This window comes from Streptococcus sp. CP1998 (genome assembly GCF_041026655.1).
Taxonomy (GTDB): domain Bacteria; phylum Bacillota; class Bacilli; order Lactobacillales; family Streptococcaceae; genus Streptococcus; species Streptococcus dentalis.
On the sequence record NZ_CP163380.1, the window covers coordinates 1 to 115,343 of the forward strand.

Below are 115,343 nucleotides of genomic sequence, written 5' to 3' on the forward strand. Positions count from 1 at the left end.
GTGTCACAAGAAGAGCAATTTTGGTCTCGTTTTTTAGAATTAGCTCAATTACAACTAAAAGATAGTGCCTATGATTTTTTTGTCGCTGATTCAAAATTAGTCAAAATCGATGGAGAGACTGCTACCATTTATCTTGATGGAAATTATAAAGAATTATTTTGGGAAACAAATCTAAAAAATGCTTTGATCACAGCCAGCTTTGAAGTCTACAATACAGATTTGAAGTTCCATTTCGTTTTTGAAGATACCGAAGAAATTCCTAGCAATCATAGCAGTGAGAATAGGAGATTATCTTCAGGTAGCTTAACAACCGAACCGTTGCCTAAAATTGATACAGGTCTGAAATCAAAGTACACCTTTGATAATTTTGTGCAAGGGGATGGAAATATTTGGGCGAAAGCGCTTGCAGTTTCTGAAAATCTTGCAACAACTTACAACCCTCTCTTTATCTATGGTGGACCAGGGCTTGGAAAGACTCACCTATTGAACGCAATTGGAAATCAAATCCTAGAAAATATTCCAAATGCACGGGTTAAGTATGTTCCAGCAGAAACCTTTATTAATGAATTTTTAGAACACCTTCGATTAGGAGAAATGAAGACTTTCAAGAATACCTATCGAAGTTTAGATCTTTTATTGATTGATGATATCCAGTCACTTGGTGGTAAAAAAGTCACGACTCAAGAGGAATTTTTTAATACATTTAATGCCCTTCATAGCGACAACAAACAGATTGTTCTAACAAGCGATCGAAGTCCGGATCATTTAGATAGTCTTGAAGAGCGGTTGGTTACTCGTTTCAAATGGGGACTAACTCAAAATATAACACCGCCTGATTTTGAAACTCGGATTGCCATCTTACGAAATAAAATTGAAGATCTAGACTATATTTTTCCTAATGACACATTAGAATATCTAGCTGGTCAGTTTGATTCAAATGTCCGAGACTTAGAAGGTGCCTTAAATGATATTTCTTTAATGGCGAAGGTTAAGAAACTAAAAGAAATTACGATCGATGTTGCAGCTGAAGCTATTCGAGCTCGTAAAAACGATAATAGCAAGACGCTTGTTATTCCCATTGAAAAAATTCAGGAAGCAGTTGGAGCCTTCTATGGAGTCAGTGTAAAAGAGATCAAAGGTTCTCGAAGAGTTCAGAATATTGTCCTAGCACGACAAGTGGCTATGTATCTTTCAAGAGAGATGACGGACAACTCACTGCCTCGAATCGGAAAAGAATTCGGTGGGAAAGACCACACGACTGTCATTCATGCCTATGAAAAAATCAAAAGTATGGTCGATACAGATGATAATCTTCGACTCGAAATTCAAAGTATCAAGAAAAAATTAAATTAATCTGTGGATAACTTTCTCTAAACTTCTAGGGATTATGCACAATTTTTAAACAAGTAACTTTTCAAGTCATAGACAGGATTCTGAGAGTTTTCCACAACTTCCACACAACCTACTATTACTATTAACTTACTAATCATAAAATAAATAAAAGGAATGACCATGATAAATTTTTCTATTAACAAAACTTTATTTTTACAAGCACTAAATACTACAAAAAGAGCGATCAGTTCAAAAAATGCTATCCCAATCCTTTCCACGATTAAAATTGATGTAACTCCAGAAGGAGTTGCCTTATCTGGATCGAATGGCCAAATTTCGATTGAAAACTTTATTTCTATCAAAGATGAAAATGCTGGTTTATTAGTGACCTCTCCAGGTTCTATTTTATTGGAAGCAACTTTCTTTATTAATGTGGTTTCAAGTTTACCAGATGTTACTTTAGATTTTAAAGAGATTGAACAAAAACAGGTTCTTTTAACAAGTGGAAAATCAGAAATTACACTTAAAGGAAAAGATGCAGATCAATATCCACGTATTCAAGAAATTGCTGCAAGTAATCCATTAGTTTTGGAAACAAAATTATTAAAACAATTAATTAATGAAACGGCATTTGCAGCAAGTGTACAAGAAAGTCGGCCAATTTTGACAGGTGTTCACTTTGTTCTATCGGATAATAAAGAGCTAAAAACAGTAGCAACAGACTCTCACCGTATGAGTCAAAAAGTGATTACACTGGATAAAAATGGAGACAACTTTGATGTTGTCATCCCAAGTCGCTCTCTTCGTGAATTCACCTCTGTTTTTTCTGATGATATTGAAACAGTTGAAGTTTTCTTTGCTAACAATCAAATTCTATTTAGAAGTGAACACATTAGTTTCTATACCCGTTTGCTAGAAGGAAATTATCCTGATACAGACCGTCTCATTCCAATAGAATTCAATACAGAGGCAACCTTCAATGTAGCCAACCTTCGATTTGCAATGGAGCGTGCTCGTCTTCTTTCAAATGCGACTCAAAACGGAACGGTTAAATTAGAGTTCAAAAATGGAGTGGTTTCTTCCCACGTTCATTCACCAGAAGTTGGGCGAGTAAATGAAGAGATCGATACGAGCGCCGTTTCAGGAGAGGATCTGTCCATTAGCTTTAATCCAACTTATTTGATTGAGGCGCTCAAAGCTATTGACAGTGAACAAGTTGTTATTCGTTTTATTTCTTCTGTTAGACCGTTTACATTGGTTCCAGAAGGAAATGAACAAGGGTTCATTCAATTGATTACGCCAGTTCGCACAAATTAACAAAGGTGAATCATGTATACGTTAGGTGATTTTGTAGAAATGAAAAAGCCTCACGCTTGTGTGATTAAAGAAACAGGCAAGAAGGCAAATCGTTGGGAAATTACGCGACTTGGTGCAGACATAAAAATCAAATGTAGCAATTGTGATCATGTGGTCATGATGAGTCGCCATGATTTTGAACAAAAAATGAAGAAAGTACTATAAAAGGTTCAGTCACATATGTGACTGAACCTTTTCGATTATTTTAATTCTTCAAATTTTCCATTTTTAACTTCTTTGAAACCAATAGATTTAAAAGATTTTAAGATACTTTCATAGCTAATATAGTCAATTTTGCTACTTTTTTGTTCAGTGATTAATTTTTTTTCTTGCAATACTTTTAAATCTGCTTTTGTATAATCAATAGTCGTTTTTTCTACAAAATATTCATCTTTATATTCTGCGGAATGAGAGTACCCTTTTACATCTTTGAATTCTTCATCGTAACTAGCAATGAGATTTTTTATTTCATCCTTTGACACACCAGCTCCTTTGTAATAAACTGTACTTACAGAATCAGTACTGATTAGTTTATCTCCCTGATGTTTTATGGTAATACGAACGTCTGATTTTCTATCTTGATTAATACTTTGAATATAAGTTTTTTCTACTGATTTTCCACAAGCACCCAATAGCAAGAGAGAAAAAATCGCAACAAAAGAAAGAAGAATAGATTTCCAATTTAGTTTTTTCATAATAAAACTCCTTTATCATTAATAGTTTGATTATAACATATTTTTTTATTTAGTAAAGGTTACACTTTAGTAATAATTCAGAATTTCTTTTCATCACTTGTCTTTTGAATTATGTTATAATGAAAAAGATTGAAATTTGAACGGAGAAAAAGAAAAATGGCATTAACAGCAGGTATCGTTGGCTTACCAAATGTTGGTAAATCAACCCTTTTTAACGCAATTACAAAGGCCGGAGCAGAGGCCGCAAACTATCCCTTTGCAACTATTGATCCTAATGTCGGAATGGTAGAAGTTCCAGATGAACGACTTCAAAAATTAACTGAAATGATTACTCCTAAGAAGACAGTTCCTACAACGTTTGAATTTACAGATATTGCTGGGATTGTGAAAGGGGCTTCTAAAGGAGAAGGACTTGGGAATAAATTCTTGGCTAACATCCGTGAAGTAGATGCCATTGTCCATGTGGTACGTGCTTTTGATGATGAAAATGTCATGCGGGAGCAAGGTCGTGAAGATGCCTTTGTCGATCCACTGGCAGATATTGATACCATCAATTTAGAATTAATTTTAGCCGACTTAGAGTCTGTTAATAAACGTTATGCGCGTGTAGAAAAAATTGCTCGCACACAAAAAGATAAAGATTCTGTTGCTGAATTTAATGTTCTACAAAAAATCAAACCAGTTCTTGAAGATGGTAAATCAGCTCGTACCATTGAATTCACAGAGGAAGAACAAAAAGTGGTGAAGGGACTTTTCCTTTTGACTACCAAACCAGTTCTTTATGTAGCAAATGTGGATGAAGATGTTGTTGCAGATCCAGATTCTATCGAGTATGTGAAGCAAATTCGTGACTTTGCGGCAACAGAAAATGCGGAAGTAGTTGTGATTTCTGCGCGTGCTGAGGAAGAAATTTCTGAACTGGATGATGCAGATAAACAAGAATTTTTAGAGGCGATTGGCCTAACAGAGTCTGGAGTTGATAAACTTACGCGTGCAGCTTACCATTTATTGGGACTTGGTACTTATTTCACAGCTGGTGAAAAAGAAGTGCGTGCTTGGACTTTCAAACGTGGCATGAAAGCTCCTCAAGCAGCTGGAATCATCCACTCTGATTTTGAAAAAGGATTTATTCGTGCTGTGACCATGTCCTATGATGATTTGGTTAAATACGGTTCTGAAAAGGCTGTAAAAGAAGCAGGACGTTTGCGCGAAGAAGGAAAAGAATATGTTGTCCAAGATGGGGACATCATGGAATTCCGTTTTAATGTATAAGAGAGTTAAAAAGATGTAAAGGTTGGAAAAAATATTTCCAACCCTTTTAGTGTTTTGAAAGGAAAGAGATGACGAAATTAATTGTTGGATTGGGAAATCCAGGTGATAAGTATGTTGAAACCAAACACAATGTAGGCTTTATGTTAGTTGATCAAATGGCAAAGTCTTTAAATCTTACTTTCTCCCATGATAAGCTTTTTCAAGCTGATATCGCCTCAACATTTTTGAATGGCGAAAAGGTCTATTTTGTAAAGCCAACCACTTTCATGAATGAAAGTGGAAAAGCAGTCCATGCCCTTCTGACTTATTATGGTCTGGATATTGAAGATCTTTTGGTTATTTACGATGATTTAGATATGGAAGTTGGCAAGATTCGTCTTCGAGCTAAAGGATCAGCTGGAGGTCATAACGGAATCAAATCGATTATCAATCATATTGGAACTCAGACTTTTTATCGAATTAAGATTGGAATTGGAAGACCTAAGCAGGGCATGTCAGTTGTTCATCATGTCTTAGGAAAATTTGATAAAGACGATTACATCACTATTCTACAAACAATCGATCGAGTAGAAGAAGCGGTTAACGATTACTTGGTAGAAGAAAATTTTGAAAGAAGCATGCAGAAATACAACGGGTAAGTAGATGAATGTAATTGATTTAGTGAGTCAAAACTCCAACCTTCTATCCTGGCAACAAGGTTTGCAGAAAACTAATAGGGAATTGATCTTAGGATTGTCTGCGACTACAAAGGCTATTGTAATGGCTTCAGCCTTTGATTCTATTGAAAAAGCAGTCCTCATCACTTCCAGTTATAACGAAGCGGAACGATTGGCCAGTGATTTTATTGCTTTACTTGGAGAGGAAAAAGTCCATACATTTTTGGGAGATGATAACCCTTTAGCAGAATTTGTTTTTGCTTCACAAGAAAGGCAATTTGCACGATTAGAGGCTTTGAACTTTTTATGTCAAAAGGATCGTCAAGGTATCCTTGTGACCAATGTGAGTGGTATAAAACTACTATTACCTTCTCCTAAAGTTTTTGCATCTAGCATTTTTCAATTGAAGGTTGGTCAAGAAATAGACTTAACTACTATGAGTGAAACATTACAGAAGATTGGCTATCAAAAGGTAAGCCAAGTTTTGCAACAGGGAGAGTTTAGTCTACGAGGAGATATTTTAGATATCTTTGAGATCGACCAACTCCAACCTTATCGGATTGAATTTTTCGGAGATGAGATTGATGGAATCCGAATCTTTGACCCAGAAAGTCAGCGTTCTGTTGAAAATGTTGAAGAAGTTCAACTGAAGGCAGTGAGTGATCTATTATTGCAAGAGGAAGATTTTATCCGTGGTCAGCAGCAAATAGAACAATTGCAAGAACAGAGCGCGAATGAAGAATTTAAATCTTATCTAGCAGAAATTCTGGGAGATATTTCTCAAAGGAAACTCCATCCGGATCTTAGAAAATTTATTAGTTTCTTTTATGAGAGACAATATACCCTATTCGATTATCTCCCTAAACACACTCCTGTCTTTCTGGATGATTATCAAAAAATAGCAGATCAAATAGCGAGATTTGAACTAGATACAGCTAATCTCTTGACGGAAGATTTACATAAAAATAGAACTTCTTCTCGCCAAGTGTATTTTGCAGACACCAGTACAACATTACGAAAATATACGCCTGCAACTTATTTTTCAAACTTTCAAAAAGGATTGGGAAATCTGAAGTTTGATCATTTATATCAATTCAATCAATATCCCATGCAGGAGTTTTTTGGACAATTTGATTTACTAAAAGAGGAAATTGAACGGTATCGAAAATCAAACTATACTGTTATTGTCCAAGCAACTTCTCATCACAATCTTCAACAGCTCCATAAAAATTTAGAAGAGTATGGGATTCGATTGGATTATATTGATGGAGATGCGATCATTCCTCAAGCTAGTCAATTAGTTGTTGGAGAATTAGCTCACGGTTTTCAATTTGTTGATGAAAAAATTGTCTACATTACAGAATCAGAGATTTATCAGAAAAAGATCAAACGAAAGATTCGCAGGCAAAATATTTCCAATGCAGAACGTCTAAAAAATTATAATGAACTAGAAAAAGGGGACTATGTTGTTCACCAAGTTCATGGTATTGGTCAATATTTGGGAATTGAAACGATTGAAATTTCGGGTGTCCATCGTGATTATGTTTCAATTCAATATCAAAATGGAGATCGCATTTCGATTCCTGTCGATCAGATTCAGATGTTGTCCAAATACGTTGCAAGTGATGGAAAAACGCCAAAAATTAATAAGTTAAACGATGGGCGTTTCCAAAAAACGAAGCAAAGGGTTCAGACACAGGTGGAGGACATTGCGGATGATTTGATAAAACTCTATGCGGAGCGTAGTCAATTAGAAGGCTTTGCTTATTCTTCAGATGATGAAAATCAAGAGGCTTTTGAACAAGATTTTCCATATATTGAAACAGATGATCAATTACGTTCCATTGAAGAAATCAAAAAAGATATGGAATCAAATCGTCCGATGGACCGATTGCTGGTTGGAGACGTCGGTTTTGGGAAAACAGAGGTCGCTATGCGAGCAGCCTTTAAGGCAGTAAATGATCATAAACAAGTAGCAGTGCTGGTTCCTACCACTGTTCTTGCCCAACAACATTATGCCAATTTTAAGGAGCGTTTTGAATCTTTTGCAGTAGAGGTTGCTGTTTTAAGTCGTTTCCAGAGTAAGGCAGAGCAGAAAGAAACGCTTGAAAAGTTGAAAAAAGGACGAGTGGATATTATTATTGGAACTCACCGGCTCTTGTCCAAAGATGTTGTTTTTTCAGACTTAGGTTTAATTGTGATCGATGAAGAACAACGTTTTGGAGTGAAGCATAAAGAAACCTTGAAAGAATTGAAAAAAAAGGTGGATGTGCTTACCTTGACAGCTACCCCTATACCTCGAACTCTTCACATGTCTATGCTAGGAATTCGAGATTTGTCTGTCATTGAAACACCTCCGACCAATCGATATCCTGTGCAAACTTTTGTACTAGAGACCAATCCAACTATTATTCGAGATGCTGTGTTGCGGGAGATGGATCGTGGAGGTCAAGTGTACTATCTTTATAACAAGGTAGATACGATTGAGCAAAAAGTATCCGAGTTAAAAGAGTTGATTCCAGAGGCTTCGATTGGCTTTGTTCATGGCCAAATGAGTGAAGTTCGCTTAGAAAATACCTTGTTGGATTTCATTAATGGCGAATACGATGTCTTAGTGACGACAACCATTATTGAGACAGGTGTGGATATTCCAAATGCCAATACACTCTTTATTGAAAATGCGGATCATATGGGACTTTCAACGCTTTATCAACTAAGAGGTCGTGTAGGAAGAAGCAATCGAATTGCTTATGCTTATTTGATGTATCGTCCAGACAAATCTCTTACAGAAGTGTCTGAAAAACGTTTAGAAGCTATTAAAGGTTTTACTGAGTTGGGGTCTGGATTTAAAATTGCTATGCGAGATCTATCGATCCGTGGAGCAGGGAATATCCTTGGAGCTTCTCAATCTGGTTTCATCGATTCAGTTGGTTTTGAAATGTATTCTCAATTGTTAGAAGAAGCTATTGCTAAGAAACAAGGTCAAGAGCATCGCAGGCAAAAGAGCAATGCAGAGTTGAACCTTCAAATAGATGCATATTTACCTAATGAATATATTTCAGATCAACGTCAAAAAATTGAAATTTACAAACAAATTCGTGAAATAAATTCTGCGACGGACTATGAATACTTGCAAGATGAATTGATTGATCGTTTTGGAGAATACCCAGATGTTGTCGCCTACCTACTTGAAATTGGTTTAGTGAAAGCTTACTTGGATCAAGTCTTTGTCCGTCTTGTTGAGAGAAAACAACAAAAAGTGACAGTGAAATTTGAACCTATTGCCAAACAACTGTTTTTAACACAGGATTATTTCAAAGCTCTATCAATGACACAGTTAAAGGCACAGATTGCAGAAGAAAAAGGATTGATTGAAGTGATCTTTGACATTCGAAATAAGAAAGATTTTGAAATTTTAGAAGCTCTGAAGCAATTTGGTCAAACCTTATTGGAAATTAAACAGGAAAAAGAAGAGAACTAGCAGTTCTTAGCTCATTTTTCGCATTTTATGTATAAAAAATGATACAATACTATGTTAGAGGTGACAGTATGAGATTAGATAAATATTTAAAAGTTTCTCGCATTATTAAGCGTCGTCCTGTTGCAAAGGAAGTTGCAGATAAAGGGCGAATCAAAGTCAATGGAGTATTAGCCAAAAGTTCAACGGATTTGAAAGTGAATGATCAAATTGAAGTTCGTTTTGGAAATAAAGTATTGACGGTTAAAGTCTTGGAAATGTTGGATAGTACAAAAAAAGAAGATGCATCCAAAATGTACGAAATAATTAGTGAAACAAGGATAGAAGAAGATGCCTAAAAATATCGTTCAAATGAACAATAAATATATCAAAGACGAAAGCCAGCGAAAACGTTTTTTAGAAGAAGAAAGAAAAAAACGCAATCGTTTTATGGGACTCGTCTTGATATTGGTCATGTTACTGTTTATTCTTCCAACATATAATTTAGCCCAGAGCTATCAATCACTACAAGATAAAAAAGAACAATACAAACAGTTGGAAAAAGAGTATAAAGAAACAAGTGAACAAAAAGAATACCAACAAGACATCGCTAAAAAATTAAAAGACGATGATTATGCAACAAAATATGCACGCGCTAAGTATTCTTTTTCAAAAGATGGTGAATATGTTTATACCATCCCAGATTTACTCCCACAATAACCGATGGAAAATATCTTACAAACAGTTAAACAATTTCTTGAATTTTCGGATGAAAAATTAGAGGAATTAAAAAAGAAAAACCAAATGATCAAACTTCAAAAGGATGAAAATGAAAGGAATACAGGTGTCTAAACGATTTCTGCTCCTATTGTTAGTTCCAATTTTATTTATTGGGTCTCAAGCAGCGAGTATTGAGCAGTCTGAGTCTTCTCAGACAATGGCTCATCCATCAGAACTTTATTTTTCTTCAATTCCAGCGAACCCTAATGTCTATCGCAAAATTTCTGTTTTTTCTGATCCTCAGTTGAAAAAAGCAAAAGGAGAAATTCTCCCCAACACACCGTTTACAATCGAACAACTCTTTGTAAATGATGAAGGGAAAGCTGTTTTTAAAATAGCAGATAAAGGATATGTATTAGCAGATTCTTCTGTCATTTTTTCTGATGTTGTGCAAGAAACACAAGAAAAAAAACAAGACATGTGGCTAAAACCTGGTTTTAAAGTGTATGACCGACCCTTAATAAATGGTGCAAAAGAAAAAAATACACCTCTTTCTCCTTATACAAAAGTGACAGTCTTACGTACAGCTAAGACTTTACGAGATGAGTTTGTGGAGATTGAAGGTCAGGGCTGGGTGAACAAAGCATTCGTTACTGAAAAAGATAATCGAATGGAAAAAGTCCAGGACTTGTTAAATAGTAAATACAATTCTCCTTCGTATGGAATCTATGTAAAACAATTAACGACTGGAAATACTGCTGGAATCAATCCGCAAAAAGAAATGTATTCTGCTAGTGTCACAAAATTACCATACTTGTACTATGTCCAAGAACAGCTTAATAAAAAAGCCATTTCTCCAACTACAACCTACAAATATATTCCAGAAGTCAATGATTTTAAAGGTGGCTATGAACCAGAAGGAAGTGGTAGCCTTTCAAAAACACCAGATGGAAAAGAATACAGTGTTCAAGAGTTGGTAGATAAAATTGCAAAAGAATCAGATAATGTTGGACATAATATCTTGAATTATTATGTCACTCATCAATCAGATCAAGACTTCCAAAAAATTTTGGATAAAATTGCAAAGAAACATTGGGATGTTGAAAAAAGAGAAGCATCCGCTGAAATGGCTGGCAATGTCATGGAGGCTATCTATCAACAAAATGGCCCTATTATTGATGCACTCTCCTCGACAAAATATGATGATCAACGGATTGCGCGTGACATTCCAGTAAAAGTTGCTCATAAAATTGGAGATGCCTATGATTTTAGACATGATGTTGCGATTGTATACACAAATTCACCCTATGTAATAGCCATTTTTACAGATCATTCGAATTATGATACGATTTCCAACATTTCAAAAGATATCTATGAGGTATTGAAATAATGGAAAAGCGATTTTTAGAGTTTTGTGAAAAACAAGATCTATTTACTCCCCATCGCCGTGTTTTGGTTGCCTTATCTGGTGGATTGGATTCAATGAATCTGTATGAACTTTTATATAAGAATAAAGAACGATTGAAAATCCATCTGGTACTCGCTCATGTCAATCATGGACAAAGACCAGAATCAGATTTAGAAGAAAGTGAACTTCGAACGCTAGCTGATAGGCGAGAGACACGTATTCATGTGGCTCACTATTCGGGTGATTTTACAGAAGCAAAAGCTCGTACCTTTCGTTATGATTTTTTTAAACAGATTATGGAGAAAGAGGATTGCACCGCTTTAGTAACAGGTCATCATGCAAACGATCAAGCTGAAACAACTTTCATGCGCTTGATACGAGGAACTAAATTACGTCACTTAAGTGGCATTTCTGTACGCCAACCATTTGGCAAGGGTGAGCTAATCCGTCCTTTGTTAACTTTTACCAAAGATGAGTTGATGAAAATCCCTCACTTTGAAGATAGTAGCAATGACTCACAGGATTATTTTCGCAATCGTGTACGCCATCAATACCTTCCAGAATTTGAAAAAGAAAATCCTCAAATACAAGCAAGTCTTCGTTATTTAGCAGAGGAAGTGACTCATTGGCACCAAGCATTGAAAGAATTGACTAGCGAGTTAACCATTCAAGATTTAGCTTCTTTTAGAACGTATTCTGATTCTGTACAATCATTCTTATTAGAAGAGTATCTGGCACAATTTCCAGATTTGCAACTTGGTAGGGTACAGTTTCAAGAATTATTAAATTTACTGCGAAAAAAAAGAAATTGCGTTCATTATTTAAAGTCGAATTATGAACTACATCAAGAATATGATTTCTTTGAAATACAAAAAATCAGTCAAAAGTCTGATGACCACCCCCTCCCGCTTTTGTTAGAATTTGGGAATATCTTTGAAATTGCAAATTATAAACTATCTTTTGGACAACCATTAGTAGGGGAAAATGTAAAAATTCTTTCTGTTTCACGCGAAAGCCCCATCTTAATTAGAGGGAGAAAGGAAGGAGATCAGCTGCTTATTAATGGCCACCATCAAAAATTAAGACGGTGGTTTATCAACCAGAAAATTCCAATTTCTCTTCGGGAAAAGGCTCTCATTATAGAACAAAATCATAATATTCTTTCTGTAGTGGGATTGGTAACGAGTGATTTGAGTCAACCCTCAAAAAGTGGTATAATGAAAGATAGTCTTTATATTCAAAAAATAGATAGGTAAAAACATGTTAGAAAAAGATATAAAAAAAGTATTGGTTTCACATGATGAAATTGTAGAAGCAGCAAAGAAATTGGGTGAAACCCTAACAAAAGAGTACCAAGGAAAAAATCCAATTTTTGTTGGGATTTTGAAAGGCTCTGTTCCATTTATGGCAGAGTTGATCAATCACGTGGATACACATATTGAATTGGATTTTATGCTGGTTTCAAGTTATCATGGTGGGACAGCAAGCTCAGGTATTATTAATATTATCAAGGATATCGACCAAGATATTACTGGTAGAGATATTTTATTTGTAGAAGATATTATCGATACAGGTAAAACCCTCAAGAGTCTAAAAGAACTCTTTGAAGAACGAAATGCGGCATCTGTAAAGATTGCTACCTTACTGGATAAACCTGAGGGACGTTTGGTTGAGATTGAAGCAGATTACACCTGCTTTACGATTCCAAATGAGTTTGTTGTAGGATATGGTTTAGACTATGATGAAAATTATCGTAACCTACCCTATGTTGGTGTATTAAAAGAGGAAGTGTACTCAAAATAGAGGAGACTAGATGAATAACAGAAAAAATAACGGTTTTGTTCGAAATCCATTTCTGTATTTGTTGATTATTGTAGCAGCTGTGACAGGATTCCAGTACTTTTTTGCGGGTAATGGAGTTGGTCAAAGTCAGCAAATCAACTACACAGAATTGGTCAAAGAAATTAAAAATGATAATGTCAAAACGATCAGTTACCAACCAAATGGTAGTGTGATTGAAATTGCAGGGACCTATAATAAAGCAAAAGAATCAAAAGAAGATACAGGAATTCAATTTTTTACCCCAAGTGTTCAAAAAGTATCTCGCTTTACTAGTGTCATCCTTCCATCTGATATCACCGTCAATGAATTACAAAAATTAGCAGCTGACCACAAAGCAGAAATCACCATCAAGCGTGAGAGCTCAAGTGGAATGTGGATAACAATTCTCACTTCAATTGTTCCATTTGTTATCGTCATGTTCTTCTTCTTCTCAATGATGAACCAAGGCGGTGGCGGAGGTGCCCGCGGTGCCATGAACTTTGGTCGTAATAAAGCCCGTGCTGCTAATAAAGAAGATATAAAAGTTCGTTTTTCAGATGTAGCAGGGGCTGAAGAAGAAAAACAAGAACTTGTTGAAGTTGTTGAATTTTTAAAAGATCCAAAACGCTTTACTAAATTAGGTGCAAGAATCCCAGCAGGAGTGCTTCTTGAAGGCCCTCCGGGAACTGGTAAAACACTTTTAGCAAAAGCAGTAGCTGGTGAAGCTGGGGTGCCATTCTTCAGTATCTCTGGTTCTGACTTCGTTGAAATGTTTGTCGGAGTCGGTGCTAGCCGGGTTCGTTCACTTTTTGAAGATGCTAAAAAAGCAGCACCAGCCATTATCTTTATCGATGAAATTGATGCTGTTGGGCGCCAACGTGGTGTAGGTCTTGGTGGCGGAAATGATGAACGTGAGCAAACCCTCAACCAACTCTTGATTGAGATGGATGGTTTTGAAGGTAACGAAGGAATCATTGTTATCGCAGCAACAAACCGTTCGGATGTCCTTGACCCTGCCCTTCTTCGTCCTGGCCGTTTTGACCGTAAAGTATTAGTTGGACGTCCAGATGTGAAAGGTCGTGAGGCGATTCTTCGTGTTCACGCTAAGAATAAGCCACTTGCTCAAGACGTCGACTTGAAATTGGTTGCTCAACAGACACCAGGATTTGTCGGTGCTGATCTCGAAAATGTTTTGAACGAAGCGACCTTGGTTGCAAGACGTCGAAATAAAAAAGTAATTGATGTTGCAGATATCGATGAAGCAGAAGATCGTGTTATTGCAGGTCCATCTAAGAAAGATCGGACGATTTCACAAAAAGAACGTGAAATGGTTGCTTATCACGAAGCTGGTCATACGATCGTTGGTCTGGTCTTATCAAATGCTCGTGTGGTTCATAAAGTTACCATTGTTCCACGTGGTCGCGCAGGCGGTTACATGATTGCCCTTCCTAAAGAAGATCAAATGTTACTTTCTAAAGAAGACATGAAAGAACAATTAGCAGGGCTCATGGGAGGACGTGTTGCCGAAGAAATTATTTTTAATTCGCAAACAACAGGTGCTTCAAATGACTTCGAACAAGCAACCCAAATGGCGCGTGCGATGATAACAGAATATGGTATGAGTGAAAAACTTGGACCTGTTCAATATGAAGGAAATCATGCAATGTTTGGTGCTCAAAGCCCACAAAAAATGATTTCAGAACAAACGGCTTACGAAATTGACGAAGAAGTTCGTGGTCTGTTGAATGAAGCCCGTAATAAAGCTGCGGAAATTATTCAAGGAAATAGAGAGACGCATAAACTGATTGCTGAAGCTCTATTAAAATATGAAACCTTGGATAGTGTTCAAATTAAATCATTATACGAAACAGGAAAAATGCCCGAAAATTCAGAGCATGAATTAGAAGAAGAAGCAAAACCTTTATCATATGATGAAATTAAGTCAAAATTAGAAGAAAACAACTAATTTAAAAGAAGGAAAATATTTCCTTCTTTTTTTATAAAAAAAGTGTTGACAGAGTAAAAATATTCTGTATAATAGAATATGTTGTAAAAATGGTCCGTTGGTCAAGGGGTTAAGACACCGCCTTTTCACGGCGGTAACACGGGTTCGAATCCCGTACGGACTATCGATAAACTGTCACCAAGTGGCAGTTTTTTTGTGTATTTGGACAAAATAGTTAAAAATAATAACCAAATAGTTAAAAAAACGTGCAGAATAGAAAAAAAGTCCAATGGGCTTCTTTATTTTTATAAAATACAGATAAAAGTAAAGGAGAGCTTATGGAATTTAATAAAATGTATCAAAAAGTAAAATATATCGTAAGAAAATGTGAAAAAGAATATTATATTCAATTATGGGAAAAAGACGATTGGGAACAGGAAGGTCAGCTAACTCTATTTGAACTTTATCAAAAAAATCCTGAAATAGAAACAAATGAAGAGTTGCTTTATACATATTTTAAAACAAAATTTAGAAATCATATTAAAGATAAAATAAGACAACAGGAAAGTGATAAAAGAAAAATTAATAGACTTCCATATATTGAAATTGGAGAAATTAGCCACAGAATTTCATCAAGAAAAATATATTTAGATGAACTGGTTGTTTTAAGAGATTCTTTAAAACGTTTTAAAGAAAAATTAACAGTAAAAGAAAAAGAACAATATGAAGCATTACTAGCAAACAGAAGATGTCTAGGAAAAACAAAAATGAAAAAGAAATTAGAGGACTATTTAAAGGATTTTAAAAATTCAATTTAAAAACTGAAAGTTAAGAGTGTTTAAATGAACTTTCAAGAAAGTAAAAATTTTTGAAAAAAAGTATTGACAGTAGGGGAAGGTCATGATATACTAATATAGTTGTCGCGCGAGAGCGACAAAGGCCTTTGAAAACTGAACAAGACGAACCAATGTGCAGGGCACTATAACTGAGGTTATAGTAACTGAACAATAAAGAAACAATAAATCTGTCAGTGACAGAATGAGTTTAAGACAAACAATTATTTTAATGAGAGTTTGATCCTGGCTCAGGATGAACGCTGGCGGCGTGCCTAATACATGCAAGTAGAACGCTGAAGGAGGAGCTTGCTCTTCTGGAAGAGTTGCGAACGGGTGAGTAACGCGTAGGTAACCTGCCTCTTAGCGGGGGATAACTATTGGAAACGATAGCTAATACCGCATAAAAGTCGACATTGCATGATGTTGACTTGAAAGGTGCAACTGCATCACTAAGAGATGGACCTGCGTTGTATTAGCTAGTTGGTGAGGTAACGGCTCACCAAGGCGACGATACATAGCCGACCTGAGAGGGTGATCGGCCACACTGGGACTGAGACACGGCCCAGACTCCTACGGGAGGCGCAGTAGGGAATCTTCGGCAATGGGGGCAACCCTGACCGAGCAACGCCGCGTGAGTGAAGAAGGTTTTCGGATCGTAAAGCTCTGTTGTAAGAGAAGAACGAGTGTGAGAGTGGAAAGTTCACGCTGTGACGGTATCTTACCAGAAAGGGACGGCTAACTACGTGCCAGCGTACGCGGTAATACGTAGGTCCCGAGCGTTATCCGGATTTATTGGGCGTAAAGCGAGCGCAGGCGGTTAGATAAGTCTGAAGTTAAAGGCTGTGGCTTAACCATAGTACGCTTTGGAAACTGTTTAACTTGAGTGCAGAAGGGGAGAGTGGAATTCCATGTGTAGCGGTGAAATGCGTAGATATATGGAGGAACACCGGTGGCGAAAGCGGCTCTCTGGTCTGTAACTGACGCTGAGGCTCGAAAGCGTGGGGAGCAAACAGGATTAGATACCCTGGTAGTCCACGCCGTAAACGATGAGTGCTAGGTGTTGGGTCCTTTCCGGGACTCAGTGCCGCAGCCTAACGCATTAAGCACTCCGCCTGGGGAGTACGACCGCAAGGTTGAAACTCAAAGGAATTGACGGGGGCCCGCACAAGCGGTGGAGCATGTGGTTTAATTCGAAGCAACGCGAAGAACCTTACCAGGTCTTGACATCCCTCTGACCGCTCTAGAGATAGAGTTTTCCTTCGGGACAGAGGTGACAGGTGGTGCATGGTTGTCGTCAGCTCGTGTCGTGAGATGTTGGGTTAAGTCCCGCAACGAGCGCAACCCCTATTGTTAGTTGCCATCATTGAGTTGGGCACTCTAGCGAGACTGCCGGTAATAAACCGGAGGAAGGTGGGGATGACGTCAAATCATCATGCCCCTTATGACCTGGGCTACACACGTGCTACAATGGCTGGTACAACGAGTCGCGAGTCGGTGACGGCAAGCTAATCTCTTAAAGCCAGTCTCAGTTCGGATTGTAGGTCGCAACTCGCCTACATGAAGTCGGAATCGCTAGTAATCGCGGATCAGCACGCCGCGGTGAATACGTTCCCGGGCCTTGTACACACCGCCCGTCACACCACGAGAGTTTGTAACACCCGAAGTCGGTGAGGTAACCATTTGGAGCCAGCCGCCTAAGGTGGGATAGATGATTGGGGTGAAGTCGTAACAAGGTAGCCGTATCGGAAGGTGCGGCTGGATCACCTCCTTTCTAAGGAAAAGGAAACCTGTACGTTGGTCTTGTTTAGTTTTGAGAGGTCTTGTGGGGCCTTAGCTCAGCTGGGAGAGCGCCTGCTTTGCACGCAGGAGGTCAGCGGTTCGATCCCGCTAGGCTCCATTAACACTATAAGGGTGTTAAGATTGAACATTGAAAATTGAATATCTATATCAAATAGTAACAAGAAAATAAACCGAAACGCTGTAAATATTTAAAGAGTTTAGGTCGCAAGACCAAAAATAAGGTTAAGTTAATAAGGGCGCACGGTGGATGCCTTGGCACTAGAAGCCGAAGAAGGACGTGACAAACGACGAAATGCTTTGGGGAGCTGTAAGTAAGCGACGATCCAGAGATGTCCGAATGGGGGAACCCACTAGCTAATGGCTAGTACTCCTATCTGTTAAGGATAGGTAGAGGAAGACGCAGTGAACTGAAACATCTAAGTAGCGCAGGAAGAGAAAGCAAAAGCGATTGCCTGAGTAGCGGCGAGCGAAACGGCAGGAGGGCAAACCGAAGAGTTTACTCTTCGGGGTTGTAGGACTGCAACGTGGACTTAAAGATTATAGAAGAATGACATGGGAAGGTCAGCCAAAGAGAGTAAGAGCCTCGTATTCGAAATAGTCTTTATACCTAGCAGTATCCTGAGTACGGCGGGACACGAGAAATCCCGTCGGAATCTGGGAGGACCATCTCCCAACCCTAAATACTCTCTAGTGACCGATAGTGAACCAGTACCGTGAGGGAAAGGTGAAAAGCACCCCGGGAGGGGAGTGAAATAGAACCTGAAACCGTGTGCCTACAACAAGTTCGAGCCCGTTAATGGGTGAGAGCGTGCCTTTTGTAGAATGAACCGGCGAGTTACGATATGATGCGAGGTTAAGTTGAAGAGACGGAGCCGTAGGGAAACCGAGTCTGAATAGGGCGCAATAGTATTATGTCGTAGACCCGAAACCATGTGACCTACCCATGAGCAGGTTGAAGGTGAGGTAAAACTCACTGGAGGACCGAACCAGGGCACGTTGAAAAGTGCTTGGATGACTTGTGGGTAGCGGAGAAATTCCAAACGAACTTGGAGATAGCTGGTTCTCTCCGAAATAGCTTTAGGGCTAGCGTCGACATTAAGATTCTTGGAGGTAGAGCACTGTTTGGGTGAGGGGTCCATCCCGGATTACCAATCTCAGATAAACTCCGAATGCCAATGAATTATGGTCGGCAGTCAGACTGCGAGTGCTAAGATCCGTAGTCGAAAGGGAAACAGCCCAGACCACCAGCTAAGGTCCCAAAATAATTGTTAAGTGGAAAAGGATGTGGGGTTGCACAGACAACTAGGATGTTAGCTTAGAAGCGACTATTCATTCAAAGAGTGCGTAATAGCTCACTAGTCGAGTGACCCTGCGCCGAAAATGTACCGGGGCTAAAACAATTTACCGAAGCTGTGGATACCTTTATAGGTATGGTAGGAGAGCGTTCTATGTGTGGAGAAGGTGTACCGTGAGGAGCGCTGGAACGCATAGAAGTGAGAATGCCGGTATGAGTAGCGAAAGACAGGTGAGAATCCTGTCCACCGTAAGACTAAGGTTTCCAGGGGAAGGCTCGTCCGCCCTGGGTTAGTCGGGACCTAAGGAGAGACCGAAAGGTGTATCCGATGGACAACAGGTTGATATTCCTGTACTAGAGTATGTAGTGAAGGAGGGACGCAGTAGGCTAACTAAAGCGTGCGACTGGAAGTGCACGTCTAAGCAGTGAGGTGTGAATTGAGTTAAATGCTTAATTCTATAACATTGAGCTGTGATGGGGAGCGAAGTTTAGTAGCGAAGTTAGTGACGTCACACTGCCAAGAAAAGCTTCTAGCGTTAATCATACTCTACCCGTACCGCAAACCGACACAGGTAGTCGAGGCGAGTAGCCTCAGGTGAGCGAGAGAACTCTCGTTAAGGAACTCGGCAAAATGACCCCGTAACTTCGGGAGAAGGGGTGCTGGCTTAAAGTCAGCCGCAGTGAATAGGCCCAAGCAACTGTTTATCAAAAACACAGCTCTCTGCTAAATCGTAAGATGATGTATAGGGGGTGACGCCTGCCCGGTGCTGGAAGGTTAAGAGGAGTGCTTAGAGGTAACTCGAAGGTATGAATTGAAGCCCCAGTAAACGGCGGCCGTAACTATAACGGTCCTAAGGTAGCGAAATTCCTTGTCGGGTAAGTTCCGACCCGCACGAAAGGCGTAATGATTTGGGCACTGTCTCAACGAGAGACTCGGTGAAATTTTAGTACCTGTGAAGATGCAGGTTACCCGCGACAGGACGGAAAGACCCCATGGAGCTTTACTGCAGTTTGATATTGAGTGTCTGTACCACATGTACAGGATAGGTAGGAGCCATTGATATCGGGACGCCAGTTTCGATGGAGGCGTTGTTGGGATACTACCCTTGTGTTATGGCCACTCTAACCCGGTAGGTTAATCATCTACGGAGACAGTGTCTGACGGGCAGTTTGACTGGGGCGGTCGCCTCCTAAAAGGTAACGGAGGCGCCCAAAGGTTCCCTCAGAATGGTTGGAAATCATTCGCAGAGTGTAAAGGTATAAGGGAGCTTGACTGCGAGAGCTACAACTCGAGCAGGGACGAAAGTCGGGCTTAGTGATCCGGTGGTTCCGTATGGAAGGGCCATCGCTCAACGGATAAAAGCTACCCTGGGGATAACAGGCTTATCTCCCCCAAGAGTTCACATCGACGGGGAGGTTTGGCACCTCGATGTCGGCTCGTCGCATCCTGGGGCTGTAGTCGGTCCCAAGGGTTGGGCTGTTCGCCCATTAAAGCGGCACGCGAGCTGGGTTCAGAACGTCGTGAGACAGTTCGGTCCCTATCCGTCGCGGGCGTAGGAAATTTGAGAGGATCTGCTCCTAGTACGAGAGGACCAGAGTGGACTTACCGCTGGTGTACCAGTTGTCTCGCCAGAGGCATCGCTGGGTAGCTATGTAGGGAAGGGATAAACGCTGAAAGCATCTAAGTGTGAAACCCACCTCAAGATGAGATTTCCCATGATTTTATATCAGTAAGAGCCCTGAGAGAAGATCAGGTAGATAGGTTAGGAGTGGAAGTTGTGTGAGCAATGGAGCGGACTAATACTAATAGCTCGAGGACTTATCCAAAGAGTCAGAAGATATTGACAACGAAAGGTTAACTTGTTAGAATATAGATGTTCAATTTTGAATGTTTAATCATTCAGAGTTAAGTGACGATAGCCTAGGAGATACACCTGTACCCATGCCGAACACAGCAGTTAAGCCCTAGAACGCCGGAAGTAGTTGGGGGTTGCCCCCTGTGAGATAAGGTAGTCGCTTAGCAAGAGATTGAGCCTAGTAGATACTAGGCTCATTTGGGAGTTTAGCTTAGTTGGAATTGAGAGGCAATCGAGATTCCAATCGGCGGATAAGAGAAACGCAGTTTCTGACCGTTGGCTGAGTTAAACGACCATAAGGGAGTTTAGCTCAGCTGGGAGAGCATCTGCCTTACAAGCAGAGGGTCAGCGGTTCGATCCCGTTAACTCCCATAGGTCCCGTAGTGTAGCGGTTATCACGTCGCCCTGTCACGGCGAAGATCGCGGGTTCGATTCCCGTCGGGACCGTTAAGATAATGAAAATTATTTTAAGACTCGTTAGCTCAGTTGGTAGAGCAATTGACTTTTAATCAATGGGTCACTGGTTCGAGCCCAGTACGGGTCATATTTTGCGGGTTTGGCGGAATTGGCAGACGCACCAGATTTAGGATCTGGCGCTTTACGGCGTGGGGGTTCAAGTCCCTTAACCCGCATAAGAGAATAATAATGAGCCGGCTTAGCTCAGTTGGTAGAGCATCTGATTTGTAATCAGAGGGTCGCGTGTTCAAGTCATGTAGCCGGCATTTTTTTATATAAAGAAAGCAATGCGAACGTAGTTCAGTGGTAGAACACCACCTTGCCAAGGTGGGGGTCGCGGGTTCGAATCCCGTCGTTCGCTTGAGGAGGCCGGGGTGGCGGAACTGGCAGACGCACAGGACTTAAAATCCTGCGATTGGTAACGATCGTACCGGTTCGATTCCGGTCCTCGGCATAGACAAAGGTTGAAAGAAGCACCCTTAGCTCAACTGGATAGAGTACCTGACTACGAATCAGGCGGTTAGAGGTTCGACTCCTCTAGGGTGCATGGTCGGAAGGCTATGTAAGAATTAAATAGGAATGAGCACCCTTAGCTCAACTGGATAGAGTACCTGACTACGAATCAGGCGGTTAGAGGTTCGACTCCTCTAGGGTGCATAAAGCGGTAGCTTTAGATCGGGAAGTAGCTCAGCTTGGTAGAGTACTTGGTTTGGGACCAAGGTGTCGCAGGTTCGAATCCTGTCTTCCCGATATTATGGCGGTGTAGCTCAGCTGGCTAGAGCGTCCGGTTCATACCCGGGAGGTCGGGGGTTCGATCCCCTTCGCCGCTATATTGTTGATCTTGTTGGACCTTTAGCTCAGCTGGTTAGAGCTCTCGGCTCATAACCGAGTGGTCGTAGGTTCAAGTCCTACAAGGTCCATTGTTATCTTGGAGGATTACCCAAGTCCGGCTGAAGGGAACGGTCTTGAAAACCGTCAGGCGTGTAAAAGCGTGCGTGGGTTCGAATCCCACATCCTCCTTAATATTAACGCGGGATGGAGCAGCTCGGTAGCTCGTCGGGCTCATAACCCGAAGGTCGTAGGTTCAAATCCTGCTCCCGCAATTTGGCTCGGTAGCTCAGTTGGTAGAGCAATGGATTGAAGCTCCATGTGTCGGCGGTTCGATTCCGTCTCGCGCCATTTCTTTTAATAATAAGCGGGTGTAGTTTAGTGGTAAAACTACAGCCTTCCAAGCTGTTGTCGCGAGTTCGATTCTCGTCACCCGCTTTGAACATAAGTTCATTACCAAGTTTTTAACTTGGGCGCGTAGCTCAGGTGGTTAGAGCGCACGCCTGATAAGCGTGAGGTCGGTGGTTCGAGTCCACTCGTGCCCATTTTGGAGAATTACTCAAGTGGCTGAAGAGGACGGTTTGCTAAATCGTTAGGTCGGGTAACTGGCGCGGGGGTTCGAATCCCCCATTCTCCGTATAATTTCGAAGTTTGAGATGTCATCTCAAACTATTTTTTATATTTTTGAAGGTTTCGTCTATGTTCTTGAATCGTTTCTTTAAAATTTTTAGTTTTGTGTTTGTTTTAACTGTTTCAGGAATTTTATTTCTTTTTCCATCTGTTAGAACTTCGATTGTTTTAAAATCTTCTGATCTATTATCTATAGTTGATAAGGCCGTATCGGTACCATTTGTTGTTGTGGAATCTAAGGCAAAAGATTTAAAGAATTTATCTGAATTAAATGATGAAAACCGTTCGTTAAAATCACGTCTTTATCAAAAGGATATTGACCAGTCAAAACTTAGCCGTTTGGAATCAGAAAATATAGAATTAAAGGACTTGATGTCAATCAAGAATTCTGTATCGGGTTCTAAACAAGTCGTTAGTGAGATTATTGACCGTAATTATGGTTCGTGGGATCAGGAATTTGTTATTGATAAAGGTAGTTCAGATGGAATTTCTGATTCTATGTTTGTTCTTTCATCTGGTGGCGTCATTGGTGTGGTAGAAAGTATAGAGAAAAATTCTAGTAAAGTGAAATTATTAGTCGAAGATACTATTTCTTCACAACACCTGACGTTTAAAATTGAGAGTCAAGGACAATCTATTTTTGCTTTATTATATGGTTATGATGAGAAGACAGGTGAGTTTCGGTTGTTGCAAATTGGAGATCCAGTTGAAATAAAAAAAGGATCTCTGGTTTCAACAAGTGGTTTAGGAAAATATAAGAGTAGTGACTTACCTCTTGGTACAGTAACTTCTACTCAAAAGGCATCTGATCAGTTAGGGCAAGAAATTCGTGTGAAACCAAAGGCTAATTTAGATGTCAATCGTTATGTACTATTGATTGGAGAGTAGTATGAAAGTCATACGTAAGTACTATTTTTTATCTTTAATCTTATTCTTATCTTTATTTGTTGATGGGCAAATCTCTTTTCTTGTTTCTCGTTTTAGTTCAAACTCCTTTGAACCCACTTCGTTTTTATTTCTATATGGTTTTATGTTATTGAGCCTCTATTTCTCTGAGATAGCTTGTATTTGGTGGGGAATCCTTTTTGGTTTTTGTTTTGATGTGTATTTTTTACACACTATAGGAATTGCCTTCTTAATCTTCCCTTTATTACAGGTGATTTTTTATCGGTGTAATCAGATTATTTTGGTCAATCGATTGACTCGTTTTTTTACATTTTTATTAACGATTCTATTATTTCAGATTTTAACCAATCTTCTTTTGTTTCTTTTTATCGGTATAAAATTCAACTGGATTACACTAATTATTTACCAAATTGTCCCAAGTTTAATTTTGAATATGCTTCTCTTAATAGTATTACAGCCGTTACTTGAAAAGATTTATTTATAAACTCGCAATAAAAATGTAACAATAGCGTAATATAAATTTTTAAAAAATTTGTTATACTAGTTAGTGTCTTATTAGAAAGGGAAAATTTATCTAATGAAGAAAAAATTATTTGCCACAATCTTATTGAGTACAGTTGCTTTATCACAAGGTGCTGTCGTAGCTGGTGTATCAGCCGACTCGACAGATGATAAGATTGCTGCTCAAGATAACAAAATCAATAGTATTAATCAACAACAACAAAGTGCACAAGCTCAGGTAGATCAAATTCAAGGTCAAGTATCTGAAATTAAAAAACAACAAGAAAATCTTCAAGCTGAAAATGATCGTTTAAATGAAGAATCTGAACGATTGTCAGCTGAGATCGATGAGTTGTCAAAAAATATTGTTGCTCGTCAAGAATCACTTGCAAATCAAGCGCGTAGTGCTCAAACAACTGGAACTGCAACAAGCTATATTAATGCGATTGTTAGCTCTGGATCTTTGACAGAAGCTATCTCACGTATTTCTGCTATGAATGAAATTGCAGATGCTAACAACAAAATGTTGCAAGAGCAAAAACGTGATAAAGAAGATATTGCACAAAAACAAAAAGAAAACAACGACGCTATCAATACTGTTATTGCAAACAAACAGCAATTAGAAGATGATGCGCAAGCTTTGTCAACAAAAGAAGCTGAGTTGAAAGTCGCACAATTAAACTTGGCTGCCGAAAAATCAACTGCTGAAAACGAAAAGAATGCTTTGTTGCAACAAAAAGCTGAAGCTGAAAAAGCAAGAAGAAGCAGCAGCTGAAGCGACTTATCGTGCAAAACAAAAAGAACAACAAGCAACTGTAAAGGCTTCTGCTAATACAACTCTTCAAGCACAAGTTCAGGTAGCACTCAAACACCAGTGCAACACCAGTATGCACAAACTCAAGCACTCAACCTGCTGTTAAAACTCAAGCTGCACCAGTAGCAACTACTTCTCGTCCAACTTATAGTTCATCTGCATCATCTTATCCAGTTGGTGAATGTACATGGGGTGCGAAGACATTGGCTCCATGGGCAGGTGATTACTGGGGTAATGGTGGACAATGGCAAGTGGCAGCAGAGCAGGATTCCGTACAGGATCTCAACCACAAGTTGGTGCTATTGCGTGTTGGAATGATGGTGGATATGGACACGTAGCAGTTGTTACAGCCGTTCAATCTACAACAAGCATCCAAGTCTCTGAGTCTAACTATAATGGTATCCGTAGTATTGGTAACTACCGTGGTTGGTTTAACCCAACAACAGCACAAGGTACTGTTACTTATATCTATCCAAACTAAGAATTATACTGAAGCAGAACATTTGTTCTGCTTCTTTTTATGTGACTTTCAGTCCGTCTCGCTCCGTTAGGTGCGAGACAAAAAAACTACCCGCTATGCGGGTGCGTATCGAAGGTTATTTGAGAGAATTTAGGTAGGGATAGATTTTGTAATTTCCATAAATTAATATTTGAATATTTGCTTAAAAAGCGATAAAATGATTACAGGAGAAATTTGTGCTGACTGTACAATATGGTTTTAGATTTTACTGGAGGAAATCATGTCATTTTCTGATTTAATGCTCTTTGCTTTGTCGTCAAATCAAGAATTGGCTCAACGTGTGTCTCGCGAAATGGGATTACCGCTTGGAAAGTCAACGGTTCGTCAATTTTCTGATGGAGAAATTCAGGTTAATATTGAAGAATCAATCCGTGGGAAAGATGTTTATATTTTGCAATCCACTAGCTCACCGGTTAATGATAATCTGATGGAAATTTTGATTATGGTAGATGCCTTGAAACGGGCTAGTGCACAATCTATTAATGTGGTGATGCCGTATTACGGCTATGCTCGTCAAGACCGGAAAGCTCGGGCTCGTGAACCAATCACTTCTAAGTTGGTAGCTAATATGCTTGAGGTTGCTGGAGTTGATCGTCTGTTGACAATTGATTTGCACGCTGCTCAAATTCAAGGTTTCTTTGATATTCCTGTTGACCACTTGATGGGTGCGCCTTTGATCGCAGACTATTTCGAACGTCGCGGGATGATTGGAAAAGACTATGTTGTTGTCAGTCCAGACCATGGTGGTGTGACTCGTGCTCGGAAATTAGCTGAATTTTTGAAGACTCCGATTGCGATTATTGATAAACGCCGGAGTGTCGATAAGATGAATACGAGTGAAGTCATGAACATCATTGGAAATGTTGAAGGCAAAACGTGTATCTTGATTGATGATATGATTGATACAGCTGGTACAATCTGTCATGCGGCGGATGCCCTTGCTGAAGCAGGAGCTGTAGAGGTTTATGCAAGCTGTACGCACCCAGTTTTATCAGGCCCAGCGATGGACAACATTCAAAAATCAGCCATTAAGAGGTTGGTGGTATTGGATACGATTTATCTACCGGAAGATCGCTTGATTGATAAGATTGAGCAAATTTCGATTGCGAAACTTCTAGCTGAGGCTATTGTTCGCATTCATGAAAATCGTCCTCTTTCTCCTCTGTTTGAAATCGGAAATGCCAAAAAATGTTAACAATAAGGAGGCTGGAAAACAGCCTCTTTTGTGTAGGAGGAAATACAAATGGAAATCAGAAACTGGTGGCAAAATCTAAAAAAAGAAAAGAAACGGGAAAAACTGGTTCAAGCAGCTAAAAAACTAGAAGCAAAGGCGGATCCTCGCTTGCCCAAGAAACGATTGCCTAAAAATGGAGTGGTGAAATAAAGTAATAGAAAAATGATGATTCAAAATAAATAAGATGACTTGCAATGACTAGTCATTAAGTTAAATAAGGATGCCTCTAACAATCATTCTATAGTTAAAAATATAACTAAACCGTGGTTTTAGATACTAAAATTAAAAAAACTTAAAAAAATTTAAAAAAAAACAGAAAAACTCTTGACAGAGGCAGAATATCCTAGTATACTTATCATAGTTACGAAGTAACGAATATTTTAAATTATAAAAGGGGTAAAACAATGAAAAAAGTTTTATTATCATCAGTAGCGACTCTTGCTGTATTTGCAGAAGCAGCTCCAGCATTCGCACAAGAAACAGTTTCTCCAGATGAAGCAGCAAAACTTCGTGCTGAACTTTTCAACAACCAACCTGCAGCAGGAACTCCAAAAGTTGAAAAGGGAACTTCTGAAGCATCAAACAGCTTTACTCGTACAAATAAAGAAGATCGTGCTAAAGATCCAGCATTTGTAGGTAAAAAAGATATCACTTCACAAGATCACTATACTGGTGAAAACTACACCTACGGTGGTGATTTGCAAGCTATCCCACGTAACCCATACTTCAGCCAAGGTATCCAACTTTGGGGTAAAACTCAAACTGTAACTGCTAAAGCTCAGTTGGGTGCTCAAACTATCGAAGTAGTTAACCCACATGATGGAACTAAATGGTTGGTAGATGTTGACGTTGAAGCTCATGCTGATACTCCAAGTGGATTCTATATCACTGCTAACTACCGTAACTTGCGTCAAGTAGCTGGTGCTAAAGCAGCAGATGCTAAAGCAGATAAAAAAGAAAATGGTAAAGATAACGGTGCTGTAGCTGGAGCTAAATCTTCATCTTCATCTGCAAAAGCTGGTGAAAAATCACTTCCAAAAACTAGCGCAGTTAAATAATTTCTAATTAATTAGCTCATAAAAATATCACTGAGTCCTTGGGCTCAGTGTTATTTTTTAGAAAAAATCATTTTGAGGAGATCAATTGAATGAAAAGAGCTGGAGAAAAAAAATCAAATAAATTAGGTGTCATAATTGCTGCCCTTGTGGCAGTTGTTGTGGTCGTATGTGGCTTCCTATTCTTCAATCCATTTGGTGGAAAGGCCTCTCATACAGCAAAGAAGGCTGGAACTTCTGGAAGTAGTTCTTCTACACAAGCTGTGAAATATGAACCTAGTCAAGAAGAAAAAGATTATTTAAAGAATCGTTTTGCTCAGTTAACTGCTGTTAACCCTGAGGCGATTGCTTATGTTTATGCTCCAGGTACAGAGTTGGATGAACCTGTCGTTCAAACAGGAGATAATGCAACATACTTGGATAAGACTTTTGATGGTGGAAATGAACCCTATATGGGTACTGTCTTTATGGATACGGATAATAAGAAAGATTTTAGTGATCGTTTGACTTGGTTATTTGGTCATGCTCGTGGTAGTAAGGTTGGTGATCATCGTATGTTTAACGATGTCAACTACTATGACAAGCAAGAATACTTTGATCAACATCCGTATGTTGTCATTGAGACACCTGAGCGCAAGTATTATTATGAAGCGATGTGCTTGGTGATTGTCCCTGAAACAACTGCTTTCTATCGTACTAGCTTTGAAGACGACAAAGACTTTACGACTCAGTTGAAGAAGGTCTATGAAGATGGTCAAACCAAGAACCCTAATATTAAGATCAAGGCATCTGATAAATACTTGGTCTTGTCAACTTGTCGTGAAGAGGATGAAACCATTCGTTCTAACCTCTACCTTCGTCAAATTCCTGATTCAGAAATGAAGGATTTTGTAGCGAAACATGCTGATCAATTGACATATGTGGCAACACGTGGTCAACAATAATGACTTGAAAGACTTAGCATTGCTAAGTCTTTTTTGTATGGAAGGATTGTTGCAATGTCCTTTGATGTTGAGCAAAAGATGGGGATCTGGCTTGTTCTTTTGCGATGGGGTCCTATTTATAGTATAATGAATATAAGTGTTTTTGGAGGTGTTCTATGGATTTAACGAAACGTTTTAATAAAAATCTGAATCGGATTGAAGTTTCTTTGATTCGTCAGTTCGATCAATCAATTTCTTCCATTCCTGGTGTCTTGCGTTTGACGTTGGGGGAACCGGATTTTACAACTCCTGAACATATAAAAGAAGCCGGAAAGGCTGCCATTGATGCGAATTTTAGCCATTACACTGGGATGAGTGGTTTGCTGGCTTTGCGTGAGGCTGCGAGTCAGTTTGTGGCTGATAAATATGGTATTCACTATCGTCCTGAAGATGAAATATTGGTGACGATCGGTGCAACAGAAGCCCTATCTGCAACCTTGACAGCGATCTTGGAACCTGGAGATGTGGTACTTCTTCCAGCACCGGCCTACCCTGGTTATGAACCCATTATAAATTTGGTGGGAGCAGATGTTGTCGAAATTGACACGACAGCGGATCGTTTTGTCCTGACGCCTGAAAAGTTGGAAAAGGCTATTCTAGAGCAGGGTGAAAAATTGAAGGCTGTTATCCTTAACTATCCAGCTAATCCAACTGGTGTTACTTATTCGCGTGAGCAGATGGCGGAATTGGCTACTGTCTTGAAAAAATATGAAGTGTTTGTCATCTGTGATGAAGTGTATTCAGAGCTGACTTATACAGGGGAAGCACATGTTTCCATGGCAGAATTTATCCCTGAGCAGACCATTGTGATTAATGGATTGTCTAAGTCTCATGCCATGACAGGCTGGCGGCTTGGCTTTATCTTTGCGCCTGCTGCATTGACAGCCCAACTCATCAAGAGTCATCAGTATTTGGTAACAGCCGCTGGAACCATGAACCAGTATCTTGCGATCGAAGCTTTGACGGAAGGTCGGGATGATGCGGAGCCAATGAAGAAGGAATATGTGAAGCGTCGTGATTATATTATTGAACAGATGTCCGCGCTTGGGTTTGAGATGATTAAGCCAGATGGAGCTTTTTATATTTTTGCTAAAATCCCAGCTGGTTATAATCAAGATTCCTTTGCTTTCTTGCAGGATTTTGCGCGTGAAAAAGCGGTTGCTTTCATTCCTGGTGCTGCTTTTGGTCAATATGGTGAAGGCTATGTGCGTTTGTCGTATGCAGCCAGCATGGAGGTTATCAAGGAAGCTATGAAACGCTTGAAGGAGTATATGGAAGAACATGCTGGAGTCAATTGAGACCCGGGGAATTGTCCTGTATAATCGGGAGTTTCGTGAGGATGACAAGCTGGTCAAAATCTTCACAGAGAAGTCAGGGAAGCGGATGTTTTTTGTGAAACATGCGGGAAAATCACGGTTGAATCCCATGTTGCAACCTTTGGTAACGGCAGATATGTTGTTGAAAATCAATGATGATGGGTTGAGTTATATTGATGATTTTCAAGATGTGCAGATTTATAAGAAAATTAATGCAGATCTTTTTGCTCTTTCTTATGCGACCTATGTTCTGGCGCTTGCGGATGCAAGTATTCAGGATAATCAGGTGGATCCAGCCCTGTTTGCTTTTTTGGAAAAGACCTTGTCTTTGATGGAAGAAGGACTGGATTATGAGGTTTTGACCAATATTTTTGAGATTCAGATTCTATCACGATTTGGAGTTATCTTGAATCTGCATGAATGCTGTTTCTGTCATCGGGTTGGACTTCCTTTTGATTACTCTTTTCGCTATAGTGGGGTCCTTTGTCCGGATCATTATGATCAGGATGAAAGACGCGCTCACTGGCATCCGAATGTTCTCTATTTATTGGATCAGTTTCAAGCAGTACGATTCAGTGAGTTAGAGACGATTTCCCTACAAGCGGAGATGAAAGCAGCTCTGCGTCAGGCAATTGATCAGTTGTATGAGGAGTATGTAGGGATCCATTTAAAAGCTAAAAAGTTTATCGATTCCTTGAGTGATTGGGGAGCGATTATGAAAGATTCATCTGGAGGTGAAACATGAAAAAAATTGCAGTAGATGCAATGGGGGGCGATAATGCACCTCAAGCCTTGGTAGAAGGTGTGAATCAAGCCATTCGTGATTTTGATGATATTGAGATTGTCTTGTATGGCGATGAGGCAAAAATCAAAGACTATTTGACCGCAACCGAACGTGTCTCGATTGTGCATACGGAAGAAAAAATCGATTCAGATGATGAGCCAACGCGTGCTATTCGTCGGAAAAAACAGGCTTCTATGGTCTTAGCTGCCAAGGATGTGAAGGCTGGTGAGGTCGATGCCATGCTATCTGCGGGAAATACAGGTGCGCTATTGGCGGCTGGTTTCTTTATCGTTGGCCGCATCAAAGGGGTGGAACGCCCTGGCTTGATGTCGACACTTCCAACGGTTGATGGTCGTGGCTATGATATGCTAGACTTGGGTGCCAATGCGGAAAATACACCAGAGCACTTGCATCAGTATGCTGTGATGGGATCCTATTATGCTGAAAATGTTCGTGGGATTCAAAAACCACGCGTGGGTCTATTGAACAATGGGACAGAAGCTAGTAAGGGAGATCCTTTGCGCAAGGAAACTTACCAATTGTTATCTGAGGATGAGTCGATTCATTTTGTTGGAAACGTGGAAGCGCGTGACTTGATGGATGGCGTTGCTGATGTTGTTGTGGCGGATGGGTTCACGGGAAATGCTGTATTGAAAACCATGGAAGGAACAGCTTTTGGGATCTTGAAGCAGCTGAAACAAGCAATTGCTACTGGAAACTGGAAGGCAAAATTGGGGGCTTTTCTGCTCAAGGACCGTTTGAAATCATTGAAGCAAACCTTAGATTTCTCAGATGTTGGAGGAGCGGTCTTGTTTGGCCTTCAAGCACCTGTTGTTAAAACGCATGGTTCGAGTGATGCCAAAGCTGTCTATAGCACGATTCGTCAGATTCGGACCATGTTAGAGACAGATGTTGTTGGAAAATCAGTGAAGGAATTGTCGAAGGAAGGGTAATGTATGAGTAAACAAAACGAAATTTTAGCTACTGTTGAGAAATTTCTCAAAGACCGCAAGGGACCAGATTTTCAAGTATCTTCGGAATCTGACTTACGTAAGGATTTACAGGCGGATTCTGTTGAATTGATGGAATTTATTATCAATCTTGAGGATGAATACCAAATTGAGATTCCAGACAAGGCTATTGATGACTTTAACACAGTAGGAGATGTTGCCGACTATATCGAGAAACGAACTGCTGGTCACTAATGAAAAAGGGATCGTTCAGAGATTATTCTGGATGGTCTTTTTTTCTGTCCTTTTTATTCGGATTCTGCTTATATTGTACGGAATTTTATTGAAAATACACTTTTTATGTGATAGAATGAAGGTGATAAAATACGAAAGGCGAACAAAGTCATGACCAATCAACTGATTTATACTGGAAAAGCTAAGGATATCTATACTACTGAGGACGAACATGTGATTAAGTCGGTCTATAAGGACCAAGCCACTATGCTAAATGGGGCTCGTAAGGAGACGATTAAAGGGAAAGGTGTGCTAAACAATCAGATTTCGTCTCTTATTTTTGAAAAATTGAATGTCATGGGTGTAGCAACGCACTTTATCGAACGTATTTCTGATACAGAACAACTCAACAAGAAAGTAAAAATTATTCCTTTGGAAGTTGTTCTTCGTAATGTGACTGCGGGTTCTTTCTCAAAACGGTTTGGCGTGGAAGAAGGTTTGAACTTGGAAACTCCAATCGTTGAATTTTACTACAAGAACGATGAGTTGGATGATCCATTCATCAATGATGAGCATGTGAAGTTCCTGGATATTGCCAATGATGAACAAATTGCTTATATCAAGGAAGAAACGCGTCGTATCAATGAATTGCTGAAAGATTGGTTTGCACAAATTGGTCTTCGCTTGATTGACTTCAAATTGGAATTTGGTTTTGATAAGGATGGTAAGATCATCTTGGCAGACGAATTCTCTCCAGATAACTGCCGCCTTTGGGATGCGGAAGGTCATCACATGGACAAGGATGTTTTTCGTAGAGATCTGGGCAGTTTAACGGATGTATATAAAGTTGTTTTAGAAAAATTACAGGGCTTGAAGTAAAGTTCTACTTGGTCGTCACTACAATCTTTAAGTAGAAATAGATAAAGGAAATAAAATGGATAAACGTATTTTCGTTGAGAAAAAAGCTGATTTTCGTGTGAAATCTGACTCTTTAGTAAAAGAATTACAGCATAATCTTCAGTTGAAAACTTTGAAGGATCTTCGGATTGTTCAGGTTTACGATGTCTTTGATTTGGCAGAAGATTTGTTTGCGCGTGCGGAAAAACATATCTTCTCTGAGCAAGTGACTGATACTGTTTTAGATGAAGCTGCGGTTCAGGCTGATCTTGAGAAATATGCTTTCTTTGCGATCGAAAGCTTGCCTGGTCAATTTGACCAACGTGCAGCATCTTCACAAGAAGCTTTGCTTTTGCTTGGTAGTTCAAATGATGTAACAGTGAACACAGCACAACTTTACTTGGTTAACAAGGATATTGATGCGAATGAGTTGGAAGCTGTCAAAAACTACCTTTTGAACCCAGTGGATTCTCGTTTCAAAGATATCACTGTTGGCATTGCGAAACAGGATTTCTCTGAGTCTGACAAGACCATTCCAAGCTTGGATTTCTTTGAAACTTATACGGCAGAAGATTTTGCTAAGTACAAGGCAGAGCAAGGATTGGCCATGGAAGTGGATGACCTTCTCTTCATTCAAGATTACTTCAAGTCTATTGGACGGGTACCAACTGAGACTGAGTTGAAGGTTTTGGATACTTACTGGTCTGACCACTGCCGTCATACAACTTTCGAAACTGAGTTGAAAACCATCGACTTCTCAGCTTCTAAATTTGAAAAACAATTGCAAGCGACTTATGACAAGTATATTGCCATGCGTGATGAGTTGGGACGTACAGAAAAACCTCAAACCTTGATGGATATGGCGACTATTTTTGGCCGTTATGAGCGTGCCAATGGTCGTTTGGATGACATGGAAGTGTCTGATGAAATCAATGCTTGCTCAGTTGAAATTGAAGTGGATGTCAATGGTGTGAAAGAACCATGGCTTCTCATGTTCAAGAACGAAACTCACAACCACCCAACTGAGATTGAACCATTTGGTGGAGCGGCTACTTGTATCGGTGGTGCCATTCGTGACCCATTGTCAGGGCGTTCCTACGTTTACCAAGCTATGCGTATCTCGGGTGCTGGCGATATCACAGCTCCAATTTCAGAAACTCGCGCTGGTAAATTGCCACAACAAGTGATTTCTAAAACAGCAGCTCACGGTTATTCTTCATACGGTAACCAAATCGGTTTGGCAACAACTTATGTTCGTGAATACTTCCACCCAGGTTTCGTTGCTAAGCGTATGGAGCTAGGTGCAGTTGTAGGTGCGGCTCCTAAGGAAAATGTTATCCGTGAAAAGCCTGAAGCTGGCGATGTGATTATCTTGCTTGGTGGTAAGACTGGACGTGACGGTGTCGGCGGTGCGACAGGTTCTTCTAAAGTTCAAACGGTTGAATCTGTTGAAACAGCTGGTGCTGAGGTCCAAAAAGGGAATGCCATCGAAGAGCGTAAGATTCAACGTCTTTTCCGTAATGGAGAAGTGACACGTCTGATCAAAAAATCAAATGACTTTGGTGCCGGTGGTGTCTGTGTGGCTATTGGTGAATTGGCAGATGGTCTTGAAATTGATCTAGACAAAGTGCCATTGAAATACCAAGGTTTGAATGGCACAGAAATTGCCATCTCTGAATCTCAAGAGCGTATGGCTGTAGTGGTTCGTCCAGAAGATGTGGATGCCTTCATTGCAGCATGTAACAAAGAAAATATTGATGCTGTTGTCGTTGCGACAGTGACGGAGAAACCAAATCTTGTCATGCACTGGAATGGTGAAACCATCGTTGATTTGGAACGTCGTTTCCTTGATACAAACGGTGTACGTGTGGTTGTAGATGCTAAGGTGGTTGACAAGGATGTCAAGCTTCCAGAAGAACGTCAAACATCTGCTGAAACACTTGAAGCGGATACTCTTGAAGTCTTGGCTGACCTGAACCATGCCAGTCAAAAAGGTTTACAAACCATCTTTGATAGCTCAGTTGGTCGTTCAACAGTTAATCACCCACTCGGTGGTCGCTACCAAATCACACCAACAGAAGCTTCTGTACAGAAATTGCCAGTTCAACACGGCGTGACAACAACTGCTTCTGTTATGGCACAAGGATTCAACCCTTATGTAGCAGAATGGTCTCCATATCATGGTGCTGCCTATGCAGTCATCGAAGCAACTGCTCGTTTGGTTGCCGCTGGTGCAAACTGGTCTAAGGCTCGTTTCTCTTATCAAGAATACTTCGAGCGGATGGATAAACAAGCAGAGCGTTTTGGTCAACCAGTAGCTGCTCTCCTTGGATCAATCGAAGCTCAGATTCAACTTGGTTTGCCATCTATCGGTGGGAAAGACTCGATGTCTGGTACCTTTGAAGAATTAACCGTACCACCAACCTTGGTTGCTTTTGGGGTCACAACTGCAGATAGCCGTAAGGTTCTTTCTCCAGAATTCAAAGCTGCTGGTGAAAATATTTACTACATTCCTGGTCAAGCTTTGGCACAAGAAATTGACTTCGATCTTATTAAATCTAACTTTACTCAATTTGAAGCTATCCAAGCTGATCACAAAGTGACAGCTGCATCAGCTGTTAAATATGGTGGTGTGGTTGAAGCTCTTGCCCTTGCAACATTTGGGAACCATATTGGAGCTAACGTCGAATTAGCTAACCTTGACACTAGCTTGACAGCTCAATTAGGTGGATTCGTCTTCACATCGCCTGAAGAAATTGCAGGTGTTGCCAAGATTGGACAAACAGTGACTGATTTTACACTCACTGTCAACGGTGTAACGCTTGATGGACACAAACTTGACAGTGCCTTCCAAGGTAAATTGGAAGAGGTTTACCCAACGGAATTTGCACAGGCAACGGAGTTGGAAGAAGTACCTGCTGTATCATCAGATGCTGTGATCAAAGCAAAAGAAACAGTTGAAACACCAGTGGTTTACATCCCAGTATTCCCAGGGACTAACTCTGAGTACGATTCAGCTAAGGCCTTCGAAAAAGAAGGTGCCAAAGTCAACTTGGTACCATTTGTCACACTAAATGAAGAAGCAATTGTCAAGTCTGTTGACACCATGGTTGACAACATCGAAAAAGCCAACATTATCTTCTTTGCAGGTGGCTTCTCAGCAGCCGATGAACCAGATGGATCAGCTAAATTCATCGTGAACATCTTGCTGAATGAAAAAGTGCGTGCAGCTATCGATCACTTCATTGAACGCGGTGGTTTGATTATTGGTATCTGTAATGGATTCCAAGCCCTTGTTAAATCAGGTCTTCTTCCATACGGTAACTTTGAAGATGCAAGCAGCACGAGTCCAACCCTCTTCTACAATGATGCCAACCAACACGTGGCTAAGATGGTTGAAACACGTATTGCCAACACGAATTCACCATGGCTTGCCGGAGTAGAAGTTGGTGACATCCATGCCATCCCAGTATCACACGGTGAAGGTAAATTTGTCGTGACAGCTGAGGAATTCGCAGAGCTTCGTGACAATGGTCAAATCTTTACCCAATATGTTGACTTCGAAGGTAAACCAAGCATGGATTCAAAATACAATCCTAATGGATCTGTAAATGCTATCGAAGGTATCACAAGTAAGAACGGTCAAATTATTGGTAAGATGGGTCACTCAGAACGTTTCGAAGATGGTCTCTTCCAAAATATTCCAGGAAATAAAGACCAACATCTCTTTGCATCAGCGGTTAAATACTTTACTGGAAAATAAAAGGTATACAAAATGACATACGAAGTTAAATCTCTTAATGAAGAATGTGGTATTTTTGGTATCTGGGGACACCCAGATGCTGCAAAACTGACTTATTTCGGATTACACAGTCTTCAACACCGTGGTCAAGAAGGGGCGGGGATCCTTTCGAATAATGCGGGTCAATTAAAACGGTATCGTGATACGGGTCTTCTCTCAGAAGTGTTTCGGAATCCTGCTAACTTGGATAAGTTGACAGGGACGGGAGCGATTGGACATGTTCGCTATGCGACAGCTGGGGAAGCTTCGGTGGATAACATCCAGCCCTTCCTCTTTCGCTTTCATGATACCCAGTTTGGACTGGCCCACAACGGGAATTTGACCAATGCCAAGTCCCTTAAACGGGAGTTGGAAAATAACGGGGCGATCTTTAGCTCAACTTCTGATTCAGAAATCTTGGCCCACTTAATTCGTCGAAGCCACAACCCATCCTTCATGGGTAAGGTGAAAGAAGCCTTGAATACGGTGAAAGGTGGATTTGCTTACCTTCTCATGCTGGAAGATAAGCTGATTGCGGCCTTGGATCCAAATGGTTTCCGTCCTCTTTCGATTGGGAAAATGGCCAATGGCGCTATCGTGGTTTCATCTGAAACCTGTGCCTTTGAAGTGGTTGGTGCTGAGTGGATCCGCGATGTGAATCCAGGTGAAGTCGTGATTATCGATGATAATGGTATTACTTACGATAACTATACAACGGACACCCAATTGGCTGTTTGCTCGATGGAGTATATCTACTTTGCTCGCCCAGACTCCAATATCCAAGGGGTCAATGTCCATACAGCCCGTAAACGTATGGGAGCTCAATTGGCACGTGAATTCAAACATGAAGCAGATATTGTGGTCGGTGTACCTAATTCATCACTTAGCGCAGCCATGGGATTTGCTGAAGAATCTGGCCTACCAAATGAAATGGGCTTGATTAAAAACCAATATACCCAACGGACCTTTATTCAACCAACACAAGAACTACGGGAGCAAGGGGTTCGGATGAAGCTCTCTGCCGTATCCGGTGTAGTGAAAGGCAAACGCGTTGTCATGATTGATGATTCTATCGTACGTGGGACAACATCACGTCGGATTGTGAAGTTATTGAAAGAAGCAGGGGCTACAGAAGTCCATGTGGCAATCGCAAGCCCAGCTCTGGCTTATCCATGTTTCTACGGGATCGATATTCAAACACGTAAGGAATTGATTGCTGCCAATCATACAGTAGAGGAAACACGCGATATCATTGGTGCAGATAGCTTGACATACTTGTCAATCGATGGCTTGATTGATTCTATTGGAATTGATACAGATGCCCCCAATGGCGGTCTTTGTGTGGCTTACTTTGATGGAAAATATCCAACGCCTTTGTATGACTACGAAGAACGCTATGTGGAAAGTTTGAAAGAACATACTTCTTTCTATTAAGAGCAGTGCAAAAGAAAAGGAATGAAACAAATGACAAATAAAAATGCGTATGCTCCACGTCTCACTACTGACTAAAAGCTAAAGCATTTGTCAGTAGACGCTTTGCCCTATGGGACCAAAGCTAGAGACCTGACTAGTATTTTTAGATAAAAAAATTGTTTATCTAAAAATACGTCGCACTCTTTCTCAAAAAAAGAAAAGGATTAAAAAATGACAAATAAGAATGCATACGCTCAATCTGGCGTAGACGTTGAAGCAGGTTATGAAGTTGTTGAACGAATCAAAAAACACGTGGCTCGTACGGAACGTGCAGGTGTCATGGGAGCTCTTGGTGGCTTCGGTGGCATGTTTGACCTTTCAAAAACAGGTGTCAAAGAACCTGTTTTGATCTCAGGTACAGATGGTGTCGGTACTAAACTCATGCTTGCTATTAAGTACGACAAACACGATACCATCGGTCAAGATTGTGTCGCTATGTGTGTTAACGATATCATCGCTGCAGGTGCTGAGCCCCTTTACTTCCTTGACTACGTAGCAACTGGTAAAAATGAACCAGCTAAATTAGAGCAAGTCGTTGCTGGTGTTGCTGAAGGTTGTGTGCAAGCTGGTGCAGCCCTTATTGGTGGTGAAACTGCTGAAATGCCTGGTATGTATGGTGAAGATGACTATGACTTGGCTGGGTTTGCTGTCGGTGTTGCAGAAAAATCTCAAATCATTGACGGTTCAAAAGTAGCTGAAGGGGATGTGATTCTTGGACTTGCTTCAAGCGGCATCCATTCAAATGGTTACTCACTTGTTCGTCGTGTCTTTGCAGATTACACAGGTGAAGAAGTTCTCCCAGAATTGGAAGGGAAGAAACTTAAAGACGTTCTTTTGGAACCAACTCGTATCTACGTCAAAGCAGCTTTGCCACTCATCAAAGAAGAATTGGTCAACGGAATTGCCCACATCACAGGTGGTGGTTTCATCGAAAATGTACCACGTATGTTCTCAGATGACTTGGCTGCTGAAATTGACGAAAGCAAAGTCCCAGTTCTTCCAATTTTCAAAGCTCTTGAAAAATATGGTGAAATTAAACATGAAGAAATGTTTGAAATTTTCAACATGGGGATTGGTCTCATGCTTGCAGTGAAACCAGAAAATGTGGAACGTGTCAAAGAACTTCTTGACGAACCTGTTTATGAAATCGGTCGTATTGTGAAGAAAGATGGCGCAAGTGTGGTGATTAAATAATGGCTAAAAGGATTGCTGTATTTGCCTCTGGCAACGGCTCAAACTTCCAGGTGATTGCAGAACAATTTCCAGTAGAATTTGTTTTTTCAGACCATCGGGATGCCTATGTTTTAGAACGTGCCAAGAATCTTGGTGTGGCTAGTCATGCCTTTGAACTCAAGGAATTTGACAATAAAGTAGCTTATGAAGAAGCGATTGTTCACCTCTTGGATGAACACCAAATTGACTTGGTTTGCTTGGCGGGTTATATGAAAATTGTTGGACCAACCTTGCTAGCAGCTTATGAAGGCCGTATCATCAATATTCACCCGGCTTATCTCCCTGAATTTCCAGGTGCTCATGGTATTGAGGATGCTTGGAATGCAGGTGTTGCTGAGAGCGGTGTGACTATCCATTGGGTGGATTCTGGTGTTGATACCGGTAAGGTTATTCAGCAAGTCCGTGTATCGCGCCTTGAAGGGGATACCCTTGATACTTTCGAAACGCGCATCCACGAAACAGAGTACAAGCTCTATCCAGAAGTCTTGGAACGTTTGGGAGTAGCACGAAAATAAGGAAACCATTGATCGGAAAGAACATTTTCGACTGTAGCAGATAAAGAACTTTTTTAAAAAAGGAAAAGAAAGAAAATGACTAAACGCGCACTAATTAGTGTTTCAGACAAAACGGGCATCGTTGAATATGCCCAAGAACTCAAAAAACTCGGTTGGGACATCATCTCAACAGGTGGTACTAAAGTTACCCTTGACAATGCTGGGGTGGATACTATCGCCATTGATGATGTGACTGGTTTCCCAGAAATGATGGATGGTCGTGTGAAGACTCTTCATCCAAATATCCACGGTGGTCTTCTTGCTCGTCGTGATCTCGATAGTCACCTAGAGGCTGCTAAGGACAACAAGATTGAATTGATCGATCTTGTGGTGGTCAACCTTTACCCATTCAAGGAAACCATCCTTAAGCCAGACGTGACTTACGCGGATGCGGTAGAAAACATCGATATTGGCGGGCCATCTATGCTTCGTTCGGCAGCTAAAAACCACGCTAGCGTAACAGTTGTGGTAGATCCTGCTGACTATACTGTGGTTCTGGACGAATTGGCAGCCAACGGCGAAACAAGTTACGAAACTCGCCAACGTTTGGCGACTAAAGTATTTCGCCATACGGCGACCTATGATGCTTTGATCGCAGAATACTTCACTGCTCAAGTAGGTGAAGAAAAACCTGAAAAACTCACTTTGACGTATGACCTTAAGCAACCAATGCGTTACGGTGAAAATCCTCAACAAGACGCAGATTTCTACCAAAAAGCTCTGCCAACGGATTACTCCATCGCTTCAGCGAAACAGTTGAACGGGAAAGAATTGTCCTTCAACAATATCCGTGACGCTGATGCGGCTATCCGGATCATCCGTGATTTCAAAGACCGTCCAACTGTTGTGGCTCTTAAACACATGAACCCATGTGGGATTGGTCAAGCTGACGACATCGAAACTGCTTGGGACTACGCTTATGAGTCTGATCCAGTATCCATCTTCGGTGGGATCGTGGTTCTCAACCGTGAGGTAGATGCTGCGACAGCTAAGAAGATGCATGGTGTTTTCCTTGAAATCATCATTGCACCAAGCTACACAGACGAAGCGCTTGAAATCTTGACAACCAAGAAGAAAAACTTGCGGATCCTTGCCTTGCCATTTGACGCTCAAGATGCTAGTGAAGTGGAAGCAGAATACACTGGTGTTGTTGGTGGTCTCCTCGTTCAAAACCAAGACGTTGTGAAAGAAAGCCCAGCTGACTGGCAAGTGGTGACGAAACGCCAACCAACTGAGACAGAAGCGACAGCTCTTGAGTTTGCTTGGAAAGCGATCAAGTATGTCAAATCAAATGGGATCATCGTAACTAATGACCACATGACACTTGGTGTTGGCCCAGGTCAAACCAACCGTGTGGCATCTGTCCGTATCGCTATTGATCAGGCTAAAGACCGTCTTGACGGCGCTGTTCTTGCTTCAGATGCCTTCTTCCCATTTGCAGATAATGTGGAAGAAATCGCTAAAGCAGGGATTAAAGCGATCATCCAGCCAGGTGGATCAGTTCGTGACCAAGAGTCAATCGAAGCGGCTGATAAATACGGCTTGACCATGATCTTCACAGGAGTGAGACATTTTAGACATTAATCAAAAAGGCTGGGCAAAAAATGTCCATCCTTTGATGTTTGATAGGAATAACTGCAAGACGCAGTGGTTGATTGGTATCTTTTTTCGCTTTTTAAGCTCCAAAGATAACCTAATCAACTGTGCGGGGGTGGGAAGACGAACTCCTTTTAAATAGTCTGAGTTCTTTCCCACTCCCTTTCTGCTGGTTATGAAGACCTTAATCTGGGTAGATATAGGTGACGGTTCCCCAGATGGGGTTGGTCGGATCGAACCAACCACGGAAGTTGTCGATATAGCGATGGCCGTTGTAGTTAGCCTCTTGGATCTGAATTTTTTGGTCATGTTCAACGTCTGTAACTAATGCGACATGGCCATATCCCCCATTGTCCCAACAGGCGATAGCGCCGACCTCTGGAGTGTCTCCTGTCCGGAATCCAGCAGCGCGTGCACTAGCTGCCCACATGCCGCCATTTCCCCACCAGTTGTGGGCCCAAGGGGCTAATTCTTTAGCTCCCCAGGTACACTCACCGATGGGGTAGGTGTTTCCTGGATGTGTCGCGAGTGGCGTGAGCTTTGGCTTTGTTTTTTCCACTTGAAAGGTAGTGGGGAATAGCCCTTTTAGTTGTCCCTGGCTTTTCTGGTAGACGTGGAGATGAAATAGCCCGCTTCCCTTGTGTTTTTGAGCCTGAAAGCGCAGTTGGAAATGTCCAGGTGCGATCTTCTTTGCGGGATACCAGACTAAATCATCCTGCCCATTTTCTTCTGACCAGATGGGGAATACAATCTCGTCAACGTCTTCGAACAACTTTAGGTCTACCTCAAATTCTTGTGAGGAGTTAGGTGTGATCGTGATTTTGGGATGGGAGGAGGCGAGGTCTTTTTGCTGGACGCTGGTCGTGAGAGGGTAAAGACCGGTTAGCTGTTCATTTGCCTCCACTCCATAGACATGGACATGATAAAGTCCGGCTTGATCAGAATGGTTGGTCAATGGCACTTGTAGGTCAAATCCCTTGTCACTGCGTTCCACAGGATACCAAATCAGGTCATCTTGGCCATTTTGGTCAGACCAGACGGGAACTTGGATCTTTTGATACTTATCCGGGACGTTTCCAAGATGAATCATCAGCTGCCCTTTTTCGGCATAGATAGCATTGGTCGCTTGATCTGCATGAGCAATAGAGGCTTGCATCCCCCATGTCGCACAAGTCAGTACGACAAATTTTTTGATCGTTTGCATAATACTCCTTTTCGTCAATTAGTAGGTCTCACCTATACTATTCGGAAAAAAATGAGAAATAGGAGAAAATAGCAAAAAATGTTTGGATTCTACTGAAAATAGGAGACTTTTGCTGAAATCATTAGAATAAAACGAACGATTATGATATAATTTAATAAAATAATTCGCAAAAGAGGTTCGAGATGAAACTTTTGGTTGTTGGATCTGGCGGTCGTGAGCATGCGATTGCCAAGAAATTGTTGGAGTCTAAAGACGTTGAGCAGGTTTTTGTGGCTCCTGGTAATGACGGGATGCGATTAGACGGTTTGGATTTGATCAATATCGGAATTTCCGAACATTCTAAGCTGATTGACTTCGCAAAAGCGAATGATGTTGCTTGGACCTTCATTGGTCCAGATGATGCTCTTGCGGCTGGCATCGTAGATGATTTCATTGCAGCTGGTCTCAAGGCTTTTGGTCCGACCAAGGCTGCAGCTGAGCTTGAGTGGTCTAAGGATTTTGCTAAGGAAATCATGGTCAAATACGACGTTCCGACAGCAGCCTATGGCACATTTTCAGATTTCGAGAAAGCCAAGTCCTACATCGAAGAAAAAGGTGCTCCAATCGTCGTCAAGGCAGACGGGCTGGCCCTTGGGAAAGGTGTCGTCGTTGCGGAGACCGTTGAGCAAGCCGTTGAAGCCGCTCACGAGATGCTTTTGGACAATAAATTTGGTGATTCAGGTGCGCGTGTAGTCATCGAGGAATTTCTTGACGGGGAAGAGTTTTCTCTCTTTGCCTTTGTCAATGGGGACAAGTTCTACATCATGCCAACAGCTCAGGACCACAAACGTGCCTACGATGGTGACAAGGGTCCGAACACTGGTGGAATGGGTGCCTATGCGCCAGTTCCTCACTTGCCACAGAGCGTGGTTGACACAGCGGTTGACACCATTGTCAAACCAGTTCTTGAAGGCATGATCAAAGAAGGGCGTCCGTACCTAGGTGTCCTTTACGCGGGGCTAATCTTGACAGCTGATGGACCGAAAGTCATCGAGTTCAACTCACGCTTTGGAGATCCAGAAACGCAAATCATCTTGCCTCGTTTGACATCTGACTTTGCACAAAATATCACCGATATTTTGGATGGCAAAGAGCCAGCCATCACTTGGACGGACAAGGGTGTGACACTTGGCGTGGTTGTAGCCTCAAACGGCTACCCACTCGCTTATGAGAAGGGTGTCAAACTTCCAGCCAAGACAGAGGGGGACATCATCACTTACTATGCTGGTGCCAAATTCGCTGAAAATGGCCAAGACCTTCTCTCAAACGGCGGACGTGTTTACATGCTTGTCACAACAGCAGCCACCGTCAAAGACGGCCAAAACATCATCTATAACGAACTCAATAAACAAAACACAGAAGGCTTGTTCTACCGAAACGATATCGGTAGCAAGGCGATAAAAGATTAACAGATACTAATTTTGTCATGGCGAGCGAAAGCGAGCCAAACTAAGATAATGGTCGTTTGATTTGCAAGCGTTAGCGAGCTAGTATAGGCTAATCGTTGCAGTAGTGGAACTCCTAGTAGCAGAGCTACTAGGAGCGGAAAACTGGAGACTCAGGCTCCAGTTTTAGTAATGGAACGCTACAGGCGGTCGCTTACGTCCGCACTACAATAGACGATTATCGAAAAAGGAGAAAAAATGAAACCAGTAATTTCCATTATTATGGGCTCAAAATCTGACTGGGCAACCATGCAAAAAGCTGCTGAAGTCCTCGATAACTTCGGCGTCGCTTACGAAAAGAAAGTTGTTTCCGCCCATAGGACGCCTGACCTCATGTTCAAACACGCCGAAGAAGCACGTAGCCGTGGCATCAAGGTCATCATCGCAGGTGCGGGTGGCGCGACTCACTTGCCAGGGATGGTCGCGGCTAAAACGACCCTTCCGGTTATCGGCGTACCCGTCAAATCACGTGCCCTTAGCGGTGTAGATTCACTTTATTCCATCGTTCAGATGCCAGGTGGAGTGCCTGTCGCAACTATGGCGATCGGTGAAGCAGGTGCGACTAACGCGGCCCTCTTTGCCCTCCGCCTTCTTTCGGTAGAGGACCAGGCTATTGCGACAGCGTTAGCGGATTTCGCAGAAGAACAAGGAAAAATCGCAGAGGAGTCTACAAATGAGCTCAACTAAAACCATTGGGATTATCGGTGGTGGCCAGCTCGGTCAGATGATAGCAATCTCAGCTATCTACATGGGGCACAAGGTTATCGCACTGGATCCAGCAGCTGATTGCCCAGCCTCTCGTGTGGCGGAAATCATCGTAGCTCCTTACGACGACGTGGATGCCCTTCGTCAGTTGGCAGATCGCTGTGATGTTCTCACTTATGAATTTGAAAATGTGGATGCTGACGGTTTGGATGCCGTTATCAAAGATGGACAACTCCCACAAGGGACAGACCTGCTTCGCATCTCCCAAAATCGCATTTTTGAGAAGGACTTTCTTTCCAACAAGGCACAAGTCACTGTGGCTCCTTACAAGGTCGTGACCTCAAGCAAAGACTTGTCAGATATCGACCTCTCGAAAAACTATGTTCTCAAGACGGCGACCGGTGGTTACGATGGCCATGGTCAGAAGGTCATTCGTTCAGAAGAAGATTTGGAAGAAGCCTATGCGCTAGCTGACTCGGCAGACTGTGTCTTGGAAGAATTTGTCAACTTTGATCTTGAAATTTCGGTCATCGTGTCTGGAAATGGCAAGGACGTGACGGTTTTCCCCGTTCAGGAAAATATCCACCGCAACAACATTCTTTCAAAAACCATTGTGCCCGCTCGCATTTCAGAAAGTCTAGCTGAAAAAGCCAAAGCCATGGCAGTACGCATCGCTGAACAACTGAACTTGTCTGGTACTCTTTGCGTGGAAATGTTTGCGACAGCTGATGACATCATTGTCAACGAAATCGCGCCACGTCCCCACAATTCAGGGCACTACTCAATCGAAGCTTGCGACTTTTCACAGTTTGATACCCATATTCTAGGTGTTCTCGGAGCACCACTTCCTGCTATTCACCTCCATGCACCAGCTGTCATGCTCAATGTCCTCGGCCAACACGTCGAAGCAGCTGAGCGTTATGTGACAGAAAATCCAAGCGCTCACCTCCACTTATATGGTAAACTAGAAGCAAAGCACAACCGAAAAATGGGACATGTGACTTTGTTTAGTAATGAACCAGACGAGGTTGAAGAGTTTGGGAAAGGAATTGATTTTTAAAATGGTAGAAGAATTCGATGATGTATTCGAAGATGATATCACTACTCTAACATTTACTTATGCGGACGATGTAGAGATTCCAGAAATTCCTGATGCAGAAGGGATTCATGTTGTAGAGATAACAAATAATCAATTAGTTATAAAGCATATCCGCGATGATGATGAGGTCTATGATTATATAAAGAGTTTTGGATTAACAAGTCGTCCTATAAAACTTTCGATTGAATTTTGTGTTTACGAAGATTCTGAGGAAGAATAGTATTTAAATTGAATGGGGAGAATATAGGATTCAACTCATCGTCAACTCATTTGTTAAACAAGAGAAGCCTGATAACTACTGAAGGAAAGGGATTGATTTTTAAGTGAAAATAGCGATTCTAGGACTTGGAGTCATCGGGACCGCTTATGCCTACGCCTTTCAAAAAGCAGGCCATCAAGTGGAACACGTACTGAGAGATAGTAAGAAAAGCACAGCTCCGAAGGAGTTGTCGGTTGATCTACTAGATGGTCGCTATCAATCCAAGGGTGAAAACAAACACGACACCTATGAGGTTCATGTGGCGGAAGCTGATTCGGAATATGATTTTATTTTTCTGAGTGTGCGTCATGGGTTTGTCAAAGAAGCTGTGGAGACCTTGCGAAAAAATAATATCAAAGGCACCCTCGTTTTCTTCTGTAATTTCTGGGATACTCGAAAAGAGGTCCAAGAGTGGGCAGGGGATTACGACTATATTCTGGCCTTTCCGACAGCGGGCGGTCACATGCAGGAGGACCATTTAGATGGTGTCTTGTTCGACCATTTAATGCTAGAAGGTGAGCAAAAAGCACACATTTCTAACTATGGTGATCTGACGACTTTACTGACTTCTGCAGATTTGAAGTGGGAAGTGCCTCATGATATGGTCGAGTGGATTTGGATTCACATGGCAATTAATGCAGGTGTCACTTCGACAGCTGCGCGTTCAGGAAATCTGGAAAACCCAGAAGAACTGGCTTTGAACTTGATGAATAGTTCATCGGAATTGTCATTGGCCATCAAGGCCATTCGAGAAGCCTTGAAAGTCGTAGAAGCTCGTGGAGTGAATTTGAAGCTTTACAAAGCAGAACTCTTACCTTATAAAATCCCGGCTTGGATAGCAGGAAAAGCCATGAAAGTCATGTTTGCGAAAAATGAGCTGACCCGAAAAATCATGACCTTACACAATGATAAACAGGACATCTTCTATTGTTGTCAAAGTGTTTATCTGACTGGTCAAGAATTAGGTGTGAAGATGCCTATTCTGGAAGCAAATATGAAGGGCATTTCGCTTTAGGAGGTTTTATGATTCAAATTATTGTCAACGCATTTATCGAAAAAGAGAAGACAGGAGCAGTCGTCGAAGTCTTGTATGCTAGTAGCGATCACGAAAAAGTGAAAGCTAAGTATGAAGAGCTGACTGCTCAATATCCTGCAAACTATTTAGCCATCTATGATCTGCCGATGGATACGGATTTGAATACACTCGATCACTATCCATCTGTGTGGATTGGAAAAGAAGAATTTGAATAAAACGACTGTTGGTTGCTAACTGATGTAAAACATCAAAAGAAAGGAAAATAAAAACATGATCGAACGTTACTCTCGCCCTGAAATGGCGAACATTTGGACTGAAGAAAATAAATACCGTGCTTGGCTTGAGGTGGAAATCTTGGCTGATGAAGCATGGGCTGAATTGGGAGAAATTCCTAAGGAAGATGTGGCTTTGATTCGTGAAAAAGCGGACTTTGACATCGACCGTATTTTGGAAATCGAGCAGCAAACACGTCACGATGTGGTTGCCTTCACACGTGCGGTTTCTGAAACGCTTGGCGAAGAGCGTAAGTGGGTTCACTATGGTTTGACTTCTACTGACGTGGTCGATACGGCCTATGGTTACCTCTACAAACAAGCCAACGACATCATCCGAAAGGACCTTGAAAACTTCCTTAACATCATCGCTGACAAAGCGAAAGAACACAAGTTCACAATCATGATGGGTCGTACCCACGGTGTGCACGCTGAACCTACAACTTTTGGTTTGAAATTGGCCACTTGGTACAGCGAAATGAAACGGAACATCGAGCGTTTTGAGCATGCAGCTGCTGGAGTGGAAGCTGGTAAGATTTCTGGTGCGGTTGGTAACTTTGCCAACATCCCACCATTCGTTGAAAAATACGTCTGCGACAAATTGGGTATCCGTGCTCAAGAAATCTCTACACAAGTGCTTCCTCGTGACCTTCACGCTGAGTACTTTGCAGTTCTTGCGAGCATCGCAACTTCTATCGAGCGGATGGCAACTGAAATTCGTGGTCTTCAAAAATCAGAACAACGTGAAGTGGAAGAGTTCTTTGCTAAAGGTCAAAAAGGATCTTCAGCAATGCCTCACAAACGGAACCCAATCGGTTCTGAAAACATGACAGGTCTTGCGCGTGTTATCCGTGGTCACATGGTCACAGCCTATGAAAACGTAGCCCTTTGGCATGAACGTGACATCTCTCACTCATCAGCTGAGCGCATCATTGCACCAGATACAACCATCTTGATTGACTACATGCTCAACCGTTTTGGAAACATCGTTAAGAACTTGACAGTCTTCCCAGAAAACATGATCCGCAACATGAACTCTACATTTGGTTTGATCTTCAGCCAACGTGCTATGTTGACTTTGATTGAAAAAGGCATGACGCGTGAGCAAGCTTACGACCTTGTTCAACCAAAGACTGCCCAATCATGGGATAACCAAGTAGACTTCAAGCCACTTCTTGAAGCAGATCCAGAAGTAACTTCACGTCTCACTCAAGAAGAAATCGACGAAATCTTCAACCCAACTTACTACACCAAACGGGTGGATGAAATCTTCGAACGCATCGGTTTGGGTGACTAATCGCAACGAAAAAGGGAATTTGAAAAATAGACGAAAAGAAGCAGAGGAATCTGCTTCTTTTTTAAACTTTTTATAGCTAAACTATCACTAATTATATATATTTTTAAAGAGGTCTTTAGAAATCGTTTTCAACATGCTATACTGGAGCTATAAAAAAGACCGAGATGTCTCAGTCTTTTTGGTTCTTAGTGATCGCGGTCACAGGAGATGAACTTGATCTTGTAGTAGTCACCGCGTTTATAGGTTTCCGTGTATTCAAGGATTTGGCCAGTCGCTTCTAGCTTGGTCGTCTTCACTTGTTTGACTGTTGGGAAATTTTCGTCGATCTTCAATACCTTAGCAATCTTGCTTGGTGTAGGAAAGACGATTTCGTTGACTTCTTCGAAGTGCTCGTCATTCATATGAATGTGGTAGTCTTCTTTGAAGCGATCATAGATAGAGCTGTAGTATTCCAAATTTGGATAGTTTGGATTGATGTATTGTTCGGGAACATAGGTTTGGTGGAAGATATAGGTATCATCCCCTGTATGGCGAGTCCGTTCGATTTTATAATAGAATTGCGTTGGGTTGAGGCCTAGTTTGTCTAGGATGCTCAAGGTATTTCCACGTTTAATAGAGAGAACTTTGACTTTGGCCTTTTGGATTGGGAAGGTTTCAACATCTGAAAATTCTACCAGTTTGTGTTTTCGAGCACGAGAAACAAAGGTTCCCTTTCCTTGCTGACGGACAATGTAGCCATCGGCGGCGAGGTCGTTCAAAGCACGGACAACGGTGATAGAGCTGACATCATAAATTTTGATGAGTTCAGCTTCCGTATAAAATTTATCTCCATTTTCAAATTTTCCTGAGATAATTTGCTGCTTCAAATCATCTTTGATGTGTTGGTACTTTGGAATTGCCATAGTGCTACCTCTCTTTAGATTTCTCTTATTTAACCCTATTTTAACATATTTTTTATAAAAGTGTTGACATTTTTCAAATAATTTATTATATTAATAAATGAAAAGGGTTACATATAAGAAAGGGGGGCGTTTATGGGAGTTTTTGAGATTCGCGATGCTTTCTATTTAAAAGGTCAACCCTTTAAGATTTTATCCGGAGCAATCCATTATTTCCGTATTGACCCAGCAGACTGGTATCATTCCTTGTATAATCTAAAAGCTTTGGGTTTTAACACGGTTGAGACCTATGTTCCTTGGAATGCGCATGAACCCCGCAAAGGGCAGTTTGACTTTAGTGGCCGATTGGATCTAGAGCGTTTCATTCAAACAGCCCAGTCCCTAGGACTTTACATGATTGTAAGGCCGTCGCCCTTTATCTGTGCAGAGTGGGAATTTGGTGGATTGCCAGCTTGGCTCTTAGAAGAAGACCTGCGAATCCGCTCATCAGACCCAGCCTTTATCGAAGCGGTGGATCGTTATTATGATCGCTTGCTTGGGTTGTTGACACCCTACCAAGTGGATCGGGGTGGTCCAATCCTTATGATGCAGGTGGAAAATGAGTACGGCTCTTATGGAGAAGATAAGGATTATCTTCGTGCCATTCGGGATTTGATGAAGGAAAAAGGCGTGACCTGTCCTCTCTTTACATCAGATGGTCCATGGCGAGCAACGCTAAGAGCAGGAACCTTGATCGAAGAAGACCTCTTCGTGACAGGAAACTTCGGTTCCAAAGCAGCCTATAACTTTGGTCAAATGAAAGAATTCTTTGACGAATACGGCAAGAGTTGGCCCTTGATGTGTATGGAATTCTGGGATGGCTGGTTTACCCGCTGGAAAGAACCTGTGATTCAAAGGGACCCAGAGGAGTTGGCTGAAGCTGTCCATGAGGTCTTGGAGTTTGGCTCCATTAATCTCTACATGTTTCATGGCGGAACCAATTTTGGCTTCATGAATGGTTGTTCAGCTCGGGGGACGCTTGATTTGCCACAGGTGACGTCCTATGACTATGGGGCTTTGCTCAATGAGCAGGGCAATCCGACGGAGAAGTATTATGCCATTCAAAAGATGATGGCGACCTATTATCCTGAATACCCACAGCAAGAACCACTTATCAAAGAGTGTTTACCAGAACAAACCTTGCAATTGGCGGCCAAGACTAGTCTTTTTGGGAATCTGGATAATTTGACTCAAGTCGAGACCAGCCTTTATCCCGAAAAGATGGAAGAGTTGGGGCAAACCACAGGTTATCTCCTATATGAGACAGACCTTGAGTTGGATGCGGAAGAAGAAAGACTGCGCATCATTGATGGTCGAGATCGGGTACAGATTTACCTGAATGATCAACATGTAGCAACGCAATACCAAACAGAGATCGGTGAAGATCTTTTTATCAAAGGAAAAAAGAAAGCGGTTACGAATTTAAAAATCTTGCTTGAGAATATGGGACGTGTCAACTATGGGCACAAGCTCTTGGCTGATAGCCAGCACAAGGGCATTCGCACAGGTGTCTGTGTGGATTTGCATTTCCACCTGCATTGGAAGCAGTACCCACTGGATTTACAAGATCTCAGTCAGCTCGATTTTTCAAAGGAATGGCAGGCAGGTGCTCCAGCATTTTACCGATATGATTTTCAGCTGGACCACACCCTTGACACTTATCTGGATATGACAGGATTTGGGAAAGGGGTCGTCTTTGTCAACGGCCACAACCTTGGTCGCTTCTGGGAGGTCGGACCGACCACTTCACTTTACGTGCCTCATGGTTTCCTCAAAGAAGGAACCAATAGCCTGATCGTCTTTGAGACAGAAGGGCGTTACCAAGAGACACTTGAACTTGTTCAACAACCTACATTTATCACAGTAAAGGGGGAAAACTTATGACTATTGTAGGATGCCGTATCGATGGACGTTTGATCCACGGGCAGGTAGCCAATCTTTGGACTACCAAACTAAATGTTTCACGTATCATGGTGATCGATGATGAAGTCGCTCAAAATGATATCGAAAAAAGTGGCTTGAAACTAGCGACACCACCTGGTGTTAAGCTTAGTATCTTGCCAGTCGCAAAGGCTGCGGAAAATATCTTGGCTGGAAAATATGATAGCCAACGACTCTTTATCGTAGCTCGCAAACCAGATCGTTTCCTTCGTTTGATCGAAGCAGGCGTTCAGCTTGAAACGCTGAATGTCGGCAATATGTCTCAATCTGATGAGACACGTGCGATTACCCGCTCGATCAATGTGGTGGATGCGGATGTGGAAGACTTCAACAAGATCCACGAAAAAGGTGTAAAGATTACGTCTCAAATGGTGCCAAACGACACTGCAGAAGACTTTATGAAGTTATTAAAGTAAAAGAAAATTTTTAGGAGGAAATTGTCATGATACAATGGTGGCAAATTTTACTACTTACTTTGTACTCAGCTTATCAAATCTGTGATGAGTTGACGATTGTTTCATCAGCAGGCTCACCAGTCTTTGCTGGTTTCATTACAGGACTTGTTATGGGGGATTTAGGAACAGGTCTCTTTATCGGAGCGTCTCTCCAATTGACAGTGCTCGGTGTAGGTACTTTCGGTGGAGCTTCTCGTATTGACGCCACTTCTGGTGCCGTTCTTGCAACTGCCTTTTCAGTAGCGCAAGGTATTAAACCAGAAATTGCGATTTCAACTATTGCCGTTCCCGTAGCTGCTCTCTTGACCTATGCAGATATCCTTGGCCGTATGAGTACTACTGCCTTTGCACACCGTATTGATGCGGCGATCGAACGCTTTGATTATAAAGGAATTGAACGCAACTACCTTCTTGGTGCTGTTCCTTGGGCTCTCTCTCGTGCCCTTCCAGTCTTCTTGGCTCTTGCCTTTGGTGGTGCTTTTGTCCAATCTGTTGTTGACTTTGTTGCAAAATATCAATGGTTCGCAAACGGCTTGACTCTTGCAGGACGTATGCTTCCTGGTCTTGGATTTGCGATCTTGCTTCACTACTTGCCTGTGAAACGTCACCTTCACTATCTTGCCCTTGGTTTTGGCTTGACAGCGATGTTGACAGTGCTTTACAGCAATGTTCAAAGTGTTGGTGCTGCAATTTCTGCTATGCTTGGAACAGATGCGTTTGCAAAACTTCCAAAAGAACAAATGGTTGCCTTCACAAACAACTTCAAATCTGTATCTATGATCGGGGTTGCCATCATCGGTATCTTCCTTGCAGTGCAACACTTTAAAAACAGCCAACGTACAGTTGTAGCTGCTCCAGCAAGCAATGTAGAAAGCGGGGAAATTGAAGATGACGAATTCTAATAACTACAAACTCACTAAAGAGGATTTTAAACAAATCAACAAACGTAGCCTCTTCACCTTCCAATTAGGTTGGAACTACGAACGGATGCAGGCTTCTGGTTACCTTTACATGCTTCTTCCACAATTGCGGAAAATGTATGGAGATGGCACACCTGAATTGAAAGAAATGATGAAATTGCATACGCAATTCTTCAATACTTCTCCATTCTTCCACACCATTATCACTGGTTTTGATTTGGCTTTGGAAGAAAAAGATGGTGTCAACTCTAAAGATGCGGTTAACGGGATCAAGACAGGTCTCATGGGACCATTTGCCCCTCTTGGAGACTCTATCTTTGGATCTTTGGTTCCAGCTATTATGGGATCTATTGCAGCAACCATCGCGTCACAAGGTCAACCATGGGGTATCTTCCTTTGGATTGCTGTGGCAGTTGCTTATGATATCTTCCGTTGGAAACAGTTGGAATTCGCTTATAAAGAAGGTACCAACTTAATCAACAACATGCAAAGTACCTTGACAGCTTTGATCGAAGCAGCTTCTGTACTTGGTATCTTCATGGTCGGTGCCTTGATTGCAACGATGATCAATGTGGATGTAACCTGGATGCCACACATCGGGGACAAAGCCATCGATATCCAAGACATGCTCAATTTGATCTTCCCACGCTTGGTTCCAGCTATTATCACAGGTGTGATTTACTGGTTGCTTGGACGTAAAGGAATGAACTCAACTAAAGCTATCTTGTTGATTATCGTCGCAGCGATTGCCTTCTCTGCCTTTGGTCATTTCTGCTTCGGCATGCAGTAATGGAGTAGGGTATGGCAAAAGAGTTAGTACTGGTCAGCCATGGTCGCTTTTGTGAAGAGCTTAAAGCTAGCACAGAGATGATTATGGGGCCACAAGAATCCATCCATACGGTTGCACTCTTACCAGAAGAAGGGCCAGAAGACTTTACCGCTAAATTTGAAGCAACAGTCCAAGGTCTAGAAGACTATATTGTATTTGCCGATCTCTTGGGAGGAACTCCTTGCAACACTGTGAGTCGCTTGATCCTTGAAGGACGTGCGATTGACTTATACGCAGGGATGAATCTTCCGATGGTCATCGAATTCATCAATAGTAGCCTGACTGGTAATGAAGGGGACTACCCTGAACGTGCAAAAGAAAGTATTGTCAAGGTCAATGACCTCTTGTCAAACCTTGATGATGATGAAGATGAGTAGGTTGGTATGGGAGTCTGGGAGCATCATCTCAGGCTCCTTTCCCATTTATCAACGTTAGATTGTAGAAAGGAACAACAGTTTCTATGTTAGACTATACAAAAGAAGACTTGCAGGAGCTAGGAGCAGAGATCACCACTCGTGAGATCTACCAACAACCAAGTGTTTGGAAAGAAACGGCTCGCTTGTACCAAGAAAGAAAAGCGGAAATAAAAACTTTCTTAGAAAAAATTGGGCAAGAGCATGACTATATCAAGGTCATCTTGACAGGGGCAGGGACCTCAGCCTATGTGGGAGATACCTTGGTTCCTTACTTGCAGGAAGTGCATGATGAACGCCACTGGAATTTTCAATCCATTGCGACGACGGATATCGTAGCTCATCCTCAAACCTATTTGAAAAAAGAGGTTCCGACAGTTTTAGTATCCTTTGCCCGGAGTGGCAATTCGCCAGAAAGTGTCGCAACCGTGCAGTTGACTCAAGATCTGGTCGATGAGCTCTATCAGATCACCATTACCTGTGCCGAAGAAGGGAAGCTGGCCCAGCAAGCCCACGGAGATGAGCGCAATCTCTTGCTCCTTCAACCAAAAGAAACCAACGATGCTGGCTTTGCGATGACCTCTAGCTTCACCTCTATGCTTTTAACAGCTCTCTTGGTCTTTGATCCAAGCGAGGAAGAGATCAAGGAAAAACGAGTAGAAGAGCTGATTCATCTGTCAGAGCAAATCTTGGAGAAGGACCGTGAGGTCAAAGAAGTGGTCGATCTAGACTTCGAGCGCGTGATCTATCTGGGGGCAGGACCTTTCTTTGGCCTAGCCCATGAAGCCCAGCTCAAGATTTTGGAATTAACAGCAGGCAAAATCGCAACCATGTATGAGAGTCCTGTCGGATTCCGTCACGGTCCGAAATCCCTCATCAATGACCAGACCCTGGTATTGGTCTTTGGATCCATTGATTCTTACACTCGTCAGTATGATCTAGACTTGGTTCGAGAAGTTGCAGGGGATCAAATTGCTCGTCAAGTTGTCCTTTTGACCGACCAAGCTGCAGGGATTGAGCATGTACGGGAAGTGTTAGTAGAAGCTTCTGCAGACTCCCTAGATATCTACCGTGCCTTCCCTTACATTATCTACGGTCAATTGATTTCTCTCTTGACTTCGCTCAAGGTGCAAAATCGCCCAGATACGCCTTCACCAACTGGTACCGTCAATCGGGTTGTGCAAGGGGTGATCATTCATCCATTTCATAAAGAATAGCCACTAATTTTCTATAAAAAGTGGAGTGTTTCTTCTTGTGAAACTGATACAATGGAGAAAAACAGTGAGAGGAGAAGGTTTGTGAAACAGTATCAAGAAAGCGTGTTTGGAGAATGGCAGAATCAAGAGGTTCGGGCTTATCGCTTTGAAAATGACCTAGGCTACCAATTATCTGTCATGACCTATGGGGCGACGATCTTAGAATATGTGACGCCTGATAAAGAAGACCAGTTTACTAATATTATTCTAGGCTTTGATCGCTTTGAGGACTATGTGGGCAATAGCCCTAAATATGGGGCTAGTATTGGCCCGGTAGCGGGACGGATCGCAGGATCCAGCTTTGAGCTCAATGGTCAAAGCTATCACTTGGAAGCCAATAATGGTACCAACTGCAACCACAGTGGACCAACGGGTTGGGATAGCGCTTTGTTTAGCGTGGAGTCGGTAACGGATCAGGAAATTACCCTGTACACAGAGCGTGCAGATGGTACCGGCGGTTTCCCTGGAAATCTCAAGATCTGGGTAACATATGGTTTGACGGAAGATGGTGAACTTGAGATTGCCTATCGGGTAGAAACGGATCAAGATACCTTGGTCAACCCGACCAACCACAGTTATTTCAACCTATCAGGCAACTTCACCCAGCCGATCAATGACCATGTCTTTCAGATCAACCATCAAGGGCTTTATCCTATTCATCCCGATGGCGTCCCTCTCCAGACCGTGGATAGAGAAAGTCCGGTTGTTCAGCATCTCTATCAAGCTATGCTCTTGGAGGATCTTTTTAAGGACTCTGATCCGCAAATTCGCCTGGTAGAAGGATTAGATCATCCATTTGCTCTTTCAGAAGGGCATGAAAATGCTGGTTTTCTTTACCATCAGCCATCTGGACGTTTTTTGACCTTTAAGTCAGAAGCCCCAGCCTTGGTAGTTTATTCAGCGAATTTCGTAGACGAAACTGTTCATCTGCAAGGCCAACCAATGGTTCAGCACAATGGCTTGGCTCTAGAATTCCAAACAGTGCCAGATGCCATTCACAGTGACCAAGCTGAAAAGGTCATCTTGAGAGCAGGTCAAGTCTTCACCAGCAAGACTAGCTATCATGCCATCGCTAAAAAATAAGGAGGAAAGGGGAGTGGTCAAACAAGGATGTGAAATTCTTGCTTGAGACCTCCTCTTTTTCTCGAAAAAAAAGTTCTAGAAAAACTATAAGGAAAGTTTAAGCTTCCTATTGTATACTAATACCATCATCAAAAACCTCCTAACTTTGAATGATAAAACTCCTAAAACTTTTTCATAATAATCTCCCTATAAGAGCCACCAAAACCGGTGGCTTTTTCTGCGTACCTTAGCAAACGTTAGTGAGCTTAGGTACGTTGACGCAGTTCGAACGCTAGTGAGAACTAGGATCTTTAAAAAATTGAATGAGGTGAACTCAGAGAGTTCAACCGAATTTAGAGATATTGATGCAGTTTGAGCGGAGCGAAAACTGCGTTCCATAATAAAGATTAAGATGGGGAACTACGTTCCTTCCTGACCGAACCAAAGGTAACGAAGTATTTTAACAGAGCGTAAGATCCTAAATTAATTTTTTTGCACACAAAAAAAGCTCCTTGAGAAATTCTCAAGGAGCAGTGGAATGACTACTTGCTCGTTGTATCAGACACTTTTTTGAATTTTGCTGAAATAATCGTATTTAGATTATTCTGTCCATCCCGTTGTTCAATCGTCAACGTTAAAATATCTCCATCAATAGAGTATTTATATGTAGTTTCTTTAGCGACAGGTCCAATGGACATGGTTGCAAGTTGCACAATATTTATAGCTTCTGGGAAGATAATCGTTTGGTTTGCTGTATCTAATTTACCGTTCTTCAATACAGAATGAATTTTGGCATTATCTCTATCAAATTCATAAGTTGTATTGGGCAAGTCTTTAGCGCCATCCTGTAGATTGACTGATAATTTAGTAAATTGATTTTTAATATAATCGTCTTTTGTTTGAGTCAATTTAGATGCATCTTTTTGTTTTAAGTAATCGTAGAACATTCCAAAACCATCTGCTAGAGATACAGTATAGTCGAATTCAACAGATGTACCTGTAATGTTCAACGTTGGTTTTAAATCTTTCCATGCCTCAGGATAGATAAGCTTGATAGCCGAATCATCATTGTCAAAATCTTTATAGGCTAAGCTACGTTCAAGAGCTGGTCTGAAGTTGATGGCTTGCCATTTTCCTTCAATTGGAACGGGTTTTTTTTGAGTAGTGCTACCTTTGCGTTTGAAGTGTAATTCATAGTGAACTGGAAGATTATTCTTTTTCGCTTTTCCGTCAATTGTTACGTAAAGCATGTCGTCTTTTAATTTGTAGTGATATGTGTTTGGCGAAACGCGATTTTTACCGAATGAGAAGAAGAATGAGTTCGTTACTGAAATTCCTTCATCAAAGGTCATTGTTTTGGCATCTTGATCAATAGAACCTGTTGCTTCGTAGCTAAACACGCCAGTATCTTTATTCATGCTGACTTTGTATTTCTTAAAGTCGCCTGCAAATCCTTCATGAGAGTCATATACGATTTTTTTGAACTCTTCTTCAGTCTTGCCTCTAGCGTCTGTTGTGATAGTGTAGAAAGCCTTAATAAAGTTATCAATGTTATAGTCGTATTTAATCGTTGCCGTATTGTCTTCAATCTTCATGTCCATTTTGAAGTCTTTAACAGCTTCAAGTGTACGTGCGAAGTAGATTCCATGGAGGGTATAGGCTCCGATGGCTTGCGATAAAGCGTCGACTGTATCGACTAATTCCCAATCACCGTCAATCGTTTCCACTTTTGGTGCTTCTGTTTGAGTGGCACGTTGAGACTTGCTTTGTTTTTGAGAACAAGAAGCTAGTAGGAAGACTGAGAATAGAGCAACTAATGCTAAAAATAATTTTTTATAATGTCTAATCATCGCTAGACCTCCTTAAAATAGATTGTTACCTTACGATTATATTATACGTGTAATATTATTGTTTTGCAAGGGCTTCCAAACGAATCACAATTTTGGTCTGTAACTTGACCGTTTATTCAAAATAAGAAACGGAAAGATTGTATGTAGCAGAGTAGCCGATAGATGAGATTCTCAAAGGGCAGTGAGTTATTTAATTAGTTTTAGGATCTGAAACTTTCTTGAATTTCATTGGATAAACAAGATGAGCACCAGTTTCATCGTACGTTTTCTCGGCGTAAATTGTAAGGATGTCACCATTCAATTCGTAGTGATAAGTAATTGAAACGAAGACGTATTACTCTAAAATGACTTTGTTCATCTTTACCTTCAGCATAAAGTGTTATTTGGTTACCTTTTGTCTTGCCATCTAATGAGTTTCTTAACAAATAGAATATGATTTTAAATCATCCTAAGGAATCATTTTTTGCTATAATAGACTGTATGAGTAGAATTTTAGACAATGAAATCATGGGCGATGAAGAGGCCGTTGAACGGACGTTGCGCCCGCAATATTTACATGAATATATCGGTCAAGATAAGGTCAAGGACCAGCTGAAAATCTTTATTGAGGCAGCCAAGCTTCGGGATGAGGCGCTGGATCATGTCCTTCTTTTTGGCCCTCCGGGGCTTGGGAAAACCACCATGGCCTTTGTCATTGCCAATGAACTGGGTGTCAATCTCAAGCAGACTTCTGGTCCTGTCATCGAAAAGGCTGGTGACTTGGTAGCCATCCTCAATGATCTAGAGCCGGGGGATGTCCTCTTTATCGATGAGATCCACCGTCTTCCTATGTCAGTCGAAGAAGTGCTTTATAGCGCCATGGAAGATTTCTACATCGATATTATGATTGGCGCTGGCGAGACCAGCCGAAGTGTCCATCTGGATCTTCCTCCTTTCACTTTGATTGGGGCGACAACGCGAGCTGGTATGCTGTCCAATCCCTTGCGTGCTCGCTTCGGAATTACGGGGCACATGGAATACTATGAGCAAGATGATTTGACAGAGATTGTCGAGCGGACAGCCGAGATCTTTGAGATGGAGATTACCCACGAAGCTGCTGAAGAGCTTTCTCTTCGTAGTCGTGGGACTCCTCGGATTGCCAACCGGTTGCTGAAACGGGTGCGCGATTTTGCCCAGATTATGGGCGACGGCTTGATTGACGATACCATTACGGACAAGGCCCTCTCTATGCTGGATGTGGACCATGAAGGACTGGACTATGTCGATCAAAAGATCCTGCGTACCATGATTGAAATGTACGGCGGTGGCCCGGTCGGGCTTGGGACTCTATCGGTCAATATTGCCGAAGAGCGCGAGACCGTAGAAGATATGTATGAGCCTTACTTGATTCAAAAAGGCTTTATCATGCGGACCCGGACAGGGCGCGTGGCGACTCGCAAGGCTTACGAACACCTGGGTTATCCCTACAATGGAGACTAGAAGAAGATGCTGACGGAAGAAGCAATAGTAGAACAGATCCAAGCGGATCCGGAGATGATGACTGTCTTGGCTATTATTCGAGATCTCAACTTGGCAGATGCCTGGTTAGCGGCGGGCGCGGTGCGCAATTTCATCTGGAACCGGCTCTCTGGAAAACCAGGGTTTGATGCGACGACCGATATGGATCTGGTCTTTTATGACCCTGAGATCAGCTATGAGGAGACTCAGCAGATCGAGCAGGACTTAAAGAAGACCTATCCTCAGTACGCTTGGGAAGTCAAAAATCAGGTCTATATGCACCAGCATAGTCCTGGGACGGCTCCTTATCGCAGTGCCTGTGATGCGGTTTCCAAATACCCCGAGCAGTGTACAGCTCTTGCAGTTCGCTTAAGGAAAGATGGTCGGTTAGAGCTCTTTCTCCCTTATGGGACAAAGGATATCGAAGACTTCATCGTTCAGCCGACTCCGCATTTTTTAGCCAGCCCAGAGCGTTTAGCGGTTTATACAGAGCGGATGAAAAAGAAAAATTGGCAGAGTAAATGGCCTCCATTAGAGGTTCGTTTTCCAAAATAGAGAAACAGATCAGATTTGAAAAAGGAATCTGATTTTTCTTTAAAATGATGGAGCCCCTTTGTCATCTTTCTGTCACATTTTTGTTATAATAGTAATAGTATGCTGGTTTTCCATAGTGGAAAGCGAAGAGCTCAGCTAGGTTGGGCAGCCCGAACAAGGAGTTAGGTGGAATCATGAAAAAAATCGTCTTTGTCTGCTTAGGAAATATTTGTCGGAGCCCCATGGCGGAGTTTGTCATGAAAGACTTGACGGATCAGTATGAGATTGAAAGTCGGGCCACCTCGAGCTGGGAACATGGCAATCCCATCCATCGGGGAACCCAGAAAATCTTTCAACGACACCAGGTCCCATATGATCCAGCCAAGACGTCCTTACAGATCAAGGAAGAGGATTTTTACAACTTTGATTTGATCCTAGGGATGGACGAAAACAATGTAGCAGATCTGAAGCAAATGGCTCCTGCAGGAACAGAACACAAGATTCATCTTTTTGCTGCTGAAAGTGTGCCAGATCCGTGGTATACCGGTGATTTTGAGGAGACCTATTCCAGAGTCCTGAGCGGCTGTAAGGCTTGGTTAGATCAGTTAGCAACTTCTTAAGAGTTTGATATGTGAGAGAATACAGAATATGAAAGAATTTTATGAGACCTATAAGGTCTATCTGACGCGAAAAAATTTAGAAATAGCAGCATTAGTCGTGATTATTCTATCTGCTTTGATGGTTTTCCTTTCAGCCATTCCAGGTCAGGGCGTCTTGACCTTGGATAAGGGTGCGATCCGTTACGACGGAAGTTTGGTCCGTGGCAAGATGAATGGCAAGGGAACCGTCACCTTTAAAAATGGGGATACCTATACAGGTAACCTCGTCAACGGCTCTTTTAGTGGTTATGGCAAGTTCAAGTCCAAGGATGGTTGGACCTATGAAGGACAGTTTGTCAATGGTCAGCCGGAGGGCAAAGGAACCTTAACGACAGAAGCTAACGTCGTATACAAAGGAACATTCAAGCAGGGGATTTATCAAAATGCGCATTAAATGGTTTTCACTAGTCCGCGTCACAGGACTCTTATTGGTATTGCTCTACCATTTCTTCCAGAAGTCCTTTCCTGGAGGTTTCATTGGAGTAGATATTTTCTTCACCTTCTCAGGATTCTTGATTACAGCGCTCTTGATTGATGAATTTGTGCGCAAGCAAGGAATTGACTACCTGGCTTTCTTGAAGCGACGTTTTTATAGGATTGTACCGCCACTTGTCTTTATGGTTTTGATCGTGATGCCCTTTACCTTTATGGTCCAACGTGACTATATGGCTGGTATTGGGACTCAGATTGCGGCGGTCTTTGGTTTTGTGACTAATTTCTTTGAGATGGCAACGGGTGGTAGTTACGAAAGTAACTTCATTCCGCATCTCTTCCTTCATACGTGGAGCTTGGCCCTAGAAGTGCATTATTATGTGCTCTGGGCACTTTTGGCGTGGTTCTTAGCTAAGTGGGCTAAGACGGTTGGACAATACCGAGGTATGCTCTTTTTCGCATCCAGCGGGCTCTTTCTCTTTACCTTCTTGTCTATGTTCATCCGCGCCTTTCTGACAGCTAATTTCTCTACCATCTATTTCTCTAGTTTCACTCACATCTTCCCCTTCTTTGCGGGATCGTGTCTAGCAACGGTGACAGGGATTGCTGATGTCAGCCCGAACTTTACAAAGCTGGTGCAGTCGTGGAGCATGAAAAAGACATTATCGGTCTTGGGGGGAAGCTTTGCCTTCTTGTTTGTACTCAGCCTTTTCTTACCATTTGATAGCTTGTGGACCTATCTATTCGGCTTTCTAGCGGCGACAATCGCAGCTGGTGCCATGATACTTTCGGCCCGCATTCTCCATGAGAAGACTCCGAATAAAAAAGAGCCGGTCATCCTCAATTTTCTTGCGGATACCAGTTATGGCGTTTACCTTTTCCACTGGCCTTTCTTTATCATCTTCTCTCAACATTTGGGAAATGTGATGGCAGCATTTGTGACGACGATTGTTTCCTTGATTTTAACGGCTCTCTCCTTCTATATTTTGGAGCCAACCATTGCAGGCAAGGAGCCTCGTGTCTTTGGCATGAAGATGGATCTCAGCTTTTTGACCAAGCCAATCTTTTACCTCATGATTCCTCTGGCTCTCTTGATGATCGGGATCTCTGCCTTTGCACCAACCGTCGGAGCTTTTGATGAGAGTTTGGTAGTGAGTGGCCTCAATCAAGCAGATAGCAAAATGCAAGTCACACGGACGCAGGTGGAGAATGCTACTGCAACAGACTATAATGTCTCAAATGGTGTGACCATGATCGGTGATTCGGTTAACTTGCGAGCGCAGGACTACTTGACTAAAGCCATTCCTGGTATCCAGATCGATGCGGTGGTGAGCCGTCAGTTGGAAAATGGAATGAAGGTCTTTGAGACTGATATCTCCAATAAAGTTCTCCTAAAAAATGTGGTCATTGCCCTAGGAACCAATACCGTGAGCAACTACAAAGAGTTGCTGGATCAGTATGTTGAAAAACTTCCAAAAGGCCGTCGCTTGATCCTTGTGACACCATATGATGGTCGCTATGCCAACGATCAGTCCAGTGAATCGGTTCAAACGCGTCTTTATGAGTTGGAGCTTGCTAAGAAATACGACTTCATCACGATTGCGGACTGGTACCAAGTAGCAATTGAAAATCCAAATATTTGGGTGGGAACAGACTCTGTTCACTTCAATATGGAAACCAATGGTGGAGAACTCTATGCTCAAACCGTCAAAGAAGCTCTTGATAAGGGTGAAAAAGGTCCAGTCAAGAAGTAAAAACGCTTCTCTGAAACTGAAACAAAACAAATCCTAACAAAATAAAACAAAAAGCAACTTTTTACTTGTAAAAAGTTGCTTTTTTTAGTAAGATTAAGAAAACGCTTACAAAAATTGATTGAAAACATCTCTTTGTGAAGAAAAAAATTTTTTAATTATTTTTTCACAATTTTGCTAGATAATTGCTTTCACAGCGATATAATTGATAAAACTTTCACAAACTTCAAAAAATTCTTTGTGAAAGTTGCTTGGAAGTGTTTACAAAAATCTCAAAATAGAGTACAATTATATTGTGAAATAATTAACAAATCGAAATTTCTTACACTATTCTTGAAAATTTCCGAAAACATGAAAAAGTTCTAGAAAAGGATAAGGGTTTCAAACATTGGAGGAAAGCATCAAATGGCTGATAAAAAAACTCTCTCACCTGAAGAAAAGAAACTCGCTGCTGAAAAACACGTAGACGAGTTGGTGCAAAAAGCGCTAGTGGCGCTTGAAGAAATGCGCAAATTGAACCAGGAGCAAGTCGACTACATTGTAGCGAAAGCATCTGTAGCTGCTCTTGACGCACACGGTGAGCTCGCTCTTCATGCTTATGAAGAAACTGGTCGTGGAGTCTTTGAAGACAAGGCGACGAAGAACTTGTTCGCTTGTGAACACGTTGTAAACAACATGCGTCACACCAAGACAGTTGGTGTCATTCAAGAAGATGACGTCACTGGTTTAACGCTGATTGCAGAGCCAGTCGGAGTTGTCTGCGGGATCACTCCTACAACCAACCCTACTTCAACAGCAATCTTTAAAGCATTGATTTCCTTGAAGACACGGAACCCTATCGTCTTTGCCTTCCACCCATCTGCTCAAGAATCATCTGCTCATGCGGCACGAATCGTACGCGATGCAGCAATTGCAGCTGGAGCACCTGAGAACTGTGTGCAATGGATTACCCAACCTTCTATGGAAGCAACCAGTGCCCTTATGAACCATGAAGGAGTTGCTACGATCCTTGCGACCGGTGGTAACGCCATGGTAAAAGCTGCTTATTCTTGTGGAAAACCAGCTCTTGGGGTAGGTGCCGGAAACGTTCCTGCTTACGTTGAAAAATCAGCCAATATCCGCCAAGCAGCACACGATATCGTCATGTCTAAATCATTTGACAACGGTATGGTCTGTGCCTCTGAACAAGCGGTTATCATCGATAAAGAAATCTACGATGAGTTTGTTGAAGAATTCAAATCTTACCACACTTACTTTGTCAACAAAAAAGAAAAAGCCCTTCTTGAAGAGTTCTGCTTCGGCGTAAAAGCCAACAGCAAGAACTGTGCGGGTGCGAAATTGAATGCGGACATCGTTGGGAAACCAGCAGCATGGATCGCTGAACAAGCTGGTTTCTCTGTTCCAGAAGGAACCAATATCCTTGCGGCAGAATGTAAAGAAGTTGGCGAAAAAGAACCGTTGACTCGTGAAAAATTGTCACCAGTCATCGCTGTTTTGAAATCTGAAAGCCGTGAAGACGGAATTAACAAAGCTCGCCAAATGGTTGAATTCAACGGTCTTGGTCACTCAGCAGCCATCCATACTGCTGATGAAGAATTGACCAAAGAATTTGGTAAAGCGGTCAAAGCTATTCGTGTTATCTGCAACTCTCCTTCGACTTTCGGTGGTATCGGGGATGTTTACAATGCCTTCTTGCCATCATTGACACTTGGATGTGGTTCTTACGGACGCAACTCTGTTGGGGACAACGTTAGTGCCATCAACCTCTTGAATATCAAAAAAGTCGGACGCCGGAGAAATAACATGCAATGGATGAAACTTCCTTCAAAAACATACTTTGAACGTGATTCAATTGAATACCTACAAAAATGTCGTGACGTTGAACGTGTCATGATCGTTACAGACCACGCTATGGTAGAGCTTGGTTTCCTTGATCGTATCATCGAACAGCTTGACCTTCGTCGCAACAAGGTGGTTTACCAAATCTTTGCAGACGTTGAACCAGATCCAGATATCACAACTGTTGAACGTGGTACAGAGATCATGCGTGCCTTCAAACCAGATACCATCGTTGCTCTCGGTGGTGGATCTCCAATGGATGCGGCCAAAGTAATGTGGCTCTTCTATGAACAACCAGAAGTTGACTTCCGTGACTTGGTTCAAAAATTCATGGATATCCGTAAACGTGCCTTCAAGTTCCCATTGCTTGGTAAAAAGACGAAATTCATCGCGATCCCAACAACATCTGGTACAGGATCTGAAGTAACACCATTTGCCGTTATCTCTGATAAAGCCAACAACCGTAAATACCCAATCGCAGACTACTCATTGACGCCAACAGTTGCCATCGTAGACCCTGCCTTGGTATTGACAGTTCCTGGATCTGTTGCAGCAGACACTGGTATGGACGTCTTGACGCACGCAACAGAAGCTTACGTATCACAAATGGCTAGCGACTTCACAGATGGTCTTGCCCTTCAAGCTATTAAACTTGTCTTTGAAAACTTGGAAAGCTCAGTCAAGAATGCGGACTTCCATTCACGCGAAAAGATGCACAATGCTTCAACGATCGCAGGTATGGCCTTCGCCAATGCCTTCCTCGGTATTTCTCACTCCATGGCCCACAAGATCGGTGCGCAATTCCACACCATCCACGGACGGACCAATGCGATCTTGCTTCCATACGTTATCCGCTACAACGGTACACGCCCAGCCAAGACAGCAACATGGCCTAAGTACAACTACTACCGTGCAGATGAAAAATACCAAGATATCGCTCGTATGCTAGGACTTCCATGCTCTACTCCAGAAGAAGCCGTTGAAGCTTACGCAAAAGCTGTATACGAACTCGGTGAACGCTGTGGTATTGAAATGAACTTCAAAGCACAAGGAATCGATGAAAAAGAATGGAAGAAACATTCTCGTGAATTGGCCTTCCTTGCTTACGAAGATCAATGTTCACCAGCCAACCCACGTCTTCCAATGGTAGACCATATGCAAGAAATCATCGAAGATGCATACTATGGTTACAAGGAACGTCCAGGACGTCGTAAATAAGACGCCAACGAACAACTGATGTTTATCAGCTATCCCTCACTCGTAAGAGTGGGGGATTTTTGCTATTTGGGTCCAAAACCCGTTTTTTTCATAAAAAATTAGACTTTTTTTCAGAAATTGTGTTATTTTTATAGCATTCCGAGCTATTTTATGTTACCCTATAGTGTATGAATCTGCCTGTAGCTGAAGGGTTATGATCCTTTTTCAGTTATAGGAAACGAAAAAACAAATGCAAGAAAGGAGGCCATCTCAAATGGAGTTAGAAGGTGACGTGCAAGGAAGACAAGATCAGGCACAGAAAATTATTGAAATGCCCCAACGAGATCGGGAAACTTCCACTTCAGAAAATCAGCCATCATCTGCTTCGGTGGTCTCCATGTATGGGCAGGAAAGGCCAAGCATTTCTAGCCTCCATCAGCAACTGGCAGGCGCGTCTGGAACCCAGACTATTCAATTGCGGGAGGAATTGGTGCTTGCGGTAGCGCAGAATGCTTCAGCGCAAGCAACTGTCTTTGAGGCAGAAGTCAAGGATAAGCTGGAAGAGGCTAAGGAGACGGTTTTCCATAAGGTTGCTGAGGTGTCTCAAATGGCCCACAGCATGGCCCAATTTTTAACAGACGCAGAAGTGGAGCAACTATTAGGAGAGTTCTCCATGGATACTTGTTGGGACCAAGCGGTAGAGGCGGAGAACCTTGCCCAAGCAAAGGCTTATTCCACTCGCTTGTCAGACTTGGCAGGTCAACTGGAGGCTGCATCAGCCCAATTGGTGGACTTGGACAAGGGACAAGCGACGGCCTTTGATTTTTCATAAGTAGGAGAAAAAGATGTTAGAGATCCTGGGAGAGGACAGAGAACGAATTGAGGAGCTCCATCGAGAGATTAAAAAGGAGCAAGAGCGGATTGCGATCAGAAGTTTGATTGCAACGCAGAAAGCCTTGATGATGTTGGAAGGGATGAGTTTGCAGGTAACCTTGGGCGGTCAATCCGAAAAGATGCGCTCTTTTGCTACAACGACCCTAGTTAGTGATTTGAAAGACGGATTTACAGGAGGAGCAGCGGACGCGGTAGAAACAGCACTGAAATCAGTGAAGAAGCCGATTTTATTGAGTCCGATTAAGGGAGGTATGTGATGTACCATTCAGGAAATAGTGAATTAGAACAACTAGAAGATCGACATCACCGCTTCAATCAAAAGCTTAGCGAGCTGGAGTGGGATTATGCGGATATGCGTATGGATGTCCGCCAACATACAGAAAATTTAGTGGACTGGCTAAGTGCCCTGCATTTTCAAGCGCCAAGTGCGGAGGCTCAAAGTGGCTTGGAGCGTTTATTTGCTTTGCAAGAAGAGTTTGAGGCAGAACTCAAGCGCTATGAAGAGCGTTTAGAAGAAGAGCGTGAGCGCGAACAGCAAGATTACTATAAGCAGCGTCAACAATTAGAAAAAGGTGATTGAAACATTCCTCTGGTAGAGATAAGAGGAATGTTTTTGTTTGCTCAAAAACCTTTTAAAAATGTGCTCATAAATTCTTGCAAGCGCTTACTTAGTATGTTATAATATTCACAAAGAAAATAAAATGGTTTTATCAAACCAACAAAAAAGAGTCGCTTATGAAAGCTGCAACTTATGTATCTGCAGGCAATCTGCAACTGCTGGATCAAGCTCACCACCCACCACTTCAAACTCTCAGAAGTTGAAAAAGCCTATGATGTCTTTAAACACGCAGGTGAAAACCATGCACTCAAGGTCATTATCGAAAATGATATCAGTGAATGAAGTGGAAACTAATATTTGTTCATAGTTTTTTTAGACGGGCCAGAGATATTCTGGTCCTATTTCAACTCCAAATAGCCGATGATTCCTTGCAAAATAAATTTGTTGTCTTATAATATAAGTATAGAAAACGATTACATAAAGAGAAAGGTGTGATCTTATGAAACGGTTTTGTTATCATCGTGAATTCTGGATGGACTTCCATTTCTGGATCTTGGTCTTGCTTATAGCGGCTGTAGCGTTGACGATGCAGGCTCCGCTTTCGGTAGTTAGCCTAGCTTATCTTGCTTTTGTTGGGGTTTTGATCCTTCTTCAGGTCTTTCAACCGCCTGTATCGACACGTCAGTACCCAGAAGGTAGCTACCATTTCAATTGGACCTTCTATCGCGATACTAGACTGTATATCGATCTCTTTTTACTAGCAGGTCTCTTGGCAGGCCCAATTGCCTCATCGGATATGGTTTATTGGATCTTGCTTGGAGCCGTCGTCGGCTCTATTGGTTTTGTATTTGTCGTAAAGGAAAAAGCGACTCAAAAGATAGCTTAGGAAATCGCCATGTGTTAGATCTCTGAAACTAGTTTCAGAGATCTTTTTATTTTTCCTTAAAATGTGAAACTATAATCCGATTGCAAGAACAATATTGTAAGCGCTTTAAAAATAGATTATAATCAATTTACAAGTACTCGAGTTGCCTTATTATCAAAGGAGAAGGAGTTATGTCAAAGATTACAAAAGATGAACTGATTGAACAAATCAAAGACGGCATCATTGTTTCTTGTCAAGCTCTCCCTCATGAACCGCTCTATACAGAAGCAGGAGGAGTCATTCCTCTCTTAGTCAAAGCGGCTGAGCAGGGTGGAGCTGTAGGAATCCGAGCCAATAGTGTCCGGGATATCAAGGAAATCAAGGAAGTGACCAAGTTACCGATCATTGGGATTATCAAACGCGATTACCCACCCGAAGAACCCTTTATCACGGCTACTATGAAAGAAGTCGATGAGTTGGCAGTTTTGGATATCGCGGTCATTGCTCTTGATTGTACCAAACGGCCGCGTCATGATGGGCTTTCGATTAGTGACTTTATCCATCAAGTCAAAGAGAAATATCCAGACCAACTCTTGATGGCTGATATTTCGACTCTGGAAGAAGGATTGACTGCTGTCGAAGCAGGAGTGGACTTTGTCGGAACAACCCTTTCGGGCTATACGGACTACAGTCCAAAGGTTGATGGTCCAGATTTTGAACTGATCCATCGCCTCTGCCAAGCAGGAGTGGATGTCATCGCAGAAGGTAAGATCCACTATCCGGATCAGGCCAAGAAAATCCATGATCTCGGGGTTCGCGGCATCGTTGTAGGTGGTGCCATTACTCGACCAAAAGAGATTACAGAGCGCTTTGTCGCAGCCTTAAAATGAGAAAACAAAACAGTAGATTGAAGGAGGAGGAGACCGAATAGAGAGTAGTCGAATCTGAAACAAGAATAGGCGTCCTCATTGAGGATAACCCCCTGTAAGAGTAATCTTACCGCAATTGTGAGGAGAAATCACATGAAAATGAAAAAAGTATTGTGCTCGTTGGCGGCTGGTGCGACTCTTCTAGCACTCGCAGCTTGTGGCTCTGGCGGAGGATCAAAATCAGAATCTTCTGGAGGAAATTCTGGTAAAACAGAAATTACCTGGTGGGCATTCCCAGTCTTTACTCAAGAAAAAGCAGAAGATGGTGTCGGAACCTACGAAAAATCTATTATCGAAGCCTTTGAAAAAGCAAATCCAGATATTAAAGTGAAGTTGGAAACCATTGACTTCAAATCTGGTCCTGAAAAAATCACGACAGCAATCGAAGCTGGAACTGCTCCAGATGTGCTCTTTGATGCACCAGGGCGGATCATCCAATACGGTAAAAATGGAAAGTTGGCAGACTTGAACGATTTGTTCACTGATGATTTCGTAAAAGATGTCAACAACGACAATATCATCCAAGCTAGTAAAGCTGGAGACACTGCTTACATGTATCCAATCAGTTCTGCACCATTCTACATGGCCATGAACAAGAAAATGTTGGAAGATGCTGGGGTTCTAGACCTTGTCAAAGAAGGCTGGACAACTGATGATTTTGAAAAAGTCTTGAAAGCCTTAAAAGATAAAGGTTACACACCAGGATCCCTCTTCAGTAATGGTCAAGGTGGAGACCAAGGAACTCGTGCTTTCATTGCCAACCTTTACGGTGGTTCTGTTACAGATGAAAAAGTAACTAAATATACAACAGATGATCCTAAATTCGTCAAAGGTTTGGACAAGGCGTCTAAATGGATCAATGATGGCTTGATGATGAATGGTTCTCAATTCGATGGTACGGCAGACATCCAAAACTTTGCGAATGGTCAAACTTCTTATACCATCTTGTGGGCGCCTTCACAAAAAGGTATTCAAGCTAAATTATTGGATGCAAGCAAGGTTGAAGTAGTAGAAGTGCCATTCCCATCTGACTCAGGCAAGCCAAAATTGGAATACCTTGTCAATGGATTTGCAGTCTTCAATAATAAAGATGAAAAGAAAATTGCTGCTGCTAAGAAATTTGTACAGTTCATCGCAGACGACAAAGAATGGGGTCCAAAAGATGTTGTGCGTACAGGAGCCTTCCCAGTTCGTAGTTCATTTGGTAAGTTGTACGATGACAAACGGATGGAAACCATCAGCACATGGACAAAATACTACTCACCATACTACAACACGATCGACGGTTTTGCAGAAATGCGGACCCTATGGTTCCCAATGTTGCAATCTGTTTCAAACGGGGATGAAAAAGCAGAACCAGCTTTGAAGACCTTTACTGAAAAAGCAAACGAAACGATCAAGAAAAAATAGATCATCTATGAAACTCAAATGATCCTTTCATAGAAATAAGAAAGCACAGGCCCCCTCGATTTCTTATCTTCATGTGTAGATGGAAAGAGGGGGCCTTCGTGTTTTCGCTCTCCTAATTATCATATGTAGGAAGGGGCAGTGCCATCCGTTCCACATAGGAATCAAGGAAAAAATAGAAAAAGAACATCAGGAGGTGCCTTATTGTGAAGGTAAACAAAATCCGAATGAGGGAGACACTCGTTTCCTACGCATTCTTAGCACCCGTTTTAATCTTTTTTACGGTCTTTGTCCTAGCACCCATGATTATGGGCTTTGTGACAAGTTTCTTCAATTATTCTATGACATCCTTTAAGTTTGTCGGTTTAGAAAATTATTCCCGCATGTTTGCGGATAAGGTCTTTGTGAAGTCCTTGATCAATACTGTCATCATCGTTATCGGCTCGGTTCCGATCGTCGTATTGTTCTCCTTGTTTGTGGCTTCTCAGACCTACCATCAAAATGCGATTGCGCGTTCCTTCTACCGTTTCGTCTTCTTCCTTCCAGTTGTTACAGGGAGTGTAGCGGTAACAGTTGTATGGAAATGGATCTATGATCCACTATCAGGGATTTTGAACTTTGTATTGAAATCTGGACATGTCATCAACCAAAACATTTCTTGGTTGGGGGACAAACACTGGGCTTTGATGGCCATCATCATTATTTTGTTGACCACTTCAGTTGGTCAACCGATCATCCTCTACATCGCTGCTATGGGAAATATTGATAATTCCCTCGTAGAAGCCGCGCGTGTGGATGGTGCGACAGAATTTCAAGTTTTCTGGAAGATCAAATGGCCAAGCTTGTTGCCAACAACCTTGTACATTGCGATCATTACGACCATTAACTCTTTCCAATGTTTCGCCTTGATCCAATTGTTGACATCAGGTGGTCCTAACTACTCAACGAGTACCCTTATGTACTACCTCTATGAAAAAGCCTTTAAACTCTCTGAATACGGTTATGCCAACACCATGGGTGTCTTCCTTGCGGTGATGATTGCCATTATCAGTTTTGCGCAATTCAAGATTCTCGGAAACGACGTAGAATACTAAAAAAAGGAGCCTCAGATGAAACCAACACAAAAGAAACCCATCACTGCCTTTACAGTGATTTCAACGATCATTTTGCTCCTTTTGACAGTCTTGTTCATTTTCCCATTTTATTGGATTTTGACAGGGGCCTTTAAGTCTCAGCCAGATACCATTATGATCCCACCTCAATGGTGGCCAAAGACACCAACCATGGAGAACTTCCAACAGTTGATGGTACAAAACCCAGCCCTACAATGGTTATGGAATAGTGTCTTCATCTCCCTTGCAACCATGCTTTTGGTGTGTATGACCTCTTCTTTGGCAGGTTATGTCTTGGCTAAGAAACGCTTCTATGGGCAACGAATTCTCTTTGCCATCTTCATTGCAGCTATGGCCCTTCCAAAACAAGTTGTCTTAGTTCCATTAGTACGGATTGTTAACTTTATGGGGATCCATGATACCCTTGCAGCGGTTATTCTACCATTGGTTGGATGGCCATTCGGGGTCTTCTTGATGAAGCAATTTAGTGAAAACATCCCAACAGAACTTTTAGAGTCTGCTAAGATCGATGGTTGTGGAGAGTTGCGGACTTTCTGGAGCGTTGCCTTCCCAATTGTCAAGCCGGGATTTGCAGCTCTTGCCATCTTTACCTTCATCAACACCTGGAACGACTACTTTATGCAATTGGTGATGCTGACCTCTCGTCAAAACTTGACTATTTCACTAGGGGTTGCGACCATGCAGGCCGAAATGGCCACCAACTATGGCTTGATCATGGCTGGGGCAGCCCTAGCTGCAGTGCCAATCGTTACGGTCTTCCTCGTTTTCCAAAAATCCTTTACACAAGGGATTACCATGGGAGCTGTCAAAGGATAAGTCGTCTGCTTGGACAAACGATAGTTGTGTACAGATCGGTTTGCTAGGCTGAGACGTATCGAAAGGATGAGAATATGATATTTGATGATTTAAAAAACATCACCTTTTACAAAGGAATCCACCCCAATCTGGATCAGGCCATTGACTTTCTCTATGAGCATCGGAAGGATTCTTTTGAATTGGGGAGATACGATATTGATGGGGATAAGGTCTTCCTCGTCGTTCAAGAAAATACCCTCAACAAAGCAGAAAATGATCGCTTTGAACACCACAAAAGATATGCCGATTTGCATTTATTGATAGAAGGGCATGAGTTTTCGAGTTATGGATTTCGTGTGACAGGTGAGGCGCTCGCATTTGACGAAGCATCGGACATCGGTTTTGTCCATTGCCAGGAGTCTTATCCGCTTCATCTAGGCTATCATAATTTTGCGATTTTCTTTCCAGGGGAGCCCCACCAGCCCAATGGCTATGCAGGGCAAGAAGATATCGTGAAAAAATATCTATTTAAAATTGCGATCGATTGATCACGTTAGAAAGGAGTGCCTATGTCATCTAAGGGGGCAGGATTGATCAAAACCGTTTTTAACACGGACAATGTAGTGATGCGTATCAGTGAGAAGGTTCTCGACTTGGTAACCGTTAATCTTTTATTTGTGCTAAGTTGTTTACCAGTTCTCACGATTGGAATTGCGAAAATTAGTTTGTATCAGACCTTATTTGCCATTAAGCACCAGCGTCGAGTTCCGGTGATTCGTAGTTATGCGAAGGCTTTTCGGGACAATTGGAAAATAGGCTTGCAACTAGGAAGTTTAGAACTGATTGTTGCAGGTATTTGTCTCTTTGATTTATTCTTATTTTGGGGGCAAACTTCCCTAGCTTTCCAAGCTTTGAAAACCATTTGTTTAGGCCTCTTTCTCTTTCTTGTGTTGATCTTATTGGCTGCTTATCCGATTGCGGCCCGCTACCAATTGGATTGGAAAGAGTGTTTGCAAAAAGCCATGATTGTGACAGGCTTACATTTTCCTTGGTTCTTTGTTATGGGAAGTGCTCTCTTGCTTCTATGTATGGCTCTTGCAAGCTCAGTTTTAGCTTTCCTATTGGGGCTCATGATCTTTTTCTTGTTCGGCTTTTCAAGCTTAGCTTTTGCACAAGTTGGATTAATGGAAAAGATTTTCGCCCAGTACCAAGAATAAATTGAATTTATTAGTGACAAAAGGAGAAAAAATGTCAGATTTAAAGAAATATGAAGGAGTCATTCCCGCTTTTTACGCCTGCTATGATGACCAAGGAGAAATTAGCCCGGAGCGGGTACGTGCACTGGTAGAATATTTTATCGCGAAAGGTGTGCAGGGCTTGTATGTCAACGGATCCTCTGGCGAATGTATCTACCAGAGCGTGGCCGATCGCAAGCTGATCTTGGAAGAAGTGATGGCAGTAGCTAAAGGGAAATTGACCATCATTGCTCACGTAGCCTGCAACAATACTAAGGATAGCGTGGAATTGGCACGACATGCAGAAGAACTAGGAGTGGATGCCATTGCGGCCATTCCGCCGATCTATTTCCGCTTGCCGGAATACAGTGTTGCTCACTACTGGAATACCATTAGCGAAGCAGCACCCCATACAGACTTTGTCATCTACAATATCCCGCAATTGGCTGGGGTAGCTTTGACACCGAGTCTTTACAAGGAAATGTTGAAAAATCCACGGGTGATTGGGGTCAAGAATTCTTCGATGCCTGTTCAGGACATTCAAACCTTTGCTTCTTTAGGAGGCGACGGGCACATTGTCTTTAATGGCCCAGATGAACAATTCTTAGGTGGCCGTCTCATGGGAGCGCATGCAGGGATCGGTGGTACCTATGGTGCGATGCCAGAACTCTTCTTGAAGCTCAATCAGCTGATTGCTGAGAAAGACTTGGAGACTGCGCGTGCCTTGCAGTTTGCTATCAATGACATTATCGGAGTCTTGACGTCTGCTCATGGCAATATGTATGCGGTCATCAAAGCGGTTTTGCGCATCAATGAAGGTTTGGACTTGGGATCTGTTCGCTCCCCTTTGACGCCAGTAGTAGAAGCGGATCAAGAAGTGATTCAACGTGCTGCTCAACTCATTCAGGACACAAAAGCCAGATTCCTTTGATCAAAGGAGGTCTAGATGAATCCATATGTTGTAATTGATATCGGAGGGACCAGTATCAAGTATGGTCTAGCCGATGCAAAAGGGCAACTCCTGGAGACCCATGAAATGCCAACGGAGGCCCAAAAAGGAGGACCTCACATTCTTAACACAACAAAGGAAATCGTAGCCCGTTATTTGAAGAAGCATCCTTTGGCAGGGGTTGCGATTTCTTCGGCTGGAATGGTTGATCCTGATAAGGGAGAAATCTTTTATGCTGGCCCACAAATTCCCAACTATGCAGGCACCCAATTCAAAAAGGAAATCGAAGAGACCTTTCAGATCCCTTGCGAGATTGAAAATGATGTCAACTGTGCCGGTCTCGCAGAGGTCACTACAGGTCATGCAAAAGGATCGAACAATGCTGTTTGCTTGACAATTGGGACAGGGATCGGCGGTTGCCTCTTGCTCGATGGTCAGGTCTTTCATGGCTTTAGCAATTCAGCCTGTGAGGTTGGCTATCTTCATTTGCCAGACGGTGCCTTTCAGGATCTAGCTTCAACGACGGCTTTAGTCGAGTATGTGGCAGAACATCATGGTGATCCTGTGGAACAGTGGAATGGTCGCCGTATCTTCAAGCAGGCAACTGAAGGAGATAAAATTTGTATGGCTGGAATTGATCGGATGGTGACCTATCTTGGAAAAGGACTGGCCAATATCGCCTATGTGGTCAATCCAGAGGTCATCGTTCTTGGAGGGGGGATTATGGCCCAGGAAGCGATCCTGAAACCTAAAATCTATCAAACGCTGTGTGCCGAACTGGTTCCTAGCCTAGCAGATAAGATCCGTTTGGAATTTGCCCACCACCAAAACGCTGCGGGTATGTTGGGGGCCTACTACCACTTTAGACAAAAACATGGAACATAAAACAAGTCGCGCTGGCGACTTGTTTTTGCTTCATCAAAAAAAGCATGAAAGATGAAGAAAACCTGATATTTTATGCTTTTTAAATAGGGAGACCATATTAAGATTTTCGAGAACGTTGAGCAGAAAGCTTTTTATTTTCCCAGTAGCTATTAAAGACAATTTCCTTTTGTTCTCGGCTTTTATTAAGGAAATGAGCATAGATCAAATCGACCACAATGAGGAGTGGTAAAATAGCGGAGATTCGATCGATATAGGTATTACTAGGAAGAGGTGCGGCCGGTAACACTTCTGTGAATCCTTGGTGGATGGCAGCCGGGTTAGCGGTCACAAGAACCGTTTTAGCCCCTTTTTCTTTGGCGTCCAGAAGACTGTCTGTAATGGAATTGGTGCCTCCTGACAATGAGAAACCGATGACTAAACAAGAGGAATCGAGAATACTGGTCGTCCAAGCAAAGCCATCTTGATCAGTCAGGGCTTCACAAACGACACCCAGTCGCATAAAGCGCAATTTCATTTCTCGGGCGACTAAACCGGAACTACCAATCCCGAAGAAATAGACTCGGTCTACATGATCGATTAGTTCAGCTACCCGATCTAATTGGGAATCTTTTACCAGGCTTTCAGTGACGTTACTGATATGGTGGTAGCGTTGCAAGACACTGAGAGTGAGTTCGTCATGCTCTTGTACCTGTTTTTGATTTTTGGTTTCTTCGTTAAAGTGATAGACAAATTCCCGATAGCCAGTGAAGCCACATTTTTGAGAGAAACGCGTTAAAGCTGCCTTTGAGACATGGAGTAGCTCAGTTACACGAGAAGAGGACAGGGAGTGCTGTCGTGCTTCGGATGATAAAAAATATTGGGCAATGTCGCGTTCCATATCCGTTAACTCAGCTTCATGGCTGGCGATAATGGTGCGTAAATCTTGATCTTGTTTCACAGCAATCCTCCTTTCTCACAGGATGAAATAACAGGATGCTCCTATAATATATTACACATTATAACATGGGGACCCGCTTTATTCAAGTAAAAGCAAGTAAGAAATACTGAAACTAGGAACAGGATATAAGAAAAGAAGAGAACGCTACCAATCTTGACAGTAGGGGCTTGCTGGTTGTCCACAATTTTCTGAAAATTCCCAGTTGGGCCTGAACAAACGATATGAATTGTGGTATAATTTAAGATAATTGTACTGTTGTTGGAAGAACAATAGTTGAATAAGGAGGTGTGACGATGTCGAATGCAACACTCGAGATGATGCAAGAGATCGAGCAAGCTGCTCAGGGCGTGATCGTAGGTTATGAAGCTCAAGTTGAACAAATCCGAACGGATTCACGCGATCGCCTTGCAACAGTGGCACAGCATTACGATGAGGAAACCAAGCAATTGGTCACAGAGGCAGAAAAAAACGCCCAGGAAAGACTCGTCCGTTTAACGAAAGATCTGGAAGAAACGGTTGCGCGCAATGATGCTAAGGTACAACAGGCGATGACCGATAAGCGAGCTGGGTTAGTTGAAGCCATTGTAGAAAAGGTGGTAGCAAGCTATGGCCGTTAGTCAGATGCAAAAACTGTCCCTCATCTTGTCCAAAGATGACTTGGACAGTCTCCTACTAGCGCTACAGTCTGAAGCAAAAATCCAGATTTATGACCTAAGTGAACAGGAAGAGTGGCAGGCTGCCTTTGAGGCAAATACCTTGTCTCAACCCTTGACAGAGGACAATCGTCAAGCCCTGGTAGAGCTGCAAAAACGTCAAGAACAAGTTGAAAAAATGATTCAGACTCTGGAGCCTTACATGCCTGAGAAGAAGGCCCTGCAAGCTCTAAAGGAAGAACCCTTAAGCTTGTCTTTTGATGACTTGCAGGCTCACGGGATGATTCGAGATGAGGATCTTCTATTGACCAAGTTGAAACGCCAATTGCGCGTGTTAGACAAGGCTCGTCAGAAGATTGCGGATGCAAAGGCAGAGATAGAGCGCTTAGAAAAATGGCGACCGTTAGAGGTGACGCCAGCTGCCCTCGCTAATTTTCACTATGTGCATGGCTTGATTGGGACCATCCCAAATAGCGATACAGACGCTGTTCGTTCTTCCTTAAAAGCTCATCCTGAGCTGGAGCTAGAAGAAGTCTTTACGTCTGAAACCGAACACGGCTATGTCATCTTGTATCGCTCGGGAGATCGTGTAGCTGTTCAGGAGCTTCTAGAAGACCATGGGTTCAAAGAATTGGACTATGAAGAAGAGCAGGTCCCGGCCGCCTACTTGGATCGCCTAGAAGGGGAAATCAAAGAGCAAGAAGCTGTAGTTGCAGCAACCCTAGCAGAGTTGCAAAACTCCCAGAAGGAGTTGGACCAGCTCAAGTACCAGATGGATTACTTGCTGAGTTTGGGAGCTCGTGAGGAAGCCAAGTCGCTTCTTGCCAGCACGCAAAGCTTGGTAGCCCTAGAGGGTTGGATTGAAACATCCCAAGTAGCCTCATTGCGAGACTTCTTGCAAGAAGGTTTTGGTTCTCGGGTCTTACTAGAGACGCGCGATGTAACGGAAAAAGATTGGGATGACGTTCCGATCCAGTTGCGAAATAATGCCTTGGTAGAGCCCTTTGAATTAGTCACAGAGATGTACGCCCTGCCTAAGTATTACGAGAAAGATCCGACACCGATCGTTTCTCTCTTCTACTTTGTTTTCTTTGGCATGATGGTCGCAGATATCGGTTATGGACTGTTGCTAACGGTAGCGACAGGCTTTGCCCTTAAAGCCTTCAAGCTCAAGCCTAGTACAGCCAAGAACCTTCGTTTCTTCAGTCTCCTCGGGATTTCAGTTGCCCTTTGGGGTGTGGTCTATGGCTCTTTCTTTGGATTTGAGATGCCTTTTGCCCTGATCAGTACGACCAGTAACGCCATGACCATCCTGATCCTCTCAGTGGTCTTTGGTTTTGTCACTGTCTTAGTGGGCCTGTTCCTAGGGGGAATGAAAAATGTTCGCCTCAAAGACTACACCGAAGCCTATAATGCGGGCTTTGCTTGGGTCTTGATCCTACTTGGTTTAATGCTTCTAGCAGTAGGCAATATCTTGCCAGGGATGAGCATTTTAGTTCCGATTGGCAAGTGGTTAGCTATTTTGAATGCCATTGGGATCTTGATTGTTTCCATTGTCAGCGCCAAGAAGTTGTCCGGTTTAGCCTCTGGTCTCTTTAACCTCTACAATGTTAGTGGCTATGTCGGAGACTTGGTCAGCTTCACCCGTTTGATGGCCTTGGGCTTGTCTGGAGCTAGTATCGGTTCGGCCTTTAACCTTATTGTCAATCTCTTCCCACCGCTTGGACGGTTTACGGTAGGGCTTGTGCTCTTTATCGTCCTACATGCCATTAATATGTTCCTGTCCTTCTTGTCAGGATATGTGCATGGAGCCCGTTTGATCTTTGTGGAGTTCTTCGGTAAGTTCTACGAAGGAGGAGGCAAGCCATTTCGTCCTCTCAAACCTTCTGAACGCTATATTAAAACAAAAAAATAAGTATTATCTTTAATAAATAGGAGTATATTCATGGAATCTTTAGCATCATATTTTTCAGCCCATGGGGGCGCCTTCTTTGCAGCATTTGGTGTGGCGATCGCCGTTGCACTTAGTGGAATGGGATCTGCCCTTGGGGTTGGTAAAACGGGTCAAGCAAGAGACTCTTGAAAGAACAACCTGAAAAATTTGCCCAAGCCTTGATTTTGCAATTGTTGCCAGGTACACAAGGTTTGTACGGTTTCGTTATCGGGATCTTGATCTGGTTGCAAATTAAGCCAGATATGCCACTTGAAACAGGGGTTGCTTACTTCTTTACAGCTCTTCCAGTTGCGATTGTTGGTTATTTCTCAGCCAAACACCAAGGAAATGTTGCGACAGCAGGGATGCAAATCTTGGCCAAACGCCCTGAAGACATGATGAAAGGGGTTATTCTTGCGGCCATGGTTGAAACCTACGCCATCTTAGCTTTCGTTGTGTCCTTCCTATTGACCCTACGCGTCGGCTAAGAGCTAGCTTTGATGGATTCGCCTTGCGAGGCGAAAAACACAAGACGCATGCAATAGGAGAAAAAACGATATGGATGAACAAACCCAATTAAAGGATTCGATCTTGGCCCAAGCCCACGAAAAAGGCCGTAAATTCTTAGAAGAGGCCAAGGAAACCATCCTAAAAGAAGAGACTGCGCAAGAAGAGCGTTTGATTCAAGATAAACTCAATCAACGCTCCGAGCAGCTCAAGCGGATTCAACGTCAATTGCAACGTGAAACCCAACAAATCGAAAATAAAAAACGCCAATCAACCCTTGTCACCAAGCAACGAGTCTTAAAGGATCTCTTTGCGGATGCTTATGAAGCGATGGTGGCTTGGCCCCTTGAAAGGGAAATGCAGTTTGTAGATGCAGTCTTAGAGCGCTATCAGGGACAAGTTGTGACCCTGACCTTCGGGGCGGTGAGCGCTGCTAAATTTGATTCAGCAGCTCTCGAGAGATTGAAGCAGACGCATCAGAATGTGACGGTTGCAGATGCAACAATCCCAGCTCAAGCAGGCTTTATCCTGTCGGTTGGGAAGATTGATGACAACTATCTCTACCGTGATTTGGTGGATTCCATTTGGGAGCAAGAAAGCTACCAGATGGCAGCCAGCATTTTCACAGATGAAGAGAACTAGGAGGTTGCAATGAGCGAACGGACCTATTCTCAAGTCAATACAGGAATCAGCGTACGTGAGGCTAGTTTTGTCAGTCCCAGTCAGTTTGAGCAGTTGCTTGCAAGTCCCTCCAGCGAGAGTCGAGAAGGCTTGCTACAAGGGACGCCTTATGCTTTAGACAGCCACGAGATCAAGGATTTATCAGCCCTTGAAGCCCGCCTGATGGCAGCCTTGTTGGCAGAATACCAATGGGCTTTTGAGGTAAGCCCTCAGTCAGACCTGGTTAGCCTTTTTACCTTGAAGTACACCTATCACAATCTCAAGGTTTATCTAAAACACAAGGCGACAGAGCGCAAGTTGGGGCACTTATTGATCCCTATCGGTCCTTATTCTCTCGATGTGCTCGAACATTTGGTGGCGACCTTTTCTGCGGAGCATTGTCCGGCCTTTATGGCGGAAGAAGTGGCTGCAACCTGGCAAGAATTCCAAGACTATCAGGACTTGCGGGTTCTCGAAATCGGGATGGACTTAGCTTATTTTAAACACCTGAGATACTTAGGGGACAGTCTAGATCATCCGATTCTGAAGCAGTTGGTGGACGTGACCATTGACTTTTACAATGCGATTACAGTTAAGCGGGCCATGGATCAGCAAAAACCGCACAGCTTTATGCACCAATTACTCTCAGATGAAGGGAGCCTCAGTGCCTATCAGGTGATCGACCTGCTAGAATCCGGTCAGTGGTTGACCTGGTTTTATCAAGTTAATCCACTGGACTACGATCTCGCCTTAGAGACTTATGAAGAAAAGATGCGCACTGGTCAACTAAAGACCGTAGAGTTGGAGTATTTAGAGAGTTTGGTGAAATTCAGTCTTCTAGATGCTGGCCGTTTTGAAGTCGATGGACCACTCCCTCTTGTTCGTTATCTTTACGGAAAAGAGTTAGAGGTGACCAACCTTCGTTTGGTCCTCTCTGGTTTGGACAATGGTTTTCCGCTAGCAGACATCAAAGAAAGGATGAGACCGATTTATGGACAAACAGACCTATAAGATCGCCGTTGTGGGCAATCGGGACGCCATCCTTCCTTTTCGCCTGATTGGCTTTCAAACCTATCCGGTCACAGAGCCGCAAGAAGCGATCAATACCTTGCGAAAACTCAGTCGGGAAAACTTCGGGATTATCTACCTGACAGAGGATATTGCTCAGGCCATTCCAGATACAGTGGCTTTTTACGACCAGCAGCTGACACCGGCTCTGATTCTTATCCCGACCCATAGAGGGACTACAGGACTGGGCCAACAGCGGATTCGTGATAATGTCGAAAAAGCAGTAGGACAGGATATTTTATGAGAACAAATGAATTTGGCCAAGCGATTGGCGATGCACTGCCGGATTTTACACCAGGGCGCTTGCCAGCTATTGAGCGGATCGAGGGTCGCTATACTGTGATCGAACGCCTCTCAAAAGAAAAACATGGAGCAGATCTTTATCAGGTCTACGGGCCGGACTCTCCAGCAGCGATGTGGACCTTTCTGTTCAAAGGCCCTGCCCGCAATGAGGAGGAGTGGGACCACTTATTAGATGATCTCATGACAGCCCAAGGTCGCTTTTACTATGCGATTGTAGACAAAGATTCAGGCAAGGCTTTGGGGACTTTCTCTCTCATGCGGATCGATCAAGCCAACCGGGTGATCGAAGTCGGAGCAGTGACCTACTCACCAGCGCTCCAAAAAACACGCATGGCTACGGAAGCCCAGTATCTGTTAGCGCGTTACGTGTTTGAAGATTTAGGCTACCGCCGCTATGAGTGGAAATGCGATGCCTTAAACCAAGCATCTCGCAAAGCAGCTGAGCGCTTAGGGTTCACATATGAAGGCTGTTTCCGTCAGGCTGTTGTTTATAAAGGTCGTACCCGTGATACAGACTGGTTGTCCATCATTGACCAAGAATGGCCAGCTATCAAACAGCGCTTCGAAGCCTGGTTGGATCCAAGCAATTTCGATGCCAATGGCCAACAAAAGCAAGCTCTAAGAGAGATAGTACAAAAGTAAAACAAAGAAACAAAGGATTCCCAGGAGGAATACATGACTCAAGGAAAAATTATCAAAGTTTCCGGTCCCTTGGTGGTTGCATCAGGGATGCAGGAGGCCAATATCCAAGACATTTGCCGGGTCGGCGATCTTGGTTTGATTGGCGAAATTATTGAGATGCGGCGGGACGAAGCCTCTATCCAAGTATATGAAGAAACGTCTGGAGTCGGTCCAGGAGAACCAGTGGTAACAACCGGAGCCCCCCTTTCTGTTGAATTGGGGCCAGGCTTGATCTCTCAGATGTTTGACGGGATCCAACGCCCCTTGGAACGCTTCCAAGAAGTGACTGCCAGTGACTTCCTCGTTCGTGGGGTGCAAGTTCCAAATCTAGATCGGGACACCAAATGGGCCTTCGAACCAAGTGTGACTGAAGGGACAGAAGTGGTCGCTGGAGACATCGTCGGTACGGTCCAGGAGACCAATATGGTGGAACACCGCATCATGGTGCCTTTTGGTGTGAGTGGACGTGTGACCAAGATCGCAGCAGGTTCTTACACAGTGGAAGAGCCGGTCTATGAGATTGAGCAGGCAGATGGTAGCCTCTTTACGGGAACCCTGATGCAAAAATGGCCGGTTCGTCGAGGCCGTCCCTTTGCACAAAAACTCATTCCAGTAGAGCCTTTGATCACCGGTCAACGGGTCATCGATACCTTCTTCCCTGTGACAAAAGGTGGAGCTGCAGCTGTTCCTGGTCCTTTCGGAGCTGGGAAAACAGTTGTGCAACACCAGGTGGCCAAGTTTGCCAATGTAGACATTGTAATTTACGTTGGTTGTGGGGAACGTGGAAATGAAATGACGGACGTTCTGAATGAATTTCCAGAATTGATCGATCCAACGACTGGTCAATCCATCATGCAACGGACCGTTCTGATCGCCAACACTTCGAACATGCCAGTAGCGGCGCGGGAAGCTTCCATCTACACAGGGATTACCATTGCCGAATACTTCCGCGATATGGGCTACTCCGTTGCCATCATGGCGGACTCTACTTCTCGTTGGGCAGAAGCTCTCCGTGAAATGTCTGGTCGTCTAGAAGAAATGCCAGGGGATGAAGGCTACCCAGCCTATCTTGGTAGCCGGATCGCCGAATACTACGAGCGTGCAGGTCGGGTCAAGACACTCGGAACCACTGCGCGTGAGGGTTCGATTACTGCCATCGGTGCCGTTTCTCCTCCAGGTGGAGACATTTCAGAGCCGGTAACGCAAAATACCTTGCGGATTGTCAAGGTCTTCTGGGGATTAGATGCTCAATTGGCCCAACGTCGTCACTTCCCAGCCATCAACTGGTTGAGTTCTTATTCGCTTTACCAAGATGAAGTCGGTCGCTATATCGATCTACATGAACAAATCAGCTGGTCTGAAAAAGTGACCCGCGCTATGAACTTGCTTCAAAAGGAAAGTGAATTGCAAGAAATCGTCCGCTTGGTTGGTCTAGATTCCTTGTCTGAAAAAGACCGCTTGACCATGAATGCGGCTAAGATGATCCGTGAAGACTACCTGCAACAAAATGCCTTTGATGAGGTTGATACCTATACCTCTTTCAGCAAGCAGGTGGCCTTGTTGACCAACATTTTGACCTTTGACCAAGAAAGTCAAAAAGCACTAGAATTAGGGGCTTACTTCACAGAAATCATGGAAGGAACCGTGGCTCTTCGGGACCGCATTGCCCGGAGCAAGTTCATCCATGAGGATCAGTTGGCAACTATTCAAGCCCTGAAAGAAGAAATCGTAGAAACCCTACACCAAATCGTCGCAAAAGGAGGAGTAGACAATGAGCGTGATTAAAGAATACCGTACTGTCAGCGAAGTTGTTGGTCCCTTGATGATTGTCGATCAGGTCGAAGGGGTTCACTACAATGAACTAGTAGAAATCAAGCTTCATGACGGAACGACCCGTCAGGGACAAGTCCTCGAAGTCCAAGAAGACAAGGCTATGGTCCAGCTCTTTGAAGGATCTAGCGGGATCAACTTGGAAAAAGCCAAAGTCCGCTTTACCGGACGTCCCCTAGAACTTCCTGTGTCTGAAGACATGGTCGGACGCATCTTTAACGGGATGGGCAAGCCCATCGATGGCGGTCCAGAGATTATCCCAGAGAAGTACTTGGACATTGATGGACAAGCTATTAACCCTGTTTCGCGGGACTATCCGGATGAATTTATCCAGACAGGGATCTCAGCCATTGACCATTTGAATACCTTGGTTCGGGGCCAAAAACTCCCAGTATTCTCAGGTTCTGGTCTTCCTCACAAGGAGTTGGCGGCTCAGATTGCTCGTCAAGCGACGGTTCTTAATTCTGAAGAAAACTTCGCCGTGGTCTTTGCGGCTATGGGAATTACCTTTGAAGAAGCCGAGTTCTTTATGAACGACCTTCGGGAGACAGGTGCGATTGACCGCTCTGTCCTCTTCATCAACCTAGCCAATGACCCAGCTATCGAACGGATTGCCACCCCTCGGATCGCCTTGACAGCCGCCGAATATTTGGCCTATGAAAAAGACATGCACGTCTTGGTTATCATGACGGATATGACCAACTACTGTGAAGCCCTTCGGGAAGTATCCGCTGCCCGCCGGGAAGTTCCAGGTCGTCGGGGCTATCCAGGTTACCTCTATACTAACCTCTCAACCCTCTACGAACGTGCAGGACGCTTGGTTGGAAAGAAAGGATCTGTGACCCAGATTCCAATCCTCTCCATGCCAGAAGATGACATCACCCACCCCATCCCTGACTTGACAGGCTACATCACCGAAGGTCAGATTATTCTGTCCCGCGATCTCTACAATAGTGGTTACCGCCCACCGATCAATGTTCTTCCATCCCTTTCTCGTTTGAAGGACAAGGGTTCTGGTGAAGGCAAGACTCGGGAAGACCATGCGGCGACCATGAACCAGCTCTTTGCGGCCTACGCCCAAGGAAAACAAGCCAAAGAACTGGCTGTAGTACTTGGGGAGTCTGCCTTGTCAGATACGGACAAGCTCTATGTCAAATTTACCGATCGCTTTGAGCAGGAATACATCAATCAAGGTTTCACCACTAATCGTACGATTGAGGAAAGTTTGGATCTCGGTTGGGAACTCTTATCCATCCTTCCAAGAACAGAGCTTAAACGGATCAAGGATGAGATGATTGACAAGTATCTGCCAAACAAAGAGGATTAGCCTATGGCACGATTAAATGTAAAACCAACTCGGATGGAGCTTAATATTCTCAAAGAGCGCCTCAAGACAGCAACCCGGGGGCACAAGTTGCTTAAGGATAAGCGGGATGAACTCATGCGCCGTTTTATTGAAGCTGTGCGTGAGAATAATCGCCTGCGCCAAAAGGTGGAGGCTGCGCTGGTGGGCAATATGCAAGATTTCGTGATGGCCAAGTCCTTAGAGAGTGACCTTATGGTAGAAGAAATCTTTGCTGTTCCCACTCGAGAAGTAATACTCCATATCGAGGAAGAAAATGTCATGAGTGTGCGCGTGCCCAAGCTCCATGCCCGTATCGATAATCCGTACGGAGATGATGAAGGGGACGTGGTTTATAGCTACCTCGCCTCCAACAGTCAAATGGACAGCACCATTCAAGAAATGGGGAATCTACTCCCAGATTTGCTCAAGTTAGCGGAAATCGAAAAAAGCTGCCAACTCATGGCAGATGAAATCGAGAAAACCCGCCGTCGAGTGAATGGACTCGAGTATGCGACCATCCCAGACCTCAAAGAGACTATCTACTATATCGAAATGAAACTCGAAGAAGCCGAACGCGCCAACCTCGTCAGAATCATGAAGGTAAAATAAGATACAAAGCCGTTAAGCAACTCAAAGGAAAATAGGGAGCAGGACAGAAGCACTGTTGTATAGAATGCTTCGTTGTCCTGCCCCCACAAGGCTGATTAGGATTTTTCCGAGCTCTTAAAGCGAGAGAAAAATCCAATCAGCTACTGTGCCTTTGAAGTTAGTACTATTACAGTTTGCGTTTTTCACCCAGCATTTAGGGCGTGTTCAATTACTTTAAAAATACAAGAACCTCATCGAAGAACCGCTCCTTGATGAGGTTTTTTGCGCCCTCGAACTCTTCTTCCACCACCCTCTTTTTATGTTACTAGTTTGTAACAATGTGACAAGAAAGACGAAATGTTACAAGAAAAATACAGTTTTGTTAAATAGCCCAAAAGGACTTTTATTATTTTTTAATTGTGATAAGATAGAATAGTAGTTCATTTGTTCAAGAAAATCTTGAGCAAAAAACAAAGAAAAAAGAGGATAAAAGATGAAATTAAAAGTTAATACGAAAGCCTTGATCGCTTCAACAGTAGCTCTTGCAGTGATTCCATTTACAAAAGCCACTGCAGAAACACTTGAAGATTGGGTAGCTCGCTCAGTAGATGAAATCAAACATGATATCCAACAAAGCGGTGAAAACCAACAAACTTATACCATCAAATATGGTGATACATTGAGTTCGATCGCAGAAGCGCTTGGAATCGATGTTCATGTGTTGGCAAACTTGAACAACATCAGCAACATGGATTTGATCTACCCAGGTACTGTTTTGAAAACAACAGTAAATGATCAAAAAGAAGTAACTTCAGTTGAAATCCAAACTCCTCAAGCAGGTACGACAGATGCAACCGTTGCAAGTGCTGACTTGACAACAAACCAAGTGACAGTTGATGACCAAACAGTTGCTGTCAACGATTTGTCAAAACCAGTTAACGAAGACAACAAAGCTGTTCCAGTTGCTCCAGCAGCGGAAACTCAAGAAGCCCCAGCGGAAGCTCCAGTAGTTGAAGTACCAGCAGCAGAAACACCAGCACAACCAGCTGTTCCAGAAACACCAAACTACGGTGCTCCAGCTGTCAATGTTGAAGTTCAAAATCAAGAAGTAGCGCCAGCTGCTCCTCAATCTGCTCCAGTAGCGGAAACACCTGCTGAAACACCAGCTTCTGCTCCTGAAGCTCCAGCAGAGGAAGCTCCAGCACAACCAGTAGCAGAAACGGCTGCTACCCCTGAAGTGCAACCACTAGCATCAACTCCAACAGCTGCAAATGCCATTCCAACTGATCCACACCTTCAACCGCAAGCGGAAGCTTTCCGTCAAGAAATCGCTGCGAAATTCGGTATCACAAATATCGGTGGTTACCGTGAAGGGGATCCAGAAGACCATGGTAAAGGGCTTGCAGTAGACGTAATGGTTCCGACAAGTTCTGAACTTGGAGATCAAGTTGCCCAATATGCAATTGACAACATGGACCGTGCAGGTATCTCATACATCATCTGGAAACAACAATTCTACATGCCAGTCGACAACATTTACGGACCTGCTAACACATGGAACCAAATGCCAGACCGTGGTGGAGATACAGCAAACCACTACGATCACGTACATATCTCATTTAACGGATAATAAAACTTCGAACTAGGACAAGTGCCTAGTTCTTTTTTTGTATGCACAAAAAAGGCCGGAAGACGAATCTTCCAGCCAGACGATGGTTATAAAATATGATCAACTTTTTCCACCTGATAAAGGGCAATCGCCATGATAATGGTTAAGACCAGTAACATAAGAATGGCAGGTGTCCAAGAGTGGAAGAGAGATTTGCTATATCCAAAGAGGATGGGCCCAAAGGCTGCAAAGACGTAGCCTCCTGTTTGGGCAAGACCAGAAAGTTGAGCAGTTTTCTCAGGTGTGCTGGATTTCATGGAGAAAGCGACCATGAGGTAAGGGAAGAGCGAACTAACGGAACTTCCAATCAGGGCATTTAATACCAACCAGTAGAAGAAGTTGCTGGTCGGGATTAAGAGCATGGCTACCCCCAGAATCCCTGCTCCGACAACAATCGCAAGCATCAAGTGTCGATTGCGATCGGATAACCGTGTGGTTAAACTTGGGATCGTCAAGGAGAATGGGAGACTGATCAGGGTGAACACGGAGGCCAGTAGTCCAGATTCAACCTTTGAAAGGCCAGCTTGAACAGCCATGGTCGGAAGCCAGGTCATACTTGTGTAGAAAAGCAGTGACTGCAAGCCTCCAAAAATCATGATAGCCCAGACATATTTATTGGTATACCACTTGCTACTAGATTCTGTAGTGGCCGTCTTTTTTAGATGGTGGTTGTAGCGAATGTTAGGAATCCAGATGACCAAAGCAAGAGCACACAAGGCTGTCAAGATGTTGACCAAACCTTGCCAAGAAGTGGCTTTGGTGATCGGAACAGCGACAGAAGAGGCGATCGCTGTGGACATCCCCATAGAAGTGATGTACAAAGTGGTCAGAATGCCTAGTTGACGGGGTCTGTTCGCTTGAATCAGGCTTGGAAGCAGCACATTGAGAAAGGCGATGCCAGCTCCAATCAAGATGGTTCCCAGATAGAGGAAGGGGAGGTTGATAATCCGAATGGCAGATCCGATCGTAATCGCGATCAAAACTAGGAAAAAGAGGCGCTCAATCCCCAACTTTTTAGCAACTTGAATCGCAAAAGGTGAGAAAAGGGCAAAGGTGAGAAGTGGCAAGCTAGTCAATAGTCCCAGAGAGCTCACATCTACCCCCAAACCAGCAGCGATGTCAGACAAGACCGTCGGAAGCGTAGTAAATGGTGTTCGTAAAACAATCCCAAGCATAATGATGCCCGGGATGAATAGCATAGAATGTGTTTTTTTCATAAATCCTCCTCAGACAAAAATTCCCTTCATTATAACATAGATCGAGCATAAATTGGAGTATTTGTACAAATGAAGGAGAAGGAACGTAGTTCTCACTGTCGTTTGCTAAGGGAATAAGGAACGTAGTTTTCGCTTCGCTCAAACTGCATCAATATCTCTAAATTCGGTTGAACTCTCTGAGTTCACCTCGCTCAGTTTTATAAGGAACGTAGTTCTCACTATCGTTCGAACTGCGTCAACGTACCTAAGCTCACTAACGTTTGCTAAAGGAATAAGGAACGTAGTTTTCGCTTTGCTCAAACTGCATCAATATCTCTAAATTCGGTTGAACTCTCTGAGTTCAACCGAATTTAGAGATATAGAAAAGCCACCGGTTTTGGTGGCTCTTATAGGGAGATTATTATGAAAAAGTTTAGGATTTTCTATCAAACAAAGTTAGGAGGTCTTTATTTGATGGTTTTATTATAAGGCGGTTTGCTTAAAGAAAACTTAAGAAAAGACGCTGTTTATAAGAATCGGTCTTAAGTCTGACAAAATGCATTAATCATCATTCCAAACAGTAAAATTACTTATTCCATTCTAAAGATCGTAGTTCTCACTGCCGTTCGAACTGCATCACAACGTACCTAAGCTCACTAACGTTTGCTAAGGTACATAGAAAAAGCCACCGGTTTTGGTGGCTCTTATAGGGAGATTATTATGAAAAAGTTTAGGATTTTCTATCAAACAAAGTTAGGAGGTCTTCATTTGATGGTTTTATTATAAGGCTGATTTCTTAAAGAAAACTTAAGAAAAGACGCTGTTTATAAGAATCGGTCTTAGGTCTGATATTTTTTACAACAGAAACTATTTAGATTTTTTTCTAAATAGAGTTGACAAACCCATCCGAAAGTACTAGAATCTATTTAGAAAGAAATCTAAATAGATTGGAGAAGATAGAGAATGAATTTTGCGCAAACATTTAAAGCTTTATCGAATCCGATAAGAAGAAGTATCTTAGAACTGCTAAAGGCGGGGAAATTATCTGCTGGTGATATCGCTGGCCACTTTGATGTAGCAGGAGCGACCATTTCCCATCATTTAAGCCTCCTCAAGCAGGCAGATTTAATTCGAGAGGAAAAAGAGAAGAATTTTATCTACTATGAGCTCAATACTTCTGTCTTGGAGGATTTAATGGTCTGGCTCGTTGATTTGAAAGGAGACTCTACTGATGAAAACGAATAAAAAACTATTGCTATTAACTTCTATGGTGATCCTTTTCCCCATGCTTTGGGGGCTGATGATTTGGTCGCAATTGCCTAACCAAATCCCGATTCACTTCAATTTTGCTGGCCAGCCCAATAACTTCCAATCGAAACCCCTGGTTGTGTTTGGTCTTCCTATTTTCGATCTCATGGTGCATCTGTTTATGATCTTTATGATCGGTCGCGATTCTAAGAATAGCGCTATGAATGAAAAAATGCTAAAAGTAATCTACTGGTTGACTCCAGTCGTTTCCTTAAGTACCTTCTATCTCATCTATAGCAAGGCGCTAGGATCTACTACTAATCCATCAGTTTTTGTTTCGGTTCTGCTAGGGCTCATCTTTGTAATCATGGGCAATTACATGCCTAAGTTGAAAGTGAATCACACGGTTGGAATCCGCCTACCTTGGACCTTGCAGAGTGAAGATAACTGGCACAAAACTCATCGCTTGGCAGGGAAGTTGTGGGTGCTTGGTGGCTTGATCCTTCTTCTTGAAGCAGGCCTTCAATTCGCTCTTTCTTATGTACTGGTGCTGGTCATCCTCGCCATTGTGTTTATCCCTATGATGTACTCTTATCAATTAAGTCGGAAAAATCGTTAGTATAAAAAACAACCAGAGAAGAACTAGTTGGGAACTGATTCTTTTCCGGTTGTTTTTGCTTGTTTTCATAAGAATACGCTCTTATACCGATAGCAATTGAAAGTTAGTTTAATTCTTTGTAATATAAAGAAGATTGCATGGTATAAAGCTCTTCATAGTATTTGTTGGTTTTCATTAAAGCATCATGTTTATCAAATCCTTCAATCCTTCCATTTCTTAATAATAAAATTTTATCTGCTTGTCGGACGCTTGATAATCGATGTGTAATGAAAAATACGGTTTTTCCTTCCGTTAATTTTAAGAATTTCTCAAATAATTCATATTCGGTTCGGGCATCGAGTGCAGCGGTAGGCTCATCTAGAATCAGTATAGGTGAATGAGAGAAGAAAGCTCTTGCCAGCGCAACTTTTTGCCATTGACCTCCTGAAAGGTCACGGCTATGATCGAATTTTTTTCCAAGAATAGTATTTAGGTCTGATAGACTACTTTCAAACCCACTGTCCTCTAATGCCTTTAGGATTTGATCATCTGCATTTATCTCCTGTATATTCGAAATGCCCACATTCTCTCTAAGAGTAAGATCAAATTTAGAAAAATCCTGAAAAATAGCGGATACATTTTCCCTAAATTTCTCTGGGTCAAAGTTGCTAATTGAGATGTTATTGATCAATAATTCGCCTTCTTCGATATTGTAAAATCGGGTGAGTAATTTAATCAATGTGGTTTTTCCTGCGCCGTTTTCTCCAACGATAGCAATCTTTTCTCCCTTATTGACACTGAAGCTGATATGTTTTAAGGCATAGTTTTCATTAGTTGGATACTTAAATGATACGTCTACGAAATCTATTTTTTCAATACTTGATGGCACAGCAACTGTAGCACCCTTAGAGTCTGATGGCAGTGCAATAAATTTGAAAAATTTTTCCATATAAAGTAAGGTGTCGTACAGCAAACTAGAATCTTCAATCAATCTTGACATACTATTAATTGCATACACAATACTTGAAGAAAAAAGCATTACAGCTCCAATTCCCAATTGTCCTACTTTGATAGAATAGATGATATAGATAAAACTTCCTACACTCAATAGAGCAGTTAAAATCAAAAAAATGACAGAACTGTTAAATTTTTTTAACCTTGTCTTTTGAATATTTCTTTTTATACTGGAGAAAGATTGAGTATACTTCTTCATAAAGAAATTGTAGAGGTTGTATAGTCTCACATCTTTGATCGCCTCTGATGATAGCAAAACTTGACTGTAATATTCCAGTTTTCTTGATTCTTCACTGTTGGAAACAAGGACCTCAAAAGCTTGCTGTTGAAGGGAATAAGAAATCAACCCTTGTGGAACTAAAACCAGCAACATGAGCAAGGCAATGACTGGATGAAATGATGCAAATATAACCAGCATTGAAATAAACAGTATTGTATTTGAAATAATACTAGTCCCAAAGACCAATAAATTCACAGGTCTCCAACTGGCTTCTGAACTTAATAATTGAATATCATTATAGAAATTATTGTCTTCAAAATAGTCAATCGTCTGAATTTCCTCAGACTTTTTCATAATATCACAATTCAATGTATAGGTAAGATCATCTGTTAACTTGCCTTGAATCATTGTTGTTAATGGCGTAAATATATTATTTAAAAGGAAAGCTACACCCCATACTCCAAGCAATAAAAATAATAATTGTTGTGACAGGTTGTTCATTCTATTAATGAGTATATTCGCAATATACAATGATAACGAAGGCAATAATGCCTGAATCGGTATCGTGACAATCAAAATTAATACATTGAATGGTGATGTTTTCCACAGATAGAGTATACTTTTAACATACAATGCAAGGTAAGTTTTATATTCGCTAACTTTAACCATTTGTCCCCCCTCACTAATAAAACCACAAGCTCAAAGAAAATAGAGCTTAAGTGAACTTTGACAAAAATAGGTCATTTTTTGAAGTTCTTTATTATGCTATATCTTACTAATGATGATCTTTTTCAGGATTGCTCATAATATGTGTAAATATTTCTTTATATTTATATTTCAGATATTTTTCGTGTAGAATGAACAAAGCTACGTAAACAATCATAAAAACAATAGATAAATACAGCATATCAAATGTACTATGTCCAAAATAAGTTGCGGATTCATAAGATCCAATAGCTCCTAAGACCAACCAAGGAATATACTTGTAATACTTAGTTACCATAACACAGTCCCTCCTTTAATTAAACTAATGAGAATATCTAAAACTAAAAGTCATACCTGTACTTGTAGGATTATAATGATCTAAGGTCATCAAAGTGCTAAATTCTCAAACCAACTTCTACCGCCAATAAACGTGGAAGTTAATTTGTCAAAACAATGCTATTAAAAAATAAAAGGGAAAACTTTTTTGTTAAATAAGGTTATCGTTACTATTAACCAAATATAGTTTTTAGCCAATCAACTATAAGTGGTCTAAGTAATGGGATTAAGAATAGACCTACAATGATACCTAAAATAAATATTGGAAACATTTTTTTGAAGCTTCTTTTATTCATCTATGGACACATCCCTTCAATGAATGGAATCCCCACCATCGCCAAATATCTAACAAGTTGAAGAGTGGGAGTGATGCTATAAAGAATAAATAGTGATTTTTTTCACGTTTTTCACTTCATTCTTTAATATATATGATATACTAAACATATATCGAAATGTAAAAATGTCACATATATACACATAATTAGAGGTGGAACTGTTATGCGTTGGGATTACGGTACGATCTATAAAAAAATACGGAAATCAAAACATATTAGTCAAGAGGAAGTTTGCGCTGTAGTTTTACTAAATCTCAACGACTATAGATTAAAAATGTATACACTTCTATACAAATAGTAGAAAAGGACTCAGTCCTGTGCAATACAGAACTAAATCCTTTGGATAAATTATTAATCTAACTATTTGGGTGCACTTAACTTTCGGGATGTTTTGTCAGGAAATGAATATGTAACGTAATGAAAATCTGTGCTATTACCCTATTCTTCATTGACTAATTTTTAGGCTTACCACTTGATCAGCTTGTTTCCAAATGGTTGGATTATGTGTTGCAATAATGATCAAACGTTCCTTATTTTTTAATGTTAGGAGTAAGTCCATAATCTCCTGTGAGGTCTCAGGATCAAGAGCGGCAGTTAATTCATCTGCCAAAATTAGAGGAGGATCTTTTAAAATGATCTTTGCCAAGGCTACACGTTGTGCTTCTCCTCCAGAAAGCTCATATACTTTTTGATCTAGTTGAATATAAGATAGTCCTACTCTATCTAATACTTCTTCTTTAGTCTCTCTCTTTTTTTGTTTGTCTAATTTATGACCAATTAATCCCAAATCTAAATTTTCTGAAACAGTTTTATTATCGATAAGTCCAAAATTCTGGAAGAGATAACCGAGTTCATTTCTGAAATAGTTTGTTGGTTTAATCTTTCGTAAATCTTTTCCTTTATATTGAATACTTCCCTGATCATAAGGTTCTAGCTTGGCTACCATATTTAGTAAGGTTGTTTTGCCACAACCACTATTTCCGATAAGAGCATAGACTTTACCTGCATCAAAATTTAAGTTCAAATCACTAAATACCGTCCGGTCCCCAAAGGTTTTTGTTAGTTGATGGATTTTAATCATTTCTATGCTCCTTTCAATATAATACTAGCCATCCTATCTTCCTTACGAGAACGATGCATTAGTATTAAAATAGAATTCAAACCAAAGACGCAAGAGGTTAGAAAGACTACCCAAAGTTTATTTGTTAGCAAAAGACCAATAGCCCCTCCCAAAATGAAGATAACTATTTGCCAGATAAAAAATTTCTGGTGTAACTCAAAAAAATTTAACCCTGATATTTTCTTAATAAGAATAGTTTTACGAAATTCTTCAAAGTAGAGGATTGTCATTGTATTAAAGAGTAGAATTGAGGTAGCAATACCGAGAAAACCACCAGCAATGATTGTCAATATTTCAACTTGAATGTTGTGACTCATACCACGATAAACATAATAGGCAAGATCATACTGACTGATATATTTCTTTATTCCACCTTGTTCAACTAGTTTTTTAGTGGCATCCAAACCTTTAAAATACAGATAATCAGATGGATAAGTGAAGAAATCATTTCGATTTTTTCCAAAAGAGCTTGGTTTAAGGACAATAAGTATAGGATCACTTAGAAATTGTTGATACGAGATTGGTGTAGAATTATATACGAAACGCTTCTTATTGTTTGAAATATAGAAAACACGAGCTTTCATAGCCTGTTGAATTTTATTTCCCTTATCGTTTCGAATCGCTAGGAAATCTTCATAAATTTGACGCAATTTATCTTCTTGATCTTTTAATTTTTCAGGCAATAGTAGTCCAAATTCTCCTTCTCCAAGGCTATTAATGTTCTTCTTATCTTCTTCATTTAATTCTACATTCTGAATATCTAGATAATTAGGAGTCACATATAAGCTATTAGCATACGGATTGTAGTCATTTATCGACATTTTTCCCGTTAAGGGATGTGAAGACAGACCTTTTAGATCGAATGATGCAAGTGGATGCTGAACAAGCATTCCTCCATTCTGAATGCCAGTTTCTATGAAGTTTTTCCATTGTTCTTCCAACATTTTTCTACTATCCTGATTTCTAGCCTCTGCCCCAAACTCCCTATTTGTTGAAAGCAATACCCAATCTTTTTGATTTGACCATGCTGTATCTCCAGCCTGATGCAATTGCCAAATAGTTGAATAGATACTTGTTCTATAAATGGTAAGTACTATTAAAAGAAAAGCAACCAATTGCCCCAAGTAAAGAATACCCATAATCTGTTTCAAAGGTAACTTTCCTTTGAGTAAAGAAACCAAATGTACCGCTTTAATACTTAAAACATAAAGAAAGCTAAAGAGTATAGAAAGGAACAAAAGTAACAAATTATAAGTTATGTTAGCTGAAACAATAACTGGAACAGAAAATGGTGTGATATGGAATAGACTTACACCACAGATTCCAAGAAAAACCCCTGTAATTATCCCTAAAAGTAAATCTCCACAATCACTAATAATTGAGTTTCCAAAAATCTGAGTTAGGTGCAATCCAGAAATATATCGAATCCCAACTGTTCGCATTTCCTTGGTTTTTTGAATAACCATTAAGGCTATAAAAGTTAGTAGAAAAATGACCAAAACGAGTAATTGACTACCATTTCCCATATACGTAAATAAGCTAAGAAGAATATTTGGATATGAAACAAATGTTTGTGTGAAACCCAATGATTGAAGTTCATGATTTAATCTATCTAGAGTGAGATTCCCAGATAAAATATAATAATTGGACAGTAAGCCACTATTGTAAAAATCTTCTTCACTAGCTTTAACAAGGCCATTTGGGATATGGCCAGATCCATATATTGCATAGGAAAAATGAACCTTACCTTTATCATCTATTTTTTCAATTTGTTGACCAATCACACTGTCTGTTTCATTTGCTAATTGATCTAAACTGTATTTTACCTGATCTTTTGATACCTCTTTGTTCTGGGAAAGAATACCAATAGCTGGAAAACTATTGTGAATAACCACATATGAGGTTGAAAAACAAATCCAAAGTAGAAAACTTGTTATAAAGATATTTGAAAGGATGACAAAGAAGCGCTTCATACTTTACTCACTTTCTAAAATTTTCATGAATTGTAATATAATCTTTTCTATGAGCTATGAATTTTTTTAAATCCGTAATTAAAATATACTGTTTCACCAAAATTTCTATTTATAAAAGCTCTTGAGGTCTGATGAGAAGGAGCGTAAGCATATGATGATTTACTATCTCTTGCACGAGTTACGCTTGACCAGTGATATTTGTAATCATGGTAATAATTTGAAAATGCACCCCCAGTTATTTGGATTGTGAAAGCATTAATACAAAAAATAAATAGTGATTTTCTTTTGCATATCTGCGCCTCCTTCTTCTATATATATGATATACTAAACACATAACGAAGTGTAAAAATGTAACATTTATACACATAATTAGAGGTGAAGTTGTTATGCGTTGGGATTACGGTACGATCTATAAAAAAATACGGAAATCAAAACATATTAGTCAAGAGGAAGTTTGCCAGGGTTACATTTCAAGAGCGCATTTATCGCGTATTGAATCGAACCAAGTGGTACCTAGTTTTGAGTCGATGGAGCATCTTCTAAAGCAAGTTGGCCTAGATTTCGAAGAATTTCGATATATATGCCATTCTTACCACCGCTCCGATAGGGAAGAAATTATCTTATTAGCAGAAGATAACAATGCCTACCAATCAAATGATAAATTATTGGAACTGAAGAATAAGAGTGTAGCTTATTTAAGAAAACATCCTAATGATATTCCTGTGTTAAATATACTAAAGAGAGTAGAGGTCATTCTTTGTTTACGAGAATCTGGTCCAAATGAAAAGGCAAGAATGATGGCAACGGAAGCTTGGAACGAAATCAAAAATCAGGATGTCTGGTATCATAGTGACCTAAAATTAATTGTCGTTATTTTATTTACACTTCCACTAGAAACAGTGATTTCTATCTGTGATGAAGTTATAGATAGGCTGAATGATTACTCTGATTATACAGAGATTCTTCCCACCAAGTATAAATTACTCTCTAATTTAGCCAGTATTTTTCTGTGGAATGGTTTGATGGAGAAGTGTACTAGTATCAGTTATCTATTGTTAGATACGGCCAAAAAAAGTAAGCGATATGATTTTCTAGGAAATGCTAAAGTGACACTTGGAATTTGTTTAAGTGATAAAAAGCTAGTTGATGAAGGCTTGCAGTTACTCGAATTAACGGATGAAATAACGTTGTTGGAAGCATGTAGGTCAGATGTGAAGCGCTTTTTCAAGAAATGAGTTTCTAAATGGATTCAGTCATAAAACAGTTTGAAGATATAATCAACATGTTATTCTGTGCATGCTGAATGGATATTGGGTAAGGGATAGAAATCTATACATTATCCCATTAGATCAGCTAGTTAAGCAATAGAAAGAATGGTCATTTAATTTAATAAACAATAATTTTAAATTGCACCTCAAATGTTAGAGTTCATCTAATATTTGAGGTGATTTTAATATGAAATACAATTATTTTCAATTATCAAATAAAGAGATTTCCGTTCAGAAGACTTTGATAGCATAGTTTGAACCAATAAATACTGAGGAAAATATTTTGAGTTCATTTATCTAAGTATAAAATGTGTATATAAGAGACAATTTGACATTTGCTTTTTTATTTTGTGTATTATTATTCTAGAAAGAAAAAAAGATTTCAATTTTAAAATCGTTCGTTATCTTTTTATTGTAGATAAATAGGTAATGAAGTAATGCTTAAGTCAGGAGGTATAGGCTGATGAAGAAAAAAGATCTTGTCAAACAAAAATTTTTAACTTTTATCATCCTTGGTATTATCATTCTCTTATCAGCCTGCACTCTTGTAGGACCACAAAAAAAATCTCCTTCCGGTAGTACCAATGTGTCTAGGAAAATAGGATTCGAGGAAAGAAAGGCAGAAGATTTATTAAAAAATTCTATTTCTATCCCTTATCCAGATGCGAAAATCTTTACACCTACCGCGCTGTCAAATGATGGGATTGCTTATGGCGAGGCTGTTGACCAAGGACACGAAGATCAGAATTATCTTGCCAGTATGAATTTACATACCAAGGAATTTCAAAAGATAAAAGATGTTGAAAGGACATCCAATCTGACTCATGTAGCTGTTAGCTATGTAGATCATGATATTGTTGTTTTTGAAGAGTATGATCAACTCAATCAGACAGGGATCTACTATCTTTGGAAGATAAAAGACAAATCTTTAACGACACTGATCGATAGGAGACCTATTGGAACGGTTCCAGTTACTCAAGTAGCTCGATCCAACCAGAAACTCTTTATAAATTATGAAGTAGGCGATAGCCTATATCAAATTGAAGAATTTGACCTTGAAACAGGGACTCATCAGACGATTGAATCAGAAAATAGCGGTTTTCCGACTGTCTTTAAAGATCACTTGTATTATGTACAAATTGATAACACAGCTTTAACTACAAAAATTGTAGCCTACTCCTTAAATGATGGGCAGAAAAAAGTTATAGATCAAACAAAGGATGATCAACGCTATTATGTCGATTTATTGACGAACGGGCACAATCTCCTTTACTTGGTTGCAAATAATAAAGATGCTTCGTTTACCTTCGAAAATAAAAACCATAAAAAGATATTTTCTACTTCACAGGCAGAAACCTCCATATATCGCAATATTTATCTCACATATATGGGAGAAAGAAGAAATGAGGAGCGTGTTAAATCTCAATATTATTTGTGGGATTTGAGGCATCGGATTCATTATTTATATGATCATGGCCCCATTTTACTATCGGATAAAGGGATTCTATGGATTCAATTCAAAAAGAAAGATAGTGAGATTCCAAAAGGTGAAATCTATCGAAATGAAAACTCCGTAATGCGCTATCAAGAATGGTAGAAAGGAGAAAAATCATGAGAAAAGTTCATTTATTCCTTGTACTTCTGACTTTGCTTGGTTTATCTGGCTGTACAGAGACACCAAAAGAAAGCCAAACAAGTCCTTCCAGCTCTCGTAAGGTTACATCCTCCTCATCAACAACAGTTAGTGTAAAAACAAAGGAGCGTACAGAACCTAATCCTCCAATGCCAGCAGAGGTAGCAGAGCGATTAAAAATTAAGGAAGGCAATACGGAAGCCGGTGGTCAGGAAACATTGCCATCTTCAAAACAGGAACAAGCTTCATTGAAAGAGAATACGCAACCTTCTCAGTCGGTCAAAAAAGAAACATCGTCAAAAGAGAATCAAGGAATCCGAAAACTATTGCCTATTTCTTTAAAACTTCAAGAAGAATGGTATTTCTGTGCTCCTGCGACAGTCCATATGATGCTGGCTAGTCGAGGAGTTAGCGTCTCTCAACATCAATTAGCTAAGGAAATGGGGACTTATAATCCCTATGGGACGCATAATCGAGATGCCATTCGCGTCTTGAATCAGAATCTATTTGGCTATCCAGAACCAAGTGGAAACCAAGCAGGTTATCGACTGGTTACTGTAACAGATGCTCGTCCAGGTTCTGAAGATATCCGGCTCTTTAAAGAACGTGTTCGCAAAGATATTGATGATGGGTATCCTCTCTATTACACCTTCAATGTAGCACAAATCTATCCTGGAAAAAGTGGGGAACATAATGTGATTGGAGTAGGCTATGAATTGACAGCAGATGGTAAGGACATCTCAGCAATCTATTATCTAGACCCCGATACACATGTACAGGATCCAAACTATGGAGGCTTGAAGAAACTGACACCAGAGGAGTTATTAGCAGCCATGGTCACATGCGGTGAGAAAAATTATGCTTGGTGAGAAAGTGAGTCGTGAAATGGATAAAAGAAAAAAGTCGTTGAAAATCAATTTCAACGACTTTTTTAACTCTATTATTTAACTTCTGTAAGCGTAATATGTAATTTAGCAAGTTTCATGATGTACAGAAACGTTGATTTTATGGGCTTTTCAATCTTTCAATTATTGATGAAATAGAGTGATTTTGACCTTGCTTTAGTTTTAATCAGACAAAAATCAGATAAAACTTTAGTTCTTGGTCATAAAATCACCAAGGTTTTTAATTTTTTGTTTGATGATATGATATTGTTCAGATGATGTTCTAGGAAGAACATATTTTGTTGAACGTCCCTTGCCAATTACCTCTATATATTGCTTGCTTTGAAGAGTTTTTAAGTTTTCTCTGAACTTATATTCTGTCATCAGATTATTCTCAATAACATCGTTTTTGCTAATGCTTTCATTTTCGATTATGTACTTGAGAATAGCTCTTTCATCTTGTGTTACATCTTGGTATGAAGACAACAAGTCCACTTTCCAAATGGTTACGATAGTACTATCAAAAGTAGTTGAAACTTCGGGAATTTTCAATTTGTATTTTTCTGACACATCAAAGATTTTTGGACCGCCTGAGCCAGCCTTCTCAGACATTCCGATTCTTCTGAATAGCGATGAAATTGTACCGTTTCGTGTTTTTGACGTACCGCCATGTATAAACTCAGGAATAGAAATTTTCATTTTTCCTGGATTCTTAAATTCATAAAAATCATTATATGCGGTGATAACGATAGGTGAGTCAAAGTCATAGTAAGCGTGCATTAAGCAGTTTACTAGTGCTTCACGTATAGATTCAGATAAATCTTTTTTAAATGGTAAACGATGGGCAGATTTATCATTGAGTTCGAACCTATCGTTGGTAGTTGCAGTTAATTTCTTGTATGCTAAATTAAAAAAGTCATACATGTTCAAATCAGGGTACATCATGTCCCCTGTTGAAATCCTATCATTCCACCTAGTAGAAAGTGAGTTGTCCTTTTCAAAGTAGTCTAATTGAAATTTAGGATACCTAGATATTATGGAGTTGTATTTCCCGAAAAATAGTAACCCTCCTGCAGTCAACTTATAAGAGCCATCTGTTCTATCCTTCTTAAAAACACCAATTTCAGTTAAGAAGTCCCTAAGTGGCATATTGGTGTACTTAGTGTTCCCGCTTAATTCGATTAGGAGTTTTTTATACTCTTCGATTGATTCAATATTGAGGTCACTTTCGTCATAGTTAGTTAGGAGTTCGCCATCAATATCATCATGGGAGCTTGCCATGAGATACTTTAGCTCTTCTTTATCAAGTCTAACATCACCTTCCCCTAACCTTTTATAAGATTCTCTAAAATCATTTTTAAGATGGACAGGTTTTTGGTCACTACTGGCTTCTCTAATCGTTATTACCATAAGTTGACGATTTTTATCAGGAATATCAATGTACTCAATATCATTATCGGTTAGCAAATTACAACTTACTTTTTTTCTATTAGAGACTAGATTAAACAAGTCATTCCTAACTTTTTCAGGATTCATAACTCCCTGAAAAGGGTCTTCATTATTTTCATCTACTCCCAAGACAACTTTCCCACCATTGGTGTTTGCGAAAGCAGAATAGGTCTCCCAGAAAGAATCAGGAAGTGCATTTTTAGCTTTTTTGTACTCTAAATCATTGCCTTCAAATTTTAATTCCACACTTTTTCCTCCTAACTTAAAAAATCAAATTGCAGGGTATCACGCGAAAATCACGCGAAAAAAATTTTTGATAATACTCAATTTTGCTTGATTTTAAAGCATTTTTGAGCAGTGCGTTTTAAAAAGATATCGAAATTCACGCGAAAGTCACGCGAAAACCACGTGATTATTTCTCCGCCCAGTCAGTCCAGTCATCAAAGGTCGTATTATTGTAAAGTTCTATCAGTCGTGGTCTGACAGATTGGATAATTTCAACTAATTCATGCCCTTCATGAAATTGTGAAAAAGGCATACCAACTGTTGCTTGGGACATATCTGAAAGTAATTGCCTTGTTGCTTGGCTATCTGCAAGTGTATTGATTAGAAAACCGAGTAGGTAATTGGAATCATAGCTAACTTCTACACTTGCTGATGGCGAATCTTTAATCAGGCGTTCATAGCCCTTTTTAATTTCTTTTTTGATTTTATCTTTGGAAAGGATTTCTAGATTTCCGATAAAATCATATGAAGTATAGATTTGGTTAGCAAAGTAATCAGAAAGTTCGTTGATTTTAGTATCATCAAGTCCGTCTTGCTGGCTTAAGTAGGTTTTGGCTTCCTTCCTAATTGTGTCCCTCAGCGTATCATAAAGCATTTCAAAAAAGATATCATCTAGGTAGCCTTCTTTTGGGTATCCAAATTCATTTTCCCAGTCAGGATTTTCAAATGTTCCAATGGTTACTCCCCCACTTCTTGTGACCGATTGTATTGGATTTGTTTTTATTCTAAAAAGCTCTTCTTTTATTTTTAATGGAGTATCAGGATACTCATCTAGGAATGTGCCATAACCAAGTTTTCTAAGGTAAAGTTCAATATATTCTTCCAATTCTCCGTAGTAAAACCAACCTACGGGTTTTCCATAGATTTTTGACACTTTCTCTAAAACTTCAAGAGGAGCTAAGTTATCTCCTCTTACATATGCGTTAATCGTTGATTTTTTTAATCCAAGACGGTTTCCAAATTCAGTAAAAGACAAATTTAATTCATCTTTGACTTGTCTTAATCTTTGACCAACAGTCTTTTTATCAGGTTTAAGTATTTCAAACATAGGTTACCTCTCAGACTATTATAACACAGGTGTTTATAAAATCGTACATTTTTTGAGAAAAACGCTTGACTTCGTGTATGATATCGTATATAATTATTAATGAGCATTAAGGTTGCTCAAAAATTTTACACCAAACGTACATAAAATCGTACATGTGTGTTAGAGAGGAGCTAACCCAACAATCAAAAAAGAAAGGAGGGTACAAAAAATCCTTGAACAATCTGGTACATCGTTCAAGGACAGTAAATCTAATTGCTGTAATTATACCAGATATTTCGGATAAACGCTAGTTGAATGCAGAATCAGAAAAGAGGGTAATTATGAATTTAACAGGTATGGAACTACAAATGGTAGAGTGGGTAGCCTACTCACCAGATACACAAGAGAAAGTCTTAATCAAACCAGAGGACTGTAAAGATTTGAATGACAGAGAACTCTATCGCCTTATCAAGGATATGGGATTTGAGCGATTGATTGAATCTAGAGCTTTGCAGATTTTGAACGACTTTCTTAATCAGAAAATACAGGTAAACTAATGAGTAAATACGATTATCAAGAAGTTGTAGATAGGGTTGATGGTCTCAACTCAGTCTCAACATTGAAAAAGTGGCGGTTAAAGATTGAAAGTCTAACTGGTACTCAATTCAATGAAAGTAGAGTGAGAACGGGTCGAAAATCTTATTCTAAAGTTTATCTTTTTACAGAAGATGACCTAAATCATTTTCAAGCGATTGCTGATAAGAAGTCTTCGTTGGGGCTGGAAAGAGCAATTCTAAGTGTTTATGGGTTTTCTAAAGAAAATGATTATCAAAAACCTATTAGAGAACTTGTTGATGAGCTAGAGGTCTCCTTTAAGGAAATCCGAGAAGATTATCGAAGGAACCTAGCAAGGTTGAAACAGGAGTTAGAAGTGCTTCTGGATAGAATCCAGGCCTTAGAGAAAGAGAATGAAAAGAAATCATCTAAGAGACTTGGCTTCTTTCATCGATGAAGACGGTTCGCCACCCCACCACTGGGCGAGTGGTCAACACGGTAGCCCAGAGCAGGTGGGAAAGGTGGCAAACGGCTGAACTCGATTTGACATTTGCACCCCAGTCCCTATTAGGGGGTGCACACATACATAAAATGTGGTCAAATTCCTTGATACACAAGGGGTTCAGTGATTTGAAGTAAATTTCACGAAAAAACATTTATGAAGCCTATGATATCAACGGTTTACGATGGATTTCATGTAGGCGTAGCTTTTATGAATAGGAGAAAAAAACATGACAAAATTTAACTTAACAGACGAAACTATAAAAGTTGGCGACTTGAAATTGGATAAATCACAATTTGACATTCCAAAGAAAGTGACCATCCTTTCTTCACGAGTTGCACCAGTCTATAAAAATGTCAATGGCGAAAGCATTGCGACAGATGAAGTAGCTAAAATTACTTGCTCTGTACAAGATACAGACAAAATCCAAGCCTTGAAAGACCTGGGCTATTCCCCTGATGACCTCAAGGGTATTCGCTTGGAGATTGTAGACAATCTTAACAAGTTGGCTAAATCCGTTGAAAAGGATGAGCTGAACTCACTTGTAGTAGAACTTGTCAATCCAGAAGTCCACCTTGGTTGGCGAGCTAATAATAATGGTGGTGGAAATTGGGGAGGCTTAAAACTAGTGGCAACTGATATTAAATTTATTGGAGCCTAGACATGGATAACTCAGTGATGTTAGACTACTTAGCCGTAACGATTAAAGGCTTAGCTCCAGATGATGTCATTGAGAAAATCCTCATTCTTCCTAAAGATAAGTTTGTTCTCAATGAATGGGGGATAAACAAGTACCAAAGGCATTATGCCTTCTCAGAGATAAAGGTTTACTTCAATAAAGACTGGGAATCAAAAATGGGAGTTTTTATCGAACTGAGAGGGCAGGGGTGCCGTCAGTATGAAGAATACATGGAAAGCAATGTCAATAACTGGGTAACCCTAATGAAACGCATTTCTGAATGCCATAGTAATTTTACAAGACTAGATATCGCCAATGATATTTTTGATGGTAGTCTATCCGTCCCGCTTATTTATAGTTATTGTAAAAAGCAACTCTGCATATCAACCGCTAAAACCTTTGATTACCATGAAAAGAGTATTCTTGAAAATGGTGAAAAGGTTGGTGAAATGGTAACGATTGGTGTTAGAGGTACTCAGCAATGGTGCATCTATAATAAGCTATTAGAACAAAAACTGGATAAAGATTTACCAGAAATGCCCTCATCATGGACAAGAGCAGAGCTTAGATGTTGGCAAGAAAAGGCAAACTTACTGGCTCAACAGATAAAAAAAGGACGTCCCCTTAAAGAGATTTACTTTGAAGCGATTAATGGACACTATCGCTTTGTCAGTCCGAGAGATAAGGATTCCAACCGTTGGCGAAGAAAAAACGTAAAATGGTGGAATGACTACTTAGAAACACAAAAAAAGACGGTCTTAAGTGTAAAGCGGACAAAACCCACCCTAAAACGGTCTGAGCTATGGACAGAGAAACAAGTCTCACGAACACTTGGAAAACTCTATGTAGCAAAAGCAGAATCTTACGGACAAGAAAAGGCAGATGGCTATATTCAACACTTACTTGAGCTTGGGATATCCAAACTAACGGAAACAGATGAGACTGATATTCAGCAGTACAAACAAGAGCAACAAAACTCAGCTTATTGGGGTATAAGAAAAGACGACCTGTAGCAAACTACAAATCGCCTTTCCAAAAATAACTAACTTGATTATAACCAAAATAGAAGGAGAATTCAATGGCAACATTAAAAACAGAACATGATTTTGACTTGACCCGTAACTGGTACCGTAAATCCGTCTTTCTAGATGAACTCTGGCATGGCATGACCGTTGCAACGCTCAATAGCTATATTCGTCAGATGAAGGACAGCCCATACGCTTTCGGTATTAAAGGAACACATGGCAATGTCTTTATTCACTCAGAAGTCTTCGTGGCATGGTTTGACCACAAAATTGCCAATCAATATGTCGCAAAGATGGCGTAGGTAATACCTATGAGAGATAATAGTTCAAGAGTACTCATCATCAGTTCTTGGCGACCAGACCCTTATAAAGCAGGCAATGTCTTGGTGAAGTTCGCTATGCGATTTACCCACCCTATTACTAAAAAATCTCACAAGAAATACCTTTCTACAGGTGCTGGTAAAGGGTGGTTTACCACTAAGGCAAGACCAAGTAAAAAGACATCTTCTGGAAAAGAACGTCTTTTGGTCAGCGATATTAAAAACTCACAATTGATAACACAGGTCACGCAAGAACTGAATAAATTAGTTGATGACTATATCGCTGAGATAACAGGTATTAAGCCTAAGAAAGCCAAGAGACTTTTAACCCTAGAAGAAATCGCTAAGCCCTATGATGAAGATGGAAGTCTTTATGGTAAAGCCTTTAAAGCATGGTATGAAAGGGTCAAACCAGCCAATAATACTCTTAAAACAAGGGTTACTATCTATAACCGCTATTTAGTGCCTAATTTTGATACCAGAATGTCTATCACAAAATTTGCCTCTATGACAGATGAAATTTAAAATCTCATCAATGCTTCTTCCATGCACATGGCAAGAAACCTGCATATTTATCTTAAGATGGTTTTTGATTGGTCAGTCGAAAACGGACAGATTACTCTTACACAAGACCCGATTGCCAACAATAAGGTTAAAAGGCGAGTTCTGACAAAGAGTGAGGAGCAAAATGAGAAACGTGAAGATATTGCAGAAAAATACCTAGAAGCAAGTGAGGTTAACTACGTTCTCCGACTGATAGAAAGCTGGACTAACCGTCCTGATAATCAACTTATCGCAGATGTGTTGAGAATGATTTTTCTAACAGGTATGAGACCAAGTGAAGTTCTGGGTTTGAATGAGGATATGCTTGATTTTGAGGAGAAGTGGATAAAGGTTCATTGGCAGAGGGCAAGCAAAAATAAATCAGATGAGGTGATGGAAGCACTTAATCTTGACGAAAAGGAACGTTACCGAGCAGACCTTAAGACCAAGGAAAGTGTCCGAACGATTCCAATGAGTCCTGAGGTAGAGAAAATTTTGCGACATTATATAGACAGAAATAAGTTTCAAGCTCAATTTAACCCGACTTATCAAGACCTAGGCTATCTCTTTACCAGAACCTATATCAGAGCAGGTAATCGGCAAGGCTCTCCGCTTTATCATAATGAACTCTCACAATTCCTGAGAGGTGGTTCTAGTCAGTCAGCAAAATATAATAAAAAAGCTGGTAAACCCTATAAGGACATAGATAGCTTCCTAGACTTTGGCAGACCGATTCATGTAATCCCTCATATGTTCCGTCATAGCTTTATCTCCATTATGGCTAGCGAAGGCATAGACCTCTCCACCATTCGAGAATTTGTTGGACACTCGGAGGATTCCAAGGAGATTGAGCGTGTCTATCTCCATGTGATTAAAAAGCAAAAAGACACCATGAGAGGAGCTGTAGAAAGGCTGGAAAAGTTGATTAATAATAAGAACTAAGTGTGGAAAGGAGGATACTGCCTCCTTTTCTATTTGACATAGATATTTTTTTAGAATATAATTTAGTCTGAAATCAGACTAAAAGAGAGGTAAGGAATTATTTTGGAAACAGATTTTATAAAGCAATTATCAGTACAAGAGAAAGAATTCTCATCTCTTTATCGTGTCATGGCTAAGAATCTTGGGCTATCTGAGAGTAGCGTGTGGGTCTGTTATTTTTTATTAGTAAATAATGGTGATATCACTCAGCAGGACTTGGTTGAACAGATGATGTTCCCAAAACAAACCATTCACTCTTCGGTAAAAAAGTTGAGTGCTGACCAATATGTAAGGGTGACGCCACTACCAAGTTCTCGTAAGAGCAAGAAATTGTCCTTGACTGAAAAAGGCAAAACTTATATAGAGATGACCGTTGCTAAAATGGTGGAAGCAGAAAAAGAAGCAATAAGGGGCATGGGGCAAGAGGATATGCAAAAATATGTTGAACTTCAAGGAAAATATCTAACTCTTTTGAAGAATGAATTTACTAAAGCTGAGCTGTTAACTTTAACTGACGATATGGAGAATAATTGATGGAAACAGATAGTATTGAAATTTTTGGTGCTAAAGAGCACAATCTAAAAAACTTTGATGTGACGATTCCTAAGAATAAGCTAGTGGTTTTTGCAGGTGTTTCAGGTTCGGGGAAGTCTTCTCTTGTCTTTGATACGCTAGCAAGAGAAAGTAGTAGACAGTGGCAGGATAGTTATCCTCTCTTTTTACGGAACAAGCTACCTCACTATGAGCGTCCTCACGTAGACGAAATTAAAAATTTACCCCCATCTATCGTTGTCAATCAGAAAGCTTTAAGGACTAATACTCGTTCAACAGTCGGGACGGCTATGGACATTGCTCCGCTTATTCGTCTGCTGTTTTCACGGGTTGGTCAACCGAGTGCGGGTGGCTCAATGGCTTATTCTTTCAATCATCCTGCAGGGATGTGTCCTATTTGTACTGGGATTGGGAAGGTTTATCAGTTAATTGAGGATAAGATTTTTGATACCACAAAATCATTGAATGAAGGTGCTATTAATTTTAGTCAATTTTCGAGTGGCTGGCAGGCTTATCTTTACAAAAATAATCCTTTACTTGATGCAGATAAAAAGTTAGCTGATTTTTCTGAGGAAGAATGGCAGATTTTGCGAGAAGGAAGCGATGAAATAGTCAAGGTTGAATTTCGTTCTAATAATACGGGGAGTGTGGACCGTGTTGACTATGAAGGTGTAATTCCGCGTTTCTACCGCCTCTATCTGAAAAGGGATATTTCTAAGCTGAAAAAATCATTGCAAGAAGAAGTGCTATCTCTTGTCATTCAGGTACCTTGTGCCAGTTGTGAAGGCTCAGGACTAAACCCCAAGGCCTTAGCTTCTAAGATAAACGGGCATAATATTGTTGACTATATGAACTTATCAGTCAGTGAACTCTTGCCTTTACTTGAAGAAGTTGATAGTCCTTTAGGTCAATCATTAGTTGCACAAATCAAGTATGCTATTAAGCGGATGGAGACAGTTGGGATTGGTTATTTATCTTTGTCTCGGAAGACAGAAACCTTATCAGGTGGTGAGATACAACGGGTCAAGTTGGTGCGACACATTGGTTCCAGCCTAAGTAATGTCAACTACGTTTTTGATGAACCGACTGCAGGTCTGCACCCTCATGATGCCGAGAAAATCGGTCAGCTCTTGTTGGATTTAAGAGATAAGCACAACAATATTTTGGTTGTGGAACATAGCCGACAAATGTTAGCTTTAGCGGATGAAGTCATTGAATTGGGACCATTGGCTGGTCGGGAAGGCGGTAGGCTAATTTTTCAAGGAAGTCTTGTAGAGTTGCAAAAAGCTGACACCTTCACAACCCGTGTCCTAAAACAACCACTTAGACTGAATCAAGACCCACTAGCTTGGACAGAATATTTTGCCATCAAAGATGCTACTGCAAATAATCTTAAACAGGTTAATACAAAAATCCCTAAGGGAATCTTGACCGCAGTAACGGGTGTCGCGGGTTCAGGGAAGAGCTCTCTGATTGGTGTCGAATTTATCGAAAATTACCCAGATGCCATTATCATCGATCAAAAACCTATTGGTACCTCCATTCGTTCCACACCAGCAACTTACTTAGGAATAATGGATGAAATTCGAAAATTATTTGCCAAAGCCAACAATGTAACCCCTAGTTGGTTTAGCTATAATTCAAAAGGTGCTTGTCCAATTTGCAAGGGAACTGGAAAAATCGTTTATGACATGGCTTTTGCGGATTCAGTTGAGGTCGTTTGTGAGGAGTGCGGGGGTCACCGTTATAATCCTAAAGCGCTCAGCTATCGTTATCAGAATTTCACAATTGAAGAGATTTTGAATCTAACTGTCGAAGAAGCATTAACAGTTTTTTCTTCGAACGATAAGATTTGTCAATCTCTGTCAGTCATGAAGGAAGTTGGCTTAGATTATCTGACTTTAGGTCAGCCCACAAGTACCTTGTCAGGTGGAGAAGTGCAACGAGTTAAGTTAGCTAGTAAGTTACAAGAGTCAGGACAAATCTTTGTTCTCGACGAACCAAGCACAGGTCTGCATGGTAAGGATGTTGAACAACTGCTTAGTTTACTAAGACGCCTCGTCAATCAAGGGAATACGGTTGTGATGATTGAACATCGCTTAGAACTTATTGCTCAAGCTGATTGGATAATTGATTTAGGACCCGAGGGCGGAAAGAATGGGGGTTATATTTTATTCGAAGGCAAACCAAGAGATATTATCAGTTGTGAAGAGTCTCAAACGGGGAAATATTTGAAAGAAATTTTAAATTTCAGTTAAAATACGCCAATCGCTTCTAATCAGAAAAAAATCAGACAAAACCACATTATAAAAACACGAAAAAAGCCTAGAAACGTTGATTTCATAGGCTTTTGGTATATTGTCTTACTTAACCTCTGTAAACACAACGTGTTTGCGAAGTTTTGGTGAGTATTTCTTCAATTGAAGACGGTCTGGAGTGTTACGTTTGTTTTTAGAAGTAAGGTACAAGCGTTCACCAGATTCTTTGTGTTCAAGTGTAATATTTACGCGCATGGTATCTCCCTTCTATTATTCAGCTGATGCAGCTTTAGCGATCTTACGTCCTTTGTAGTATCCTTTAAGTGATACACGGTGTGAACGTGAGTAATCTCCAGTTGCTTCGTCAAAGTTTACAGATGGAGCTGTTACTTTGTAGTGCGTACGACGTTTGTTTTTCTTCGCTTTTGATGTGCGACGTGCAGGTACTGCCATTTCGTTTTTCTCCTTTTAAGATATAAATTCAATTAGGTTTGATTTTCATCAACTTTAACAGTATAACAAAACTTTTTTGTAAAGTAAAGTTACTTGACAAAAAATTGTTAAAAAAATCTCCCGCCCCATCAAATGGGACAGGAGTTCTCCTTAAAGGTCTATTTCAAATGGCTCATCAATCGTTTCCGAAACGTATTTGCCATCCTTTTTTCGTTGTTTGACACATTCTGTCAGCAGGTACTCGATCTGCCCATTGACCGATCGAAAGTCATCTTCTGCCCATGATGCGATAGCAGCATATAACTTGGCTGACAATCTAAGTGGAATCTGTTTTTTCTTTTGGTCAGCCATTCTTAATAGAGACTTCCCGTATTAACAATTGGTTGTGCATCATGATTGCCACAGAGAACGACAAGAAGGTTCGAAACCATGGCAGCCTTCCGTTCTTCATCTAGCTCTACAATCTCTCCTTCGCTCAGGCGTTCAAGGGCCATTTCAACCATCCCAACTGCTCCGTCGACAATCATCTTCCGCGCATCGATAATGGCAGAAGCTTGTTGGCGTTGAAGCATGACAGCTGCGATTTCTGGAGCATAGGCCAAGTAGGTAATACGAGCTTCAAGAATTTCGAGCCCAGCATCTTTTACACGTGCTTGAATCTCTTCTCGAATACGACTGACCACAATTTCACTGGAACCTCTTAGACTACCCTCATCTGCCTGGCCGTCTCCTGTCGTATCGACATTAGGAGCTACATCATAAGGATAGATGCGGACAATATTACGAAGAGCACTGTCACACTGCAATGAGAGATATTCTTTGTAGTTATCCACATTGAAGACTGCTTTAGCCGTATCCACTACACGCCAAGTGACTGCAATACCGATTTCTACAGGATTTCCCAAACAGTCATTAATCTTCTGACGAGAGTTATTCAAGGTCATCACTTTTAAGGAAATATTCTTTTTACCTGTCTCGATAGAAATATTGTTACCTTCTGCTGTTTTTCTGACAGACATGGGTGACTTGGTGGTGACATCACCACTTTGGCCCAAGCGGGTGTTATTGGCAGGATTGACAGCGACACAGAAGGGATTGACAAAGTAAATACCCGCTTCTCGAATGGTTCCGATATAGTTCCCAAACAAGGTCAAAACCAAGGCCTCTTGCGGTTTAATAATTTTGATCCCCGCATAGCACACCAGACTAGCAATAAAGAGAAAAATACAGGTAATAACTGCAATCGCAAGTGGAAAACCTTCTGGTAGACTAGCAATCGCACTAATAAAGGCTAAAACTAAGACAAGATCCCCAACTAGCAAGCCTATAAGGGCAGCTAAGCCGTTTTTCTTTTGGGTTAAAATTTTTTCTTCCATGGGACGAACCCTTCTTTCTTTGTGATATCTAAATGATATCACTTTGCTTACAAAAGTCAAGATATAACTGTAAATTATTTTAGCAAGAAACCGAGCAAGCTAAATTGTCTGAAAATTCAAGAATTTTCTTCTGTTGTTGGGCCGTAAATTGTGCTATAATAATAAAAAATACGATGAGAGGGAATCAGATGACAGAATTAGATACACGCCATCGTAGTAGTGTCTACGATAGCATGGTCAAATCCCCTAACCGGGCGATGCTTCGCGCGACGGAAATGACCGATGAAAGCTTTGAGAAACCGATCGTAGGGGTAATCTCTACTTGGGCTGAAAACACACCTTGTAACATCCACCTCCACGATTTTGGAAAACTGGCCAAAGAAGGTGTGAAAGATGCAGGTGCTTGGCCGGTTCAATTTGGGACCATTACGGTTGCGGACGGGATCGCTATGGGGACTCCAGGAATGCGCTTCTCCTTGACTTCTCGTGATATCATTGCGGATTCTATCGAAGCTGCTATGGGTGGTCACAACGTCGATGCTTTTGTAGCCATCGGGGGCTGTGATAAGAACATGCCTGGTTCGATGATTGCCATTGCCAATATGGATATCCCTGCGATCTTTGCTTATGGTGGGACCATTGCCCCAGGGAATCTCGATGGGAAAGATATCGACTTGGTTTCTGTTTTCGAAGGAATCGGGAAATGGAACCACGGTGATATGACCGCTGAAGAAGTGAAGCAACTAGAATGTAACGCCTGCCCTGGCCCTGGTGGCTGTGGTGGGATGTATACGGCCAACACCATGGCGACAGCGATTGAGGTCCTTGGGATGAGTCTTCCTGGTTCCTCTTCTCACCCTGCTGAATCGGCTGATAAAAAAGCCGATATCGAAGAAGCAGGTCGTGCTGTTGTCAAGATGCTGGAAATGGGACTCAAACCATCGGATATCTTGACCCGTGAAGCCTTTGAAGATGCGATTACCGTGACCATGGCGCTCGGTGGATCTACCAATGCCACTCTGCACTTGCTCGCGATTGCTCACGCAGCCAATGTTGATTTGACACTTGAAGATTTCAACGATTTCCAAGAGCGTGTGCCTCACTTGGCAGACTTGAAACCTTCTGGTCAATACGTCTTCCAAGATCTTTACAATGTCGGTGGTGTGCCGGCCGTCATGAAATACCTTCTTAAGAATGGTTTCCTTCATGGGGATCGTATCACATGTACTGGTAAGACTGTTGCTGAGAACTTGGAAGCCTTCGCTGATTTGACACCAGGTCAAAAAGTCATCATGCCACTTGAAAATCCTAAACGTGCGGATGGTCCATTGATCATCTTAAAAGGGAACTTGGCTCCAGAAGGGGCAGTCGCCAAAGTATCAGGTGTGAAAGTTCGTAACATCACGGGTCCTGCTAAGGTCTTTGACTCTGAAGAAGCTGCCATTGAAGCGGTTCTTTCGGATGAAATCGTGGATGGCGACGTTGTTGTTGTTCGTTTCGTGGGTCCTAAGGGTGGTCCTGGTATGCCGGAAATGCTGTCCTTGTCATCTATGATCGTTGGGAAAGGCCAAGGAGATAAGGTGGCCCTCTTGACAGACGGACGCTTCTCAGGTGGGACTTACGGTCTCGTTGTTGGACACATCGCACCTGAAGCTCAGGTTGGTGGCCCAATCGCCTACCTCCACACTGGGGATCTGGTGACAGTTGATCAAGATACCAAAGAAATCACCATGCACGTTTCAGACGAAGAGTTAGCAAAACGGAAGGCTGAAACAACCTTGCCGCCACTGTATAGCCGTGGGGTTCTGGGTAAATACGCCCACATCGTTTCTTCAGCATCACGTGGTGCTGTAACCGACTTCTGGAATATGGAACAGTCTGGTAAACAGTAATTACAAGGACGACTTTGTCCAAAAAGAGAGTGGGACAGAAATCGGTAATTCGTTAGAATTCGATTTCGTCGTCCCACCTCCGCACAGTTGAGTAGGGCTGTAAAAGCTGATGAAATCAGTGTAGTAGAGCCCACTCAACCACTGCGTCTTGCTCGATAATCCAAAAATAATTGAGAGGCTAGGACTTTTGTCCCAGCCTCTTTTTTGGCTCAAAGTCGCTATTTTCAACCCTATCGCTGAATCGTATGAATATTACTTTTTGGGGGATTTGAGTGTATCATCTGTCATTTTTCTTGTAAATCCGTCTATAATTTGCTATAATTGTGACTAATCGAATCAATCCTTTAATACTGTCCAGAGAGGCAGGCAAGGAGCTATGGAAATGAAAGGCCTGGGAAGACCAGCCTATATTTTGTGTATCTCCTTGTTGTGGGGGATTTTTTTGTATAGTTGAAAAGTGGTTTGATAAAAAAGAAATCGTCGATGATGGAGCATGAGCACTCCCTTATGATTCGGTCATCGAAGGTAGACGTTTTTGTTCAGCCATAGCTTGTCGCATCTTAATTTTAGGAGGTTTTTACGATCGTGAATGATGTTAAATATGATGTGAATGATATGCCAAAACCTGGTTTATTGATTGGTTTATCTTTCCAGCATTTGTTTGCCATGTTTGGGGCGACAGTGTTGGTGCCGATTTTGGTTGGGATTGATCCTGCCATTGCTTTGTTCTCATCTGGTTTGGGGACCTTGGCTCACTTGACAGTGACCAAGTATAAGATCCCTGCTTACATGGGGTCTAGTTTTGCTTATATTGCAGCGATGCAAATGCTGATGAAGTCAGATGGGATCGCGGCAGTTGCCCAGGGTGCTATGGCGGGTGGTTTGGTCTACTTGTTTGTAGCTCTGATTGTTAAGCATGCGGGTAAAGATTGGATTAATAAGGTCCTTCCACCAATCGTGGTTGGTCCC

Annotated in this window: 103 protein-coding genes, 20 tRNA genes, 3 rRNA genes and 4 pseudogenes (1 of these 130 running past the window's edge); 113 read left to right on the plus strand and 17 right to left on the minus strand. The window is 41.5% G+C overall.

From position 1 onward, the window contains the following. From dnaA to AB4X21_RS00015, 3 genes are all read left to right on the plus strand, one after another. Positions 1 to 1,353 carry a chromosomal replication initiator protein DnaA gene (gene dnaA, locus AB4X21_RS00005; protein ID WP_369087943.1) on the plus strand — a complete coding sequence of 451 codons (1,353 nt, stop codon included), beginning with the start codon at positions 1 to 3 and terminating at the stop codon, positions 1,351 to 1,353. A gap of 159 nt (positions 1,354 to 1,512) precedes the next feature. Then, entirely contained in the window at positions 1,513 to 2,649 is a 1,137-nt protein-coding gene (dnaN, locus tag AB4X21_RS00010) for a DNA polymerase III subunit beta (RefSeq protein ID WP_369087944.1), read from the plus strand. Between the two features lie 12 nt (positions 2,650 to 2,661). Continuing rightward, positions 2,662 to 2,853: a DUF951 domain-containing protein gene (locus AB4X21_RS00015; RefSeq protein ID WP_003002008.1), complete on the plus strand. Its 192-nt coding sequence runs from the start codon at positions 2,662 to 2,664 to the stop codon at positions 2,851 to 2,853. A gap of 35 nt (positions 2,854 to 2,888) precedes the next feature. Here the strand turns inward: AB4X21_RS00015 and AB4X21_RS00020 are convergent, their stop codons facing one another. Then, the gene (locus AB4X21_RS00020; RefSeq protein WP_155127517.1) at positions 2,889 to 3,383 is read right to left on the minus strand and encodes a DUF1307 domain-containing protein; all 495 of its coding nucleotides are present in this window, start codon (positions 3,381 to 3,383) and stop codon (positions 2,889 to 2,891) included. 156 nt (positions 3,384 to 3,539) lie between these two features. Between AB4X21_RS00020 and ychF the strand changes: the two genes are divergently transcribed. The 51 genes and pseudogenes from ychF to purH all read left to right on the plus strand — a co-directional run bounded on the left by ychF (position 3,540) and on the right by purH (position 41,181). After that, positions 3,540 to 4,655 carry a redox-regulated ATPase YchF gene (gene ychF / locus AB4X21_RS00025; RefSeq protein ID WP_003010773.1) on the plus strand — a complete coding sequence of 372 codons (1,116 nt, stop codon included), beginning with the start codon at positions 3,540 to 3,542 and terminating at the stop codon, positions 4,653 to 4,655. Between the two features lie 68 nt (positions 4,656 to 4,723). Further along, the gene (gene pth, locus AB4X21_RS00030) at positions 4,724 to 5,293 is read left to right on the plus strand and encodes an aminoacyl-tRNA hydrolase (RefSeq protein WP_369087945.1); all 570 of its coding nucleotides are present in this window, start codon (positions 4,724 to 4,726) and stop codon (positions 5,291 to 5,293) included. Between the two features lie 4 nt (positions 5,294 to 5,297). After that, a complete protein-coding gene (gene mfd / locus AB4X21_RS00035; protein WP_369087946.1) occupies positions 5,298 to 8,792 on the plus strand; it encodes a transcription-repair coupling factor in 3,495 nt (1,164 codons plus the stop codon). 68 nt (positions 8,793 to 8,860) lie between these two features. Continuing rightward, entirely contained in the window at positions 8,861 to 9,127 is a 267-nt protein-coding gene (locus tag AB4X21_RS00040; protein WP_003002258.1) for an RNA-binding S4 domain-containing protein, read from the plus strand. Next, complete coding sequence (locus AB4X21_RS00045) at positions 9,120 to 9,488, plus strand: septum formation initiator family protein (RefSeq protein WP_003010764.1); 369 nt, start codon at positions 9,120 to 9,122, stop codon at positions 9,486 to 9,488. Before AB4X21_RS00040 ends, AB4X21_RS00045 begins: the two co-directional genes overlap by 8 nt. A 3-nt stretch (positions 9,489 to 9,491) precedes the next feature. Next, a complete protein-coding gene (locus AB4X21_RS00050) occupies positions 9,492 to 9,620 on the plus strand; it encodes an SP_0009 family protein (RefSeq protein WP_003002204.1) in 129 nt (42 codons plus the stop codon). Next, a complete protein-coding gene (locus AB4X21_RS00055; RefSeq protein WP_369087947.1) occupies positions 9,592 to 10,878 on the plus strand; it encodes a serine hydrolase in 1,287 nt (428 codons plus the stop codon). Before AB4X21_RS00050 ends, AB4X21_RS00055 begins: the two co-directional genes overlap by 29 nt. Beyond that, the gene (gene tilS / locus AB4X21_RS00060) at positions 10,878 to 12,152 is read left to right on the plus strand and encodes a tRNA lysidine(34) synthetase TilS (protein ID WP_320911050.1); all 1,275 of its coding nucleotides are present in this window, start codon (positions 10,878 to 10,880) and stop codon (positions 12,150 to 12,152) included. Before AB4X21_RS00055 ends, tilS begins: the two co-directional genes overlap by 1 nt. A 4-nt stretch (positions 12,153 to 12,156) precedes the next feature. Then, positions 12,157 to 12,699 carry a hypoxanthine phosphoribosyltransferase gene (gene hpt, locus AB4X21_RS00065; protein WP_003018402.1) on the plus strand — a complete coding sequence of 181 codons (543 nt, stop codon included), beginning with the start codon at positions 12,157 to 12,159 and terminating at the stop codon, positions 12,697 to 12,699. Positions 12,700 to 12,709: 10 nt separating this feature from the next. Next, complete coding sequence (gene ftsH / locus AB4X21_RS00070; protein WP_369087948.1) at positions 12,710 to 14,683, plus strand: ATP-dependent zinc metalloprotease FtsH; 1,974 nt, start codon at positions 12,710 to 12,712, stop codon at positions 14,681 to 14,683. Positions 14,684 to 14,774: 91 nt separating this feature from the next. After that, positions 14,775 to 14,846: transfer RNA gene (locus AB4X21_RS00075), tRNA-Glu, on the plus strand. 154 nt (positions 14,847 to 15,000) lie between these two features. Next, positions 15,001 to 15,480: a sigma-70 family RNA polymerase sigma factor gene (locus AB4X21_RS00080; protein WP_320911049.1), complete on the plus strand. Its 480-nt coding sequence runs from the start codon at positions 15,001 to 15,003 to the stop codon at positions 15,478 to 15,480. A 243-nt stretch (positions 15,481 to 15,723) separates the two neighbouring features. Next, positions 15,724 to 17,269 (plus strand): 16S ribosomal RNA (locus AB4X21_RS00085). A 53-nt stretch (positions 17,270 to 17,322) separates the two neighbouring features. Beyond that, positions 17,323 to 17,395: transfer RNA gene (locus AB4X21_RS00090), tRNA-Ala, on the plus strand. Positions 17,396 to 17,518: 123 nt separating this feature from the next. After that, positions 17,519 to 20,419, plus strand: a 23S ribosomal RNA gene (locus AB4X21_RS00095). Positions 20,420 to 20,498: 79 nt separating this feature from the next. Then, a 5S ribosomal RNA gene (gene rrf / locus AB4X21_RS00100) occupies positions 20,499 to 20,614 on the plus strand. Together the 16S, 23S and 5S rRNA genes with 19 tRNA genes alongside form the textbook arrangement of a ribosomal RNA operon. Before the next feature lie 133 nt (positions 20,615 to 20,747). Next, positions 20,748 to 20,820: transfer RNA gene (locus tag AB4X21_RS00105), tRNA-Val, on the plus strand. 2 nt (positions 20,821 to 20,822) lie between these two features. Further along, positions 20,823 to 20,895 (plus strand) — tRNA-Asp (locus AB4X21_RS00110). 24 nt (positions 20,896 to 20,919) lie between these two features. After that, positions 20,920 to 20,992 (plus strand) — tRNA-Lys (locus tag AB4X21_RS00115). A 6-nt stretch (positions 20,993 to 20,998) separates the two neighbouring features. Next, positions 20,999 to 21,080: transfer RNA gene (locus AB4X21_RS00120), tRNA-Leu, on the plus strand. 17 nt (positions 21,081 to 21,097) lie between these two features. Beyond that, a tRNA-Thr gene (locus tag AB4X21_RS00125) sits at positions 21,098 to 21,170 on the plus strand. A gap of 23 nt (positions 21,171 to 21,193) precedes the next feature. Then, a tRNA-Gly gene (locus tag AB4X21_RS00130) sits at positions 21,194 to 21,265 on the plus strand. A gap of 7 nt (positions 21,266 to 21,272) precedes the next feature. Further along, a tRNA-Leu gene (locus tag AB4X21_RS00135) sits at positions 21,273 to 21,358 on the plus strand. A 19-nt stretch (positions 21,359 to 21,377) separates the two neighbouring features. Continuing rightward, positions 21,378 to 21,451 (plus strand) — tRNA-Arg (locus tag AB4X21_RS00140). 36 nt (positions 21,452 to 21,487) lie between these two features. Then, a tRNA-Arg gene (locus AB4X21_RS00145) sits at positions 21,488 to 21,561 on the plus strand. 19 nt (positions 21,562 to 21,580) lie between these two features. After that, positions 21,581 to 21,654: transfer RNA gene (locus AB4X21_RS00150), tRNA-Pro, on the plus strand. A 6-nt stretch (positions 21,655 to 21,660) separates the two neighbouring features. Next, positions 21,661 to 21,734: transfer RNA gene (locus AB4X21_RS00155), tRNA-Met, on the plus strand. Positions 21,735 to 21,750: 16 nt separating this feature from the next. Further along, positions 21,751 to 21,824, plus strand: a tRNA-Ile gene (locus tag AB4X21_RS00160). 10 nt (positions 21,825 to 21,834) lie between these two features. Beyond that, positions 21,835 to 21,924 (plus strand) — tRNA-Ser (locus AB4X21_RS00165). 9 nt (positions 21,925 to 21,933) lie between these two features. Further along, positions 21,934 to 22,007 (plus strand) — tRNA-Met (locus tag AB4X21_RS00170). 3 nt (positions 22,008 to 22,010) lie between these two features. After that, a tRNA-Phe gene (locus tag AB4X21_RS00175) sits at positions 22,011 to 22,083 on the plus strand. Positions 22,084 to 22,099: 16 nt separating this feature from the next. Further along, positions 22,100 to 22,170 (plus strand) — tRNA-Gly (locus AB4X21_RS00180). A 33-nt stretch (positions 22,171 to 22,203) separates the two neighbouring features. Then, positions 22,204 to 22,277: transfer RNA gene (locus AB4X21_RS00185), tRNA-Ile, on the plus strand. Positions 22,278 to 22,281: 4 nt separating this feature from the next. Next, positions 22,282 to 22,369 (plus strand) — tRNA-Ser (locus AB4X21_RS00190). Between the two features lie 62 nt (positions 22,370 to 22,431). Next, positions 22,432 to 23,250 carry a rod shape-determining protein MreC gene (gene mreC, locus AB4X21_RS00195; RefSeq protein ID WP_369087949.1) on the plus strand — a complete coding sequence of 273 codons (819 nt, stop codon included), beginning with the start codon at positions 22,432 to 22,434 and terminating at the stop codon, positions 23,248 to 23,250. A 1-nt stretch (position 23,251) separates the two neighbouring features. Next, positions 23,252 to 23,752, plus strand: a complete 501-nt coding sequence (mreD, locus tag AB4X21_RS00200) for a rod shape-determining protein MreD (protein WP_003002327.1) — start codon at positions 23,252 to 23,254, stop codon at positions 23,750 to 23,752. 93 nt (positions 23,753 to 23,845) lie between these two features. Beyond that, positions 23,846 to 25,064: pseudogene (gene pcsB / locus AB4X21_RS00205) on the plus strand (peptidoglycan hydrolase PcsB). 259 nt (positions 25,065 to 25,323) lie between these two features. Continuing rightward, entirely contained in the window at positions 25,324 to 26,298 is a 975-nt protein-coding gene (locus AB4X21_RS00210; RefSeq protein ID WP_369087950.1) for a ribose-phosphate diphosphokinase, read from the plus strand. 48 nt (positions 26,299 to 26,346) lie between these two features. Next, entirely contained in the window at positions 26,347 to 26,487 is a 141-nt protein-coding gene (locus tag AB4X21_RS00215; RefSeq protein ID WP_369087951.1) for a hypothetical protein, read from the plus strand. Between the two features lie 254 nt (positions 26,488 to 26,741). Next, positions 26,742 to 27,395, plus strand: coding sequence for an LPKTxAVK-anchored surface protein (locus tag AB4X21_RS00220; RefSeq protein WP_369087952.1), 654 nt, complete (start codon positions 26,742 to 26,744; stop codon positions 27,393 to 27,395). An 89-nt stretch (positions 27,396 to 27,484) separates the two neighbouring features. Continuing rightward, positions 27,485 to 28,336: a class B sortase, LPKTxAVK-specific gene (srtB, locus tag AB4X21_RS00225; protein WP_369087953.1), complete on the plus strand. Its 852-nt coding sequence runs from the start codon at positions 27,485 to 27,487 to the stop codon at positions 28,334 to 28,336. Between the two features lie 155 nt (positions 28,337 to 28,491). Then, entirely contained in the window at positions 28,492 to 29,673 is a 1,182-nt protein-coding gene (locus AB4X21_RS00230) for a pyridoxal phosphate-dependent aminotransferase (protein ID WP_369087954.1), read from the plus strand. Further along, a complete protein-coding gene (gene recO, locus AB4X21_RS00235; protein ID WP_369087955.1) occupies positions 29,657 to 30,436 on the plus strand; it encodes a DNA repair protein RecO in 780 nt (259 codons plus the stop codon). Before AB4X21_RS00230 ends, recO begins: the two co-directional genes overlap by 17 nt. Further along, complete coding sequence (gene plsX / locus AB4X21_RS00240; protein ID WP_003009280.1) at positions 30,433 to 31,428, plus strand: phosphate acyltransferase PlsX; 996 nt, start codon at positions 30,433 to 30,435, stop codon at positions 31,426 to 31,428. The genes recO and plsX overlap by 4 nt, the downstream gene beginning before the upstream one ends. Before the next feature lie 3 nt (positions 31,429 to 31,431). Continuing rightward, on the plus strand, positions 31,432 to 31,680 hold the full coding sequence (locus AB4X21_RS00245; protein ID WP_369087956.1) for a phosphopantetheine-binding protein: 249 nt from the start codon (positions 31,432 to 31,434) through the stop codon (positions 31,678 to 31,680). A 150-nt stretch (positions 31,681 to 31,830) separates the two neighbouring features. Beyond that, positions 31,831 to 32,538, plus strand: coding sequence for a phosphoribosylaminoimidazolesuccinocarboxamide synthase (gene purC / locus AB4X21_RS00250; RefSeq protein ID WP_369087957.1), 708 nt, complete (start codon positions 31,831 to 31,833; stop codon positions 32,536 to 32,538). A gap of 55 nt (positions 32,539 to 32,593) precedes the next feature. Then, positions 32,594 to 36,319 (plus strand): phosphoribosylformylglycinamidine synthase, encoded by a 3,726-nt coding sequence (locus tag AB4X21_RS00255; protein ID WP_369087958.1) that lies wholly within the window; start codon positions 32,594 to 32,596, stop codon positions 36,317 to 36,319. Positions 36,320 to 36,331: 12 nt separating this feature from the next. Then, entirely contained in the window at positions 36,332 to 37,771 is a 1,440-nt protein-coding gene (gene purF / locus AB4X21_RS00260; protein WP_369087959.1) for an amidophosphoribosyltransferase, read from the plus strand. 210 nt (positions 37,772 to 37,981) lie between these two features. Beyond that, a complete protein-coding gene (purM, locus tag AB4X21_RS00265) occupies positions 37,982 to 39,004 on the plus strand; it encodes a phosphoribosylformylglycinamidine cyclo-ligase (protein WP_369087960.1) in 1,023 nt (340 codons plus the stop codon). Beyond that, positions 39,004 to 39,558: a phosphoribosylglycinamide formyltransferase gene (purN, locus tag AB4X21_RS00270; protein WP_369087961.1), complete on the plus strand. Its 555-nt coding sequence runs from the start codon at positions 39,004 to 39,006 to the stop codon at positions 39,556 to 39,558. Before purM ends, purN begins: the two co-directional genes overlap by 1 nt. Positions 39,559 to 39,633: 75 nt before the next feature. Then, positions 39,634 to 41,181, plus strand: coding sequence for a bifunctional phosphoribosylaminoimidazolecarboxamide formyltransferase/IMP cyclohydrolase (gene purH / locus AB4X21_RS00275; RefSeq protein ID WP_369087962.1), 1,548 nt, complete (start codon positions 39,634 to 39,636; stop codon positions 41,179 to 41,181). Between the two features lie 196 nt (positions 41,182 to 41,377). On the opposite strand, the gene AB4X21_RS00280 is transcribed toward purH, so the two are convergent. After that, complete coding sequence (locus tag AB4X21_RS00280; protein ID WP_369087963.1) at positions 41,378 to 42,397, minus strand: GBS Bsp-like repeat-containing protein; 1,020 nt, start codon at positions 42,395 to 42,397, stop codon at positions 41,378 to 41,380. Between the two features lie 182 nt (positions 42,398 to 42,579). Between AB4X21_RS00280 and purD the strand changes: the two genes are divergently transcribed. From purD to purB, 7 genes are all read left to right on the plus strand, one after another. Beyond that, complete coding sequence (gene purD, locus AB4X21_RS00285) at positions 42,580 to 43,845, plus strand: phosphoribosylamine--glycine ligase (RefSeq protein ID WP_369087964.1); 1,266 nt, start codon at positions 42,580 to 42,582, stop codon at positions 43,843 to 43,845. A 234-nt stretch (positions 43,846 to 44,079) separates the two neighbouring features. After that, a complete protein-coding gene (purE, locus tag AB4X21_RS00290) occupies positions 44,080 to 44,568 on the plus strand; it encodes a 5-(carboxyamino)imidazole ribonucleotide mutase (protein WP_369087965.1) in 489 nt (162 codons plus the stop codon). Then, positions 44,555 to 45,646: a 5-(carboxyamino)imidazole ribonucleotide synthase gene (gene purK, locus AB4X21_RS00295; RefSeq protein WP_369087966.1), complete on the plus strand. Its 1,092-nt coding sequence runs from the start codon at positions 44,555 to 44,557 to the stop codon at positions 45,644 to 45,646. The genes purE and purK overlap by 14 nt, the downstream gene beginning before the upstream one ends. Position 45,647: 1 nt before the next feature. Further along, a complete protein-coding gene (locus AB4X21_RS00300) occupies positions 45,648 to 45,905 on the plus strand; it encodes a hypothetical protein (protein ID WP_141751558.1) in 258 nt (85 codons plus the stop codon). Between the two features lie 103 nt (positions 45,906 to 46,008). After that, positions 46,009 to 46,959: a ketopantoate reductase family protein gene (locus AB4X21_RS00305; protein ID WP_369087967.1), complete on the plus strand. Its 951-nt coding sequence runs from the start codon at positions 46,009 to 46,011 to the stop codon at positions 46,957 to 46,959. Between the two features lie 8 nt (positions 46,960 to 46,967). After that, the gene (locus AB4X21_RS00310; RefSeq protein ID WP_369087968.1) at positions 46,968 to 47,195 is read left to right on the plus strand and encodes a phosphoribosylaminoimidazole carboxylase; all 228 of its coding nucleotides are present in this window, start codon (positions 46,968 to 46,970) and stop codon (positions 47,193 to 47,195) included. Positions 47,196 to 47,250: 55 nt separating this feature from the next. After that, positions 47,251 to 48,549 (plus strand): adenylosuccinate lyase, encoded by a 1,299-nt coding sequence (gene purB / locus AB4X21_RS00315; protein WP_003013885.1) that lies wholly within the window; start codon positions 47,251 to 47,253, stop codon positions 48,547 to 48,549. A gap of 185 nt (positions 48,550 to 48,734) precedes the next feature. On the opposite strand, the gene AB4X21_RS00320 is transcribed toward purB, so the two are convergent. After that, on the minus strand, positions 48,735 to 49,451 hold the full coding sequence (locus tag AB4X21_RS00320) for a GntR family transcriptional regulator (protein ID WP_003013995.1): 717 nt from the start codon (positions 49,449 to 49,451) through the stop codon (positions 48,735 to 48,737). A gap of 132 nt (positions 49,452 to 49,583) precedes the next feature. Between AB4X21_RS00320 and AB4X21_RS00325 the strand changes: the two genes are divergently transcribed. The 7 genes from AB4X21_RS00325 (at position 49,584) to AB4X21_RS00355 (ending at position 56,384) form a co-directional block, all read left to right on the plus strand. Beyond that, a complete protein-coding gene (locus AB4X21_RS00325) occupies positions 49,584 to 51,371 on the plus strand; it encodes a beta-galactosidase (protein ID WP_369087969.1) in 1,788 nt (595 codons plus the stop codon). Beyond that, positions 51,368 to 51,844: a PTS system mannose/fructose/N-acetylgalactosamine-transporter subunit IIB gene (locus AB4X21_RS00330; RefSeq protein ID WP_003009322.1), complete on the plus strand. Its 477-nt coding sequence runs from the start codon at positions 51,368 to 51,370 to the stop codon at positions 51,842 to 51,844. Before AB4X21_RS00325 ends, AB4X21_RS00330 begins: the two co-directional genes overlap by 4 nt. A gap of 26 nt (positions 51,845 to 51,870) precedes the next feature. After that, positions 51,871 to 52,785 carry a PTS mannose/fructose/sorbose/N-acetylgalactosamine transporter subunit IIC gene (locus tag AB4X21_RS00335; protein ID WP_003013827.1) on the plus strand — a complete coding sequence of 305 codons (915 nt, stop codon included), beginning with the start codon at positions 51,871 to 51,873 and terminating at the stop codon, positions 52,783 to 52,785. Next, positions 52,772 to 53,593, plus strand: coding sequence for a PTS system mannose/fructose/sorbose family transporter subunit IID (locus AB4X21_RS00340; RefSeq protein ID WP_003002374.1), 822 nt, complete (start codon positions 52,772 to 52,774; stop codon positions 53,591 to 53,593). The genes AB4X21_RS00335 and AB4X21_RS00340 overlap by 14 nt, the downstream gene beginning before the upstream one ends. 11 nt (positions 53,594 to 53,604) lie before the next feature. Beyond that, positions 53,605 to 54,009, plus strand: a complete 405-nt coding sequence (locus AB4X21_RS00345; protein WP_003002366.1) for a PTS sugar transporter subunit IIA — start codon at positions 53,605 to 53,607, stop codon at positions 54,007 to 54,009. Positions 54,010 to 54,092: 83 nt separating this feature from the next. Beyond that, positions 54,093 to 55,262 carry an SIS domain-containing protein gene (locus AB4X21_RS00350; RefSeq protein ID WP_369087970.1) on the plus strand — a complete coding sequence of 390 codons (1,170 nt, stop codon included), beginning with the start codon at positions 54,093 to 54,095 and terminating at the stop codon, positions 55,260 to 55,262. Positions 55,263 to 55,343: 81 nt separating this feature from the next. Continuing rightward, a complete protein-coding gene (locus tag AB4X21_RS00355; RefSeq protein WP_369087971.1) occupies positions 55,344 to 56,384 on the plus strand; it encodes an aldose epimerase family protein in 1,041 nt (346 codons plus the stop codon). Positions 56,385 to 56,905: 521 nt separating this feature from the next. Here AB4X21_RS00355 and AB4X21_RS00360 read toward each other — a convergent pair. Beyond that, positions 56,906 to 58,213, minus strand: coding sequence for a hypothetical protein (locus AB4X21_RS00360; RefSeq protein ID WP_369087972.1), 1,308 nt, complete (start codon positions 58,211 to 58,213; stop codon positions 56,906 to 56,908). Between the two features lie 480 nt (positions 58,214 to 58,693). Here AB4X21_RS00360 and ruvB point away from each other — a divergent pair, with 480 nt between their 5' ends. The 19 genes and pseudogenes from ruvB to AB4X21_RS00455 all read left to right on the plus strand — a co-directional run bounded on the left by ruvB (position 58,694) and on the right by AB4X21_RS00455 (position 75,773). After that, a complete protein-coding gene (gene ruvB / locus AB4X21_RS00365; protein WP_045760104.1) occupies positions 58,694 to 59,692 on the plus strand; it encodes a Holliday junction branch migration DNA helicase RuvB in 999 nt (332 codons plus the stop codon). A 6-nt stretch (positions 59,693 to 59,698) separates the two neighbouring features. Further along, complete coding sequence (locus AB4X21_RS00370) at positions 59,699 to 60,265, plus strand: nucleotidyltransferase family protein (protein WP_004219550.1); 567 nt, start codon at positions 59,699 to 59,701, stop codon at positions 60,263 to 60,265. A gap of 173 nt (positions 60,266 to 60,438) precedes the next feature. Further along, positions 60,439 to 60,864, plus strand: a complete 426-nt coding sequence (locus AB4X21_RS00375) for a low molecular weight protein-tyrosine-phosphatase (protein WP_004219565.1) — start codon at positions 60,439 to 60,441, stop codon at positions 60,862 to 60,864. A gap of 28 nt (positions 60,865 to 60,892) precedes the next feature. Continuing rightward, positions 60,893 to 61,297: a hypothetical protein gene (locus tag AB4X21_RS00380; protein WP_004219557.1), complete on the plus strand. Its 405-nt coding sequence runs from the start codon at positions 60,893 to 60,895 to the stop codon at positions 61,295 to 61,297. Next, positions 61,287 to 63,089, plus strand: a complete 1,803-nt coding sequence (locus AB4X21_RS00385) for an acyltransferase family protein (protein ID WP_369087973.1) — start codon at positions 61,287 to 61,289, stop codon at positions 63,087 to 63,089. Before AB4X21_RS00380 ends, AB4X21_RS00385 begins: the two co-directional genes overlap by 11 nt. A gap of 402 nt (positions 63,090 to 63,491) precedes the next feature. Continuing rightward, positions 63,492 to 66,143: a bifunctional acetaldehyde-CoA/alcohol dehydrogenase gene (gene adhE, locus AB4X21_RS00390; protein ID WP_369087974.1), complete on the plus strand. Its 2,652-nt coding sequence runs from the start codon at positions 63,492 to 63,494 to the stop codon at positions 66,141 to 66,143. Positions 66,144 to 66,396: 253 nt separating this feature from the next. Next, positions 66,397 to 66,954, plus strand: a complete 558-nt coding sequence (locus tag AB4X21_RS00395) for a hypothetical protein (RefSeq protein ID WP_369087975.1) — start codon at positions 66,397 to 66,399, stop codon at positions 66,952 to 66,954. Positions 66,955 to 66,967: 13 nt separating this feature from the next. Further along, positions 66,968 to 67,273, plus strand: coding sequence for a hypothetical protein (locus AB4X21_RS00400; RefSeq protein ID WP_003002376.1), 306 nt, complete (start codon positions 66,968 to 66,970; stop codon positions 67,271 to 67,273). After that, the gene (locus AB4X21_RS00405) at positions 67,273 to 67,596 is read left to right on the plus strand and encodes a hypothetical protein (protein WP_369087976.1); all 324 of its coding nucleotides are present in this window, start codon (positions 67,273 to 67,275) and stop codon (positions 67,594 to 67,596) included. Before AB4X21_RS00400 ends, AB4X21_RS00405 begins: the two co-directional genes overlap by 1 nt. Before the next feature lie 204 nt (positions 67,597 to 67,800). Beyond that, positions 67,801 to 67,917: pseudogene (locus AB4X21_RS00410) on the plus strand (alcohol dehydrogenase); the annotation flags it as partial. 157 nt (positions 67,918 to 68,074) lie between these two features. Further along, positions 68,075 to 68,461 carry an ABC transporter permease gene (locus AB4X21_RS00415; protein WP_369087977.1) on the plus strand — a complete coding sequence of 129 codons (387 nt, stop codon included), beginning with the start codon at positions 68,075 to 68,077 and terminating at the stop codon, positions 68,459 to 68,461. A 170-nt stretch (positions 68,462 to 68,631) separates the two neighbouring features. After that, positions 68,632 to 69,330 (plus strand): N-acetylmannosamine-6-phosphate 2-epimerase, encoded by a 699-nt coding sequence (locus tag AB4X21_RS00420; RefSeq protein WP_003014058.1) that lies wholly within the window; start codon positions 68,632 to 68,634, stop codon positions 69,328 to 69,330. 132 nt (positions 69,331 to 69,462) lie between these two features. Continuing rightward, positions 69,463 to 70,779, plus strand: coding sequence for an extracellular solute-binding protein (locus AB4X21_RS00425; RefSeq protein ID WP_369087978.1), 1,317 nt, complete (start codon positions 69,463 to 69,465; stop codon positions 70,777 to 70,779). Between the two features lie 203 nt (positions 70,780 to 70,982). Further along, on the plus strand, positions 70,983 to 71,870 hold the full coding sequence (locus AB4X21_RS00430) for a carbohydrate ABC transporter permease (protein ID WP_369087979.1): 888 nt from the start codon (positions 70,983 to 70,985) through the stop codon (positions 71,868 to 71,870). A gap of 15 nt (positions 71,871 to 71,885) precedes the next feature. Beyond that, the gene (locus AB4X21_RS00435) at positions 71,886 to 72,725 is read left to right on the plus strand and encodes a carbohydrate ABC transporter permease (RefSeq protein WP_155127627.1); all 840 of its coding nucleotides are present in this window, start codon (positions 71,886 to 71,888) and stop codon (positions 72,723 to 72,725) included. A 74-nt stretch (positions 72,726 to 72,799) separates the two neighbouring features. Beyond that, positions 72,800 to 73,252 (plus strand): YhcH/YjgK/YiaL family protein, encoded by a 453-nt coding sequence (locus tag AB4X21_RS00440; protein WP_369087980.1) that lies wholly within the window; start codon positions 72,800 to 72,802, stop codon positions 73,250 to 73,252. Between the two features lie 21 nt (positions 73,253 to 73,273). Beyond that, positions 73,274 to 73,921 (plus strand): YesL family protein, encoded by a 648-nt coding sequence (locus AB4X21_RS00445; RefSeq protein WP_003009419.1) that lies wholly within the window; start codon positions 73,274 to 73,276, stop codon positions 73,919 to 73,921. A gap of 31 nt (positions 73,922 to 73,952) precedes the next feature. Continuing rightward, positions 73,953 to 74,870 (plus strand): dihydrodipicolinate synthase family protein, encoded by a 918-nt coding sequence (locus AB4X21_RS00450; protein ID WP_369087981.1) that lies wholly within the window; start codon positions 73,953 to 73,955, stop codon positions 74,868 to 74,870. 15 nt (positions 74,871 to 74,885) lie between these two features. Continuing rightward, complete coding sequence (locus tag AB4X21_RS00455) at positions 74,886 to 75,773, plus strand: ROK family protein (RefSeq protein ID WP_151379332.1); 888 nt, start codon at positions 74,886 to 74,888, stop codon at positions 75,771 to 75,773. Positions 75,774 to 75,870: 97 nt separating this feature from the next. Here the strand turns inward: AB4X21_RS00455 and AB4X21_RS00460 are convergent, their stop codons facing one another. Continuing rightward, positions 75,871 to 76,710, minus strand: a complete 840-nt coding sequence (locus AB4X21_RS00460; protein ID WP_004219453.1) for a MurR/RpiR family transcriptional regulator — start codon at positions 76,708 to 76,710, stop codon at positions 75,871 to 75,873. 293 nt (positions 76,711 to 77,003) lie between these two features. Here AB4X21_RS00460 and AB4X21_RS00465 point away from each other — a divergent pair, with 293 nt between their 5' ends. The 11 genes and pseudogenes from AB4X21_RS00465 (at position 77,004) to AB4X21_RS00515 (ending at position 87,908) form a co-directional block, all read left to right on the plus strand. Further along, positions 77,004 to 77,327, plus strand: a complete 324-nt coding sequence (locus AB4X21_RS00465) for a hypothetical protein (protein ID WP_003009429.1) — start codon at positions 77,004 to 77,006, stop codon at positions 77,325 to 77,327. Next, the gene (locus AB4X21_RS00470; protein WP_369087982.1) at positions 77,317 to 79,278 is read left to right on the plus strand and encodes a V-type ATP synthase subunit I; all 1,962 of its coding nucleotides are present in this window, start codon (positions 77,317 to 77,319) and stop codon (positions 79,276 to 79,278) included. The genes AB4X21_RS00465 and AB4X21_RS00470 overlap by 11 nt, the downstream gene beginning before the upstream one ends. A gap of 30 nt (positions 79,279 to 79,308) precedes the next feature. Continuing rightward, a pseudogene (locus tag AB4X21_RS00475) lies at positions 79,309 to 79,784 on the plus strand (V-type ATP synthase subunit K). Between the two features lie 70 nt (positions 79,785 to 79,854). Next, positions 79,855 to 80,445, plus strand: coding sequence for a hypothetical protein (locus tag AB4X21_RS00480; protein WP_155127621.1), 591 nt, complete (start codon positions 79,855 to 79,857; stop codon positions 80,443 to 80,445). A 9-nt stretch (positions 80,446 to 80,454) separates the two neighbouring features. Further along, positions 80,455 to 81,474 carry a V-type ATPase subunit gene (locus AB4X21_RS00485; RefSeq protein ID WP_369087983.1) on the plus strand — a complete coding sequence of 340 codons (1,020 nt, stop codon included), beginning with the start codon at positions 80,455 to 80,457 and terminating at the stop codon, positions 81,472 to 81,474. Continuing rightward, on the plus strand, positions 81,455 to 81,775 hold the full coding sequence (locus AB4X21_RS00490; protein ID WP_003009443.1) for a V-type ATP synthase subunit F: 321 nt from the start codon (positions 81,455 to 81,457) through the stop codon (positions 81,773 to 81,775). Before AB4X21_RS00485 ends, AB4X21_RS00490 begins: the two co-directional genes overlap by 20 nt. Then, a complete protein-coding gene (locus AB4X21_RS00495; RefSeq protein WP_369087984.1) occupies positions 81,772 to 82,476 on the plus strand; it encodes a GNAT family N-acetyltransferase in 705 nt (234 codons plus the stop codon). Before AB4X21_RS00490 ends, AB4X21_RS00495 begins: the two co-directional genes overlap by 4 nt. Positions 82,477 to 82,509: 33 nt before the next feature. Next, a complete protein-coding gene (locus AB4X21_RS00500; protein ID WP_369087985.1) occupies positions 82,510 to 84,300 on the plus strand; it encodes a V-type ATP synthase subunit A in 1,791 nt (596 codons plus the stop codon). Next, the gene (locus AB4X21_RS00505) at positions 84,287 to 85,672 is read left to right on the plus strand and encodes a V-type ATP synthase subunit B (protein ID WP_003002370.1); all 1,386 of its coding nucleotides are present in this window, start codon (positions 84,287 to 84,289) and stop codon (positions 85,670 to 85,672) included. Before AB4X21_RS00500 ends, AB4X21_RS00505 begins: the two co-directional genes overlap by 14 nt. 3 nt (positions 85,673 to 85,675) lie before the next feature. After that, a complete protein-coding gene (locus AB4X21_RS00510; protein ID WP_369087986.1) occupies positions 85,676 to 86,299 on the plus strand; it encodes a V-type ATP synthase subunit D in 624 nt (207 codons plus the stop codon). Between the two features lie 472 nt (positions 86,300 to 86,771). Continuing rightward, complete coding sequence (locus tag AB4X21_RS00515; protein ID WP_155127609.1) at positions 86,772 to 87,908, plus strand: LysM domain-containing protein; 1,137 nt, start codon at positions 86,772 to 86,774, stop codon at positions 87,906 to 87,908. An 86-nt stretch (positions 87,909 to 87,994) separates the two neighbouring features. Here the strand turns inward: AB4X21_RS00515 and AB4X21_RS00520 are convergent, their stop codons facing one another. Next, positions 87,995 to 89,164 (minus strand): CynX/NimT family MFS transporter, encoded by a 1,170-nt coding sequence (locus AB4X21_RS00520; RefSeq protein ID WP_369087987.1) that lies wholly within the window; start codon positions 89,162 to 89,164, stop codon positions 87,995 to 87,997. Positions 89,165 to 90,106: 942 nt separating this feature from the next. Here AB4X21_RS00520 and AB4X21_RS00525 point away from each other — a divergent pair. Then, positions 90,107 to 90,388, plus strand: a complete 282-nt coding sequence (locus AB4X21_RS00525; protein WP_003009465.1) for an autorepressor SdpR family transcription factor — start codon at positions 90,107 to 90,109, stop codon at positions 90,386 to 90,388. Further along, the gene (locus AB4X21_RS00530; protein WP_151379323.1) at positions 90,375 to 91,010 is read left to right on the plus strand and encodes an SdpI family protein; all 636 of its coding nucleotides are present in this window, start codon (positions 90,375 to 90,377) and stop codon (positions 91,008 to 91,010) included. Before AB4X21_RS00525 ends, AB4X21_RS00530 begins: the two co-directional genes overlap by 14 nt. A gap of 103 nt (positions 91,011 to 91,113) precedes the next feature. Here the strand turns inward: AB4X21_RS00530 and AB4X21_RS00535 are convergent, their stop codons facing one another. The 5 genes from AB4X21_RS00535 to AB4X21_RS00555 all read right to left on the minus strand — a co-directional run bounded on the left by AB4X21_RS00535 (position 91,114) and on the right by AB4X21_RS00555 (position 96,985). After that, positions 91,114 to 92,892 carry an ABC transporter ATP-binding protein gene (locus AB4X21_RS00535; protein ID WP_369087988.1) on the minus strand — a complete coding sequence of 593 codons (1,779 nt, stop codon included), beginning with the start codon at positions 92,890 to 92,892 and terminating at the stop codon, positions 91,114 to 91,116. Positions 92,893 to 92,998: 106 nt separating this feature from the next. After that, positions 92,999 to 93,226, minus strand: coding sequence for a hypothetical protein (locus AB4X21_RS00540; RefSeq protein WP_151379321.1), 228 nt, complete (start codon positions 93,224 to 93,226; stop codon positions 92,999 to 93,001). Between the two features lie 818 nt (positions 93,227 to 94,044). Then, positions 94,045 to 94,680 (minus strand): ABC transporter ATP-binding protein, encoded by a 636-nt coding sequence (locus AB4X21_RS00545; RefSeq protein WP_003003180.1) that lies wholly within the window; start codon positions 94,678 to 94,680, stop codon positions 94,045 to 94,047. A 2-nt stretch (positions 94,681 to 94,682) separates the two neighbouring features. Next, a complete protein-coding gene (locus AB4X21_RS00550) occupies positions 94,683 to 96,692 on the minus strand; it encodes a DUF1430 domain-containing protein (RefSeq protein WP_155127596.1) in 2,010 nt (669 codons plus the stop codon). Between the two features lie 47 nt (positions 96,693 to 96,739). Continuing rightward, positions 96,740 to 96,985 carry a lactococcin 972 family bacteriocin gene (locus AB4X21_RS00555; RefSeq protein ID WP_338323858.1) on the minus strand — a complete coding sequence of 82 codons (246 nt, stop codon included), beginning with the start codon at positions 96,983 to 96,985 and terminating at the stop codon, positions 96,740 to 96,742. A 93-nt stretch (positions 96,986 to 97,078) separates the two neighbouring features. Between AB4X21_RS00555 and AB4X21_RS00560 the strand changes: the two genes are divergently transcribed. The 3 genes from AB4X21_RS00560 to AB4X21_RS00570 all read left to right on the plus strand — a co-directional run bounded on the left by AB4X21_RS00560 (position 97,079) and on the right by AB4X21_RS00570 (position 100,462). Then, positions 97,079 to 97,927 carry a helix-turn-helix domain-containing protein gene (locus AB4X21_RS00560; protein WP_369087989.1) on the plus strand — a complete coding sequence of 283 codons (849 nt, stop codon included), beginning with the start codon at positions 97,079 to 97,081 and terminating at the stop codon, positions 97,925 to 97,927. Between the two features lie 496 nt (positions 97,928 to 98,423). Then, positions 98,424 to 99,557: a hypothetical protein gene (locus AB4X21_RS00565; RefSeq protein ID WP_049485547.1), complete on the plus strand. Its 1,134-nt coding sequence runs from the start codon at positions 98,424 to 98,426 to the stop codon at positions 99,555 to 99,557. Between the two features lie 14 nt (positions 99,558 to 99,571). Beyond that, the gene (locus AB4X21_RS00570; protein WP_049498805.1) at positions 99,572 to 100,462 is read left to right on the plus strand and encodes a C39 family peptidase; all 891 of its coding nucleotides are present in this window, start codon (positions 99,572 to 99,574) and stop codon (positions 100,460 to 100,462) included. Positions 100,463 to 100,687: 225 nt separating this feature from the next. On the opposite strand, the gene AB4X21_RS00575 is transcribed toward AB4X21_RS00570, so the two are convergent. Further along, positions 100,688 to 102,172 carry an RNA-binding domain-containing protein gene (locus AB4X21_RS00575; RefSeq protein WP_070590691.1) on the minus strand — a complete coding sequence of 495 codons (1,485 nt, stop codon included), beginning with the start codon at positions 102,170 to 102,172 and terminating at the stop codon, positions 100,688 to 100,690. Positions 102,173 to 102,338: 166 nt separating this feature from the next. Continuing rightward, positions 102,339 to 103,259, minus strand: a complete 921-nt coding sequence (locus AB4X21_RS00580; protein WP_070590693.1) for a helix-turn-helix domain-containing protein — start codon at positions 103,257 to 103,259, stop codon at positions 102,339 to 102,341. A gap of 320 nt (positions 103,260 to 103,579) precedes the next feature. Here AB4X21_RS00580 and AB4X21_RS00585 point away from each other — a divergent pair, with 320 nt between their 5' ends. From AB4X21_RS00585 to AB4X21_RS00620, 8 genes and pseudogenes are all read left to right on the plus strand, one after another. After that, a complete protein-coding gene (locus AB4X21_RS00585; RefSeq protein WP_070590695.1) occupies positions 103,580 to 103,795 on the plus strand; it encodes a hypothetical protein in 216 nt (71 codons plus the stop codon). After that, positions 103,795 to 104,250 carry a hypothetical protein gene (locus AB4X21_RS00590; protein ID WP_316108546.1) on the plus strand — a complete coding sequence of 152 codons (456 nt, stop codon included), beginning with the start codon at positions 103,795 to 103,797 and terminating at the stop codon, positions 104,248 to 104,250. The genes AB4X21_RS00585 and AB4X21_RS00590 overlap by 1 nt, the downstream gene beginning before the upstream one ends. 274 nt (positions 104,251 to 104,524) lie before the next feature. Beyond that, positions 104,525 to 104,956, plus strand: coding sequence for a hypothetical protein (locus tag AB4X21_RS00595; protein ID WP_070590705.1), 432 nt, complete (start codon positions 104,525 to 104,527; stop codon positions 104,954 to 104,956). Positions 104,957 to 104,958: 2 nt separating this feature from the next. Continuing rightward, positions 104,959 to 105,987, plus strand: coding sequence for a replication initiation factor domain-containing protein (locus AB4X21_RS00600; protein WP_070590708.1), 1,029 nt, complete (start codon positions 104,959 to 104,961; stop codon positions 105,985 to 105,987). A 65-nt stretch (positions 105,988 to 106,052) separates the two neighbouring features. Then, positions 106,053 to 106,301 carry a hypothetical protein gene (locus tag AB4X21_RS00605; RefSeq protein ID WP_369087990.1) on the plus strand — a complete coding sequence of 83 codons (249 nt, stop codon included), beginning with the start codon at positions 106,053 to 106,055 and terminating at the stop codon, positions 106,299 to 106,301. Between the two features lie 9 nt (positions 106,302 to 106,310). Further along, positions 106,311 to 107,804, plus strand: a pseudogene (locus tag AB4X21_RS00610) (tyrosine-type recombinase/integrase). Positions 107,805 to 107,906: 102 nt separating this feature from the next. Further along, positions 107,907 to 108,377, plus strand: a complete 471-nt coding sequence (locus AB4X21_RS00615; protein ID WP_369087991.1) for a MarR family winged helix-turn-helix transcriptional regulator — start codon at positions 107,907 to 107,909, stop codon at positions 108,375 to 108,377. Next, entirely contained in the window at positions 108,377 to 110,653 is a 2,277-nt protein-coding gene (locus AB4X21_RS00620; protein ID WP_369087992.1) for an ATP-binding cassette domain-containing protein, read from the plus strand. The genes AB4X21_RS00615 and AB4X21_RS00620 overlap by 1 nt, the downstream gene beginning before the upstream one ends. A gap of 105 nt (positions 110,654 to 110,758) precedes the next feature. Here AB4X21_RS00620 and rpmG read toward each other — a convergent pair whose 3' ends face one another. The 4 genes from rpmG to AB4X21_RS00640 form a co-directional block, all read right to left on the minus strand. Next, a complete protein-coding gene (gene rpmG, locus AB4X21_RS00625; RefSeq protein ID WP_001265622.1) occupies positions 110,759 to 110,908 on the minus strand; it encodes a 50S ribosomal protein L33 in 150 nt (49 codons plus the stop codon). A gap of 15 nt (positions 110,909 to 110,923) precedes the next feature. Next, complete coding sequence (gene rpmF / locus AB4X21_RS00630) at positions 110,924 to 111,106, minus strand: 50S ribosomal protein L32 (RefSeq protein WP_003009516.1); 183 nt, start codon at positions 111,104 to 111,106, stop codon at positions 110,924 to 110,926. Positions 111,107 to 111,256: 150 nt separating this feature from the next. Further along, complete coding sequence (locus AB4X21_RS00635; RefSeq protein WP_003011522.1) at positions 111,257 to 111,457, minus strand: PTS ascorbate transporter subunit IIC; 201 nt, start codon at positions 111,455 to 111,457, stop codon at positions 111,257 to 111,259. Positions 111,458 to 111,459: 2 nt separating this feature from the next. Further along, positions 111,460 to 112,482, minus strand: coding sequence for an SPFH domain-containing protein (locus tag AB4X21_RS00640; RefSeq protein ID WP_369087993.1), 1,023 nt, complete (start codon positions 112,480 to 112,482; stop codon positions 111,460 to 111,462). A 188-nt stretch (positions 112,483 to 112,670) separates the two neighbouring features. Here AB4X21_RS00640 and ilvD point away from each other — a divergent pair, with 188 nt between their 5' ends. Both ilvD and AB4X21_RS00650 read left to right on the plus strand, forming a co-directional pair. Then, entirely contained in the window at positions 112,671 to 114,374 is a 1,704-nt protein-coding gene (ilvD, locus tag AB4X21_RS00645; protein ID WP_369087994.1) for a dihydroxy-acid dehydratase, read from the plus strand. 585 nt (positions 114,375 to 114,959) lie between these two features. Beyond that, a protein-coding gene (locus AB4X21_RS00650) for a uracil-xanthine permease family protein (RefSeq protein ID WP_270300023.1) crosses the window boundary here: on the plus strand, positions 114,960 to 115,343 show its 5' end (the start). 891 nt of this gene lie beyond the right edge of the window; only the first 384 of its 1,275 coding nucleotides appear in the window; the start codon lies at positions 114,960 to 114,962; its stop codon lies off the right edge, out of view.

What these genes read in the sequence shown, in the direction of transcription:
- dnaN (WP_369087944.1), top strand. Translation starts at nt 1,513, where the DNA reads ATGATAAATTTTTCTATTAACAAAACTTTATTTTTACAAGCACTAAAT.
- AB4X21_RS00015 (WP_003002008.1), top strand. Translation starts at nt 2,662, where the DNA reads ATGTATACGTTAGGTGATTTTGTAGAAATGAAAAAGCCTCACGCTTGT.
- AB4X21_RS00020 (WP_155127517.1), bottom strand. Translation starts at nt 3,383, where the DNA reads ATGAAAAAACTAAATTGGAAATCTATTCTTCTTTCTTTTGTTGCGATT.
- ychF (WP_003010773.1), top strand. Translation starts at nt 3,540, where the DNA reads ATGGCATTAACAGCAGGTATCGTTGGCTTACCAAATGTTGGTAAATCA.
- pth (WP_369087945.1), top strand. Translation starts at nt 4,724, where the DNA reads ATGACGAAATTAATTGTTGGATTGGGAAATCCAGGTGATAAGTATGTT.
- mfd (WP_369087946.1), top strand. Translation starts at nt 5,298, where the DNA reads ATGAATGTAATTGATTTAGTGAGTCAAAACTCCAACCTTCTATCCTGG.
- AB4X21_RS00040 (WP_003002258.1), top strand. Translation starts at nt 8,861, where the DNA reads ATGAGATTAGATAAATATTTAAAAGTTTCTCGCATTATTAAGCGTCGT.
- AB4X21_RS00045 (WP_003010764.1), top strand. Translation starts at nt 9,120, where the DNA reads ATGCCTAAAAATATCGTTCAAATGAACAATAAATATATCAAAGACGAA.
- AB4X21_RS00050 (WP_003002204.1), top strand. Translation starts at nt 9,492, where the DNA reads ATGGAAAATATCTTACAAACAGTTAAACAATTTCTTGAATTTTCGGAT.
- AB4X21_RS00055 (WP_369087947.1), top strand. Translation starts at nt 9,592, where the DNA reads ATGAAAATGAAAGGAATACAGGTGTCTAAACGATTTCTGCTCCTATTG.
- tilS (WP_320911050.1), top strand. Translation starts at nt 10,878, where the DNA reads ATGGAAAAGCGATTTTTAGAGTTTTGTGAAAAACAAGATCTATTTACT.
- hpt (WP_003018402.1), top strand. Translation starts at nt 12,157, where the DNA reads ATGTTAGAAAAAGATATAAAAAAAGTATTGGTTTCACATGATGAAATT.
- ftsH (WP_369087948.1), top strand. Translation starts at nt 12,710, where the DNA reads ATGAATAACAGAAAAAATAACGGTTTTGTTCGAAATCCATTTCTGTAT.
- AB4X21_RS00080 (WP_320911049.1), top strand. Translation starts at nt 15,001, where the DNA reads ATGGAATTTAATAAAATGTATCAAAAAGTAAAATATATCGTAAGAAAA.
- mreC (WP_369087949.1), top strand. Translation starts at nt 22,432, where the DNA reads ATGTTCTTGAATCGTTTCTTTAAAATTTTTAGTTTTGTGTTTGTTTTA.
- mreD (WP_003002327.1), top strand. Translation starts at nt 23,252, where the DNA reads ATGAAAGTCATACGTAAGTACTATTTTTTATCTTTAATCTTATTCTTA.
- AB4X21_RS00210 (WP_369087950.1), top strand. Translation starts at nt 25,324, where the DNA reads ATGTCATTTTCTGATTTAATGCTCTTTGCTTTGTCGTCAAATCAAGAA.
- AB4X21_RS00215 (WP_369087951.1), top strand. Translation starts at nt 26,347, where the DNA reads ATGGAAATCAGAAACTGGTGGCAAAATCTAAAAAAAGAAAAGAAACGG.
- AB4X21_RS00220 (WP_369087952.1), top strand. Translation starts at nt 26,742, where the DNA reads ATGAAAAAAGTTTTATTATCATCAGTAGCGACTCTTGCTGTATTTGCA.
- srtB (WP_369087953.1), top strand. Translation starts at nt 27,485, where the DNA reads ATGAAAAGAGCTGGAGAAAAAAAATCAAATAAATTAGGTGTCATAATT.
- AB4X21_RS00230 (WP_369087954.1), top strand. Translation starts at nt 28,492, where the DNA reads ATGGATTTAACGAAACGTTTTAATAAAAATCTGAATCGGATTGAAGTT.
- recO (WP_369087955.1), top strand. Translation starts at nt 29,657, where the DNA reads ATGCTGGAGTCAATTGAGACCCGGGGAATTGTCCTGTATAATCGGGAG.
- plsX (WP_003009280.1), top strand. Translation starts at nt 30,433, where the DNA reads ATGAAAAAAATTGCAGTAGATGCAATGGGGGGCGATAATGCACCTCAA.
- AB4X21_RS00245 (WP_369087956.1), top strand. Translation starts at nt 31,432, where the DNA reads ATGAGTAAACAAAACGAAATTTTAGCTACTGTTGAGAAATTTCTCAAA.
- purC (WP_369087957.1), top strand. Translation starts at nt 31,831, where the DNA reads ATGACCAATCAACTGATTTATACTGGAAAAGCTAAGGATATCTATACT.
- AB4X21_RS00255 (WP_369087958.1), top strand. Translation starts at nt 32,594, where the DNA reads ATGGATAAACGTATTTTCGTTGAGAAAAAAGCTGATTTTCGTGTGAAA.
- purF (WP_369087959.1), top strand. Translation starts at nt 36,332, where the DNA reads ATGACATACGAAGTTAAATCTCTTAATGAAGAATGTGGTATTTTTGGT.
- purM (WP_369087960.1), top strand. Translation starts at nt 37,982, where the DNA reads ATGACAAATAAGAATGCATACGCTCAATCTGGCGTAGACGTTGAAGCA.
- purN (WP_369087961.1), top strand. Translation starts at nt 39,004, where the DNA reads ATGGCTAAAAGGATTGCTGTATTTGCCTCTGGCAACGGCTCAAACTTC.
- purH (WP_369087962.1), top strand. Translation starts at nt 39,634, where the DNA reads ATGACTAAACGCGCACTAATTAGTGTTTCAGACAAAACGGGCATCGTT.
- AB4X21_RS00280 (WP_369087963.1), bottom strand. Translation starts at nt 42,397, where the DNA reads ATGCAAACGATCAAAAAATTTGTCGTACTGACTTGTGCGACATGGGGG.
- purD (WP_369087964.1), top strand. Translation starts at nt 42,580, where the DNA reads ATGAAACTTTTGGTTGTTGGATCTGGCGGTCGTGAGCATGCGATTGCC.
- purE (WP_369087965.1), top strand. Translation starts at nt 44,080, where the DNA reads ATGAAACCAGTAATTTCCATTATTATGGGCTCAAAATCTGACTGGGCA.
- purK (WP_369087966.1), top strand. Translation starts at nt 44,555, where the DNA reads ATGAGCTCAACTAAAACCATTGGGATTATCGGTGGTGGCCAGCTCGGT.
- AB4X21_RS00300 (WP_141751558.1), top strand. Translation starts at nt 45,648, where the DNA reads ATGGTAGAAGAATTCGATGATGTATTCGAAGATGATATCACTACTCTA.
- AB4X21_RS00310 (WP_369087968.1), top strand. Translation starts at nt 46,968, where the DNA reads ATGATTCAAATTATTGTCAACGCATTTATCGAAAAAGAGAAGACAGGA.
- purB (WP_003013885.1), top strand. Translation starts at nt 47,251, where the DNA reads ATGATCGAACGTTACTCTCGCCCTGAAATGGCGAACATTTGGACTGAA.
- AB4X21_RS00320 (WP_003013995.1), bottom strand. Translation starts at nt 49,451, where the DNA reads ATGGCAATTCCAAAGTACCAACACATCAAAGATGATTTGAAGCAGCAA.
- AB4X21_RS00325 (WP_369087969.1), top strand. Translation starts at nt 49,584, where the DNA reads ATGGGAGTTTTTGAGATTCGCGATGCTTTCTATTTAAAAGGTCAACCC.
- AB4X21_RS00330 (WP_003009322.1), top strand. Translation starts at nt 51,368, where the DNA reads ATGACTATTGTAGGATGCCGTATCGATGGACGTTTGATCCACGGGCAG.
- AB4X21_RS00335 (WP_003013827.1), top strand. Translation starts at nt 51,871, where the DNA reads ATGATACAATGGTGGCAAATTTTACTACTTACTTTGTACTCAGCTTAT.
- AB4X21_RS00340 (WP_003002374.1), top strand. Translation starts at nt 52,772, where the DNA reads ATGACGAATTCTAATAACTACAAACTCACTAAAGAGGATTTTAAACAA.
- AB4X21_RS00345 (WP_003002366.1), top strand. Translation starts at nt 53,605, where the DNA reads ATGGCAAAAGAGTTAGTACTGGTCAGCCATGGTCGCTTTTGTGAAGAG.
- AB4X21_RS00350 (WP_369087970.1), top strand. Translation starts at nt 54,093, where the DNA reads ATGTTAGACTATACAAAAGAAGACTTGCAGGAGCTAGGAGCAGAGATC.
- AB4X21_RS00360 (WP_369087972.1), bottom strand. Translation starts at nt 58,213, where the DNA reads ATGATTAGACATTATAAAAAATTATTTTTAGCATTAGTTGCTCTATTC.
- ruvB (WP_045760104.1), top strand. Translation starts at nt 58,694, where the DNA reads ATGAGTAGAATTTTAGACAATGAAATCATGGGCGATGAAGAGGCCGTT.
- AB4X21_RS00370 (WP_004219550.1), top strand. Translation starts at nt 59,699, where the DNA reads ATGCTGACGGAAGAAGCAATAGTAGAACAGATCCAAGCGGATCCGGAG.
- AB4X21_RS00375 (WP_004219565.1), top strand. Translation starts at nt 60,439, where the DNA reads ATGAAAAAAATCGTCTTTGTCTGCTTAGGAAATATTTGTCGGAGCCCC.
- AB4X21_RS00380 (WP_004219557.1), top strand. Translation starts at nt 60,893, where the DNA reads ATGAAAGAATTTTATGAGACCTATAAGGTCTATCTGACGCGAAAAAAT.
- AB4X21_RS00385 (WP_369087973.1), top strand. Translation starts at nt 61,287, where the DNA reads ATGCGCATTAAATGGTTTTCACTAGTCCGCGTCACAGGACTCTTATTG.
- adhE (WP_369087974.1), top strand. Translation starts at nt 63,492, where the DNA reads ATGGCTGATAAAAAAACTCTCTCACCTGAAGAAAAGAAACTCGCTGCT.
- AB4X21_RS00395 (WP_369087975.1), top strand. Translation starts at nt 66,397, where the DNA reads ATGGAGTTAGAAGGTGACGTGCAAGGAAGACAAGATCAGGCACAGAAA.
- AB4X21_RS00400 (WP_003002376.1), top strand. Translation starts at nt 66,968, where the DNA reads ATGTTAGAGATCCTGGGAGAGGACAGAGAACGAATTGAGGAGCTCCAT.
- AB4X21_RS00405 (WP_369087976.1), top strand. Translation starts at nt 67,273, where the DNA reads ATGTACCATTCAGGAAATAGTGAATTAGAACAACTAGAAGATCGACAT.
- AB4X21_RS00415 (WP_369087977.1), top strand. Translation starts at nt 68,075, where the DNA reads ATGAAACGGTTTTGTTATCATCGTGAATTCTGGATGGACTTCCATTTC.
- AB4X21_RS00420 (WP_003014058.1), top strand. Translation starts at nt 68,632, where the DNA reads ATGTCAAAGATTACAAAAGATGAACTGATTGAACAAATCAAAGACGGC.
- AB4X21_RS00425 (WP_369087978.1), top strand. Translation starts at nt 69,463, where the DNA reads ATGAAAATGAAAAAAGTATTGTGCTCGTTGGCGGCTGGTGCGACTCTT.
- AB4X21_RS00435 (WP_155127627.1), top strand. Translation starts at nt 71,886, where the DNA reads ATGAAACCAACACAAAAGAAACCCATCACTGCCTTTACAGTGATTTCA.
- AB4X21_RS00440 (WP_369087980.1), top strand. Translation starts at nt 72,800, where the DNA reads ATGATATTTGATGATTTAAAAAACATCACCTTTTACAAAGGAATCCAC.
- AB4X21_RS00445 (WP_003009419.1), top strand. Translation starts at nt 73,274, where the DNA reads ATGTCATCTAAGGGGGCAGGATTGATCAAAACCGTTTTTAACACGGAC.
- AB4X21_RS00450 (WP_369087981.1), top strand. Translation starts at nt 73,953, where the DNA reads ATGTCAGATTTAAAGAAATATGAAGGAGTCATTCCCGCTTTTTACGCC.
- AB4X21_RS00455 (WP_151379332.1), top strand. Translation starts at nt 74,886, where the DNA reads ATGAATCCATATGTTGTAATTGATATCGGAGGGACCAGTATCAAGTAT.
- AB4X21_RS00465 (WP_003009429.1), top strand. Translation starts at nt 77,004, where the DNA reads ATGTCGAATGCAACACTCGAGATGATGCAAGAGATCGAGCAAGCTGCT.
- AB4X21_RS00470 (WP_369087982.1), top strand. Translation starts at nt 77,317, where the DNA reads ATGGCCGTTAGTCAGATGCAAAAACTGTCCCTCATCTTGTCCAAAGAT.
- AB4X21_RS00480 (WP_155127621.1), top strand. Translation starts at nt 79,855, where the DNA reads ATGGATGAACAAACCCAATTAAAGGATTCGATCTTGGCCCAAGCCCAC.
- AB4X21_RS00485 (WP_369087983.1), top strand. Translation starts at nt 80,455, where the DNA reads ATGAGCGAACGGACCTATTCTCAAGTCAATACAGGAATCAGCGTACGT.
- AB4X21_RS00490 (WP_003009443.1), top strand. Translation starts at nt 81,455, where the DNA reads ATGGACAAACAGACCTATAAGATCGCCGTTGTGGGCAATCGGGACGCC.
- AB4X21_RS00495 (WP_369087984.1), top strand. Translation starts at nt 81,772, where the DNA reads ATGAGAACAAATGAATTTGGCCAAGCGATTGGCGATGCACTGCCGGAT.
- AB4X21_RS00500 (WP_369087985.1), top strand. Translation starts at nt 82,510, where the DNA reads ATGACTCAAGGAAAAATTATCAAAGTTTCCGGTCCCTTGGTGGTTGCA.
- AB4X21_RS00505 (WP_003002370.1), top strand. Translation starts at nt 84,287, where the DNA reads ATGAGCGTGATTAAAGAATACCGTACTGTCAGCGAAGTTGTTGGTCCC.
- AB4X21_RS00510 (WP_369087986.1), top strand. Translation starts at nt 85,676, where the DNA reads ATGGCACGATTAAATGTAAAACCAACTCGGATGGAGCTTAATATTCTC.
- AB4X21_RS00515 (WP_155127609.1), top strand. Translation starts at nt 86,772, where the DNA reads ATGAAATTAAAAGTTAATACGAAAGCCTTGATCGCTTCAACAGTAGCT.
- AB4X21_RS00520 (WP_369087987.1), bottom strand. Translation starts at nt 89,164, where the DNA reads ATGAAAAAAACACATTCTATGCTATTCATCCCGGGCATCATTATGCTT.
- AB4X21_RS00525 (WP_003009465.1), top strand. Translation starts at nt 90,107, where the DNA reads ATGAATTTTGCGCAAACATTTAAAGCTTTATCGAATCCGATAAGAAGA.
- AB4X21_RS00530 (WP_151379323.1), top strand. Translation starts at nt 90,375, where the DNA reads ATGAAAACGAATAAAAAACTATTGCTATTAACTTCTATGGTGATCCTT.
- AB4X21_RS00535 (WP_369087988.1), bottom strand. Translation starts at nt 92,892, where the DNA reads ATGGTTAAAGTTAGCGAATATAAAACTTACCTTGCATTGTATGTTAAA.
- AB4X21_RS00540 (WP_151379321.1), bottom strand. Translation starts at nt 93,226, where the DNA reads ATGGTAACTAAGTATTACAAGTATATTCCTTGGTTGGTCTTAGGAGCT.
- AB4X21_RS00545 (WP_003003180.1), bottom strand. Translation starts at nt 94,680, where the DNA reads ATGATTAAAATCCATCAACTAACAAAAACCTTTGGGGACCGGACGGTA.
- AB4X21_RS00550 (WP_155127596.1), bottom strand. Translation starts at nt 96,692, where the DNA reads ATGAAGCGCTTCTTTGTCATCCTTTCAAATATCTTTATAACAAGTTTT.
- AB4X21_RS00560 (WP_369087989.1), top strand. Translation starts at nt 97,079, where the DNA reads ATGCGTTGGGATTACGGTACGATCTATAAAAAAATACGGAAATCAAAA.
- AB4X21_RS00565 (WP_049485547.1), top strand. Translation starts at nt 98,424, where the DNA reads ATGAAGAAAAAAGATCTTGTCAAACAAAAATTTTTAACTTTTATCATC.
- AB4X21_RS00570 (WP_049498805.1), top strand. Translation starts at nt 99,572, where the DNA reads ATGAGAAAAGTTCATTTATTCCTTGTACTTCTGACTTTGCTTGGTTTA.
- AB4X21_RS00580 (WP_070590693.1), bottom strand. Translation starts at nt 103,259, where the DNA reads ATGTTTGAAATACTTAAACCTGATAAAAAGACTGTTGGTCAAAGATTA.
- AB4X21_RS00585 (WP_070590695.1), top strand. Translation starts at nt 103,580, where the DNA reads ATGAATTTAACAGGTATGGAACTACAAATGGTAGAGTGGGTAGCCTAC.
- AB4X21_RS00590 (WP_316108546.1), top strand. Translation starts at nt 103,795, where the DNA reads ATGAGTAAATACGATTATCAAGAAGTTGTAGATAGGGTTGATGGTCTC.
- AB4X21_RS00595 (WP_070590705.1), top strand. Translation starts at nt 104,525, where the DNA reads ATGACAAAATTTAACTTAACAGACGAAACTATAAAAGTTGGCGACTTG.
- AB4X21_RS00600 (WP_070590708.1), top strand. Translation starts at nt 104,959, where the DNA reads ATGGATAACTCAGTGATGTTAGACTACTTAGCCGTAACGATTAAAGGC.
- AB4X21_RS00605 (WP_369087990.1), top strand. Translation starts at nt 106,053, where the DNA reads ATGGCAACATTAAAAACAGAACATGATTTTGACTTGACCCGTAACTGG.
- AB4X21_RS00620 (WP_369087992.1), top strand. Translation starts at nt 108,377, where the DNA reads ATGGAAACAGATAGTATTGAAATTTTTGGTGCTAAAGAGCACAATCTA.
- rpmG (WP_001265622.1), bottom strand. Translation starts at nt 110,908, where the DNA reads ATGCGCGTAAATATTACACTTGAACACAAAGAATCTGGTGAACGCTTG.
- rpmF (WP_003009516.1), bottom strand. Translation starts at nt 111,106, where the DNA reads ATGGCAGTACCTGCACGTCGCACATCAAAAGCGAAGAAAAACAAACGT.
- AB4X21_RS00635 (WP_003011522.1), bottom strand. Translation starts at nt 111,457, where the DNA reads ATGGCTGACCAAAAGAAAAAACAGATTCCACTTAGATTGTCAGCCAAG.
- AB4X21_RS00640 (WP_369087993.1), bottom strand. Translation starts at nt 112,482, where the DNA reads ATGGAAGAAAAAATTTTAACCCAAAAGAAAAACGGCTTAGCTGCCCTT.
- ilvD (WP_369087994.1), top strand. Translation starts at nt 112,671, where the DNA reads ATGACAGAATTAGATACACGCCATCGTAGTAGTGTCTACGATAGCATG.